The following is a 112,847-nucleotide window of genomic DNA, read 5'->3' as shown; positions in this document are numbered from 1 at the left end:
TGACCACCTCACGCGCAGCGGTCACGACCGGGTCCCAGACCGGTGAAAAGGGGGGCGCGTAGCCGAGGTCGAGATTGATCATCTCTTCCACCGTCAAGCCGGCATGAAGGCAGGTCGCCAGGGTGTCTATCCGCTTGGCCGAACCTTCCATCCCCACAATCTGGCCTCCAAGCAGGCGGCCACTGCCTCTTTCAGCCAGCACCTTCACCGTTATCTCACCTGCGCCGGGGAAGTATCCCGCCTTGGTCCGGCTCTTGATTACGGCGCTCTCCCACTCGATGCCCAACACCCCGAGCTCCTTTTCCTGAAGCCCGGTACGGGCCACTTCCACCTGACAGATTTTTGTGACCGCTGTCCCCACTACCCCGGGAAACGTGGCATACCCCCCTCCCAGATTGATGCCCGCTACCCGCCCCTGGCGGTTGGCGACGGTGCCGAGGGCTATGTAGAAGGGTCTGCGACTGACCAGATGGAACGACTCAGCGCAATCCCCTGCCGCCCAGATGCCGGCCATGCCGGTTTCCATCCGTCCATTCACCCGGATCGAGCCTTTTCCCCCGAGGGGAACGCCCGCCGCCGCGGCAAGCGCGGTATTGGGCCGCACGCCGAGGCCGAGGACCACGATGTCGACCGGAAGGCTCCGCTTGTCGGTCACGACTCCCGTAACTTTCCCCCCTTTTGTCTCGAATCCCGTGAGAGCTTCCTCCAGATAGAGGGTCACCCCAAAATCCCGCAGTGCCTGGGAAACCAGCTGCCCCATGTCGTCATCGAGGGTTCCCATCACCTCGGGAGACCTGTCTATCAGCGATACCTCCAGGCCGCGCCTGACCAGGGCTTCCGCCATCTCCAGGCCTATGTAGCCCCCGCCCACGACAACTCCCCTTTTTGCGCCTCCGTCATCCAGGATTCGGCGCAGCTCGATACCGCTCTGCAGGGTATTCACTCCGCAGACGGCGACGGCGTCAGCGCCGGGAAGGTCCGGGCAGATCGGCACCGCGCCGGTGGCTATCACGAGTTGATCATAGGCTTCCCACGCCACGCGGCCACGTTGCAGGTCACGTACCCGCACCTTTCCCGCCGCCGCATCGATCTCTTCAACTTCGTGGAGGATTCTGACATCAATTCCATCCCGGGCCCGGAACTTTTCCGGAGTGCGGATAACGAGTGCCTCTTCCCTGTCGACAACCCGGCCGACATAGTAGGGAATCCCTCAGGCAGAAAATGAGGTGTGCGGACTCCTCTCAAAAACGACGATCTCCAGATCGGTGTTCCGGCGTTTAGCCTGGGATGCGGCGCTCATTCCCGCCGCATCACCGCCTATAATCACCAAACGCTCTTTTGCCATGGTCACCTCCTAATCGCTTACTACTACAGCTATGGATACAGGTAAGCTTACAATTCTTCCCGGGAAATACAAATCGGCCGAATTGTGCCCATCGGGAGGCACCTACGGACATTTTTCCCCGGCACGAAAAAAGGGCATCCAACGGATGCCCTTATCATTCTCGCGACAACGGAGAACGATCTTGTGATTGCCCATGACGGTGAGCGCATACAAGATTCGCCTATGATTTATTTTTTGACTTTGAACACCGAGTGGAAAGTTGCCACCTTCGTCCCGTCCCCATCGAAGACCTCCGCCTCCCCCCGAATAGTCCGGTCGTCCCGCTCCGCTACGCGCGCCACCGCCTTCACCGTCCCTCCCCGCACCGGTGCATGGAACTTCAGCCCCAGCTCGATGGTTGCAAAGTGGGTATCCTCCGGCAGAACGCTCTTGATCGCCATGGCCACCGCCGTGTCGGCCAGGGACGTCACCGCGCCGCCGTGCATGAGCCCTTTCCCCTGGGCCAGCTTCACCTTGAACGGCATGGTGAGCACCGCCATGCCATCCCGCGCCTCCAGGATATCCATCCCCAGGTATTCCTCGAACGGCGCGCAGGCGATCCATTCCGGCAACCGGAACGGCAGCGGCGTTCCTGCGGTCATCGGCTCTTCGTAGACTTTCTTGTACACAAATCCTCCCATGCTACCCCTATGCATCAATCTTTCCGCTTGACGTCAGGCACCGCCATAGCAAGTTTTTTCAACACCTGCACCATGTCATCCCAGACATTCCAGAACTTACTCGTATCCTTTTTGTTGTGCAGTAAAAACGAAGGGTGAAAGGTCGGCATGAGGGGGATGCCGTGGTAATCGTGGAACTTGCCGCGCAGCTTCGAGATGGGGGCCTTCGTCCCCAGGAGGGCCTGGGTGGCAAAGGTGCCGAGCGTTACTATGGCCTCGGGGGCGATCGCCTTCACCTGCCGAAGCATGAACGGCCCGCACTGTTCCATCTCGGCTGGTTCCGGGTTGCGGTTACCCGGCGGGCGACACTTGAGAACGTTGCAGATGTAAACGTCCTCGCGCTTCAGCCCCATCCGGGTAATAATACGGTTCAAAAGTTGCCCCGCTTCCCCCACGAACGGCTCCCCCTGCAAGTCCTCATCCCGGCCGGGCGCCTCCCCGACGAAGACGATCCGAGCCCGGGGATTTCCCACTCCGAACACGAGGTTGGTCCTGGTCGCGCCAAGGGCGCACCGCTGGCACGCCCCCAGGTCTCCCCTGATACGGTCAAGACTTTCCCCGTCGGCCGCCGCTTCGTTGGCTACGGCTGCAGGAACGTCCCCACCCGCACCAGCCTTGGCCGGAACCGCTGCAATCTCCTGCGCTGGAACCCATGGCAGTCCATCCACTCCACTTTCCCGCAGTTCCTCAAGGTACGCCTTCAACGCGGCGACCAGGTCGGCCGCCGCTCCATCAGCCGTCATCCCAAACTCCTTTACATTTGCGTAAATATTCAATATCATTTGCCCCTATGCTATTCATCGGGGCAGCGCTGCTGCTTATCATATGCACCCCCGCCGACGCCCTGGCCTGGGGGGGTGGTATTCATCTGCAGCTGGGAACCGCGGTACTGAACAACCTGACGGCAGTCCGTCCCGCCGTCGCCGCCGTTATCGGTGCCTACCCCTACGACTTCCTCTACGGCTGCATCGCCGCCGACATCACCATCGGCAAGAAATTCACCCACTTCCTCCTCCACTGCCACCGCTGGCGGGTCGGCATGAAGGTCCTGGAGAACGCCGGCCCCGATCCCCAGAAGGCCTGCGCCTATGGCTACCTCTCCCACCTGGCAGCCGATACCATAGCCCACAACTATTTCGTCCCGTACAAGGTGATGCGGAGTTTCGCCACCCTGACCCTGAAGCATGCCTACTGGGAGATGCGCTTCGAGAACTTCGTAGAGCGGGAGATATGGGACACCGCCCGGAAGGTATCCCAGGAGAACTACCGTGCCAACGATGCCCTGCTGCGCAAAGTCCTGTCGGACACCATCTTCTCTTTCGGCACCAACAAGCGGATCTTCAACTCCATCCTCCTGGTGAGCCGGCTGGAAAAGTGGCAGCAGGTGCTGCAGACCTTGAGCGACACCTCTCGCTACAACCTGGAAGAGAGCGACCGGGAGGAGTACATGGGGCTCGCCCAAGAGGCGGTGTTCGACTTCCTCAACGGGATGGAGGAATCACGTTACTTCCACGCCGACCCCACTGGCGAGCGGGCACTGGTGACCGCCGAAGCGGTGCGCAAGAACCTGAGGCTCCTCTACCGAAGCGGCAAGCTCACCAAGGAACAGGCCCTGGAGCAGCTGGATGAGATGAAGGGTAAGCTGCGCGAGGCGATCTGGGAACCAGAGCAGCTCCTGCAGATACTCTCCACCGAATAACCTTTCACTTTTCGCTTTTCACTTTTTTCGCTTCCATCACCCGGTCGAGAATCACGTCCGCCAGCGCGTCCTTTCCCATGAGGGAAAGCTCTTCCACCCGGCCATCCCGGTAGAGGAGCCTGACGATGTTGGTGTCCACGTTGAAGCCAGCCCCGGCCTGCCCCACATCATTGGCCACAACCATATCCAGGTTCTTCTCGTTCAGCTTCTTCCCGGCATTCTCCAGGAGGCTTTCGGTCTCGGCGGCAAAGCCGACCAGGAGCTGTCCCCCCTTGTTCGTCCCCAGCTCTGCCAGGATATCGGGATTGCGCACCAGTTCGATGGTTTCGGGCTGGTCGGTCTTCTTGACCTTGTCCGTTGCCCGGCGGGCGGGGCGGTAGTCCGCCACGGCCGCCGCCTTGATAACGATGGACGAGGACGAGAACCGCGCCAGTACCGCATCCCGCATCTCCCGGGCACTGGTGACCGGAATGGTCTCCATCCCCCAGGGGGCATCGAGGCAGGTCGGGCCGGCCACCAGGGTGACCTTTGCCCCACGGCGACTGGCCGCCCGGGCAATGGCATACCCCATCTTGCCCGAGGAGTAGTTGCTGATGAAGCGGACCGGGTCCAGTTCCTCCCGGGTCGGTCCGGCCGTCACCAGCACGCGCTCTCCCGCCAGGTCCTTGGGAGTCAGGGCTGCCAGGGCCGCCTCGAAAATGATTGACGGTTCCTGGAGCTTCCCCTCCCCCTCCCAACCGCAGGCGAGCATCCCTCGGGCAGGCTCCACGAAGAGGTAGCCGTGGGCCTCGAGACGCACCTCGTTCTCCTGATAGAGAGGGTTCTGGTACATGTTGACGTTCATGGCCGGGGCGATGAGGACCGGCGCTTTCGTAGCCATTACCGTGGTGGTGAGCATGTCGTCGGCAATGCCGTGAGCCAGCTTGCCGATGACGTTGGCAGTGGCCGGGGCGATGATGAGCAGGTCCGCCCGGTCGGCCAGGGAGATATGGCCGATCTCCTGCTCGGAGATGAGGTTGAACAGCTCCGTATGGACCGGATTCATGGAGAGGGTCTGGAACGTGAGCGGGGTCACGAACTCCGTGGCAGACCGGGTCATGATGACATGGACGGTGGCGCCGGCCTTGGTCAGCAGACGGAGAAGCTCCACCGCTTTGTAGGCGGCGATCCCGCCGGTAACGCCGAGAACTACCACTTTATCCTTCAGCATAGTGCCTCCGTCAGAGGGAAATGTACGGATTGTGCCGCCGTTCGTGACCGATGGTGGTGGCCGGGCCATGTCCCGGATAGGCCCGGGTCTCGTCCGGCAGGGTCATGAGCTGGTCGCGGATGCTGTCGATCAGTGCCTGGTGGGAACTTCCGGGGAAATCGGTCCTCCCCACCCCATCGGCAAACAGGGTGTCTCCCGTAATGACAATCCCCGCTTCTGCCAGATAGAGACAGCATCCCCCCGGCGTATGCCCCGGCGTATGGAGCACCCGGATGGAGTGAGTACCGAACGTGATGGTCATCCCATCTTCCAGCAGCCGGTCGGGACGGGGGGAGTTCTCCGTAACGAGGTTGTACATGGCGGCAACGTCGGCGGCACGAGTAAGAAAGGGTATGTCACTCTCGTGGATAAAGAGCTGGGCACCGGTGGCAGCCAGGACAGACTTGTTCCCCCCCACATGGTCGAAGTGACCGTGGGTATTGATGACGTAGCTGATCTTCAGCCCAAGGCGGCTAACGGTGGCCAGGATCCGCTCACCATCGGCCCCCGGATCGACCACCACCCCCTCGCCGGTCTCCGCGCAGCCGAGGATGAAGCAGTTCACCTCCAGCGGACCGACCACAACGGTTTCAAATATCATCTAATTCCTCGCTTATGTTGATCAAAAAATTGCCCCGTCAGAACAGGTCCAGGTTCTTTTCCTTCAGCTGCTCGAAAGGGTTGTTGTGAAAGCTTTTCCGTTCTTTCTCCTCCCGGACCTGCTCGCGGGGAGGAGGCACCGGTTCATCGGGCACCACCTCCACCGGCAGCGGTTCTTCCCCATCAAGACCGTTCTCCTTGAAGAAATAGCGGTCATAGAGGCGATGGTAGGCGGTCCAGCGGGACGGATTGTCCGGCTCCTTCCGGATATGAGTACGAATGCCGTTGATCTTGGAATCAAGATCGTCCAGATAGTTGAGAATGGTCGCCTCCAGCGTTTTGGGACGCTTGGGGGAACCGAATTCGTACTGGCCATGGTGGGAAAGGAGCATATGCTTGAGGAGCATGGCCAACTCCGGCGGAAACCCGTGAAGAGTAACGAGCTTCTCCTGAATCATCTCCACGCCGATGGTGATGTGACCCAGGAGTTTCCCCTCGTCGGTGTAGTCGAAGGAGCGCTGGTAGGCCATCTCCCGCACCTTCCCCACGTCGTGGAGCAGCGCCCCGGCAATGAGGAGGTCACGGTTGATCCCCGAGTAGAGCGGAACGATACGGTCTACCAGCCGGGCCACCGCAAGAGAGTGCTCCAAAAGCCCCCCCAGGTAGACATGGTGCATCCCCTTGGCCGCCGGAGCCAGCCGGTAGCTGGCCATGAGCAGCGGGTCGTCGAAAAAGGCTGACAGGAGCCGCCGGATGTTGTCGTCCGTAAGGGTCGTGAGAAGTTCCGCCAGTTCGGCCTCCATCTCCTGGATGCTGCGGTCCGTTTCGGGGAGGAAATCCGCCAGTTCCACTTCCTCATCCGGGATCCGCCGCAGTTCGGAAATGATCAGCTGCATCTTCCCCAGGTAGACCGTCGCCTTGCTCCGGATGGAAATGAAGTCGTCCCGCTCGAAGGTGGCCGCGAAGGTATCCACGTTGTCCCACACCTTGGCCTCCACCTCGCCGCTCTTGTCCATGAGGCGAAGCGTCAGGTACGGCTTGCCATTCTTGGCCATGGCCATGATCTTGTCCTTGACGAGGAAGACCGCGTCCACCTGGTCCCGTTCCCTGATATCCGCTACGTATGTCTTGCGCACAGCCGATCCCTTCTTGAAAGCACGGAAGGCTGAAGTACGGAAGCCCGACGGGAACCTGAATGGCTCCCCTGCATGCTTCCGCGCTCCCGCGCTGTTGTTCTCCATCACATCAACTTCGCCGCAATGGCGTCCGCCACCCGGATGCCGTCCAAAGCGGCACTCATGATCCCGCCGGCGTAACCGGCACCCTCGCCGGCAGGATAGAGCCCCTCCAATGACACTGACTGGAAGTCTTCTCCCCGCACGATCCGGAGCGGCGCCGAGGTCCGCGTTTCCACGCCGGTCAGGGTCGCTTCCCCGGTGACAAATCCCCGCATCTTCCGGTCGAAATGGAGCAATCCTTCCCGCAGGGTCGCCACCACATAGTCCGGCAGCACCTGGGCAAGGTCGGTCTCCCGCACCCCCGGCCGGTAAGAGGATGTCAGGGGGTGGGAACCCGGCTGGCCGAGAAACGCCAGCATGTTCTGGGCCGGAGCACGGTAATCTCCCCCCCCCTCACGGAATGCCAGCCGTTCCCAATGACGCTGGAACTCCACCCCCGCCAGAGGACCGCTGCCGGGGAAATCTCCCCGTCCCACCGTCACCACCAGTGCACTGTTGGCAAAGGGGGCATTGCGGAGATGACCGCTCATGCCGTTGGTCACCACCCCCCCCTTCTCCGACGTGCTGGCCACCACCACCCCCCCCGGACACATGCAGAAGGAGTATGCGGAGCGCCCGGTACGGGGATTATTGTAGGTCAGTTGATAATCGGCCGGAGGGAGCCGGGGGTGTGACGCAATACCGTACTGGATCCGATTGATCAGTTCCTGGGGATGCTCCACCCGCACCCCGATGGCGAACGGTTTGGGTTCCAGGAGGACCTGGCACTCCGCCAGCATCCCGTAGGTATCGCGGGCGCTGTGCCCCGGCGCAAGCACCAGTATATCACAAGGATATTCCTCGCGCCCATCAATAATCACGCCGCCCAGCCTGCGGGAACCGGCAACAAGGCCGCTGAGCCGCGACTGAAACCGGACCGTCACCCCCTGGGCCTCCAGGTGCCGGCGCAGGGAGGTCACCACCCCGCGCAGCCGGTCGGTGCCGATATGGGGCTTTGCCAGCCAGAGGATCTCCGGTGGGGCACCGAACTGCACCAGCCGGTCGAGAACATAGCGGGTGTTGGGATCTTTCACCCGGGTCGTCAGCTTGCCGTCGGAAAAGGTCCCCGCTCCCCCCTCGCCGAACTGTACATTGCTTTCCGGATCGAGATTTCCCTCGCTCCAGAAGGTCTGCACGTCCCTGACCCGGTCCGCTACCGGCTTCCCCCGCTCCAGGAGCAGGGGGGAAAGACCGTACTCGGTGAGCCGCAGTGCGGTGAACAGCCCCGCCGGGCCAGCGCCGACGATAACGATCCGCCGGGACGTTGTCAGATGGGGGAGAACCGATTCAGACAGAAGGGAAATCCGCTCCAGGTCAGGATCATCGCCGTAATGGCGCCAGAATCCCTCTTCGTCGTCAAGGGTAAATTCCACGGTGCAGACAAACTTGATACGCGGCTTCTTGCGGGCGTCGATCCCTTTCCGCACAAGGTTGAAAGTTAGGACAGCCGCTGGTTTCAGGCCAAAGCGGCCGCACAGCCTGAACTTGAGCTGTTCTTCAACTTCGTCCAGATTGAGAATGAGATTGCGCAGCAGAAAGGGCATGGGGACCGTCAGCTGGAGGCCGGCCGGCTTAGATGGCGTTCCAGCAGCTGTTCGACAATGATGACAATGTCAAGGGGGTTGGTGGATTTGGGAATATGAACCCTGGCTCCCATCTCCGGCATCTCGTGTTCATGGGGAGCCCCCCTGAACATGGAGGTGAGCAGGATGATGACCGGCTCCCGGTCACCGGCCAGACGCTTGATTTCCATGCAGGTACTGACCCCCCCCATGCGCGGCATGATGAGGTCGGAGATCACCACGTCCGGCGCGTTATCGACGAAGGCCTTGATGCCGGCAATGCCATTATCGGCGGTAACGACCTCGAACCCGTTCTGGGAAAAGACGTCGGACAATACCTTGAGAAAAAAAGGATCGTCGTCGATAAGGAGGACTTTCCTGCAGAGGGGTTCCATCGCAACCTCACGAGGGGCTTCAGATGCCCGCATCATACAAAAAAGAGCATTAAAAGAAAAGGGGAAACAGGTCTAGTGTGAACGAAGGGGGAGCCTGATGCGGAAGGTAGTGCCGGTCTCGTCGGTTTTTTCCACTTCGATTTTCCCCTTGTAGGTCTTGACGATCCGGAGGACCACCGCCAGCCCCATGCCGGTACCGCTGCTCTTGGTGGTGAAAAAGGGATCGAAGATATTGGGAAGGTTTTCCACGGGAATACCCGGGCCGGTGTCGCTTACCCGGATGGTTATTTCCTGGTCATCGTGATCCAGCTCCACACCGAGGATGCCGTTTGTGGGCATCTCGTGCAGTGAATTGAGAAAGAGGTTGGTGAAAATCTGCTCGATTTCGGCAGCATCTGCCGGGATTGCCGGCGGGATGCGGTGATAAAGACGCTCTACTCTGACCTTCTTTACCTCGATCTGGGGCCTGAATGTGTCGAGGATGCCATCGATTACCTGGTCGATTCGTACCTCGCGGATTTCGTACATAGGGCGTTTGGATGCATCCAGGAGCTTGCGGAGGATGTTGTCGATCCGGTCGATCTCCTTGAGGATTTTTTCGATGTATTCCAGTTTTTCCGGTTCGTCCGGACCGCTCTTGATAAGCTGCACGAACAGGGTGATGGAGTTGAGCGGATTCCTGATCTCGTGGGCCATCCCCGCCGACAAATAGCCCAGAGTAGCTAGTTTTTCCGCCTGGACGATCTCAGCTTGAGCCCGTTGCAGTGCCTCGGTCTTTTCCTGGACACGGGCCTCCAGTTCCTGGTTCCATGCCTCGATCTCCGCCAGGAGGTGCTCCCGTTCCCGGAGCAGTTCCCGGTTGTTGATCTCGATCTCCCGAATGTGCAGGACGTTCTCGATCCGTTCGGCCAGGTCTTGGTTGTTGAACGGTTTGAGCAGATAATCGGAGGCACCCGCCTTCATCAGTTCGACCGCAATCTCTTCGTTCCCCTTGCCGGTGAACATGATCACGTAGGTATCGGGAAAACGCCTCCTGATTTCCCTGAGAGCGGTAAGGCCGTCCATGCCGGGCATCATGAAATCGAGAAGGACAAGCTCCGGCTGCTCTGCCTCGACAAGCTCCAGGCCGGCCATGGCGTCCTGGGAGGTAAACACCTGGTAGCCACGGTTTTTCAGGATGATTGAAGTAAGGTCGAGAATGACCTTCTCGTCATCGATGATCAGAATCTTTCTGGGTTTCTGTGTAACCTCTGTCATAGGGGTGCCAGAACGTTCCATCGTACGGTTGTTTTTCAGTCTGGTTGAGTCGACGACAGGGAAAAAGAAAGGGCAGCGGTTGCTGCCCTGGTCGTGTGCCCCGGCAAGGCCGAGCCTTGCATCAGGGGAGACGGACGGTCATGACGGGGCACTTGGCACTTCTGACCACCCGCTCTGCGGTGCTGCCGAAAAGGAAATGGTCAAGCCCTTTGCGCCCCTGGGTCCCCAGAACGATGAGCGAGATGTTCTCCGCCTCGGCCTTTTTCAGAATTTCCTCGTAGGGGATACCGGCAATGATCAACGATTCATAGTTGGAGAAATCTCTCATCTTGGCCTGGCAGAACTTCTGCATCATCTTTTCTGCACCTTCCTCGATCTCTTTTTCCAGCTTTTCAAAAGAGATGTGCGGGACATAGAAGCCCCGCAAGTCGACCGGCTCGTTGATGACATGGACCAGGTAAAGCCTGGCATTGAACTGCCGTGCCAGAGAGAGGGCGTACTCAAAGGCGTGCTCTGAATTTTCGGAAAAATCGGTAGCGAACAGTATCTTTTCCAGTTGCATGGTGACACCCTCCGTGACGGGAATTAGCAGATTCAGTGGTTGGTTTCCTTGAATATCTTCTTGAGAATCGATTTCAGCTCGTCCATCTTTACCGGCTTGTTGATGTATTCGAATGCGCCGAGATTCATCGCCTCGATGTATGATTCGACCCCCCCGTAGGCGGTGACCATGATCACGTTGCTCTTGGGAAAACTCTTGTTCAGCTCCTTGAGGAAGTTGATGCCGTTCATTTCAGGCATATTGATATCCGTCACGATGAGGTTGACGTCCTGCTGCCTCAGGTAATTAAGCGCCTCGTAACCGTTGGATACACTGTCGACAAGAAACCCTTCTTTGGCAAGGAGGCGGGACAAACCGATGCGGGCATTTTCTTCATCGTCTACGACGAGGATTCTCTTCTGGTCTCGCGGCAAAAGCAATCTCCATGCTGATGAAATCATAGTCCTGATTCAGTCTAGCATGGAGTTATACCCTGTCAAGGCAGGTCGCGACCCGTTTTTCCGAGTGCCACCCTCTTCCGCAGCTTGACTGCCGTGAGGATGAGGTTGGCTATGATGGAGACAAAGTATATCTCATCATCGGAAAAGGTCTTCAAGGCCGTCGAGTTGAGGTTGATGACGCCATATACCTCGTTTTTGTCCGCAACGGGAAACGAAAGCATGGCGTTGTATTTCTCCTCCTGCAATTCGGGGAAGAGTTTGTAACGTGGGTCCTGGGAGGCGCTGCTGAGGGCTATGTACTGCTTGTCGCGGGCAACAGTACCCGTGATCCCTTCCCCGACCTTTATGCGGATTTTGCCGACAAACTCCGCATCGAAACCGTGAGTAGCGGCTAGGACCAGTTCATCTCCCTCGGCCAGATAGATATTGCAGACACTCACCCTGAGCTGGCCGGCCATTTTCTGGGCGACCTTCTGAAGCACCTGCGGGAGATCGAAGTCGGACGAGACAAGCATGCTGATCTCTTCCAGAGAGATGATCTCCAGGTGCTCCCGGTTGGCCTTCTGCATGGTCAATACCATCTTCCCCTTTTCGCTTTCGATGAAGGGAGTGAATATTGCCTTCTGGTAAAAGGGATTGACGGTCTTGACCTTCTCCGTCATCGTTCGGAAGTCGGAAAACCCGCAGCTGCAGGTCATTTTGATCCGGTAGCTGTCCACCCGCTCACTCTTCATCACCCTGCCGCATTTTCGGCAACGCGCCGCCAGTTGCATACGCAGCAATCTCCTTGTCGTTGAGTCGTCCTGCCTTACGTACGTTCTTGTCTGTTACATCCGCGTCGGCATAACGGATCTGTCATGCGCCGTCTGCCTTCAGTTCGACATGGGCCGTCTTCCCCTGTTCGCCGAAGGGCTTGAGGGGCTTACCGTTGAACTCGCCTTCGATGCCACCTGCATTCCCCAGGTCAAGGGCGAAAGACCGCTCTCCCTTCCACTCGATCAGATCTCCCGCCTTCAGATCGTACTGCTGGGAAATGGCACCATCAATAGTAATATTCAACCAACTGTCCTGATTTATCTTGAGCCGCAAAACAATCCCTTTTCCCGGCGGTTCGGAAGGGGTGGTAGCAACCTCGGCAGGAGGGAGCTCGGGTAAAGATGCCGGAGGAGTCGCAACGACCGTTACGGAAGTTCGGGCCGGTTGCACCGGAACCTGCACGTTTGCCGCGGGAGATGGAACTGGGATCGGCGGGGCGGGGCGGGGTTTCGGCTCTCTATCGTCGAAGAAATACGCCACCATGAGAACCAGAACGAGAAGCATGGATGGTATGAGCCAGCGACCCTTGCCGCGCGTCGGGGGGATGTCCTGCCGGGCAGACTTCCTCTCGGTCACCGTGCGGATCGGTTGTGGAGAGGTTTCACGCTCGAACATCCCCACGACGTCATCGCCAGAGAGTCCCAGGTAACCGGCATAAATACGCAGAAACCCCTTGACATAGGCGGGATTGGGGAGTTTGTCGAACATCCCTTCTTCGAGGGCGACGAGATAATTTTTCCCGATACGGGTTACCCGGGCTGCATCGTCCAGGTGCAACCCACGCGCCTCGCGAGTTTCCCGCAGGTAAGCACCAATCGGCTTTTCGCCGTTATGGCCGGGACCCGATTCAGGCAAGCAGCCCCTCACTTGAGCACATCAAGATACTCCCTGGCAAGTTGGCCGAGTTCGGAATCGGGTGCAATGCGCAGAACTTCCCGAAAGGCGGTCGCGGCTGCCTTGTTTTCCTTCTGTTTCAGGTTGGCAAGTCCGAGGTTATAGTACGCATTGACGTAATTGCTGTTAAGCTCGATCGCCCGGTTGTACTCTCCAATCGCCAAGTCGATCTTGTCCATGGCGAAATAGACCTTACCCAGGTTGAGTCGGGCCCGGGGTTCCCGGGGATTGTTGCCGACGACCGACCGGAGGACAGACAGCGCGCGGGGATAATCCCCCTTGTTGAAATAGGCTATGCCCAGATTGATACTGGCCGCCTCTTGGTTTTGAAAAAAGATGTCCTCTGACACTATCTTGAACTGGATAATCGCGTCGTCCCAGCGTTTCATCTCCAGATAGTCGACCCCCAGATCGTTACGGACACTGGAATTGTTCGGTTTCAAGGCAAGCGACTTCAGATAGCGCTGTTCCGCCAGGTCGTACTTCTTTTTTTCGAAATAGGTCCTGCCCAGGTAGTAGAGGAGTTCCGGGTCGTCCGGCGTGAGGCTTTCCGCTTCGGTGAACTCGACCAGTGCACTGGTGTAATTCCCTTCCGCGAAATTGGAGAGACCCATCTGGTAATGGTAGGATGCTTTTTTGGTGGCAGCGGAACCCGCTGCGCAGGAGAGGCAGAAGGAGGAAAGAAATAAGATGCCGATAAGCTTGACGAGCTTCACGTTCACTCCTTGTCCCGACGGGTCGGGGCACCTTGCCGGCAGCCGCAAACGTTTATCCGTAAGGAGATAATAGCTTCAGGATGTGAAAGCTACCAGATTTGAACGGTTCTGTCAATCACGGTGCCGGGCGAACGCAGGCGGAGAAACATGTTTTAGAACTTGTCAACTCGCCTGAATCAGGATTACGAGGCCGCAAAGCCTGGTGGCGGCTAGCTTCAGTCAGCCAGACCCTCGAAATGGGTCATAGACTTGAAGGTGCGGTAGCGCTCCTCGATCTCGGGATAGTCCAGGCTTTTCAGGCGATCGAGGCTGAAATCCTCCACGTTGAAGGATGCCATGACGCTACCGAAGACGATCCCCTGGCGTATCCCCTCTTCGGAGAGGTCCCCCGTATTGGCAAGATACCCCATCATCCCGCCTGCAAAAGTATCACCCGCACCGGTCGGATCGAATACCTCTTCCAGCGGATAGGCGGGTGCGGCAAAAATGGATGACGCAGTGAACATCAGCACACCATATTCGCCTCGCTTGACCACCAGCCGTTTGCAGCCGAGGGCCACAATCTGTCGGGCTGCCTTGACCAGATTCGCCTCACCGGTGAACTGGCGCGCCTCTCCTTCGTTGATAACCACCAGATCCACCCGCTGCAGCACTTTTTTCAGTGCTTCCGGCTTGGAGGCTATCCAGAAATTCATGGTATCGCATGCCACCAACCGGGGACGTCGCACCTGGTCGAGCACCTCAAGCTGGAGGTCGGGATCGATGTTGGCAAGAAAGAGATACTCTGCCTCCCGGTATGCTTCGGGGAGGTCGGGACGAAACTGAGTCAACACATTGAGTTGGGTGTCAAGGGTCTGGGCCTCGTTCAGATCGTAGCCATAGCGTCCCGTCCAGTGAAATGTCTTGCCGGGAATGCGCGCCAACCCGCGGACGTCGATCTCACGGGAACGGAGGAACTGGACATGCTCGTCGGGAAAATCCTCGCCTACCACCGCCACCAGTGAGACATCGGTGAAGAAACTTGCCGAGGTGGAGAAGTACGTTGCCGAACCACCCAGCACATTCTCTCTCCGTCCGAAAGGTGTTTCTACCGTATCGAATGCGACCGTGCCTACTACGACGATGCCCATGAGACTGTCTCCCTTCTTAGAGGTATTTTCCGATCAGCAGATCGAGCTTCTGCCGTGTCCCATCCGGAATATGCGACTTCTCGGTGATTATGGAGAACTGCATGGCCGTTGAACAGGGGCAACTGCGCTCACCACCGATCTCGGCAACGGCATGGCGGATGATGTTCTTGGCCATGGTAACATTTTGCTTGATGATGGCCACGATCGCATCGACGGTCACGTCGTCGTGATGTTCGTGCCAGCAGTCATAATCGGTGGAGAGCGCTATGGTGCCGTAGCATATTTCCGCCTCCCGGGCCAGTTTCGCCTCAGTCAGGTTGGTCATGCCGATGACCGCCACACCGAAAGAACGGTAGAGCAGCGACTCGGCGCGGGTGGAGAATGCGGGCCCCTCCATGCAGACGTACGTACCACCCTTGTGGGCGGTGGCCCCCGCCTTGCGTGCCGCCGCATAGAGGATGTCCGAAAGGGAGCCGCAGACCGGGTCGGCAAAGCCCACATGGGCCACGACCCCCTCGCCGAAAAAGGTATCCTTCCTGATTCCCCTGGTTCGATCGATGAACTGGTCGGGAATTACGATATCCCCCGGCGGAATATCCTCTTTCATGCTTCCCACAGCCGAAACGGAGATGATTCGCTCTACTCCCAGCTTCTTCATACCATAGATGTTTGCCCGGTAGTTCACCTCAGAGGGGAGCAGTCGATGCCCCCGGCCATGACGGGGAAGAAACACCATCCGCACCCCTTCCAGGATGCCGGTGACAAATTCGTCGGAGGGAGCACCGAACGGCGTATCGACCGTCACCTTCTCTATGTCCGTCAGCCCCTCCATCTCATAGAGTCCGCTGCCACCGATGACACCGATAATCTGTTCCGCCATTTCCGCCCCCCTCTTGTAACGAGACTGATGTGGATTTGAACGTCGAGCCTAGAACGTTGAACCTTGAACGGATTTATCCAGCCGCCCCTTCAATTGCCCACAGGCAGCCGAGATGTCACCTCCCCGGCTTGCCCGGGTGATGACGGTGAAGTGCTTGTCCAGCAGGTATTTGTGGAAGCGGTCGATCGCCTCTTGGGTGGGCGCCCGGAAAGTGCACCCCTCATGCTCATTGAACGCGATCAGGTTGATCTTGCAGGGAATATCGCTCACAAGCCTGACCAGTCTGCGCGCATCGTCGAGGGTATCGTTCAGATCCCTGATCAGCACGTATTCGAACGTAATGTAGCGGCGGGACGGCAGGGGAAAGCGCTTGCAGGCGGCAAGCAGCTCCTTGAGCGGATACCTGCGGTTGATCGGCATGATCCGGTCGCGCAGTTCATCGGTGGTGGCGTTGAGGGAAACTGCCAGGTTGACCGTCACCGATGCCCCGAGGATGTCGAGTTCAGGGACAAGGCCAGAGGTTGAGACCGTAACCCTGCGGTTGGAAAACTGCAGCCCGTCGTTATCGATGAGAATCTTGATGGCAGGAACGACATTGTCCAGGTTTGCCAGCGGTTCCCCCATCCCCATGAAGACGATATTCCGTATCTCCGCATCCCGTTGCACGGTACAGACCTGGTTGACGATTTCCGCGGTGGTCAGGTTGCGGGTAAACCGGAAGGTACCGGTCAGGCAGAACTCGCACGCCATGGCACAACCTACCTGACTGGAGATGCAGAGAGTGTTGCGCCCTTCATCCGGTATCAGCACCGACTCCACGCTGGCTCCATCCTCGAGACGGAACAGGTACTTGCGCGTTCCGTCCGTCGAAACCTCCACCACCTCCGGTTGCAGGTCGCTGACGCAGGCGGTAGCAGCCAGTTCTGCTCGGAATTCCCGGGACAGGTTGGTCATCGACGCAAAATCGATCACCCCTTGCTGGTAGATCCATTTGAAGATCTGCCGGGCGCGGAAACGCTCCTTACCCTGCCCCGCTATGAAGGCTTCAAGGTCCGCGAGGGTCAAATTTTTCAGGTCAACGTTAGCCATGGGTGTGGATATGAAAAAGCCCTTCGTATGAAGGGCTTATCGTCATCTCAGTTCGGTTTAGCTCAGACCAGTTCAAGCTGGCTGAAGAAATAAGGAATCTCGAAAGCGGCTGTTTCCGGGGCGTCGGAACCATGGGCTGAATTCTCTTCTATGCTGACCCCGAATTCCTTGCGGATGGTCCCAGGCTCGGCGTTGGCCGGATTAGTAGCCCCCATCACCTCGCGCCACTTGGTAATGGCGTTCTCCCGCTCCAGCACCAGCACCACTACAGGGCTGCGCGACATGAATGCGCAAAGATCGTTGAAGAAGGGGCGCTCCTTGTGGACATAGTAGAACCCTTCCGCCTGGGCCTTGCTCAGGTGGATCTTCTTCATCCCCACTATACTGAAACCGGCCTCCTCGATCTTGGCCAACACCTTGCCGGTTATCTTGCGCTCTACGGCATCGGGTTTGATGATTGCAAACGTTCTTTCCATAACTTCCTCCCTCGATAATCGTCTGGTTGCGAGAATATATGAAGACCGAATTTAGTATCACGTGGTCATACGCATGTCAAGTGGTTTCTGAATACAAATAAAATAGCCTACAGAATTAATTCTGTAGGCTATTTTTGTTCAGAACAAACAGGAAACCGAGATTACTTCTTCTCAGCCGGGGCAGCCGGGGCAGCCGGAGCAGCCTCAGGAGCCTTAGCAGAAGACATCGGTTTCTGCTCGGGAGCTTTCTGCTCAGCAGCCGGAGCCGGAGCCGGAGCTTCCTCTTTCTTCTTGCAGCCAGCAGTGAATGCCAGCGCGAAGGTCAAGCACAGAGCCAAAGAGATCAGTTTTTTCATTGACGTAATCACCTCTTTTCTTTTTTGATTACCATTTATGGCGCCAAGCGCATGGTTTTTCGGAGACAACAAATGCGAAATATACTACCTTTGAGACAAATGTCAACATTTTTTTAGCTGTCTATAATTTTTCCATAACCCGAAATTTCAGCCAGTTAGACAACATCGAAACCGCTACGCGTAATAGCCGATTATAGATTGATGCACACCATCTTGATATTCGTCATCTCCTCCATGGCATAGCGAACCCCTTCACGACCCAAACCGCTCTCTTTGTTGCCTCCGTAGGGCATATGATCGACTCTGAATGTGGGTACATCGTTGATGATGACACCGCCGACGTCCAGCCTTTTGACGGCCTTAAACGCCTTATTGATGTCGTTGGTATAGACCCCTGCCTGGAGGCCATACACAGAATCATCCGCCATTTCCAGCGCTTCGTCAAAATTACCGTAGGAGAGAACCGAGACGATCGGAGCAAACACTTCTGAACACATCACCTTCATCTCCCGGGTCACGCCGGTCAGGATCGTCGGTTGCAGGCAGTTGCCGACAGCCTCGCCACCGGCAGCAACGACGGCCCCCATATTTTTGGCCTCTTCGAGCCACTCCAGCGAACGGGCAAGTTCCTTGCGGCTGATCATCGGCCCAATGTCACACCCCTTGTCCAGAGGATCTCCGACCTTGAGCTGGCGTGTTGCGGCAACAAACTTGTCGATGAATTCCGCATAGCGATTACGATGGACAAATATCCGCTGCACCGAGATGCAGACCTGCCCGGAGTTGGCGAAACTTCCGACGACACAGCGGCCAACAGCGGCATCCACATCGCCGTCTTCCTCGATGATGGTAGGGGAATTGGAGCCGAGCTCCAGAGTCACCCGCTTCAGACCGCAGCGCGCCTTGATTTCTCTCCCCACCGGCGGGCTGCCGGTAAAGGTAATCATGGCAAGACGCTCGTCTTCCACGAGTCGGTTACCCACGGTGACGCCACTTCCGATGACCAGGTTGAGGGCGCCTGCAGGCAAACCAGCCTCCACCAGGATTTCAGCAAGCTTGATGGATGCAAGGGGGGTCTTGGTGGCCGGCTTGAGTACCAGCGCATTGCCTGCGGCAAGTGCGGGAGCCACCTTATGAACCACCAGATTCAAGGGAAAATTGAAGGGAGTAATCGCACCAATCACGCCAATGGGGGTACGCAGGTAAAACCCGAAACGGCCGGCAGAAACCGGTGAAGCATCCATGGGGACAATCTCGCCATGGCTCGTCTTTGCCTCAAGAGCGGCAAAGCGTAGCGTTTCAGAGCTCCGCTCTGCCTCGGACAGGGCAAATTTCCACGATTTCCCCGCCTCACGCGCAATGATTTCCGCGATCTCTTCTTTGTCCCGCAATATGAAGTCTGCCGCGCGGTTAAGGATGTCAGACCTCTTATAGGCCGGCAACGCGGCCATAACGGCAGCCCCCTTGAGAGCCGCCTCAATGGCCCGGTCGACTTCTGTGGCAGATGCTTCGGGGACAATGCCGATCACCGAATCGTCGAAGGGATTGATTACCTCAATCCCGGGCCAGCCGTCACCCACCCACTCGCCACCAACAAGCACCCTGTAACGTTTTGTCATGAGCTCCTCCTGAGGAAGTCCATTAATTCTTGCCAAGCGACGGTCAATATATTACGTTAACAAATCATTAGCAACCAATTACCAGGGAGGGCGACAGGGTGCAGAGCTTATTGACCAGTGAAGAAAAGCAACTTCTTCTAGAAATTGGCCGTGAGGCCGTCGTTGCCTCCGTAACGGCTGGGGGGAAAATCCCTCGCACGATAAAGCAGGCAAACCTTCTTGCCAAACGAGGTTGCTTCGTCTGTATTAAAATTAATGGTGCCCTGCGCGGTTGCATCGGCAACTTCACCGCCGACACCCCTCTCTACCAACAGGTCCAGGAGATGGCAGCAGCGGCGGCAACTCGCGATCCCCGTTTCTATCCCATGAAGCCCTCGGACCTGACTGATTTCCAGTTGGAGATATCCGTTCTTTCCCCTCTCCAAAAAATCTCTTCCCCTGAGACGATCAAAGTCGGCCTGCACGGCGTTTACATCGAGAAGAACTTTTCCCGCGGAGTGCTTCTTCCCCAAGTGGCAATGGAACAGGGGTGGGATCGGGAAACATTTCTGCGGCAAACCTGCCTCAAGGCAGGACTTGACGAAAATTCCTGGATGGAAGGGGCCACCATCTCCGTTTTCACTGCAGAAGTTTTCAGTTGATCTGGGGTTACGGCAGTTGCTGGACATGAGTGCCTCGGCCTGCTTGCCGTAGTTGCTGGGGATAAAGAAGAAAAGGGGAGGCGCATAAGCACCTCCCCTTTTCACGTTCAGACAGCTTGCAGGCACATTAGGCCAGCTTGCGGCCACCTTCGGCAGCCCACTTCTCGAGCATTGCAGTGGTGACCGACTTGGGACGCTCAATGGCGTAACCGAGACCACGGTCCCAGGTAATATTGGCCATGCAGCCGAGGGCACGACCGACGCCGAAGAGGACGGTGTAGAAGTCCCACTCGCGGAGGCCATAGTACCACTGGATGACGCCGGACTGTGCGTCGACGTTCGGCCAGGGGTTCTTGGCCTTGCCATGCTCCATGAGGACGCCAGGGGCGGTTTCGAAGATCATGGCGACCAGTTTGAACAACGGATCGTCCTTCAGGCCGGGGGTCTTGAGGCAGAACTCGCGCTGCGACATATAGCGCGGATCGGTCTTGCGGAGAACGGCATGGCCGTAACCCGGAACGACCTGACCTGCGTTAAGGGTATCCCAGAGAGCCTTGGTAACGAGTTCCTTGGTCGGCTCAACCCCTTTGCAGTACTTCTCCTGGAACTTGATCGTCCAGTCGAGAACTTCCTGGTTGGCGAGGCCATGGAGCGGGCCGGCGAGGCCATTGAGGCCGGCAGAGTATGCATAGTACGGGTCGGACAGGGCGGAATGCACCAGGTGAGTGGTGTGGGCGGAGACGTTGCCGGACTCGTGGTCGGAGTGGAGGATGAAGTACATCCTGGCCACGTCCTTGTACTGCTCGCTCTGGCCGATCATGTGGGCGAAGTTGGCACCCATGTCGAGATTCTTGTCGATAGCAACCTGCTTGTCGCCACGATACTTCAGGTTGTAGATGAATGCCGCGATGACGGGAATCCGGGCGACGAGATCATAGGCATCTTCATACACGTATTCCCAGGCGATCATCTTGTTGAACTTGCCCGAGTTGTAGAAACCGGCAAATTTGGAATCCTTCTGCAAGGCAAGGATACCTACGGAGAGCATCACCATGGGGTGGCTGTCACGCGGCAGGGCACGAATGGCATCAAACACATACTGGGGAACTTCCTGACGAACTTTCCACTCTTTGACGACTTCGTCCACCTGGGCCGGGGTCGGGACGTCGCCAGTGAGGAGGAAATACCAGAAGGACTCGACCGTCGGGTAGTCGGAACCGGCAGCCTTGGGGAGCGCCTCGAAGGTCTCGGGGATGGTCTTGCCGCGGAAACGGATACCTTCCTGCGGGTCGAGGTAAGAAATATCGGTTACCAAAGAGCGGATATCACGGGCGCCGCCAATGCACTGGTCGATGGTCACCTGGTCGATGATGACCTTGCCGAATTCCTTGGTAAGTTTGGTGGTGCGGGGACGGTGCTCCTCAATTTTCTGTTTAAGCGTTTCCTTAAGTGCCATGGTGCTTAATCTCCTTTCGTCTGGTGGTGTTAAAAAATAACATTTAAAGTTACCTAATCCCTGAAGACGCTTGAAGCCCCTCCTTTCCAGTCCTGATATACGGCAAGCGCAAAGGTGGAACGTCCACAACCACCCATGGATACTTATTTTGCATGAATTTACAGAGAACGATACCAAGGGAGGGAAAATGAGTTTTTAGTATACTGTATACAAAAAATTTTGCAACTGTATACCATTGCAAAAAATTAAATTCAACAAAAATCTTTCAGTTTTCTTAAAATTATTTAAATAATGACGAGTGACTGTTCCGAATGGGTGAGTTGCTTGAGGCCGCTCGTGGTAAGATAGAAGGTGTCTTCGATCCCGACTGCCCCCTCGCCGGGGAAAACCAACTTTGGTTCAAAAGCGAATGCCATGCCCGGCTCCAGCCGCTGGTCATTGAATCCGCGCGCAAGGAAAGGGTACTCGTCGACCTCGATGCCGATGCCATGGCCGATGAATGAGACCTGTGCTCCCCGGTTCCCCATGAAGCTCTCCGCATATCCCAGCTTCTCGGCCAGAGAGAGACACTCATCATAGATTTCGCCCCAGGTGGGGCGTTCCGGCGCCATCGCCATCATCCGCTCCTGGACTTTTATCATGTCATCGTATCCCTTCCGGAGACGGTCTGAAAGGGTGCCGATAACAAAGACCCTGGTCTGATCCACCAGATATCCGTCGTAACTCCCCGCGAAGTCGACGATGATTGGCTCGTTGCGGCCGATCGGCTTCAGGCTGGCCCCCTGGCCAAAGGAGGGGCTCGGCCCCATCCCCCCCAGAGGGGTGTCGGTATAGGCCGGCACCGCACTGTCGGCCCCCGAAAAGGTGTGGCCGAACATCATTTCGCCGTTGAAGGCCCGCATCCGGATGAGTCCCAGGTGCCCTTCCCTCCGGGCCACGTACTCCAGTTCAGCCGCCAGTTCCAGATCCGTCATCCCCTCGCGGATAACGTCCCTGGCCCGCCGGTAAACCTTGTCCACCTGGTCTGCGGCATCCTGCATGATGTGTATCTCGTAGTGACTCTTGATCATCCGGACCTTGCGGATGATCGGTGTTGCATCGCTGTATTCCGCCCTAGGGTATACTGTGCGATAGCGCTCGAACAGGTTCACCGGCAGGACATCCATCTCCATGCCGATTCGCATCGGCTCCGGATAACCATAATCGGCCAGAACGCGAGGGATATCCTTCATGGAGGCAAAGGGGCAAACCTCTCTGAGCCCCGACTCCATCCTGGCCCGTCCGGCGTCCCGGCGCACCATGTAGATCGGCTGCCCTTCCTTCGGAACATAGAGATTTCCTGACTGAATCGTGCCGGTAAAGTAAAACAGATCGGCATTCTGCAGAATGATCACCGCGTCCAGGCCCGACAACGCCATCTCTTCCTGTAATCTCTTACAGCGGTACTCAAGCTCGGTGGCGGGGGTAAGACGCATAACCACTCCTGTCGTAAATTTGGGGTACAGCGATGCCTCTTCCTGCGGGGCACGGCTCGGAAACAGATGGACGTTATTTCTTCATCGGCTCCTGCACGGAAAGCCGGTCCTGGCGGAGTTGCTTTTCCAGCCGACGACGTCTCCGGCCGCCGAGAAACAGCTCCTCGACCACGATGGCGACAAAACAGGCAAAGAAGAGAAAGAAAATGGTTCCAAGAATAAGGGATCGCACGACACTACCTTTCGAAGAGAGCGTTCACGGCGGAAAGCGGAAATCAGGCGCTCTCTCCCTCCTCCAGCTGAAGTTCCTTAATCGCCATCTCCCGCAGCTTGAACTTCTGGATCTTGCCACTTGCCGTCATGGGGTAGCCATCCACGAACTTGACGTATTTGGGTATCTTGTAATTGGCAATCTTCCCTTTGCAGAAATTCCTGACCTCGTCCTCGGTCATGGTTTCGCCCTTCTTGACAATAACCGCAGCCATGACCTGCTCGCCGTACTTGCGGTCCGGGACGCCGTAGATCTGCACATCGGAGATCTTCGGATGGGTATAGAGGTATTCCTCAATCTCTTTCGGGTAGATATTCTCGCCACCTCGGATGATCATCTGCTTGATCCGGCCGGTGATCTTGCAGTAGCCGTTCTCGTCCATCACCGCCAGGTCACCGGTGTGGAGCCAGCCATCGGTGTCTATCACCTTGGCGGTCTCTTCCGGCATCTTGTAGTACCCCTTCATGACCATGTAACCCCGGGCGCAGAGTTCACCCTGCTTACCCGGCGGCAGGGTAGCACCGGTCTCGATATCGATGATCTTCACCTCGGCACCGGGGAGTGCCCGGCCGACGGTGGAGACCCGCAACTCGATGGAATCCTCGGTGCGGGTCTGGGTAATGCCGGGAGAAGACTCGGTCTGGCCGTAGACACTGGTAATTTCGGTCAGGTTCATATCTCTTACGGCCCGCTTCATCACCTCGATGGGGCAGACCGACCCAGCCATGATGCCGGTTCGGAGAGAGGAGAGATCGTAGTTACCGAACTCCGGATGTTCCAATTCGGCGATGAACATGGTGGGAACGCCATGTACCGCCGTGCAGCGCTCCGCGGCGATGGTCTGCAGCACTTTGAGCGGATCGAAGATCTCCACAGGCACCATCGCGGTGCCGTGGGTGACAGATGCCAAAACCGCCAGGACCGACCCGAAGCAGTGGAAGAACGGCACCGGGATGCAGAGCCGGTCCTTGTCGGTGAACTTCATGCACTCGCCGATGTGGAAGCCGTTGTTGACCAGGTTGTGGCTGGTCAGCATCACCCCCTTGGGGAATCCGGTGGTGCCGGAGGTGTACTGCATCTGAATGGTATCATGCTTGTCGACCGTAGCCTCCACCGCAGCCAGTTCGGCATCGGAGACATCTTTACCCATATCCATGATCTGGTTGAAATTCAGCATGCCGTCGGGGGTCTCTTCGCCGATGAACACGACGGTCTTGAGAAACGGCAGCTTGGGGTTGTTGAGCTCGCCCGGCTTGGTGCCTGGCAGTTCGGGCACGACCTCCGTGAGGGTGGCGACGTAATCGGTGTCCTTCCACGATTTCACCATGAACAGGGTGGTGGAATCGGACTGATTCAGAAGGTACTCCAGCTCTGCCGACTTGTAGGCGGTGTTGACCGTCACCAGAATGGCGCCGATCTTGGCGCTGGCAAACATGAGCACCACCCACTCGGGGACGTTGTAGGCCCAGATGGCGACATTGTCCCCCTTCCTGATACCAAGCTTCAGCAATCCCTTCGCCACCTGGCGGCAGACCTCGTTGAACTCGCGCCAGGAGTAACGCAGGTCCCGCTCAGGGTAGACCAGCGCGTCATTATGGGGGTACTTGTCCGCCATCTGGTCGAGCAGTCCACCGATCGTACATTCCAGTTGCTGAGTCATAAAACATCCTCCCTTTCCAGCAGGAATACAAAATATGTTCATCTAAACGAAACGTGTTGATTTAACTGGGATTTTATGGATTAACACGGAGCGTGCCGCAAGTCAAGAAATTTTAAAACAAGGTATTATCACTTTCCGGTCGGTCACAAATGTGCTACAGGTAGCAAAAAAGGTTGACAGGAACTTTTCGGAGGATTCCAGACAGTTACGCTATAACACCGTATTTACTAGGTTTTTTTGCAATAAAACCTGAAAAATTCTCTGCCCTTTTTTTATGCAATGAGCTAATTTCGGTTAAGAGTTGTACCCCTTGGAGAGTCGCCCCACCTTTTTCCACAAGGCTTTCCACAACTTGTGTGGATTACGTATAACCTGCTGTATTTACGCCATAATTAACACAACTGTAACATGACTGCAACTTTTTGCCGCTACCCTGACGGCAGGAGTGACCCCATGAAAACCATCCTGATCATCGAAGACGAACACGACCTTGCGGAGTTGGTGGCATTCAACCTGGAAAAGGAGGGGTATCGTCCCCTCATCGCCCTCGATGGCACCGCCGGCCTGGAAGCCGCCCGTCGCAACCTGCCGGACCTGATTCTCCTCGACCTCATGCTCCCCGGCATCATGGGGACTGAACTCTGCAAACTCCTCAAGAACCACGAGAAGACGGCAGCCATTCCGGTCATCATGCTCACTGCCAAGGGTGAAGAGATTGACCGGGTGGTCGGCTTTGAAGTGGGGGTCGATGACTATATTGTCAAGCCATTCTCCAGCCGGGAGCTGCTCCTGCGCATAAAAGCGGTCCTGCGCCGGACCATTCCCGACAGGGCAGGCGAAAAGCTCCTTCGCATCGGCCCGCTCACCATCGACACCGACCGACACCTGGTCAATGTCGAAGACGAAGAAATCATCCTCACCACCACCGAGTTCAAGCTCCTCCTCAACCTGGCAGAACGAACGGGCAGAGTCCAGAGCAGGGACCTGCTCCTGAAAAACGTCTGGGGCTACAATTACATCGGCGACACCCGCACCGTCGACACCCACATCACCCGCCTTCGCACCAAGCTGGGGATTGCCGGCGACCTCATCAAAACCATCCGCGGATTTGGCTACAAGCTGGAGGAATCATGAAAATCAGGATGCAATGGAAACTGATGGCATCCTACCTCCTGCTGGTACTGCTCATGGGGGGGGCTCTCTACGCCTACCTCAATCACTCCCTCACCGACTACCTGGTGAACGGCATCCGGGACAACCTCTTCAACGAGGCCCGCCTGGCCAGACTCACCGCCACTCGGCACGGCGGCAACCTGCAGGATGCGCCGGCCCTGGCTGATGCCATCGGCAAAGAAATCAAAGCACGCGTCACGGTAATCGCCACCGACGGCCGGGTAATCGGTGATTCGGAAGTCAAAGCCGCCGACCTGGCCGGGTTGGAAAACCATCTGCAGCGCCCCGAGATACAGCAGGCACTGACGACCGGCAATGGCAGTGCCATCCGCTACTCTTCCACACTTCGAACCTCCATGCTGTACGTCGCCCTCCCCATACAGACGGAGGGGAAGACCACCGCCGTTCTCCGTCTGGCCCTGCCCCTGGCAGCCCTCGACAAGACCAGGGAAAACCTCCATACCATGCTCGGTGCTGCCCTGGCGGTGGCGATCATGCTTTCCCTCTTCTTCAGCTACATTCTTTCCCGGGTTACGTCCCACTCTTTGCGCGCCATGACCGCCAGTGCCGCCCGCATAGGCAAAGGGGAGTTCGGTCGCCGCATTCCGGTCCGGACCAGGGACGAACTGGGAGAGCTGGCACAGGTGATGAACGACATGAGCGAGCGGATCAAAGGGCAGTTGGAACGCCTCGCCGCGGAAAAAACCCGACTCGACACAATCCTGCGGGGAATGGGGGAGGGACTCATGGTGACCGACGCAGAGGGTGTCGTCACCCTTGTTAACCCTGCCTTCCGCACCCTCTTCGCCATCGGTGAAGAGGTGGAAGGGAAACAGCTCATTGCCATCACCCGCCATCCGGGCCTCCATGAGGCGTACCGCAAGGTCCTCGCTACCGGCAACGAACGGATCGAGGAACTGACCATCCAGCTCGGAGGAGAGAAAACCCTCCTCACCCACTGGGTACCGCTTCAGGACGAGGAGATGCTCCTCGGCGTCGTGGCGGTGTTCCACGACATCAGCGACCTGAAGCTGCTGGAGAAGATCCGGCGCGATTTCGTGGCGAATGTCTCCCACGAGCTGCGTACGCCGGTCACCGTTATCAAGGGGTATGCAGAAACCCTCCTGGAAGGAGGGCTGGCCACCGACCAGGAACGGTCTTCCCGTTTTCTCAGGATCATTTACAACCACGCGGAACGCCTTGCCGCGCTCATCGGCGATCTCCTCACCCTGTCGGAACTGGAATCGGGCGATCTCTCACTGGAAGTAAGCCAGGTCAACCTGGAAAGTACGGTGAGCAGTGTCATCGCCCTGCTGGGGCAGTCGGCAGAACAGAAGGGGATAACCATAACCTGCAGCGACCTGAAAGGGATGACCAAAGCTCTCGCCGACCGGGGCCGACTGGAACAGGTGCTCATCAATCTGCTCGACAATGCCATCAAGTACACTCCGGAACGGGGCACCATAACCATCGACGGCACCAGAGAAGGGGATATGGTAAAGATATCCATTGCCGACACCGGTGTCGGCATCCCTTCCCAGGACATCCCCCGCATCTTCGAACGTTTCTACCGGGTGGACAGCGCCCGGAGTCGCGACCAGGGAGGAACCGGTCTCGGCCTCTCCATCGTCAAGCACATCGTCCAGCTTCACGGCGGGACCATCGTGGTTACCAGCACGCCGGGGCGTGGCTCCGTCTTCTCCTTCACCCTGCGGGCCGCCTGAGACTGAACAAGGCCACTCCTTCCCGGCCACCGCGCGTCAATGAAAAAAGGCTTCCGTTCCGGCGGAAGCCTTTTTTCATGACAACTCGTCAGTAATTTGCAGATAAGCCCTTAATTGCTGCTCCGGACGGACGGGCGTGATGCCACGTTCACACCGGCAGGCGAGGCACGGCGAAAAACCGCCTTTGCACTCTGCACTCCGGCTGCCGTCAACATGCATTCCGGCTTCGAACCGCTGCATGCCCCCTCCCACCCCACGAATTCCGCCCCGAAATAGGGAACAGCCGTGAGGGTCACCATGGTCCCGGGGACAAAACTCGCCGAACATCCGGAACCGCAGCTGATGGTCCCCTCCCCGCCAGTCACCACACCGTCACCCGGCGAACTCCTCTCCACGGTAATATCGGCCCGGAAGGGGGGATCGTACTGCCAGAGAGCGGGGCCAAAATTGGGACCGCAGGGACCTGCCCAGGGATCCGCAAGCTTTATTACCCCCTCCACCCGCCTGAAGACGCCAAAATGGAGGTGGGGGAGGAGGGAGGCGCCGGAACTCCCCACCTCCGCAAGTTTTTGCCCTTTTTTGACCCTCTGCCCCACGACGACCGCCAGGGAACCGGTACGCAGATGCGCATACAGGGTGGCCGCCACCTCCGGAAGGCCCCGGTGAGCGACAAGAACGTAATTCCCCGCGTCAAACCCCCAGCTGAAACACCCGTCCTTGGCGGAACAGAACTCGTTATCGGTCACATCGTCACTGACGCGGCCTGTGCTCCCGGCCAACTGGGGAGGCAAAGCAGTGCGGCACTCCGGCTCATCGCCGTTGGGGCAGTGGTCGAAACGGCCGCCAGCCACCCACAGCACCTCGCCATCGGCGGCCGCATAGACGGGGACGCCCGCCTCGACCGACGACACGACAATATCGGTCCCCGTATGCCCCGTATATCCCGGCGCTCCGCAGTTAAACGCTTTCCCGACCCCATCCAGGTCCGGAAAACCGACGTAAAACCTGCTCCCGGTGCAGTCCAGGCCGGGAGTGCAGCCGATGGGCCATGCCAGCGGCCCAGCTGAGGCGATCACCGGTGCGGCGATAACCATTAATATACATACGATCAGCTTCAGTCTGAACATGATACGACCCATCCTTGCAGAATTGACAATCCGGTCTACAATCGGTTGGGGAGGAACGGAACCGATGGAATGGCCAACCACCATGACGGAAGCGAAACGGCTCCAGGAAGAGATGGCCGGCAGGGTGAGGCTGATACCGCTCATCCGCGAACCGGCAACCGTCTGCGGTATTGACGCCGCTTACTGCAACGGGCAGACCATAGCCGCCGCGGTTGTGTACGATTACCCTACCTTGACCCTCCGGGAGGAGGCGGTCGCGGCGCTCCCCACCACGTTTCCCTACGTCCCCGGCTACCTCTCCTTCCGGGAAGGGCCGGCAATTCTCGCCGCCATCAACCAACTCTCCATCCAACCCGACTTGTTCATCGTCGACGGCCAGGGGATCGCCCACCCGCGCGGCATCGGTATCGCCACCTTCCTCGGCGTCCTGCTGGACCGCCCCACCATCGGCAGCGCCAAGTCCCGTCTTGTCGGCACCTACGATCCCCCCCCCGCCGAACGGGGTAGCTGGACGCCCCTTTTCTACCGGGAGCGGATCGTCGGCACCGTTCTCCGGACCAGACAGGGGATCAAACCGCTCTTCATCTCACCCGGCCATCTCGTGACCATTGAAGAAGTAGTGGGAATCATTCTGGGCTGCTGCACCCGATACCGCCTCCCCGAACCCCAGCGGGCGGCGGATCGACTGGTTGGGGTAAAGAAATGGCAATTCTCCCCTCTCTGACAAACCGCTGGCAGCACGTCGGTGCCGCGCGTCACCTCATCCCCAGCCGGCTGAAGAGAATGCCAAGGTGCTTATTTATGGGGTTATCCCGGTCGAGAAAGCCAATGACCGGCGGCTTGCGGGAACCGATGGTATTGAGAAGCTCACCGATGCCGGGGTGAGGAGCTACCGCCATCCCCCCCCGCAGAACCTCAAGCGCTTCCGCCTTGTTGCCGGCGAGGAGGAGAATCCGCCCCAAGTTGAAGTGATGATCAGATACGCCAGGCTCATCCTCCATAGACTGTCGACAGAGCCCGATCCCTTTCTGCACCTGACCCCGCTGACAGGCAAGACAGTAGCCCAGATAGGAGAGATAGTGCGGCCGGCAATCCGCCTGTACCGCCTTCTCGAAATGGACGAGTGCGGCAAGGGTGTTCCCTTCCGAGAGCTCCGCCGTACCCCGCGCAAATTCCCGCTCACCATCAACGTGCGGCATGCTCCTCCCCCTCAGGCCCTATGTCCGGCCCGTCCATCTGTTCATTGCATCCTCTGCGCCATGCAAAAAAAAAGCCACCGGGAGGACGGGCTCCCCGAGGGCTTTTATCGTGTGTCCGTTATTGTCAATCCGCCATATGGCCCACGTTTTCCGGGTTATTGACGCGTAAAGCCGCGGAAACATCCATCCGCGCCTCCTGTGCTAATGCCCTCCCTTCTCCTGTGGAACAAATTTCAGGGCTGCCGAATTCATGCAGTAGCGGAGCCCCGTAGGCTTGGGGCCGTCGTTGAAAACATGCCCCAGGTGTGCGTCGCAGCGGGCACAAACGACCTCGGTCCGGCGTGTGAAAAATGAGCGGTCCTCGACGGTGCGGATATTTTCCAGGGCCACCGGTTGCCAGAAGCTGGGCCAGCCGGTTCCCGACTCGTACTTGGCTTCGGAGCTGAACAGATCGAGATCGCAGCAGATGCAGCGGTAGATCCCCTTCGCATGATTGTTCCAGTACTCATTCTTGTAGGCCGGCTCGGTCCCACCCTTCCGGGAGACCTTGAATTGTTCGGGGGTGAGCTGTTTGCGCCACTCCGCTTCGCTCTTGGCCACCTTGTCCGTCATGACATACCCCCCCTTGGCTACCGAATAGGTCCGGATCTGTTTTGCCGCCTGCTGGGCCATTGCCGTCGTGCCAGTTATTGCCGCACAGAGAACCAATCCCGTTAAAACTCTCCCCATATCCATGGTCGCCTCCCCCTATCGCCCGGTCCCGTAAAGAGAGTTTAGCTCTTCTCGACACGTACGCAAATGCGCCCGCTCACGACACCACGACCCCGCCGGAAACCACGAATTTCACCGCCTCCTCCACGCTCATGCCGCACTCCATGACCTCTTCCTCACGGAAAAAAAGGGCAAAGCCGGATGTGGGGTTCGGCATGGTCGGAACGTAGACCACCACGAGCCGTTCCCCGCCACGTTCCACCTCGGCGGTAACGAAGCCGACCGCCCGGACCCCCTTGCGCGGCCACTCGACGAATACTGCCCGCCGGTAAGAGGTCTTTCCTTCCTTGAAGACCTGGGCAAGTTGCTTGCTGGAGGTATATATGGACTTGACCAAGGGGATATGGGAGAGGAATTCGTCCCACATGAGAATGAGGCGCCGTCCCATGACATTCGTTGCCAGAAGACCGGCCAGATAGATGACGACCGCACCGCAGAGCATCCCGAGCCCCGGGAAATAGAATTCCTGATGACTCAGGGCGGTGAAGAAGGCATCGAGATAGGTGCCGAGAATCCCGTCGGCGAAGTTGAAGAGAAACTTCAGGATGAAGATGGTTATCCCCAGGGGGATGACGACGAACAGTCCGGCGGCGAACCTCCCCTTGAGATGCTTGAATACGTTTTCCATGACGAACCTCGAACGTGCGGATGATGTACGGTTACGAGCATACTTCATCCCCTTCCCGACTTCAATCTTTTCCCAGTTCTTACCGGCGGTTGACATCGCTGTAACAGATGCGGGTCAGAATGTCTCCATCAAACAAAGGAGGCCACTGTGTGGAAAGAAGATGTCATCGATCTGAAACTGGCGCGTTTTTTCGAGATCTCTGCCCGGGTCCTGCTGAGCCTGCTCATTACTGCTATACTTATGGCAATCCTGGCAGGGACACTCTACACCTTTTACGACCTGCGACTGGTCCTCATGAGCGATTTCCATGGTGCCTTCAGGACCATCCTCGTCGACATCCTGACCGTCATGGCGCTGGTGGAGGTCCTCCGGACGGCACTTGCCTATTTCTCTGAAGGACGGGTCAAGGTAACCTACATCATCGATACGGTCATCGTCATGGTCCTCACCGAGGTGATGGCATTCTGGTACCGGGAGATGGGATGGCAGCAACTCGCCATGGTGATCGTGCTGGTCCTCTCCCTGGCCCTGGTCCGGATCATCGCCGTCCGTTTCTCCCCTCGCCGGGCCCGGGAAGAGTTCTAGTGCTCGCCGGAATTTGCCCACTATTCAGCAAGCTGTGACACAGCTGTAACATTGATCGGGGTAGTATACCCCAGACTTACAACGACCAAACAGAAGGAGACATGCATCCATGCTCAAGAAAATCAGCAAAAGCCTGCTGGCCCTGGCAATCGTTGCGGCAGCCGCAGTAGCGGGTCAGGCTCACGCCGAGACCCTCATCAACGGCGCCGGCGCCACCTTCCCCTACCCCATCTACTCCAAATGGTTCAGCGAATACGCCAAGGTCGACCCCAGCGTAAAATTCAACTACCAGTCCATCGGCTCAGGCGGCGGCATCAAGCAGATCACCGCCCAGACCGTCGACTTCGGCGCTTCCGACGCCTTTCTCTCTGACGAGCAGCTGAAAGCCGCTCCCGGCAAGCTCATTCACATTCCTACCGTGATGGGAGCCGTGGTCGTGACCTACAACATTCCCGGCGTACCGAAAGGCCTCAAACTGAAGGTCGAGGACGTGGCCGATATCTTCCTCGGCAAGATCACCAAGTGGAACGACCCGCGCATCGCCGATGACAACCCCGGCGTCAAACTCCCCAACCAGCCGATCGTCGTCGTCCACCGCTCCGACGGGAGCGGCACCACCAACATCTTCACCGACTTCCTCTCCGGCGTAAGCGCCGAATGGACGCAAAAAGTCGGCAAGGGCACCTCCGTCAAGTGGCCGATCGGCCTTGGCGGCAAGGGTAACGAAGGGGTCGCCGGCCAGGTGAAGAACACCAACTACACCATCGGCTACGTGGAACTTGCCTACGCCTTCGAAAACAAGCTTCCCTTCGCCACCCTGAAAAACAAGAGCGGCCACTGGGTCGAACCCTCCATCAAGAGCACCAGTGCCGCCGCGGCAGCAGCCGTGAAACACATGCCGGCCGACTACCGTATCTCCCTGGTGAACCAGCCGGGCAAGGACGCTTACCCCATTGTCGGCTTCACCTGGCTCCTGGTCTACGAACAGCAGAAGGACAAGGTCAAGGGGAAGAAGCTGGTGGAATTCCTCCACTGGGAGCTGGCGAAAGGGCAGAAGATGGCAAGTGCCCTCCTCTATGCGCCGCTGCCGGAAAACGTCGAGAAGATGGTGGAAAAAACCATCAAGACCATCAAATACTAACCCAGTTGCCCTGTGATGCAGCCCGGCCAGCGTGCAGCCCCCTTCGCCCTGGCCGGGCCTTTTTCTGCTCTGACAATAGTTACAGATACGTTAAGAGTTTGCCACAAACAGATCGACGGCCCGGGGAAACCGCCAGTGAATGCGTATTGACAGATTTTCACCGGAGCCGCTCAGGAGAATACCGTGTCCGACGTCACGGCATCGCATCGATGGAAAATTGAAAAAGGGTTGTCCGGCGATTTCATCTTCAAGGCCGTGACCGTCCTGTTCGCCTTCAGCATTCTCGTGATTCTGATGCTGATGCTCTATGAAATGGTTTCCCAGAGCCTCCCTTCTCTCAGGAAATTCGGCGGCCATTTCATGACCGGCATGGATTGGGATGCGGTCCAGGAGCAGTTCGGCGCGCTCCCGTTCATCTACGGATCGGTGATCTCTTCCGTCCTGGCGCTCCTCCTCGCCACCCCCCTTGCCGTCGGCACGGCACTGTTCATCACGGAGATCGCGCCCCGCCGCCTCGGCGGGTTTGCCGCATCCCTCGTGGAACTTTTGGCCGCCATCCCGAGCGTCATCTACGGCCTCTGGGGCATTCTCATCATGACCCCCTGGCTGCAGCAGACCGCCCAACCCCTGCTGCAGAAATATCTCGGGTTCCTCCCCTTCTTCCAGGGTCCCGCCTACGGCGTGAGCATGCTGGCGGGGGTGCTGATCCTGATGATCATGGTCGTGCCGATCATAACTTCCATCACCAAGGAGGTTTTGCTGGCCGTTCCCCGCAGCCAGCGCGAGGCCGCCATCGCCCTGGGGGCGACCCGCTGGGAGATGATCAGGATGGCCGTCCTCCCCTATGGCAAATCCGGTATACTCGGCGCGGTGATCCTCGGCCTGGGGCGGGCCATCGGCGAAACCATGGCGGTGACCATGGTGATCGGCAACAATCCGAAGATATCCCTGTCGCTCTTCAGTCCTGCCTATACCATGCCGAGTGTCATCGCCAACGAGTTCGCCGAGGCCTCCTCTCCCCTCCACAGTGCGGCGCTCATGAATATCGGCCTGCTCCTGCTGGTCATCACCCTGATCATCAATGCCCTGGCACGACTTCTCCTCTGGAGCATGAGCCGCGGAGCGGCACGGGGGGCAAAACTGTGAATACCATGACTTCGGCAAACCAACCTGTCGTGGAGCAACGGACTGCCCTGCGCTCGCTCTTCCTGCGCAACGCCAAGAACACCATCATGACCCTGCTGATGGGAGGGGCGCTGCTAGCGGTTCTCTTCCCCCTCGGACTCATTTTCGTCCATATCATGAAGATGGGTTTGAGTTCCATCAGCCTCGACTTTTTTCTCCACATCCCGCGGCCGACCGGTGAAGCGGGGGGAGGAATGGCCAACGGCATGGTCGGCTCCATGGTCCTCATCGGCATGGCCTCCCTGCTGGGGATTCCGGTCGGTATTTTCGGCGCCATCTATCTCTCCGAATACGGCGGCTCACGCATCTCCACGGTAATCCGGTTCTGCGCCGACGTCCTTTCCGGCATACCTTCCATCATTACCGGCATGGTCGTCTACAGCATGCTGGTGGTGCCGATGAAGGGTTTTTCCGCCCTGGCCGGCGCCTTCGCCCTGGCCCTCATCATGATTCCCATCGTGCTCAGGACCACCGAGGAACAGCTGAAAATGGTCCCCATCTCCCTGCGGGAGGCATCACTTGCCTTGGGGGTTCCCCTCTGGCGCACAACCCTCAAGGTAACCCTCCGAAGCGCCCTGACCGGCGTGACGACCGGCATCCTGCTGGCCATCGCCCGGGTGGCGGGAGAAACGGCGCCACTCATCTTCACGGCGCTGGGAAACCAGTTCTGGAGCAGCAAGCTGACCCAGCCGATCGCGGCGCTGCCGCTCCAGATCTTCAGCTTCGCCATCGCCCCCTACGACGACTGGCACCGGCTGGCATGGGCCGGCGCCCTGGTACTCGTCGTGACCATGTTCGCCCTGAGCCTGACGGCCCGGTATTTCGGCAGAACCGGACACAAAAATTAGCGCGGAATGACCGCGGTTTATTCCGCACGTCCGCACCACATGAGGTTTTCATGAACAGCAAAGTAAAGCTCGACGACCTGAACGTCCACTTCGGCGGCACCCACGCAGTCAAGGGGGTCAACATCGACTTCCCCGCCAACAGCGTCACCGCCATCATCGGCCCCTCCGGCTGCGGCAAATCCACGGTCCTTCGCGCCGTCAACCGGATGCACGACATGACACCCGGCGCCCAGGTAACCGGTCGGATACTCCTGGACGACACCGACATCTACGGGCGGGGAGTGGATCCGGTCGCCATCCGGCGCAAGATCGGCATGGTGTTCCAGAAGCCAAACCCCTTCCCAGCCATGTCGATCTATGATAACGTGATAGCCGGCTACAAGCTGAACGGCCGGATGCGGCGGGACGAGGCCGACGAGATCGTCGAATCGAGCCTGCAGCGGGTCGCCCTCTGGGACGAAGTGAAGGACCGCCTGAAAAGCAACGCCATGGAGCTTTCGGGAGGTCAGCAGCAACGCCTCTGCATCGCCCGCACCATCGCCGTCCGGCCGGAGGTGATCCTGATGGATGAACCCGCCTCGGCCCTCGACCCGATCTCCACCATGAAGATCGAGGAACTGATTGAGGAACTGAAGGAGCGGTACACCATCATCATCGTGACCCACAACATGCAACAAGCCGCCCGGGTTTCCGACGTCACCGCCTTCTTCTACCTGGGTGAACTGATCGAATGCGGTGTCACGAAGAAGATATTCACCACACCAGACAGGAAGCAGACCGAGGACTACATCACGGGAAGATTCGGGTAGAATCTAGAGACTGGGGACTAGGGATTAGGGACGGGCAAAAAAACAGACAAAATCAGAGGGACGAGGTAAGGGTTCTGGTTCAACCAGTCCCCGATCCCCAGTCCCTGATAACGGGGTTACCATGGAACGGGAACATTTCAGCAGACAGTACGACGCGGAACTCAACATCATCCGGGAAAAGCTCCTGGAGATGGGGGGAAAGGTGGAGGTAATGCTCGTCAATGCCATGAAGGCCCTGGTGGAGCGGGACACGCCACTGGCCGAGCAGACCATCGCCTTCGACCACGAAATCAATACGCTGGAGATGGAGATCGACGACAAATGCCTGGAGGTCCTGGCCCGGCGCCAGCCGGCCGGCCGCGACCTCCGCTTCATCACCCTCGCCTTCAAGATCGTCACCGACCTGGAACGGATCGGCGACCAGTGCGCCGCCATCGCCAAAAGGGCGCGGGAGCTGAACACCGAGCCCCCCCTCAAGCCTTACATCGACCTTCCCCGTATGGCCCACTATGCCATAGGGATGGTAAAGGAGGCACTGGACTCCTTCGTCAGGGGGGACGATGAACTTGCCGTGAAGGTCTGCAAGGACGACGAGTTCGTGGACCAGCTGAACGAGCAGATCCAGCGGGAACTCCTCACCTTCATGATCGAGGACCCGTCAACCATCTCCCGGGCCATCAAGGTAAACCACGTCTCCAAGTGCATCGAGAGAATTGCCGACCACGCCACCAACGTGGCGGAGATGGTCATCTTCATGGTCAAAGGCAAAGACATCCGCCACACCATCGCCTGATTCCCCCATTCCGGAGACGTGCCGACCGGTGCGTCTCCGGGCACGACACTCCCCCATTATTTCCCACCAACTCGGCGTACATTTTGCTTTCCCATTGGCAGGTGCGTATGTCGACCGGGCTAGCACGGTCATGCCGACCATGCAATCATGCGGGATTCGCCACATCGACCCGGCCACCCTATCTTCAGTCAATTCTAATATATTCCGTCATTTCGCCGAATCGGTCCCGGCGTAATCCGGACATCCCGCTCCGTCCCCTTCTCGACGTGTGGGAATTAACCTATTTTTATTTTCCATTTTGTTTGGTAGAGTAGAGACTCTTTTTTTTGCACCTCACTTGTTGAGAGAGGGACGACATGGCGCAGGAAACACCTCAAAAATCCCCGACAATAGGCTTTGCAGGGTCGGTCGATGGCCTCCACCTGGCAGATGTCCTGCAGTTGAAGGGACACAACCGGTTTTCCGGTTGCATTACCGTGGAATACGGAACCGAACAGGGGATGATCTTTTTCCGCGATGGAGAGATCATCCATGCGGAACAAGGAAAAGCGACGGGAGTATCGGCCTTCAACGCCATCATCTGCTGGCCCGGGGGGAAGTTTGCCATCCAGCCGAAGGTGACTACCACCAGTCGCACCATCACGGAAAGCCTGAACTATCTCCTGCTGGAAGCCCACCGGCTCATGGACGAAGCCCAGGCCGGAATCCGGCAGCCAGAGCCGGAGCAGGACAGCAAACGGTCGCTTCCCGGCATCGCCGAACGTGCACTGGCCGTGCCTGGTGTTACCTACGCCGTCGTCACCGACAGTAGCGGCGTTCCACAGCAGGATGACAGCTTCGAGGCCGAATCCCTGGCCCGCCAGGGAGTGACCCTGGCCAGGATCGGCAACGGCCTGGGGGGGTTGTTCGGTGTCGGAGCGGTAAAATCCGCCGCTTGGCAAGGGAGAAACTACCAGTTGCTCATGTTCGAAGCACGGAACAATTATCTCTGTGTGGCGGTCCAGGGTTCCAGCCAGCTAGGCCAGGTGGAAACCGACCTCCGGGCGGCGCTTACTGCCAGGAAGCAGGGTTAACCATGAAAGAAATCCTCCATCAGGTCAACGGCGTGCCCGAAGTGGTCGGCAGCCTGGTGTGCGACACCACCGGCCAGGTCCTGGCTCACGACTTCCCGCCGCTGTTCGATTCATCCATCGTCCAGAAGGCGGCATCGCTCCTTACCGACAAATCCCTCTCCCTGCAGAACGATGTCGGCTTGAACGGCACGCTCGACCTCCGGTACAGCGACGGCCGGATCATCGCCCGGGAACTGCGCGGGGGGCTTCTCATGGTGCTCTGCACCAAGGCCGTCAACCTGGCGATACTGAACATCTCCCTCAATGTGGCCAAATCAAAACTGGAGGAGGTTCTCCTCTCCCCCACTACAGATACCGCGCCAGCAACGTCCGCCGCAGCTGCCGACGCAACGGAGGGAGTCCTTGCCGCCGGCCGGTTAGAGAGCAGCGCCGCCAGCCGCGGCTTCAACGAACTCGGCATGGTTGGCATGAACCATCTCACCGCCCGCCAGATCAGCGACCGCTACCAGTGCGGGCCATTCAAGAAGGTGACCATCGCCCACACGCAGAGCGGCGCCACCGGCACCTTCCCGGTCATGCTCATCAATGACGAAACGAACCATTACGACGGCACGCTCATACTCAGTCCCGCCATCGAAAAAAAGCTCTGCGCCGCCGCCGGCGACCCACTGGTCGTGACACCGATCACCTGACAAATACCAATTCCAGATTAAGGCGCTATCTGCGTTGGCTCGTCTTCGGCTCCTCAACGTACTGTCTGTACGCCTGCGTCGCCTCAATCCTCGTCGCCTTGATTTCATCCTTGATCTGAAATTGGTAAAAGTCTTCCTTCACGCCGTACGCCCACCGGTCCTCCAGTGGGCGCCGGCTCCCCATGGCATACCCCACTTCGCTGTTGACATCCGTCATTCCCAAAATTAAAGTGGCAGAATCCCATCGGTACCTGTTGCACCCGGGATAATCAGTATTTGCCAGGAGGCACCCGTTTCATGATGCAAAGAGTGAAAAGATTCTTCCTGCTGGTGGCAGGAGTAACCATCGCCACCCTGGCAGTCATGTCCAGCATGCAGTTCGTGAAACGGACGGTGACCCGGAGCGACCAGTACTATCTCGATCTGTTCCGGCAGGTCATCGGCACGGTGGAAAAGAACTACGTCGAAAAGGTGGAGTCAAAAAAACTCATGCAGAGCGCCATCACCGGCATGCTGGCATCCCTCGACCCTCACAGCGCCTACCTCCCCCCCGAACCATTCAAGGAGATGAATATCCAGATGTCCGGCTCCTTCGGCGGAGTCGGCATCGAGATTACCCTGAAGGAGGGGAAACTGACCGTCGTCTCACCCATCGAGGATACGCCCGCCTTCCGTGCCGGCATCAAGCCCAACGACCATATCGTGAAAATCGACGATAAGCCGACCCGCGGACTGACCATAACCGAAGCGGTCAACCGGATGCGCGGTCAGAAGGGAACGAAAGTCACCTTGACCATACTCCGGGAGGGGAACACGAAACCGCTGGTCTTTCCCCTGGTACGGGCCATCATCCAGACGAAGAGCGTGAAATATCGGCTTCTTGAGCCGGGATATGGCCTCTTGCGCATCAGCCAGTTCCAACTGCACACCGGGGATGAAGTCGTCGCGGCGCTCGACAAGCTCAGGGGACAGAATGGTGGCACCCTCAAAGGGTTAGTGATCGATCTGCGCAACAACCCCGGCGGCCTTCTGGAATCGTGCACCCAGGTGGCAGGGCGTTTCATCGGCGACCGCCTTGACAACGGCCTCATCGTCTCGACCCGCGGGCGCATCCCGACCGCCAACCAGCAACTGACCGCCTCCATCGGCGAAAAGGAACCTCTCTACCCCATCGTGGTGCTGATCAACGGCGGCACAGCCAGCGCCTCCGAAATACTGGCAGGGGCGCTCCAGGACCATAAGCGGGCAATCGTCATGGGGACCCAGAGCTTCGGCAAGGGGTCGGTCCAGTCGATCATCACCCTCCGCGACGGAGCAGGACTGAAACTGACCACGGCCCTCTACTACACCCCCAGCGGGCGGTCCATCCAGGCGAAAGGGATAACCCCGGACATCATAGTCGGCAGTATCGATCTGAAGGGGGTAAAGAAGCAGACCATCCCCGAGTTCCATGAAAAGGACCTGGACGGGCACATTGACATGCCGGAGAAGGGCGAGCCCCAGACGCATTCTCCCGCCACCAAGCCCCCAACGCCGGCGAAGCCCGATGACGAACTGACCGGAGACTACCAGCTCTTCCGCGCCATGGAACTCCTCCGCGGCCTCGACGTCATGGGGGGAATCACACCCACCCCCAAGAAAAAATGACGGTCATTGCCAGCCACATCAACCTGCTCGTCGTACTGGGACCGACCGCCTCGGGCAAGACCCGCCTGGGGGTCGAGCTGGCCCGACGCCTCGACGGGGAGGTCATCTCCGCCGACTCACGCCAGGTCTACCGTGGTATGGACATCGGTAGCGGCAAGGACCTGACGGAGTACGGCAGCATCCCCTACCACCTCATCGACATCGTTGAGCCCGCATACGAGTTCAATGTCTTCGAGTTCCAGCGCCGCTTCCTGGAGGCTTTCGACGATATCCGCCAGCGCAGCCGACTTCCTGTCCTCGTGGGAGGGACCGGCATGTATCTGGAAGCCGTCCTGAAGGGATATCGCCTGATGGAAGTTCAGGAAGACCCCACCCTGCGTCAGGAACTGGCATCCCTCACCATGGAGTCACTCGCAGGAAGGCTGCGGAGCACCAGCCCCCGTCTCCACAACACCACCGACCTTCTCGACCGGGAGCGCCTCGTGCGGGCCATCGAGATCGCCGCTTACGAACGGGACCACACACCGGAGCCGCTGCCAGAAATTCGTCCGCTCGTCCTCGGCATCCGCTGGGAACGAAGCGTGCTGCGCCAACGCATTACCGACCGCCTCCGGGCCAGGCTCGGCCACGGGCTGATCGAGGAGGTTGCACGACTTCACGCCGAAGGGATTCCCTGGGAAAGACTTGAGTTCTACGGACTGGAATACCGCTTCGTGGCAAAACACCTGCAGGGGGAACTCAATCGCAACGACCTGTTCCAGAAGCTGAACAGCGCCATCCACGACTTCGCCAAGCGTCAGGACACCTGGTTTCGCCGTATGGAACGAAACGGGACAACGATCCACTGGCTCGACGGGGCCGGCGACCCGCTGGCAGAAGCGATGGAGATAGTATCACGGAAACGGCATGACACCTGACATCCGTTCCCGCTATCTCTGCACCCGCGCCATCGCCGGTCCGTGGGAACTCGCTGGCTGTGACGAAACCGGCTTCGCTGGAACCGTGGTCATCCCCGCCCTGGCGGAAAGCGCACGCCTAGGCGCTACCCTCTGCTCTCTCGCCGCCAATCCGGCCGAACTCCTGGCCCGTTTCCTCATCGTCGTGGTGGTGAACCAGCGAACCGACGCTCCGGATGGGGACAAGGCCGACAATCTTGCAACACTCGGATTGCTGCCCACATGGAACCGACAGCTCCGGCCACTCAGGCTTGCCTGGGTGGATGCCGCCTCCCCTGGCCGGGAACTGCCGGTCAAGGGGGGTGGGGTAGGCCTGGCCCGCAAGATCGGCCTCGATCTGGCTCTCCCCCGACTCGCAGACAACGGCGTAGACCCGCTCCTCGTCAGCCTCGATGCCGACACACTCGTGGAACCGTCTTACCTGCAGGCCATTATCGATCACTTCACGGAGACGAAACGCGGAGGCGCCACCATCCCGTTCCGGCACCTGCCGGGAGAGACGCCGGCCGAACAGGAGGCTATCGACCGATACGAGCTGTTCCTCCGGAGCTACGTGCTTGGGCTTGAGGTAGCCGGCTCCCCCTACGCCTTTCATACCGTGGGAAGCGCCATGGTCTGCACCGCTTCAGCTTACGCACGAATGGGTGGGATGAACCGCCGGGCCGCCGGTGAAGATTTCTACTTCCTCCAGCAGCTCCACCGGACGGCAGGCATCGATCAGGTACGGGGAACAACGGTCCACCCGGCATCCCGCCCATCCCATCGCGTGCCGTTCGGTACCGGGAGGGCCATTGGACGGACCCTTGCCGGTGACAGCTCGGCCATCGGCTTTTACCGCTCGGAATGCTTTTTTCTGCTGGGGGAATGGTTGCAACTGGTAGGTAACGGTCTGGATCGTGATGGTGACACTCTGCTGGCGGCTGCGGCAGACGCCTCACCCCATCTGGCGGAGTATCTGGAGAATGAATGCTTCAGCGCAACCTGGGCCGGACTGAAACGCCACAACCGGCGCGAAGATGCCCTGATTCAGGCGTTCCACGGCTGGTTCGACGGTCTCAGGACCATGAAACTGATCCATCATCTGGCTGCGGGACCTTTCCCACGCTGCGGCCCGGAAACGGCCCTCCCCCCGTTACTGGAGCGGGCCATACTAAAACCGGTCATGGGGGTGGGCGGCCAACTGGAACTGTTGCGCAATATCCAGGGCCTTGCGTCAAAATAGCGTGTTCGTACGTCAGGCAACTTCCTCGAACAGATCGCCGACCAGATCGCCACGCAAGAACCAGATGGCAGCCAGGAACGGCACGGACCAGAGCGCCAGCATGACCAGCATGCTCATCACACCGATGAAATAGTAGAGAATGGTTGCATCGCTCGACGAACGCTGAACCCAGTTCACCAGGGAAACCAGCTGGTCACCGGCAACATAGGCCAGCCACCCCCAGGCACAGATCTCCAGTCCCCTACGAGCCCAGGGGAGCAGCCTGAGAAAGCAGGCGGCAACACAGATCGTCACGGCGCCGAACAGTATCTGTACAACCGGGAACACCACCCCGCCCCATACGGAGTGGAGTGCGGCATACTCCTCGGCAAGAAACTGGTCTCCCGCAACTTCCCGCAACTTTTCATAATAGGAGCTGATTCCCAGTAGCGAATAGACCATGACGGTGAGTGCTACCACGATAACTACCCACCCCACCAGTTGCACCGGCAGAGGGATAGCCGGCAGCAGTCGGGCAGCGGCTGCCGGTTCGGGAGGCGAAACCGGCATCGCTTCAGAACCGCCGTACGACCTGCCGGCATTCTTCTCTTCGAGCCGTCGCAGGTCTTCTTCCGCCCGCCGCCGTATTTCGGTCGGAGCGAGCGCCTCGTGCTGCCGGGGTGGCTTGCTCGACGCAGACCGCGCCGGAGCGAGCCCGCCTTTTCCCTTCTTCTCGTTGTAATCCTTGATCACCAGGCCGCACGTGGGACAGATATCGAACCGCTCTTCGGAAAAGGTCGAAAACCGGCAGGCCGGACATTCGGTCGCCGTATCCTTCCAGCTGGTAGTCGCCTCTTTCTTCACGAAAAAACTGGTCTTGCAGCGGGGACAATCCATGTTCATCCCCTCGGGAGGGACATTCAGATCACTTATCTGGCCACTGAGCTGGCAATGGGGACACTGTATCTTCATCGTCGGAAACCTTCCTTGCAGATTGAATGAGAAGGGAAAGAGCCGGAATCTATGATTGACGCTTGTGGAGGAAGAGCCCGCCCATCTTCCGTACCGTTTTGCTGACAACAATGTCGTTACGGGGTTAAAAACAAGCAAATAGCGTACCTTGCGGATTTATATGCGATACCGTGCCGTAAACACGAAGGAAAAGGGCTCCGACGAAATGCGGCAGGAGAAAAATTGGCCGTCAGAACGGCGATCTCGCCCCCCGACTGACAAAAAATGTCTCCCCCACACGTCATGAACAGTCAAGCCCAAGGAGCCCGATTCCCCTTGTAAGCGGCCGATAGTTATGGAATAATCTCCATGTAGCAACACTCCCCACGCGACCCCGGCTGAAGAAGGATCAACCCCATGTACTGCACCTATTACGGGTTTCGGGAAAAACCGTTCACCATCACCCCCAACCCCCGTTTCGTATTTCTCAGTAAAAATCACCGGGAGGCATTCGCCCATCTCCTCTACGGCATCGACAACCACGGGGGATTCATCGTCCTGACCGGCGAAGTGGGAACCGGCAAGACAACCGTTCTCCGCACCCTCATGGAAAAGCTGGACGATGGCCGGTACCGAACCGCTCTGATTTTCAACCCCTGTATCTCCGCGCTTGAACTCCTGCGGAGCATCAACCGCGAATACGGCCTCCCGGCGGAGGGGCTCGACAACGCCGACCTACTCGACCATCTCAACCGCTTCTTGTTGGAGGAGAACAGCGCCGGCCATACCGTCGTACTGGTCATCGACGAAGCCCAGAACCTCCCCCCCCAAACCCTGGAACAGATTCGCCTCATCTCCAACCTGGAAACCGATACCGACAAACTGATCCAGATCGTGCTCGCCGGTCAGCCCGAACTGGAGCACCTCATGTCCCGTCCGGAACTGCGCCAGCTCGCCCAGCGTGTGTCAGTGCGCTACCATCTTCTCCCCCTCGACTTCGAGGATGCGCAGGCCTACATTGACCACCGGGTGGCCATAGCAGGAGGTAAGGGGGCCGCCGCCTTTTCTCGGGGAGCCTTGCAGCGGATATTTCGCCGGGCCGGCGGCGTGCCCCGGCTCATTAACGTCGCCTGCGACCGGGCACTGCTGATCGGCTACACCGACGAGAAACGGAACATCTCTGCCTCCATGGCACGAAGGGCCATCAAAGAGGTGGGCGAATTCGGAAAGGCCACGTGGCCGAAGGAGCGACTGCGCAGAGCATGGACCTGTCTCCTGATAGTTGCTGCCGTTGCAACGCTTATTGCGGCATACCACCGTGCGCAGCGAAGACCGGTGCCACCGGCTGTCGTTGTTCCCCCATCCCCCCCATCTGCCACGCTGAAGGGCTCCCCTTCCTCGGCAAAAACCGTTCTCCTTTCAGTAAGCGACGATTTCGCCGCGGCGGTCCGCTGGGAATTGTCCAACACGGGAGAAAGCACGAGCGCGGTTAGGGCTTTCAACGCCATGGCCAAAAGCTGGCATGTCCGCCAGGTTAAGGCCGGCAGGAAACTCTCCCTGCCCGGCGATCTGGAACTGCTGGCCGGGCAGCGCGGGCTTCGCCTGGCGCACATGGACACCGATCTTGACACGCTGCTCCGCCTCGATGTCCCCGCCCTGCTGGAAATTCCCCTCCCCGGCAAAAACAGTAGACGCTACATTGCGCTGACCGGAGTGAATGCCCAGGGGGTTTCGGTGTCTCCACCACTGCTGGGGAAAAGTTCGTTCAGCAAAACCGACTTGAAGCGCTTCTGGACCGGCAGCGCCTACCTTCCCTGGAAAGATTTCAACCAGTTAACACAAACTTCCGCTACCGGCGCAAGCGGGGTTGAAGTCATCCGCCTCCAGATTCTGCTGGCGGGAGCAAAAACGTACGGTCACGAACCGACCGGGGTCTACGATCGAGAGACCACGGATGCCATCAAGGAGTTCCAGAAGGGGCATGGAATCGCGGAGGACGGGCAGCCGGAGGGGATTACCCTTCTTCTCCTCTACCGCGACGCGGGGAAATTCGTCGTACCGCGGCTGACTGGCAAGGGGGGGAGACTACAACGATGAGTTCTATTCTCAAGGCCCTGCAGAAACTGGAACAGGAAAAGTCAAGCCGCCGCCAGGTTGCTCCCGATGTTGCCGTCGATATCGTCAAGCCGCCAGCTCCCAAGCACCGTTCTCCCTGGTTGATACCCGGCGCCATGGCCGGAGTGACCCTTCTGGCGGTGCTCATCACCTACGCTGCCATGGGAGGATTTGCCCGCACCGGGCCAAAGCCGGTCGCTATTCCTCCGATCGGTACCCTACCGGAAAAGGTCGCGGCGTCGGTACCCCCCGTAGTTTCACCGACGCCAGCCGTCAGATTGCCCGCCACATCGCTCCCGGCCAGTCAGAAACGTCAGGCTCCCCCAATGTCACTGCCAGCCACCAGGGCCGTTGCATCAAAATCTGCGCCTCTCCCCCCTCAACAGGTCGTTCCGCAGCCCGAGTCTCCCGTTCAAGCGCCCCCCACAGTTCCTGCAAAGATGGATCCGGTATCTCCACCCGCCGCTCCTCCTCTGCCGACGCTGAAAGTGACCGGCATAGCGTGGGACAAGGACAGCTCGTCACGTCTGGCAATGGTAAATGGCGCGGCAGTGGCACAAGGGGGAATGGTGGAAGGAGCCCGGGTCGAGGAAATTTACCCGGACCGGGTCCGCTTTGCGGCAGGAAAGCGGAGCTTCGAGGTACCGCTGGGGAAATCCTCCGCCGACCGCTGATCTGCGTCGGACAGAATTTGCGTCCTACTTCTCCGTACGTTACTATTAGGAGAGGAGGAACGCGTCATGACCGGACGGGAATTCACCGCCTTTGCCCTGGCGGGGGAGATCGACCTTAACAGGCTTGCCGGCCAGCTCGGAATCGGCCGGCGTTACCGCTGGGAAGAACCTCTCCTCCTCGATCCCGACACCCTCGCGCCGATCACGGCGGGACAGGGTCAGGGGCGCCAGGTCTACCTCTACTATTTCGGCGGCGTGGTTTACCTTGATTGCCCCGAGCAGGTGATGGCAGACTTTGCCCACCGGATGGGAAAGACGGTCGAGGCATTCAATACCTTCTCCATCGCTAAATACCGGGAAACCTACTCACTGCGAGTGGAGGCACGGCGCGAACCTGTCGTTGCCAACAACTACGCCATCGTGCCCGTCTACGCCCCGGTATTCGCAGACCTAATTGCCTTCGTCATCGCCAAGTCCGTCGCCCTCGAACGAATCGAGGAGAAGGTGGACACGGTCCTCGACGAGGTCGAAGGACTCATTGCCCTTCTCGACCAGGGCAAACTCGGCATCACTGACCGGCGCCTTGCCAAACTCGCCTCCACCATCCTCAACTTCAAGTACCGTTCCATCTCCCACATCATGATACTCGACAAGCCGGACATAACCTGGGAGGACCTGGCCGCCGAACGCCTCTACCTGACCATGGCCAACCAGTTCGAGCTCTCCCAGCGCTACCAGGAGATAAAACACAAGTCCGATACGCTCCTCGACATCACTGAGGTATTCTCGAGCCTCTCCCATGCCCGGCGCGCCACCCGCCTGGAGTGGATCATCATTATCCTCATCTTCATCGAGATAGTGATCTATGTTTTCGATATCATCCGCAAGGGGGGATGATCGCCGGCGATATCCGGCGATCGGTCAGGAAAGGGAGGGAACGGCCGGGACCAGCTGGAGTTTCCGCTTGAAGGCAGCTTCCATCAGGTCCCCCTTCAGCTTGCCACCGAACAGCTCCACCGACAGGTCTTCACCCCCGGTCAGACGAACGATGAGAGCGGCAGGTGAGAGGTTACACTCCACACCCTCGACGAAGGAATTGCGGCGGCGGTCGAGCCCATCGGCAAGGCGGAGTATCCCGCCAAGCTGGTTCACCAGTAGCTGATCGGGCGGGGCGAGGCGGGCGAAGCTCTCATGCTTTTTTTTCGGCAGGGACTTGCGATGGTAACGGGCAATGTTGGCAATCAGCTCCATCTCTCGCGGGGTGAATCCGAACAGATCGGCATGACGGATCAGATGGTAGGAATGCTTGTGATGCCGGGAATAGCTGATGAAATAGCCGATGTCATGGAGCAGGGCGGCGCTCTCCAGGAGTTGCCGTTCCCGTTTCCCCAGTTTGAAGGGGCCCGCCAGGGGATCAAATATCTGCAGCGCCAGTCGTGCCACGTGAAGGGAGTGCTCTTCGTCGAAATGGCAGGAACGGGCAAAATCCAGCACCGCCTGCCGCCAGCTCCGCGCCTTTGGTGACGCCGGCAGCAACCGGTGCTTTTTAAGGCTACGAAGGATGAGCCCCTCGCGGATACCTCGCTCGTTGACCTTGAGCATGTTGGCGCCGAAGAAATCCATCAGTTCGTCCACCGCCACCACGCCCGCCACGATGATATCGGCCCGGTCGGGATTCAGGCCGGCCACCCCCCGCCGTCCCTTCATGTCCCTGCGCAGCAGCATGGCAAGGAGATGCACCACTTCGGAACGGAGCACCTCGTAGCCATGGATCGACCCATAGCCTTCCCTGCGCATGGCCATGACCATGGCGGCAATGGCGGTCATTGTCCCTCCCGAGCCGAGAATGGTGTTGAGCGCGACCTCCTCGCCGTCAAAGGCTTCCTTGAGAGTCTTGCGGACATGTTTGCGAAGTCTCGAGTAGTCTCCACGACTGACCGGATCGGACCCAATGAATTTCTCCGTCAGGACCACTGCCCCAAGTTCCAGGGAATAGATCTCCTCAATGTGATTGCCGAGGGCCGTGACGATTTCCAGGCTGCCGCCGCCGATGTCGACCATGGCATAACGCATCCCTTCCATGTCGAAGTTGTTCTGGGCGGAAAGAACGGCCAGCTCTGCCTCTTCCTCCCCGTCGATGACGGTGACGTCGATGCCGATATCGTTCTTGATGGCATCCACGAACGCGGGCCCGTTGGTCGCCTTGCGCACCGCACTGGTGGCTACCGCTTCCACGTTCTTCACGCCGTAACCGTCAAATATTTTCCTCATCCGGGAGAGGCTGTCCATGGCCCGCTGCCAGGCAGCTGGTGAAATTGCTCCGGTCCCGGCAAATCCCTCGCCAAGGCGCACCGTCGCCTTCTCATCGTCAAGAATCCTGAACGTGCCTGTCGTCCCCACCTCCACCACGATGGAGCGAATGGAGTTGGTTCCGATGTCGATGGCTGCCAGCCGGTTGCCTCTCACAGCAGACTCCTTACCCGTTCACCAATACCTTCGAGAGGCGTATCCTTCAGGAGAACCAGAAATTCATCGTACAATTCCTGCCGTTCCCTGGCAATCAATGCCAGCACGCTGCGTTCCGCGGAAGGAGGAAAACCCGCTTTTCGCACCAGGCCGGCGAACACGTCCCGGTCATGCATCCGGCCGAGCAACTCCTGGTAACGCTTCAGATCGGCAACGATTTCCCGGTATCCCCCCGTGGCAAGAAAGGACAGAATCTCCAGACGGTAGCGAAAATGCTTGATTGCGATCCGCAGCTGGTGCTGGGCAGCGATATCCGCCTCATCGGAAGCTTGCGGCACCAGCACCAGCACCAGCGACAGTCGCTCGCCAGCGGTCTGCCGGGCAAAGGAGCCGATGGTGCAAAAGGGATCAGCCGAATCGGGAGAAAGGGCAAAAAGGCACGGATTCTCAAGGGTTTTCTTAAAATAGAAGCTGAGGACCCGGAGTGATAATGATTCCAGCGCTGACTTCAGATGACTTGCCCCGCGCTCACGTTCCTTGCGCAGACCGGCAACAAGGGAGGCAAGAGCGGCGGCCGTCGGGCCATCCTGCCGTTCGGCGAGACAGCTGAAATAAAGGAGCGCCTCGTCCGCATTGCGCACGTCTCCCAGAAGCCGGCTCAGCCCTTTTACCCGGCGAGTGATATGGACGAGGGCTTTGGCGGGATAGCAGGGAGCAAAGAGCGCCAACCCCTCCCGTAGACGCCGGGAGGCAACCCGCAGGTCGTGGATCGGCTCAGCTTCGAACCCCCGCTGGACCTGCTGCCAGCAGCGGAAAAATTCTTTCTGGCGCAGTGACAGGAGAGCCCGCGCGGCAACCCAGAGCGGTGTGCCCGCGCCGATCTTCATAAGGTTACCCGGCATCCTCAAGAGGAGGAGATGCCACCATCGTCTCCCCGGACTTCCGGGGCGCCGACGCCTTGCCTTTTTCCTGGGCGTCGATCAGGACATCCATGAGTTCGCCGATGAGCCGGTCCATATCCTTAACGTCCTTAAGACGCCCCTTGGCAGGCTTAACCTTGAGTTGCCGCACCATGCGCAGCCAGGCAGGCGCCTCCGCCCTGACCCTGCCGGCGGGGAGTGCTGCCAGGTAAGCGATGAGGGTCTCGATCTCACCTTCACGGCGCAGGATGAAGCTCTCGCCAATATCACGCACCAGCCGCCTCAACTGCCGCAGCTCCGCCGTCAACTCGGCCTGGAGTTCCTTGCCGTTGGCCCCCTTGTCCGCTTTTCCCGAATCCTTCCGTCCTTTCCCTTCCCTGCCAAGCACCTTAAACCTCCAGCTTTTGTTCGACGAGAGAGACGATCTCCCTCCCGACGGAACGGATGGAAAGATTGCCACTCACCACATGGAAGGAGTACTCTTCCTGCATCAGGGCGAACTCCTTCTGGATCAGGCGCTGGTAACGGATGAAGCTGTCGAAGATGTCCCGGGAAAGCCCCAGGTCCATCCCCGCCTCCCAGTAGTCGAGGGTCGGATTTTTGCGGAAATTCCGCTCCACCAGTTGGGCAGGACTCACCCGCAGGTATATGACCAGATCGGGGATGAGGGCTATTCCATAGAGTGATTGTACCCAGCCGCGGTCGGCACCCCGCACGATGTCTCGAGCCATGAGGGTATAAATGTACCGGTCGGCGAGAACGATGAAGCCCGCCCTGAGAGCCGGCATGATACGGTTTTCCAGTTGGTCGGCGAAATCGGTGGCATAGAAGAGGCTCCGGGTGATCTCGCTCAGCACGTTCCCCTGCTTGGCCTCCTGCAACTCCTCCGATACGAGGGTGGAGCGCCGGAGTCCCATGTTGACCGTGGCATGCCCCTTCCCCTCCAGGTAATCCCGCAGAAGATCGATCTGAGTGGACCTTCCCGAGCCGTCCGCTCCCTCGATAACCACCAGCTTGCCGACCAGGTCCTCAGCATGCACGCCCGGTATGCCATCGCCATAGAATTTCATAAGACCTCTACCCTCATCGCATCGTCTTCCAGCGGTAGCGGGGAAGATCGATGGCATCACTGACCATGTCACGGACCACCGCCTGCTGCGCTTCGATGGTGGCCGAACCGTCGATGACCCGGAACCCGAACGCGTCCTTCATGGCCAGGTATTCGTTATAAATCCGCTCCTGGAAAAGGCTGAAGCTTTCGTAGGGATCGTTAGCCAGGCCAAGGTCCATCCCCGCCTCGTGAAATTTCAGCTGGGGGCGGCCGGAAAGTATGCGCGAGAGGGCAACCTGCAGGGGGGTATTGAAGAAGAGGGTGATGTCCGGCCGACGGGCGAAACCATAGAGGTTGTGCAGCCAGGGACGGGGACAGCCGCGCACCGCATCGCGGGCAAAGGCGGTGAAAATGTAACGGTCGCACAGCACCAGGTATCCCGCCTTGAGAAGCGGCAGTATCTGCCGCTCGTAGCGGTCGGCAAAATCGGTGCAGTGGATGAGGCTGAAGGTAGTAGGGGTGAGGAGCTGCCGTTTCTTCCCCTTGCTGGTGGCCTTCTTGACGATGACCGACGAGTTCCATTCTGTGAAGAACACCTTGAGCCCGTTCATCTCCAGCCAGCGCTTGAGAAGGTATATCTGGGTGGACTTGCCGGAACCATCGAGCCCTTCCACTGCAATCAATCTGCCGGGAAGTTCGGTAGTGAGACTGGATTTCATCTAGGCGAACACCTTCCGGAGAGATTTGCGGGCCTTTTTCAGCCCCCTCCCCACGTCCTTGAAACTGGCGTCGGCAAGGGTAATGAGACGCTCTTCCGCCCGCACGAGTCCCTTGCCGGTTTTTTTCACCCGATTCCCCAGCTTCCGTTCAACCTTCTCCAGGGACGCCAGGGTCTTGAGGAGTTGCTTCTCCACTTTCCGGCCGGCCGTGCCGGTGAGTTCGGCCTGGAAACGCTCCTTAAGCTGGAGGGGCATATCCTGCAGGCGCTTCTTCAGGAGTGCGGCGCTCTTTTTCAGCTCTTCCACCTTCTGTCTCCGGTCGCCTTTCGCCCCTTCCGCCAGTGATTCCGCCTGGGATATGATGGCCGGGATGAGACGCGGATTGACTCCCCGGATCTGCGCCAACCCCGTAGTGCCGGCCGCAGCCACCTTGGCAAAGGTATCAAGTCCGGCCGCCACGAAGCGGGCCGCCAGTATCTCCCCAACCCCTCTCAGCTTCTGCAGTTCTTTTTCCCGTTTCCGCGGCATGGCAATTCCTTTCTCTCACCCACGAGGTTACCGCAACTCTTTTCTCACCTTGTTGTTGGATATCAGCCAGCGAAACATGGCCGATATCTCCTGGCCTTGTACGTAGAGCCTCAGTGACAGCACCGCCCCCTTTTTCAGAGGCACCGCTCCGCCTGTTCCCAGCAGATGTCCCGCCAGTATCCCCAGATCGGGTTCGTGCCCCACCAGCACCAGTTCCCGGCAATCCACCCGCTGTCCGACAATCCTCCGGAATCCTGCCAGGTCAAAACCGGGGGAGAGTTCCTCCGTCACCTCGACCGGTCCATCGTACGTGAGAACCTGTGCCAGAATCTCGGCAGTCTGCACCGCCCGAACCAGCGGACTAGTAAGAATACGGTCGGGGGCGAGCCCCTGTTTCCCGGCTTTGACAGATATTTTACGGAACGATTCACGGCCGGCGCACGTGAGGTAGCGCCAGGAGTCATTCAGCAGGGGTGTCCGCTCCACAGCCTCCCCATGTCTAACAAGACAGAGTTTCATGGCTTGCCATCCCCGTCCTCTACTCTTGAAACGTGCACCGCATTGAACAGTTAACCAGAAAACCAGAGGAATTCAATATGATTTAACGGAAAGACGGCCAATCCACGCACTTTTTACCTGTTTGTAACATTTCCGGCAGCTACCCTTGCCGATTCCACGGGGTACCCGATGTTGAATCATTGACAGCAGCGGTGGATTGTGTGGTATTCTGGCGAAATGAAACCATCAGAAATCGGCGCTGACGAATGGGAAGCCCTCTGCACCCATTGCGGTCTCTGCTGCTTCGAAAAACTGGAGAACGAACGGGGCACCATCTTCTTCACCCAGACCCCCTGCCGCTACCTGGACGTGGTAACCCGCCAGTGCCGCATCTATTCCCGCCGCTTCGCCATCAATCCGGCCTGCATCCAGTTGACCCCCGAGCTGGTAGAAAAGCTCCACTGGCTTCATGACGAGTGTGGCTACCGACAAGCACTCGGCCTGAGTCGTGCTAACCAGCGGAAACGCCGCAAATCCTGACATTCAAGCCCTTTAGCAGTACAACACAAGGAGTACCCAAGAGCCATGACCCACGACAACGACCGGCACAAACCGGCCCTGACCGTTTTACCGGGAGGCAAAAACGACGTGCACGAGTTCGCCTCTCTCCCCCTGGACCGCAAACTCGCCATGCTGCACAACTTTTCCGCCAGCCGAAGAATGGAGCTGGTCCTCGACGACCCCGCCGCTGCAGCGCTGGTCCACGCCTTCCAGCCCCAGGAACTCTACTGGCTGGTGGAGGAAATCGGCATCACCGACGCCCAGGAACTGATCGCCCTCGCATCACCGGACCAGTGTCGGTTCTTCCTCGACATGGAACTGTGGAAAGGGGATTCCTTCATACCGGAGAAGGCATGGGAGTGGTTCGGCTACCTCATGGAACTCGGGGAGGAACATGTTGCCAAGCTTCTTCCCGAACTCGACCACGAACTTCTTCTCCTCTTCCTTACCCAGGAGATTACCGTCGGCGGCGGCATCGGCGACCTGATCAACGACGAGGAGCGCCTGACGGAGTGGGACCACAGCTTCGACGACCTCTTCTTCATCAGCTATCGGAACTCCCGTCATGCTCAACTCGTCGGCGCTCTCCTCGATATCATCTATCGCCATTACCACGACCTCTATCTGGAGTTGATGGAAGGGGTAAAGCACGAACTGTTCAGCGAGGTGGAGGAGTTGGCAGGCCAGTTCCGGTCCGGCCGACTGGCCGACCTGGGCTTCCCCGATCCCTCAGAAGCCGCAGCCCTCTATGCCTACATCAAGCCAGCCATGTTCACGCCGGCCAGGGACAAGGGTGATGTCTTCCCCACGCTCGGGAGTCAGCGGCTCCCCGTATCCATCGAGAGCAGTTATTCCCTGCTGCAGCGGGTACTGGCGGCTGTCGACAGCGATGGTATCTACCAGGAGATTAACTACCTGGTGAACACCGCACTGGTGGCCGAAGAAGCGTCTTTATCCGACACAACAACCGTACAGTCTGTCATGGAGCGGGTTTACGGCTGTCTGAATATTGCGCTGGAAGAATTGAGCGGTGGCGATGAAGGAAACGGGCGGGACATTGTGACGGGAGAGTACCTGAAACGGCTTTTCCAGTTCGGCTTCAGCTTGCTTCTCGACCTACAGCGACAGGCTGCGGAGGTTAAGAGCGACAACTATGCCGCCAACAAGGCGCTCAAGGGGCTCAAGGCCAAGCGCCCCAGGTTCTATCGGGGACTCGACCCTGACCACGCCGACGGCTACCGGGAGTTCCGGACCTTGGCCGATGTGCAGACGGTAAAGGAATTCCTGCGGATACTGGAATCGGGGGCTGGGGACTAGGGACTAGGTGCTGGAGAGGAAGGGGACGAAAAGGCCGCCCCTTCATGTCTCACTGACGGTCAAGCCTGTTTTTCTTCGCGTCTCTGCGTCTTCTGCGTCAATTGATTCAAACTATTCGCAAATTTCTCCCCGCACGAGCTCCCGTTCCACGGCAACGATCCGCACCGACACTTCCCGGTTGACCAGCTCGTTTCCGCCCGTGATGACCACCGGCAGGTAATTGCGCGACAGGCCATGCACAACGCCGTCGCTGTCGGGACGCTGCACGAGGACCGGCAGCACTTGCCCGATGAAGCGCCGGTAGTAGGCACGCTGTTTCTCATCGGAGACCCGGCGGAGAGCCTGGGCCCGTTCCCTGATCACGGCGGGATTCACCTGCCCCGCCATGGTGGCGGCCGGTGTTCCTTCACGGGGAGAGAAGGGGAAGACGTGGAGGTAGGCAAGGGGAAGGGACTGGACGAACGCCAGGGTGCGGGTGAATTCCTCGGCTGTCTCCCCCGGGAAACCGGCGATGATATCGCAGCCGATGCAGACGTCGGGGATGGCCGCCACCAGGCTCTCCACCACCTCCCGGAACCTGGCCGTCGTGTAATTGCGGTTCATCCGCCGGAGCACCTGATCATCACCGCTCTGGAGCGGGATGTGAAAATGGGGACAGACCGACCGGGACGACGCCAGGAAGGCCACCAGCTCGGGGGTTACCTCCGTCGGCTCCACCGAGCCAACCCGTAGCCGCGGCACCAGCCGACCCGCCTCCACCCCCTTCAACAGGTGGAGGAGTGTGACGGGAGGATTCAAGTCGAGACCGTACCCCCCGAGGTGGATGCCGGTCAATACCACCTCCTGGAACCCCTTGGCGGCAAAGGTCCGTATCCCCGCCAGCGCTTCCGCCAGCGGAACGCTCCGGCTCCCTCCCCGGGCGTAGGGGACGATGCAATAGGAGCAGAAGGCATCGCAGCCGTTCTGCACCTGGAGAAACGCCCGGGTGTGCTCGGCAAAGCTCTCCAGCGCAGTTCCCTCCGTCTCCCGCACCCGGGAGATGTCGGAGACCAGCACCCGCTGTTCATCCCCCAGCTCCCGCAGAAACCCCACAAGCCCCTTTTTCTCCAGGTTGCCGATGATGAGGTTCACCCCCTCCATCTCCTGCAGCTCCTCGAAGGCCACCTGGGCATAGCACCCTGTCACCACGATGCGGGCCGCCGGGTTGCGCCGGCGAGCCCGGCGGATCAGCTTGCGGGACTCGGCATCGGTCTTGGCAGTGACGGTGCAGGTGTTGATCACGTAGATGTCCGCCGCCTCTTCGAAAGGAAGGATCTGGAACCCCTCCTTCCCGAGCGCCTCCCCCATGGCCGCCGACTCGAACTGGTTGATCTTGCACCCCAGAGTTGTAATGGCTACTGTCTGCATGCTGTCCTTATTCAGAATCTGCGGGAGGGAGCACCCCATTGTGCTCAGAGTCCCCTCGCACCGCAGCTGTACGGCTCATTTCGCGCCGGCCTGGCGGCCTGCTTTGCTCCATTTCGCCTACAGCTGCTGGTACTCGGGCACATTCGCCCCATGGGGCACTCCCTCCCACAGATTAAGGTTTCATTCAAAATTCACAATTCAACATTTAACATTGCCTTCTCGATCCATCCCCCACCCAGCACTTCGTCATCCCGATAGAAGACCACCGCCTGTCCCGGCGTGACCGATTTTTCAGGGACCGTGAAGCGGACTTCAGCACGGTTCCCCGGCAGGGGGATAACGGTGCATGACACCGGCCGGTGCCGGTAGCGGATCTTGCAGGTGGCTTCCAGTGGTGCTCCCGGCGGGGGGATGATCCAGTTAAGGTCAGTGGCAACGAGACCGGGGCTGGCGAGCTCTTCCCGGCTCCCCACCACTACTTGACGTTTCTCCGTATCCACCTCGAGCACATAGAGGGGGGAGGGATGGGCCACTCCCAGTCCCTTCCGCTGTCCCACCGTGTAGCGGTAGGTTCCCTGGTGCCGGCCGAGAACGGTCCCCCGGCGGTCGACGATGTCGCCATTCAACGTGCCGGCGCCCCGTGCCTCCTCCAGAAAACGGACGTAGTCGTTGTCCGGCACAAAGCAGATCTCCTGACTCTCCCCTTTCTCAGCCACCCGCAGTCCATAACGAGCAGCCAGCCGCCGCACCTCCGGCTTGGTCATTCCGCCGAGAGGGAAAAGGGTCCGGGACAGTTGCTCCTGAGTAAGGGTGAAGAGAAAGTAGCTTTGATCCTTGCTGCTGTCCTGGCCCATGTGGAGACGGTAACGGCCGGTCCCGTCCCGTTCAACCCGTGCATAATGCCCCGTGGCAAGATAATCGGCGGCCAGGTCCCGTGCCTTTTGCAGCAACAGTTCGAACTTGATCCGCTGGTTACAGCGTACGCAGGGGTTGGGAGTACGGCCGCGGAAGTACTCCCCCACAAAGTCGTCGATCACCAGCCTCTGGAACTCCTCCTCGAAGTTAACCACATAGAAGGGAATACCCAGTTGCTCTGCCACCCGCCGGGCATCGTGGATGTCGTCGAGGGAACAGCAGGTATCGAATTTCTCCCCATCAGGTGCGGTGAATGTGGCATAGTCCCAGACCTGCATGGAAATGCCGATCACCTCGTGCCCCTGCTTCTGGAGAAGGGCGGCGGTGACCGACGAATCCACCCCGCCGCTCATGGCGACGACCACCCGTTGTTTTCTGTAGTTATCTGTCATGATTCAGAGATTCCGCAACCTTTCCACGATGGGTGGCAACAGCGCTAACACCTGCTCCACATCCTCCTCCGTGCTCTCCGCACCGAGGGAAAAACGGACAGAACCCTTTGCATAGGCGGATTCTAGGTTCATGGCGGCAAGGACGTGGGAGGGTTTGAGGGTTCCCGACGCGCAGGCCGATCCGGACGAAACGGCCACTCCTGCCATGTCGAGATTGAGAAGCAACGAATCGGCAGCCACATCCCTGAAGGAGATATTGGTTGTATTGGGAAGGCGCTCCGTTGGATGGCCGTTCACCTGAGTATGGGGAATCCGCTCCCCAATCCCCCGTTCCAGGCGATCGCGCAGGGTGGCCATACGCTTCGCCTCGCCGGCAAGCTCGGCCCCGGCCAGTTCACAGGCCTTGCCAAACGCCACGATGCCCGCCACATTTTCGGTGCCTGCCCGCCGGTTCCGTTCCTGGGACCCACCGTTCAGGAGGGGATGGAGCTTCGTCCCGGTCCGGACCACGAGAGCTCCCACCCCCTTGGGAGCACCGAGCTTGTGGCCTGAGATAGAGGTTAACCCTATCCCTATTCCCCTGACATCGACTGGCACCTTACCGAAGGCCTGAACGGCATCGCAATGGAAGCATACCCGACGCTCCGCAGCCAGTGCGGCTATCTCCCGTACCGGGAAAAGGGTGCCGGTCTCGTTGTTGGCGAACATGAGGGAGATGAGAATGGTGCTATCGGTGATAGCCGCCGTCAGTGCGTCAAGGTCCGGCCGTCCGTGGCGGTCCACCTCCAGCCGGGTGATGTCGTACCCTAGCTGCTCCAAGGCAAGACAGGTGTTGAGGACCGCCGGATGCTCCACGCGGGAGGTGATGATATGGTTTCCCTCGCCGCGCCGGGCTGCCGCCGTCCCCTTGATGGCCATGTTGTCGGCTTCCGTGCCGCAGGAGGTGAATACCACCTCAACCGGCTCGCAGCCGGCCAGGGCAGCCACCCGCTCCCGCGCCTCATCCACCGCTCCTCTGACCTGTCGTCCGGCCCAGTGGATGCTCGACGGGTTGCCGAACTGCTGTCGGTAAAACGGCAACAACGCCTCCAACACCGCCGGTTTGACCGGTGTCGTGGCGTTGTAATCCATGTAAATCAACTCCATGCGGTCGTACTCCCTGCGCTCAGCCCGTCGGCTTGCAGGCCCCTTTCTCAATGTTTCCTTCACCTGCAGGCCTGTTTCGCGCTTCCCGGGTCAGGTCCGCCAGAGTAATGGAATCGAGAAATCCCCGAATCCTCTCACCCAGCCCCTGCCAGACGAAGTGGGTAACGCAATGTGCCTCCCGCCGGCAACTCCGGTCCCCTTCATCGAGGCAGGCCACGGGATTGAGCTGTTCTTCCACGGTTACCACGATCTCTCCGACCTTGATGGCATCTTCCTGACGGGCCAGCACATACCCGCCGCCGGGGCCACGGACGCTTGTCACGATCTGTCCCTTTTTCAGGCGGAAGAACAGTTGCTCCAGGTAGTTGAGCGGTATCTCCTCCCGCCGGGAAATTTCCTTCAGCGACACGGGCCGCCCCTCGGAATAAAGGGAGAGATCCACCATGGCCCGTACCGCATATTGAGCCCGCGTGGAGAGGCGCATGAATCAGGCCCCTTTTTTGGAAATCTGCTGCTTCAGCGTTTCGTGCTCGGCCGCAAGTGCATCATACTTCCGCTCCAGTTCACGGATCTGGTCAAACAGGCACGCAATGGCCTTCGCCTCCGGATCGGGAAGCTTGCCGTGCTCCAGGTCCATTCTGTCGGCCGGCTTCTCCGTGGCCATGACAACACGACCGGGGATTCCCACCACCGTGGAATTGGGAGGAACTTCCTTAACTACCACGGAATTGGAACCGACCTTGCTCCCTCGACCGACGGTGAACGGCCCGAGGATCTTGGCGCCAGAACCGACCACCACGTTGTCCTCAAGGGTGGGATGGCGCTTGACCTTCTCCCAGCTCACCCCGCCGAGCGTTACCCCGTGGTAGAGGGTCACGTTGTCGCCAATCTCGGCGGTCTCCCCAATCACCACTCCCATACCGTGATCGATGAAAAACCCCTTGCCGATGGTGGCGCCGGGGTGGATTTCGATCCCGGTGAAAAAGCGCCCCAGGTGGGAAATTAACCGCCCGATGAAATAGTGTTCATGGGTCCAGAACCAATGGGCAACCCGGTGAAACCAGACGGCATGGAGCCCCGGATAGCAGAACAGTACTTCCGGCACACTCCGGGCAGCCGGGTCGCGGTCGAACACCGCCTTTATATCATTCTGCATACGCGCAAACATCGTCTCCCCCTCCCCTTTGCAGCAACTGGCACCCAAAAGCTTCTTTCCTGAGTAACATACCTTACTATAATTGTCAAGTATGGAATCAAATCCAGAAGAGATGGCTGTTTCCTGGACCAAGTGGCCCGGGCCAGCCGCCGTGATTGAACTGGAGCTGCAGGGTTGTGAGGGACGGGATGCTCTTAAGATCCACTGAGATAAAGGGTAGTTAGAAATAATTTCAGGAGGGAGGACACATTGGAAGGGTAAACGTGAAGGCGCTCCCCTGCTGGGGAGCGCTGTCGACCCACAGGTCCCCCTTGTGGGCCGCAACGATACGTTTGCAGATGGTGAGACCGAGGCCGCTCCCCTTCTTGGGAGCACTCGACGCGCCGACCTGGCAAAACTCGTCAAAAATCCTGTCATGGCACTCTTCAGGAATCCCCACGCCGGTATCGCTGACGGTCACCCGGACATGTTTGCCATGTTGACCCGCCGCGATTCCGATCTTTCCCCCCGGCGGTGTGAATTTGATTGCATTGCCGATCAGATTGGTAAGAACGCACGCTATCTGGGTCGGGTCGAAGCAGGCCGAAAGCCCTTCGTCAATCGGTTCGATGGAGAGGAGCAGCCCGTTTTGCTCCGCATAGGGTGCGAGAACGGAGTAGACATCCCGGATTGGTTCGATGATTCTCTTCTCTCCCAGATTCAGGAGGGGGCCTCCATTCTCGATTCTGGCGAGGTCGAGCATGCTATCTACGAGGTCTACCAGCCGTTCGCCGCTCTCCACGGCCGCTTTCAGGTACTGACGCTGGGTATCGGTCAGGCTCCCGGTGTCACTTTCACCAAGGAGGGCACAGTAGCTGTACATGATGCTGACGGGGATGCGCAACTCGTGGGTGGCCGTCCGGATGAATTCCGACTTGAGCCTGTCCAGATCCTGCAACCGCTCGTTGGCCGCTTTCAACTGCTGCTGGAAGCGGCGCTCCTCGGTTACATCGGTAAAGGAGCAGATGAGATACCTTCCATCAAGCCGGTAATCGCTCACCGACACCGACACGTGCAGCCTCTCTCCCCCTTTGGTGACAAAAACCAGCTCACTCCGGCGCCGGTATTCCCGGCCGACGAAGAAACTCAAATGGTTTTCCATGGCATCCTGTCGGCATTCGTCGGCTAGCATGTCAGCCAAGGCCAGATTAAGGGCCTCTTCCCGAGAATAGCCGAGCATAGCCAGGGCAATTCTGTTGATGTAGACCGGTTCGCCATGGGCATTGAGGGCCATGAGCCCATCGGATGCGTGCTCGAACAGGGTTTCGAACAGTGCTTTTTCCCGCAACTCCTGCTCCAGCCGTTCTTTTATTTCCCGCAACTCCTGGGATTCCTCCCGGGCTTTTTCATAGAGATAGGCATTTTTCAGCGCGGCGGCCGAGACATTTGCCACCAGTTCGCAGAAATTGAGTTCGTGGTGGGTAAAAGAATTCCCCGCGCGGGCGGTCCTCAGCATGAGCGTACCGATTACCTCGCTCCGGTAAATGACGGGCAGTACCAGAATAGAGTCGAACGGAAGCCCGGAGATAAACCCCCTCACCTCCTCCATGAGAGGATTGTTCTTCACGTCATCGACGACAAGTGACTTGCCGGTCCGGATAACTTCGCGGATCTCCGGATAACGTTCCAACTCTATCCGAAAACCGCTGATGTCGGAGTTGTCACTGGAGGCAAGCACGTATCCGTAGCCGTCCTCCCCTTTCAGGTGGACAATGGAACAACGAAGGACGTCAAGAGTGCCGGCTATCTTTTCGACAATGATCTGGAGAATGCGCCGCGTGTCAAGGCTGGAGGTGATTGCCTGGGAGATTTCGAGCAGTATCCCCGTATCCCGCACCTCCTGGCGAAGCATCTCAGCGGTTGTTCGTTTGGAAAGGTTGGAGTTGATCCGCGCCAGCAGCTCATGAGTCACAAACGGCTTGTTGAGATAATCGTCCGCGCCGACAGCAAACGCCTCCACCAGTTTATCCTTATCCTTGTTCGCCGTCAGGACGATTACCGGTATGGACGCAGTTTGCGGATCACCCTTGAGTCGACGACATGCTTCAATGCCATCCAGACCCGGCATCACCATGTCCATCAGTATCAGATCAGGCCGGGATTCAGCCGCCAGCGCACACGCTGCCGCACCATCGGCCGCCTCCTCAACCATCATTCCCGCAGCAAGGAGTTCGTCGTGCAAGAGCTGCCGGGCAAATGCCTGGTCATCAACAATGAGAATTTTTGGTAGTGCCATCCTTCCCAGCCCCCTCGTTTCAGCTGTAAGAGATTTTGCAATTTACATACCATTAATTCGTGTATCCATATAAACCAAAAACGGCTACCGATCTTCAGTAATATGGATGAGACATGACGACATGGTTTCCGACAAAAAACATTCCAGAGAAATTAAACCCTTAGCACCGAGTATTCCCCTATTCATGTAGTACCCGTCACCGGTACCGACCAAGAACAATCCGCTTAATTTGTTAATTTGCCGAACAATCCACATCCTATATCCACACAAACATTACGCCATATAACCACATTACTCAACATTACAACAACCACTTAAAGCGGACATTGCCGTTATTTGACGACTATATTATTTTCATGGCATATTTTTATAAAAATCACACCTACCGCAAATTCCTTGGAAATACAATAGATCAAGTTATTGCAAAAAAGGCTTTACGGTGTTTTCCGTAAAGCCTTTTATACATGGTGCCCGAAGCCGGGGTCGAACCGGCACAGCCTTGCGACCGAGGGATTTTAAGTCCCTTGCGTCTACCAATTCCGCCATTCGGGCAGTATCCGTTCTGATCGGGGTAAATTCCAGTGAAGAAGAAAGGACAAGATAAACAAACGGGAGGAGAATATCACCAGGTGATCCCCCCTCCCGTTGGAGACAAATATTTGCCGCCGATCAGTCGAGGGTATTAACCCGTTCCCGCAGATCCTTGCCGGTTTTGAAGAACGGTGTCCGCTTGGCCGGAATCCGGACGACTTCACCACTCTTCGGGTTGCGCGCTTCGCGCGGTCCCCGCTCGCGGATGGTGAAACTGCCAAAGCCGCGGATTTCAACCTTCTCCCCCTTTTTCAGGGCGGCGCTCATTGCGTCGAACACCAGGTTGACTACCAGTTCGGACTCCTTGCGGGTCAGGACACTGTTGGATTCAACAATTTTTTCTACGAGCTCACTTTTTGTCATACGCACACCTCTTCCCAGCAGTTTGCTTTCGATAGACCCTTACTTGTCGCCATTGCCGTTTTTCTTGATCTCTTTCAGCAGGTCCCCAAGGTTGGACGTCGCTTCCCCCTTGGACCCCATGAACGACTCGAACTCGGCCTTTTCCAGCGCACTCTGCAACGACTTTATGGAAAGCCCGATTTTGCGATCTACGGTATCAACATTGAGAACCACCGCCTCCAGCTCGTCTCCCACGTTGCAGAACCCTTTCGGGGTGGCAAGCTTCTCGTGGGAAAGTTCGGAAACGTGGACAAGCCCCTCTATACCCTCCTCAAGTTCGAGGAAAACGCCAAAGTCGGTAACGGAGGAAACCTTGCCCACGACCCGGGTCCCGGGGCGGTATTTGCCGGGGATTTCGCTCCAGGGATCGGGGGTAAGCTGCTTTACGCCGAGGGAGAGCCGCTCGTTGGCTACATCGATGTTCAGGATAACTGCCTGAACCGTCTCCCCTTTGCTGTATATCTCACCGGGATGCTTGATCCGTTTGGTCCAGGAGATATCCGACACGTGCACCAGACCGTCGATGCCATCCTCGATCCCGATGAACATGCCGAAGTCGGTGATGTTCTTGATCTGTCCCTCGATTTTGGTGCCGACCGGATAGCGCTCACCGACCACAGTCCAGGGATTGACGGATGTCTGCTTGAGGCCGAGAGAAATCCGGCGGTTGCCGGAATCAACACCGAGGACGACCGCCTCCACCTCTTCGCCAACTTTGAGCAACTCGGAGGGATGGCGGACCCGCTTGGTCCAGGACATCTCGGAGATGTGGACCAGCCCTTCGACCCCTTCCTCAAGGGCAATAAACGCCCCATATTCGGTCAGGCTGACCACCTTCCCTTGCACCCGCTCACCCGTCTGGTACTTCGCTTCCACGTTGAGCCACGGATCGGGCATGGCCTGCTTCATGCCGAGGGAGATTTTCCCCTTGGCGCGGTCGAACTTCAGCACCATGACCTTGACGGTGTCGCCAACCTTGATGATTTCACCCGGATGGGTCAGGCGTCCCCAGGACATATCGGTAATATGGAGCAGACCATCCAGTCCCCCCAGATCGACGAAGGCACCGTAATCGGTGATGTTTTTCACAACCCCGTCGACCACCTGGCCTTCGGCCAATGTCGCGAGAGTATCCTCCCGTGCCTTGTCCCGCTCCACTTCCAGCAGGACACGGCGGGAAAGGACGATGTTCCCCCGTTTGCGATTCATCTTGAGTATCTTGAAGGTCGCGGTCTGTCCCACGTACCGATCGAGGTTGCCACCAGGACGGAGATCGACCTGGGAAGCGGGCAGAAAGCCGGTAATACCGCCGATGTCAACATTGAGGCCGCCCTTGACCTTGGCAACGATCTTCCCTTCGACGTCGCCCCCTTCGCCCCCTGCTTCGGCAATCCTGTCCCAGACGAGGTGGGCCTGGGCCTTTTTCTTGGAAAGGACGATGTACCCCAGTTCGTTTTCACGCCGCTCGAACAAGACTTCGACCGGATCTCCCACCTTGACGGTCAACTGGCCGTTTTCGTCCATGAATTCATTGGCCGGTACGCACCCTTCGGATTTGTACCCCACATCAACCAGCACGTAATCGGGCGAAATCTGCACCACGACGCCACGTACAATCTCTCCGACGCGAAGCTGTTTCAGGCTGTCCTGGAACATCTCTTCGAATTCGCCGCCGCTCCCCTGGTCCAGTTCATCGTCCGTATCATGAAAGCGCTTGATCGGCATTTCTTTCTGCCGTTTCATCCGTTTTTCATCCATCATTAACCAAGTACCCCCTCAAATATTTGCCATTCGCTTAAGCACGTTAAATTAGCACATTTGCTAAAAAATTCAATGGTTATTATTGCGATTGATCTGTTCGATACGCTCCACGACCTCGTCAATAAGCCATTTGGGTGTTGAAGCCCCGGCGGTCACACCCACCCGCTCAACCCCGTCAAACCACGCCGGGTTGAGTTCCTGGGCAGTCTCGATCTGAAAAGACCTTGGCTGGAGCTCGGTACAGACTTCCGTAAGCCGCTTGGTGTTGGCACTGTTGTAGCCACCGATTACTACCATGCAATCGACTTGCTTGGCAAGCTCTTTGGCTTCCTCCTGACGGATTGCCGTGGCGTCACAGATGGTGTTGAACACACGTATCTCGCTCCCCCTGGCAAGGCATTTCATCACCACGCTCTGCAGGTTCTCGAATGACTGGGTAGTCTGGGCAACCACGCCGATCTTCCCCATCCGAGGGAGCCGGGACGCCTCCTCGTTGGAACCGACGACAAAGACTTTCCCCGTGGCATAGGAAACGATCCCCTGCACTTCGGGATGGTCGGCGTCACCCACGACAACCACATCATAACCCGACTGGGAGAGACTTTTCACATGCTCCTGAGCCTTCTTGACGAAGGGGCAGGTGGCGTCGATTATTTCGAGTTCCTTGAGGACCGCCTCTTCCAGCTCTTCGGCAGCGACGCCGTGGGAACGGATGATAATGGTGGCATCCGAAAGGCCGGACAGGTCCTTGCGGACCTTAACCCCCATTTCCTCAAGCTTCTGCACTACCTGGGGAGAGTGTATGATCGGCCCGAGGGTGAACGTGTTACCCTTTTCCTTTGCAGCCTCGAAGGCCATCTGGGTGGCCCGCTTGACACCGAAACAGAATCCGGCCCGTTTGGCAACAATGATTTCCATACTAAAAACTCCCTACGGGCTGCCGGACACTGGTTCCTGCCCCCTGCCCCTTAAGTCTTGCCTCGATAACCGCCGTCATCCGCTCCAGAACCTCCTCGATGGAAAGCCCTGAGGAATCGATTTCAATGGCATCCACAGCCCGTCGCAGAGGAGCATGCTCACGCTCTTCATCCTGTCTGTCCCGCTGGACCACGGCGGCAATGGTTTCGTCGAGGGAAATCTTTTCCCCCCTGGCTCTGAGTTCCAGGTACCGGCGTCTGCCACGCTCCTCCGCCGATGCGGAAAGGAAAAACTTCACATCCGCATCGGGAAAGACCACCGTCCCGATGTCGCGCCCCTCCAGAACCACCCCGCCTGCACTCCCCATCTGTCGCTGCAGTTCGAGGAGAAAATCCCTGACCACCTTCCGGGCCGAGATCGTCGACGTGAGCAGACTGATTTCCGGCGTTCTGATGGCGCTGGAAACGTCCTCTCCGTTGAGCAGCACCTGACAGCAGCCGTTGGTGCGGGCAAAGGAGATGGTGCACTCATTACAAAGCCGGGCAAGGGCGGGTTGATCGTCAGGCGAAACTCCGGCCCGCCGTGCCGCAAGCGCCACGGTCCGGAACATGGCGCCGGTATCGATATGGATGTAGCCGAGCCGGTCGGCCAGGAGCTTGGTGATGGTGCTCTTGCCGGCGCCGGAAGGACCGTCGATGGCGATAATCAGACGCTTTCCCCCCCCCCTCGATACGCTCACCGCACGGAAACCTTTTCGAGGAGTTCGACGAAGGTCGGAAACGAGGTGGAGATGCAGGCAATATCGTCGACCGTTACACTATCCGTTGCGGCAAGTCCGGCAATCAGCATGGACATGGCTATGCGGTGGTCGCCAAAGCTGTCCGCCATGCCCCCCTGCAGCTTCTCCGTGCCGGTAATCTCCATGCCGTCGTCCATCTCGACGACCTGGACGCCGGCTCGCCGCAGATTGGTTGCCATGGCGGCAATCCGGTCCGTTTCCTTGACCCGCAACTCCCGGGCATCCCGCAGAACCGTCTTTCCCTCAGCCAGGGCGGCGGCCACACAGATCACCGGAAACTCGTCGATTGCCCGGGGAACCACCTCACCGCCGATCTCGACCCCCTTGAGTGCCGACGCACGGACCAGAAGGTCTGCAACCGGTTCGCCGGACACCTCCCGCCGGTCGAGAAGCTCGATGGAGCCCCCCATGGCACTGAGGATATCGATGACGCCGGTACGGGTCGGATTGACGCCGACGCCGCGGATGAGGAGTTCGGCACCGGGAACGATGAGGGCTGCCACGATGAAAAAGGCTGCCGACGAGATATCTCCCGGCACCACGATGTCGCGGCCGGTCAACTCCCGTCCTCCGCGCACCGTGACAGTGGTACCTGCCGTCTCCACGTCGGCACCGAAATAGCGGAACATCCGCTCCGAATGGTCCCGGGAAAGGTGGGGTTCCGTCACCGTGGTGACCCCGTTGGCATACAGCCCGGCCAACATCAGGGCCGATTTCACCTGGGCGCTCGCCACCTTGGAAGTATGACTTATGCCAGCCAGTTGCCGTCCGACGATTGCCAGGGGGGCCTTGTCGCCACCGGAACGGCCAAAAATGGTGGCGCCCATCCTGCCCAAGGGTTCGATGACCCGTCCCATGGGGCGCTTGCGCAAATACTGGTCACCGGTCAGGACGGAGAAAAACCGCTGCCCCGCCAGAAGCCCGGTGATAAGGCGCATGGAGGTGCCGGAATTGCCACAATCGAGAACATCGGCTGGTTCGGACAGGCCATGCAGCCCCGCTCCCCGTATGCGCAGGGTTTCACCGTCGTCTTCAACGCCCACTCCCATGGCCCGGAATGCATCGAGGGTGGAAATATTGTCTTCGCCCCGCAGGAAGCCGCGTACCGTCGTCACTCCCCGGGCAATGGAACCGAGCATGATGGAACGGTGGGAAATGGACTTGTCGCCGGGAACACTGATCTCACCCCGAAGTGTCGTTGCCGGCTGAACGGTGTAGCTCTTCACGTACATCCCCTCTCTGCCATTGTGGGTACGGGGCGCTTCGCCCCGTCAAACCAGCCTACATAGTTTCCATCTGGAAACTCCAGATGTGAACCTATCAGTTTTCGATTCGGAAAGGAGGAATTTTTCGCTCTGGCAAGGAAATCAAGGGATTGCGCGGAGGCGTACTTCTGTACGCCGCACAAGCAAGTCCGCAGATTGACACCGCCAGAGCGGAAAAGAACCCTTTCCGGACAAAAACTACAGGATCGCGTCCCGCTGTTCCTTGGATCGGGCGAAGAATGCTTCCAGCCCGGCACCATCCCGTTTCTCCACCAGCGACCTCAGCTCCGCTAGGTAGCGGGAGAAAAAGTCCATCATCTCCAGGATCCCCTCCCGGTTCATGAGGGCAATGTCACGCCACATGGCCGGATCGGACGAGGCAATGCGGGTGAAGTCCCGGAACCCGCCGGCCGAATACGGCAGAATCCCCTCCTCGAACCGGTCGTACCCCCCCACCGCGTTGACCAGGGCATAGGCCACCATGTGGGGAAGATGGGAGATGGCGGCGAGGACCCGGTCGTGCTTCTCCACGTCCATCAGCACTACCTCGCTGCCGGTCAACTCCCACATCCTCACCACTTTCTGCTGGGCAAGGGGGTCGGTAGCGACAGTAGGAGTGATAATGCAGCGTCTCCCCTGGTAAAGGGAGGCAAAGGAGGCCTCGACCCCCGAATTTTCCGTACCGGCTATGGGATGCCCGCCGACGAAAAAGGCCCCGGCCGGCATGAGCGCCTCGCAGGCAGACACGATCTCCCCCTTGACACTGCCACCGTCGGTCACGATGCACCCCGGGGCCAGATGGGGGGCGATGCGGGCCAGAACGGACGCAATGGAGCAGACGGGAGTGGCGAGAAAAACCAGGTCGGCCCCCGCAACACCGGCAACGGGGTCGGTCTCGTACCGGTCGATCACCCCGAGTTCAACGGCCCGTTGCAGGTTCGCTTCTCCCCGGCCGACCCCGACGACCTCACCCACTTCCCCCTTCTCCCGCAGGATCCGGGCCAGGGAGCCGCCGATGAGACCGACACCGATTATGCACAACCGCTGAATGAGCGGCATGTGTTGTATCCTTTCAACCCCGTAAGCAGGAGTGTGGATTTTTTGCAAGGTCAAGGCGATCGAGGGATGACGCGGAGACGTAGCACCCAAACATCGGGCATAAACAGCGCTACGTCGCACAAGGAATCGCGAAGATCAACGCAGAGATTGCGGAAAAGCCGCGCTCCTCTACTTTGCCCGGGGGTAGGAGCCGAGAACCTTCACAAACTGACAGCACTGCTTGAGTTCCTCGATCGCCTCGACAATCACCGGGTCGGAAATGTGCCCCGCCAGGTCGAGGAAGAACATATACTCCCAGGCCTTTTTCTTCATGGGGCGCGACTCGATCTTGGAAAGGTTGATCCCCCGTTTGGCAAACGGTTCCAGCATCCGGTAAAGGATACCCACCTCATCCTTCACCGCAAACATGAGGGAGGTCTTGTCATCACGGCTCTTCTCCGTCAGCTTCTTGCCGATAATGAGAAACCGGGTGAAGTTGTTGACCTGGTCCTCGATCCTTGTGCGCACCAGCTTGAGATCGTACATGGTGGCGGCCAGCTCGCTGGCAATGGCTGCCGCGGTATAGTCCTCGGAAACGATCTGGGCGGCCACGGCGGTTGACGCCACATCCACCAGCGGTACGTTGGGGAGGTTCTCCTCCAGCCATTTCCGGCATTGGGCAATGGGCTGGGGATGGGAGTAGACCTTCTTGATATCCTCAAGCCGTCCGGTGCGGGAAAGAAGGTCATGGTGGACCTCCAGCAACACCTCGGCATTGATCTTGAGTTCGCTCTCCATGAACATGTCGAGGGTATAGGAGACCACCCCCTCGGTGGAATTCTCCACCGGCACCACTCCGTAGGTGGCACGCCCCTTCTCGACTTCTTCGAACACGGCAGGAATGGATTTCTGGGGAACCAGTTCGGCGGAATAGCCGAAATGCTGCATGGTGGCAAGGTGGCTGAAGGTCGCCTTGGGACCGAGGAATGCCACTTTCATGGGCGCTTCCAGGGCAAGGGAAGCAGAGATGATCTCCCGGAACACACTTTTCAGCCCCTCGTTGGGGAACGGTCCCCGGTTCCGGGCAGTGAGGCGGTCATAGATTTCCCGTTCCCGGCTCGGGACATGGAAATCACCCCTGGCGGCGGACTTCAGTTTGCCCACCTCCATGGCCAGTGTGGCCCGGTTATTGAGGATGTCCAGAATCTGGTCATCCAGGCTGTCGATGGCCTGCCGCAATGTAGCGAGCGATTTTTTGTCGCGCAAGGTAGAGTCAGCCTTTGGGAAGGAAGTGGGGTGTGTCGTGGAGGGAGCTAATCTATAGCAATGTCGCTAAAAATGCAAACAGTTTTTGGTCAGCTGATAAGGGCGCAGTGGGCGGAAATCACTTGGCGGATTTTTGCCCCGCCTTGTTGACCCGCTTCTTCTCGTGCAGCGGTGGAGTCTTTGCCAACTGTGCCTGACGGATGACCTCCTGCTGAACATCCTGGTCCGACATGACGAAGTAGGCAAAGTTGAGAAGGGTGTGCTCTTGGGGTGCATAGACAGTCCGGTAGGTTTCATTGAGGATACGAACGAGGTTTCCCTTGGCAAACAGAGTGGAGGGAGCACCCTTTCCCATCCCCTTGACGGTCTCCTCGAGGACCGGCAATGTTGCTGCGGTTATGATCGATTTTTCCGGCTCTTCACGGTTGATCCTGATGGCAATAGAATTCTTTCCCACGCTCCGCGCTACGGTATCCGTTCCGGGAAGCCAGACATCACTGAATTGTCCGTAGTCCTTCTCCAGCCGCTCCTCTTTGAAGTTTCTGAAGATCATGCGGGCAGAAGGCTGGACCAAGGTGACAATCCCCCTCTCACAATCGAATCGGGAACCGGGATTTCCCCTCTCCAGGAGCTTGTTGAGCTCCTGGAACTGTGCAGGGGCCGCCGGTACCCCCTTGATGGCACTGGGAGTACAGTTGCGGGCCAGGAGCAGTTCGGTTGCGACCTTGGGAACCACATACCCTTCGGTATAATCCTCGACGGTCAGCCGGTAACCCACGGGACCCTTCTCGCCTGCGACAGCAAAAGAAGGGGCCAACAGGACCAGCATAAGGCCGGCGGCGAATCCATGGCGGAGATTTCTCATTTCAGGCACACCCGTCTGATCTCGGTAAGATCGGTGAGGCCCTGGAATACCTTGAGAAGACCATCCTGCTTCAGGGTCGTCATCCCGTCCGTCACCGCTTGCTCCACGACCTGTTCCGTGCCGACTTTTCTCTTGATGAGCCCCTTCATCCTGTCGGTACATTCCAGCAGTTCGTGGATACCGAGCCGCCCGCGGTAGCCCGTCTGGGCACACTTATCGCACCCGACCGGACGGGTCATGGTCAGTTCTTCACCCTTCAGCCCGAGGCGGGCGAACTGGTCCGGGCCGAATTCTTCAATGACATCAGCCAGCTCCTGCGCTTCGGGCCGATACACGACCTTGCAGTCATCACACAGCTTCCTGGCCAGACGTTGTGCCAGCACGCAGAGGAGCGAATCGGAAAAGCTGAACGGGTCAAGCCCCATATCCAGAAGGCGGGTCACCGTCTCCGGCGCCGTATTGGTATGAAGGGTGGAAAAGACCAGGTGTCCCGTCAGGGATGCCTCGATGGCAATCGAAGCGGTTTCGATGTCACGCATCTCGCCGACCATGATCACGTCGGGATCGAGGCGGAGGAACGACCGGAGCGCTGCGGCAAAGGTGAAGCCGATGCGGTTGTTCACCTGCACTTGTCGCATGCCGCGCTGGGTTATCTCAACCGGGTCCTCGGCACTCCAGATCTTGATCTCCGGGTTATTGATCCTGGCAAGGGTCGAATGGAGGGTCGTTGTCTTCCCCGAACCGGTCGGCCCCACCACAAGCACCAGGCCATAGGGTTTGATGATGGTTTCGTCGAACACGCGCTGGTTCCGCTCGGTCAGTCCCAGTTGGTCGAAGGCAATGGGTTCCCCGGTGGAGAGAATACGGAGCACCACGTCTTCCAACCCTCCCTGGGTGGGCATGGTCGCCACCCGAAGCTCCACGTCGATGGGGCCGAACTTCTTGAAATTGACCTTTCCGTCCTGGGGCCGGCGGCGCTCGGCGATGTCGAGGTCAGACATGATCTTTATCCGGGACGGAATGGCAAACTTGTATTTGTAAGGAATCCGCTGGTAAATCTTGCAGCGCCCGTCGACCCGCATGCGGACGATCACCTCCTGCTTGCCGGGATAGGGTTCGATGTGAATATCGGATGCCCTGGCCATGTATGCGTCATAGATGATCTTGTTGACCAGCTTGACGATGACACTGTCCTTCTCCGTGACTTTCCGGACCTCTTCCTCCACATCCGGCTCGTCCCCCATATGACTCAGGAGTTCCCCGATATCCTCCGGAACGAGATCCAGTTCGACCTCCGCGTGGGATTCCTGCATCGCCGTGGACTTGTAGAGGCGTTGCTGGACCTGGACGATCTCACTCTCCCCGGCTATGACCGGGATGATTTTCAGCCGGATGGTAACCCCGAGCTCCCTCAGGTCATGCATGTTGAGGGGATAGGCCATAGCCAGCGTAAGGGTATTGCCGATCTTGGAAATAGGGACGATCTTCTGTTTCTGTGCATAGGAAGAATTGATGAAGCGGGCAAGGTCCTCTTCGATGGCGAGGTTGCCAAGCTGGACATACGGCAGGTCGTACTGGCCGGCGATGGCCTTGGCAAGGGGTTCCTCACCAATGTAGCGAAGCCTGAGCAGCGCTCTCCCCAAGGGGATATGCTGCTGCTTGCTGAGGGTCCTGGCCTGGGCAAGCTGCTCCTGATCGACGAGTTTCTGTTTCAGCAGGATGTCCGACAGCTTCTGGCGTTTCCCCTGGTGTTCCAGGATGTAAGAGAGATCCGACTCACTGAGATGGCCGAGCCTGCACAAAAGCTGCCCGATAGTCTGGCCGGGAAAAACCTTCTGCAGTTCAAGCGCTTCCTGTAGTTGCTGCTCGTCTATAAGATGGTTTTCCAGCAGTATTTCGCCGATTTTTTTCTGTGCCATATACACCTTTTTCGAAGACCGGCGGCCGGTCTTCACTCCGACTAACCCATGGTAGTGGATCTATTCACGTACGACTTTAAAATCATTATATTCCAGAAGATCTTTGACGAGAGGGTCGATCTCCCGATCCGTCAAAAAGATTCGTCCTTCGCTTTTCCCGTCACGGAGTATGACTCCGGACATCTGTATGCCGTAACTGCTGTCCGTCTGGCTCCAGAGGTTGTGCATGGCAAAATTGCCGGGGAGGCGGAGACGGGCCAGAAATTTTTCCGCGACCTTACGGAAGTCATCCTGTGCCTCCAGGAGGATCACTCGATACCCGCCACCTTCGAGAAGCCGCATGAGGGTATACTGGACCGGATCGCCATCGAAGAAGCTGACCACGTAGCGGCTCCCCTCCTTCTCGAAATAGCGATCCGCACGTACCATCAAGCGGACTCCACCCGCATTGTCCCCCAGCAGGTTGATGCCATGGTCGACCTCATAGGGAACCGCAAGGGATTTCATCAGTGAGTCTGCCATGGTCTGAGGATCACGTGCCGTCACCTGGAAGACGCGGTGCTGCTCGCCATGACGCCCTTCCCGGTAGACGGGATAGGAATCTACCGCATGGAATCCCTTTGACTGCAGAAATCCTGCCAGGACTGGCGGTATGCCGCGGCGGGTGTCGTTGACGTTGAGAAGTACGATGTCGTTCCGCATGAGGCTGTCGGCATTTTTCTCGATCTTGTAATCCGCCAGCACCGTCAACTTCGGGTCAATCCCGAAATCCATCCGGAAATCCTCTTCAACTGAATAAAATTTCGCCGCCGCAAGCAGGGATGAAAAAAAACGGCGGCGGTTGGCGGGATTTTCGGCTACCACCCGGGTTTTCGGGTCCTGGGACATGATCAGGCTCTTGACAAGGGGAGGAATCGTCCCCTCCCTGTCAACGATGATCCGGCCACCGTCGGCGGCGGGGAATACCGGATAGCGCCCGGGGTCAAGGGAAAGGGAATAGCTGTCACTCCGGATATCCACCGGTGCGGATGCAGATGATGACGCAGGAAGCAGGCTGTCCCAGACCTGGCGGACAGTTTCCATCCGCCCTCCCCCACCTTCCCTGGCATCATTGTCGAGGTGAAAACTGGCGGCCGGCTGGTCCTTCCTGACCAGGAGCTTCCCCTTCCCACCCCTTCGTGCCGTGACCTCCGCCCCCCCCCGAAGCTTATTCAAGGACGGCAACTGGATGGTTTTCCCCACCTGGAGACTCTTGCTGCTTCCAAGACGGTTGATATCCCGGAACCGGGGCACCAGCTTCTCGGCCTCGTCATTGTTGAGCCCGTATTCGCGGATCAGTATTTTGAAAAGGTTGTCGCCGGGTTTGATGGTATAGGTGGTCCCCTGAACGGAAGCGTGACGTGGCTTCTCCGAAGGACGGACAGCAGGAGCAGGTGAAGCGGTGGGCAGAACTTTCTTGTCAAGGGCTTTGGGGTCGAGTTCAAACTTGGGATCCATCCCCCACGCCGACGTAGCCGTCAGCAGAGTGCAAACCGCAATAAATGACAGAAATGAACGGTACGACGAAGTATCGCATGGCAACATAGTGTCTCCATTGGGCAGGTGCGCTGTATTTTCCCCCGTGCAAACAACAGCAACCGGTTCCAGCCGGGGCATTACTACGGAAGGGCGATGACGAGCGCCCGGATATCTCCTGACGGGCGTTTGCGGTAGATGACTAGTTCGACGTTCCCTTTGGCAGAACCTTTTTCGATGAGAAAACCATCCTTTTCGATGCGGGAACCGATCTGGTAAGCACTACTGCCACTGACATCCTGGACTCTTTCCGCAACGAAGGCGTCAGACAATGATTCCTGCCTCAATGCGACGATCTGAATCGCCTTGACGTTGCCGCTCTCACGGAAGACGAGGAATTCCATCGCATCATTGGTGAAACGCTCCCACCCCGGATGGGCAGCGGCATAACCGACGTCGGGCCTGTTCCGGGAAATGAAGGCAATAGTCCGCGCAGGATCCGATGACGCTGAAGGTTGTTGTCCGGCAGGGGAAGGGACAGATACAGGTCCGCCGGTCCTGCTCGCCGGGGCATTGCGCGGCTGAGAAAACTGGTATAAATAGACGGTGGCGCAGACGGCCAGAACAGCAAGAAAGACAATGACATAACGCCAGGGCCGGTGCTTGGTTTTATGACCGTAAAATGTGTTCTCGAAGGGGGGTGGAGTTCCACGGAATTCACCCGGTTTCTGGATCCCGCCGGCGGCACTGATAGGCTCCGGCGACCGCATTTCCACATTGTAGACGGGCTCGGCCGGGGGCGCGGGAGGGGAGAGAGGCTGTCCTCGGTGAGACAAAGGCGTTAGCGGTTCCGTTGCCAGAGAGTCTTGAGGTTCCGGCCTTGATTCTAAAGTCGCCGCGGCCAGTGCCGCCGCATACTGGTCGGCCGTGGACATGACCGGTACGTCCGGCCCTCCGACGGGGACGGGTGGCTGCCATCTGAAACCGGAAATCGTCTCCATCTGCGTGCGAAAAGCATTAAGGAGGTCGTCCTCGTCGAGAAACAGGTCAATGCTGCCATCGTAACAGGATTTTGCCCCCACCCTAGCCTGGAGAGTTTCGCGCAGCAGTATCAGCCGCGGTGACTGCTCCCGCAGGAGCCCTTTGATGTGGCGCGCAACGGTTTCACCGGATACACCGTCAATTTCCCCCTGGATAAATACCATTTGGGGGCGTTTGTCGAAAATATCCTTCATCCCCTGATCAAAATCGGAGACCACATCAACCCTGAGCTGGTGCTGGGGCTTAAGCAGTTCCACTATGGCCATCGCCCGCTGATCGGTGGTTATGAGCAAGATGTTAATCATGATACCTCTGTAGTGCTGGAAAGCAGTCTCGTGCCATCATAGAAAACATTGCGGGAACATTCAGCAATCCGGCCACCATTCACGTCTGTCGCCGGTTCGCACGGTATTTACCAGCCATGACGGTCAATTGGATTAGCACTTTACATCATTTATTACCATTAATGCAAGGACAACAGGACAAATCCGTGCCGCCCCCCAAATTATTACCTGACAATATATTATTCAAAACCTGCAAAGGATTTATTATGTGCAATAGCGGCCGGTTATGGCGTTGGCGTGCGACAGGAAGGGAAACGATGTTTTAACGTTTGTCACATTATATCGCCAGGCGATGTGTTGTCAATCCTTATCACACCTCTATAAGAAGGGAAGAGACAGGAACAGCCCGGTTCAACTCACGAAAAATCAGCTGGCCCGCAGCGCCTCCACGATATTCATCCGCGCCGCCCGGAACGCCGGAAGCACTCCCCCCACAAACCCCATGCCGACGGAAAACAGCAGACTTTTCCAGAGTATATCGAGGGTGAGTGTGAAGCTGAATGCAAGCTCGGAAAAGGTCTGCCAGTTCATGGTAGAGATGGTGATGAGCTGCATGAAGGAGGCACCGAACAGCCCCACCACCCCGCCCAGGAGCCCGAGCAGGAGCGATTCCATGACAAAGGCTGCGAGAATGCTCATCTTCTGGAACCCGAGTGCCCGCAGGGTGCCGATCTCCACCACCCGGTTTGCCACGGCCGCATACATGGTGATCATGGCGCCAATCACCGCCCCGAGAGAGAAGATGACTGTCAGGGTTATCCCCATGATGCGGAGGAACTTCGCCATCGCCTCCGACTGGTCCTCGTAATACCTGGTCTCCCGCTTGGCTTCCACGGTCAGACGCGGATCCCCTTCAACCCGCTGTTTGAACTGATCGAACGCAGTAACATCCTGCAGTTTGAAGGAGACCGACGAATAGACCGGACGGCGGAAGGCCTGCATCAGCTGGTCCACGTCCCCCCATATCTCCGAGGAAAAGCCGGTGGTACCGGCGTCGAATATCCCAACCACGGTCCAGTCCCGCATGCCGAAGCGCAGGGTTTCGCCGATCCCTCCCCCCTTGAAGCGGCGGGCGATGCTCTTGCCTGCAATGACCTCCGCTGAACCGGGCCGGGGCATGCGCCCTTCACTCAGCCTCACCTGGGGACGGAGCAGAAGCGAAGCTGGGGCAATCCCCCGGATTACCACGTTGGCAGGCTTGTTGCTCTCCCGTTTGGGAATGTTGATGAGGACCACCAACTCCTTCGCCAACAACAACCGGCCATCGCTCCCCCGCGCCACCTCGGGCTGGCTTTCGATGATAGAGGCCTGCGCCCGGTCCACGCCGCTCTGTACCTCGGAATTGGACGACTTGCGGATAATCACCACGTTGTCATAGGAACCGGTCTCCACCAGGGTCTTGCGCAACCCTTCCGCCAGCATAAGGGTAGCGGCAAAGACAAAAACCACCAGGGCCATGCCGGACGCGGTCAAGACCGTCGTAAGTCTGCGAGTCCAGAGGTTGCGCAGGCTGTAGGAGAACGGAATCGCCATTAGCCGATCCTCCTCAGCCCCTCGGCGATGCCGATGGTCGCTCCCCGCCAGGTGGGGAATATCCCTGCCGCCACCCCGACGACCAGGGCGGCCAGAAGATCAAGGGCAATGGTATGGGGCGCAATGGTAAAGGCCGGGAAGAACTGGGCCAGTTCGACCTGTATCCATTGCGCCGCCGGAAAGGTCAGGGCCACGCCGAGGAGTCCTCCGGAAAGGGCAATAACGAGGGATTCGCCGAAGACGATGCCGGCGATATGCCATCCACCAAACCCGAGGGTCTTCATGGTCGCATACTCGGCGATCCGCTCCCGGGCGGTCATGGCCATGGTATTGGCTGCCACGACCATGATGATGACGATCACCACGTAGGAAACGATCTGGATGGCTACCAGGATCGCCTCGGTCATGGCAACGAAGCCGAGTTGAAAGGCTTTTTCCGTTTCCGTGAGCGTCTCGGCCAACGAATTTTTGAAGATGGCGTCCACTGCCTGCGAAACCTCGGCAGCCAGTTCCGGCCGTTCCACGTCAATCATATAGAAACCAACCTGGTCGGCCCTGCGCGGCGCGGTCTTTTTCAGGGTCTCGTTCAGGTAATCCCAGTGGAAAAAGAGGGCACGTTCCTCTGTCCCTTTCTCCGCTCCCCGGTAGATCCCGCGCAGGACGAACTCCCACTGGCCGGGGAAAATGGTTCCCCGCAAGGTGATAAGATCGCCAATCTTCCAGCCATAGGTGTCCGCGAGCCTCTTGCCGACGATGCACCCTTTCCGGTCGCGGATAAAGGCTTCCCGCTGCTCCGGCGTGAGGATGAATTCGGGATAGAGCTCCAGGAAACTCTTCGGCTCCATCGCTTCGTTGGCAAAAAAATGCTTTTCGTCGATATAGATGCCGCCGAACCAGTTGCCGTACGAGACGGTTTTCACGCCCGGAACCTGACGTATGCGGTCCTTGTAAGAGAGGGGAAGGGGAAAAACGAGGGAAATGGCATTTCTGGTAACAAGCCGTGATGCGGAAGAAGCCTCCACCCCATGGTACCAGAGACCGACGAGCGTGCTCAGGAGGCCGAAGGCGATAATGGCGATGGCAATGCCGACGACGGTGAGAGTCGACCGGAGCTTGTGACGAAAGGCATTGCGGATGATGAGTTTAAGGAAGAACATCGTGCCGGTGCCGGGGGTCAGGAACCGGCAACCGGTGAAGCAGGTTGCCCGTCAATATCGGTGAGTATCCCCTTCTCCAGGTGCCGGATGATGCGGGCCTTCTCCGCAGCACGCGGGTCGTGGGTCACCATGATGATGGTCTTGCCGAACTCGCGCACCAGCCGGTCCATGAGCTGCAGAATCTCCCCGGCCGAAACCCGATCCAGGTCACCGGTCGGTTCGTCCGCCACCAGGATAGCAGGATCGCTCACCACCGCCCGGGCGATGGCCACCCGCTGCTGCTGTCCTCCCGACAGTTGGGCCGGATAATGATCCACCCGGTCAGACAGCCCCACCACCTGCAGCGCCAACGCCACGTGCTCGCGACGCTCGCTGCGGGAGAGGCCGGTCAGGAGAAGCGGCAGTTCCACATTTTCGAACGCTGTCAGTACCGGCATCAGGTTGTAGAACTGGAAGATGAACCCCACATTGGCGGCGCGCCACGCGGCAAGTTCCTTATCGGACAGGGATGTTATATCGACCCCCCCCACCCGTATTGTTCCCTCATCCGCCTTGTCGATGCCGGCGATGAGGTTCAGGAGCGTGCTCTTTCCCGACCCGGACGGCCCCATGAGGGCGAGAAATTCCCCGTCGGCGATGTCGAAGGTGATATCCTCCAGCACCGGGATGGTCTGGCTCCCCCGCCGGTAGGACTTGGAGAGATTCACAATTTCAACAATGGGGGGATTGCCGTTGCCCATGCCCACGATGTCATTTCTCCGCTGTCTTGATTTTTGCCCCGTCCTTCAGCTTTTCCAGCGGCTTCAGGGCCAGCTTGTCGCCGGCCCGGATGCCGCTCAGGACCTCGATCTGGTCCCCGATCCGCTCGCCGAGAGTCACCACCTTCTCCACTACCCGATCACCCTTCACCAGGTAAACCACCTGCTTTCCGTCCCGGCTCCGGACCGCCGCCTGACTCACCGACGTCTTCGGCCGTTGTTCGGTATCGGAGACCGGCCGTTCCAGAAACGCCACCTTGGCGCTCATCTCCGGCAGGATGCGGCGATCGGGGTTGAGGAAGCGCACCTTGACCATGACCGTTGCCTTGCTCCGATCCGCCGTCGGCACAACCGTGTGGAGCACCCCGCGAAACCGGACGTCCGGCAGGGCGTCCAGCTGAATCTCGCACGGTTGTCCCTCCTTCACCTTCCCCAGGTTGGATTCTGACACGTCTGCCTCGACCTGGAGGGACTTCATGTCGGCGATGGTCACCACTGCCGCCTTGGCATTGGCCGCGGCACCGAGGGGGGTAACGATATCCCCCACATCTGCATCCTTGGTCAGCACTACGGCATCGAAAGGTGCCCGGATGAGCGTGTATTCAACTGCCACCTCAGCCCCTTTGAGTGCCGCCTCCGCCGACCGTATGGCTGACCGGGCTCCGGCAACCCCGGCCACGGCCCGCCGGTAGCGTGCCTCGGCCGCATCGAAGTCGGCCTTCGCCACGATCCCCCCAGCGAGAAGATCCTTCAGTCGGTTAAAGGCAAGAGTGGCATCGTCCAGTTCGGCCCTAGCCTGTTCCAGACCGGCCTTTGCCGTCACCAGGTTGGCAGAGGCCTGTTCGCGGGCCGCAGCAACATCGTGATTCTCCAGACGGGCCAGAACCTCGCCAGCCCTGACCCGGCTTCCCTCTTCGACACCAAGCCACTCCAGCCGCCCGGTTGCCTTCGAAGCCACGGCCGCCTTGCGCTGGGCAACCACGTACCCGCTGGCGTTGAGCAGGGTGAACCCCTGGGATGGGTAAATCTGCGACACCGTGGTCGTCTCTATTTCCACCCGCGGCCCCAATCCCCCCCGCAGCAAAACGACTGCCACAACGAGGAGAACGACAAGCGCTATCCAGAACAAGGGCCTCTTGTACGCACGAGGGGACCGCTGCATGGCTTTCTTTTCAATCTTCAGCTTCGTCAGGTCTTCATTGGCCATAGTGGCGGCGACTCCTGGCTGTCATACGGGTTTCGCGCACGGCACGACCCGCTCTTCACCTTCCGGCAGCTAAAAATAGCACCTATTTCCGGTCATGTACAGTGCCGAAATGAAGACCGGAGAGAAGGGGATGGGGCCGTTCCGGCAGATGATGACAAAGAAGTCGGGGGCGAACCGGCAACAAAAAAAGGCGCGGCCGGGATGCCGCGCCCTTCAACGCCCGATGAAGCGACAGAATGTGATAACCGCCGGCACCATCCTACTCGACCACGTCGAGCACCCCCTCCATCCCCTTCTCCCGGTGGCTTTCGAAGAAGAGGAGCTTCTTGGCGCAGTAAAACGGGTAGGTACCGGTCCTGGTCGGCGTGAATTTGACCACTTTCGGCTCCTCGCCCAGTGACACGTTGAAATCGATCCCCGCTTCCGGAGCCTTCATGGTGATATCGTGGGGAACGTAGGTCGCTTCCTTCTTGACCCTGAGTTCCACCGGCACATTCACCCTGACGATAATGTGATTTGGCCTGAAGAAATAGCCCCCACCGACGATATCCACATGCTGTATGCCGTCCTGGCCGACCGTCGCCCGGAACACCTTCTCCTGCTGAGGCTTTTCCTCGGCGACGACAGGAGAATACCCGTACAATAGCACCCCCGCAACCAGTATCATCACCAATTGTTTCATGTGACACACCTCCCTGTCCTGTTGGCCGCGGCAACCTTACGATTCGAGCAGCTTCATCATCTCCCGCTGGAATGCCGGCAGGTCGGCCGGTTCGCGGGAGGTCACCAGGTTGCCGTCCACCACCACCTCCCTGTCCTCGTAAAGAGCACCGGCAGCCCGCAGTTCATCAGCAACGGTTTTATAGCACGTTGCACGCCGCCCGCCGAGCAGGCCGGCACTAACCAACGTCTGGGGACCGTGGCAGATGGCGGCCACCGGCTTGTTCGCGGCAAAGAAATGCCGCACCACCTCCAGAGCCTTCTCTTCGCGGCGGACGACGGCGGGCGCCTTGCCGCCGGGGAGGACGAGCAGATCGTAAACAGCCGGATCAACTTCCGACAGGGCCTTGGTCACTGTCACCGCATATCCATGTTTGCCGGTGATCTCCCCCTTCGCCGGTGCAGCAATATCCACCGCTATTCCAGCTTCCAGCAGCCGGTAATAAGGGGCCAGCAGTTCCGAATCTTCAAAGTTGTCTGCACTGATGATCAGGGCTTTCATTCCTTACCTCCGCACGTCCTCCTATTTCAGCCGGGCTTCCGCAGCTTGCCAATCGATGTTCCTGAAGAACGCCTCGATGTAATCGACCCGCTTCAGGCCGTAATCGAGCATGAAGGCATGTTCGAACACGTCCATGATAAGGATCGGCGTACCACCGGCCGGATGGCCGACGTCGTGCTCGTTGATCCAGAAATTGATGAGCCGGCCGTTGGCCGGGTCCTGGTACAGGACCGCCCAGCCGATGCCGCGCATGGCACCGGTCCCCTTGAAATCCTTCTCCCAGAGGTCAACGCTGCCGAAGCTATCGGCCAGCTTCTTGGCCAGCGTGCCGTTCGTGTCGAGGGGAGCCGTTCCCCCCAGGTTCTCGAAATAGTACTCGTGGAGCCGCATTCCGTTGAACTCCCACCCCAGCCGGCGTTTCAGCTCGGCAAACTCGGGAGTGGCGGTTTTCCCCTCCTTCAGCAACTGGTCAAGGGTATCTAGCACCTTATTGGTATTGGTCACATACCCCTGGTAGAGGGTGAAATGGTTTTTAAGCAGCGTCTCGCTGAAACCGGGCATTCCGACAAGCTTCGCATAATCCTTTGCGGTGTAACTCATGGTCCTTGCCTCCTTTTTGATCTGGGCACATGCCGACAGCGTCAGGCATGTTCAGCATTGTGCCCCTTCCGCGATCATCGACAGGAAACTACTCCAGCCCACACGAAACGTTACCATGGCCGGATGAAATTGCAAATCACCCCAAAGCCCTACAAAACCCCATAGACAGAGGATTTGCAAACTCAGCACTCCTCGATATCGACGGCCACGAGTTCCACGTCGGGCCGTTCCTCAACGAGCCATTCTTCCAACTGTTCCAGGATACGTCGGCCGGCAACACGGCTTTCCGTGACCGTCGCGAAGCCGAGCATGGCCGAACCCGGCACATCCTGCATATCCACCTCGGCGGCTGCAACGTTGAAACGGTTACGTGCCCTTGCCAGCAGGCTCTTGACTATCCCCCGCTTCCCTTTGAGGGAATTGCTGGGGAGATGGAGATGGAACTGCGCGGAGAATACGTGCATGTAACCTCCTGACACGTCGATTTATTGGGTGAGTATAACAGGCCGTTTCCCCTGTGCATCCGACGGAATTGACTTGGCTGGGAAACCCTTTAGACTTGTCGTGTCGACAGGGGTGCCGGGTTGCCTCATCGGCAAAAACAGTATCGGCACCACTCGTTCACCCTGCCCATTCCCCATCCCAGGAGATTCAGGTGATTAACAGTGTGCATCACTTCCTCTGGTCCCTCGCGCTGCTCGTCTGTGCCCTGGCTATTCCCCACCCTGCTTTTTCGCTGGAGCTAACCCCTTTTCAGACCTTCAACCAGAGCCCATTGGTGCAGATATACGGGCTGCCGGCACCCGAATCGGGGACCACCGTACCGGCCCGCCGGCTCGACACACGCCTTTCACTCGACATTGCCAGCAATTTCGCCGTCGACACCAAGGGAGCCGAAGCGATTACCCTCGACGGCGAGACCTACCGCACCACCCTCGCCTTCCGCTACGGGGTAACGAACAACATCGAACTGGGGCTCGATATCCCCTACATCGTTGAGACCGGGGGCATATTCGACAGCCCCATCCAGTGGTGGCACCATGTCTTCAACATGTCCCAGGCAGGTCGTGACGAAGCGCCCAAAAACCGGCTCCTTTTCACCTACAGCCGCAACGGTGCGGAACGGTTCTCCATCAGTCACGGCAACGACGGCGTGGGAGATATTCGCCTTTCAGGAGGGGTCCAGCTCTATCGGGAAGACCGTCCGGAACCGCTGGCGGTGGCTCTGCGGGCCAGCCTCAAACTCCCGACCGGCAACAGCGGGAAGTTCCAGGGGAGCGGAGGCACCGATTTCGCCCTCTGGCTCAGCGCACTGGACCAGTACGAAGGATGGGGTCTCTACGGAGCAGTTGGGGGGATGACCGTCGGTAAGGGTGACGTGCTGACCGACATGCAGCGGGACGTTGCAGCATTCGGCTGTTTCGGCATCGGCCTGACCCCGGTGGAGTGGCTCGCCCTGAAGATGCAACTCTACGGTAACACCCCCTTCTACAAGGGGAGCAGCATCAAGGAGTTGAGCGTAGCATCTCTCCAGTGGGTGTTCGGCCAGACCGTCGCCTTTACCCCCGATACGGAACTGGACATCGCCGTCGCCGAGGATCTGCTGGCCCTCACCACCTCCCCCGATTTCGGAATTCATGTTGCCTTGCGTATAAGGTTTTAACGTCCGCAGGAGACAATCGCCAAAGGATGATTCAGAAGCGTCGCACGACGACGGTCGTGCCGCGAGAGAGACGGGCCTGGAGCCAGAGGCCGAGGAATCGCTTGAGAACGGCACGCGTGGGGGGAACAAGGAAGAAGAGGCCAATGAAGTCGGTGAAGAAGCCGGGGACCAGAAGGAGGATGCCGCCGACGAGAACCAGGACGCCATCCACCAGATCGGCAGCGGGGAGTCGCCCCACGGCCAGTTCATCCTGGATACGACGAAGAATGTGGAACCCCTGGTGCCGGACCAGCCAGGCGCCGGCCATGCTTATGGTGAGGAGCAGCGCAACTGTCGGGAGGGCGCCGACGACCCGACCGACTTTTATGAGCAGATAGACCTCGATGACGGGGATGACCGCAAAGAGGAGAAAAAGCCGGGTGATCATCAGTATCCCCGGTCCACCACATCCAGGTGGCCGTCATCGGGACAGAAGATCAGTCCATGCACCGCCACGTCCTTGGGGATGAGAGGATTGAAGCGGATGATCTTCACTACCCGCTCCACGTTCTCCTCGGGGCAGGCGAAGGCACCGAGCCATTGGGAGAGATCGGGCACCAGTCCCTCGATGGTATGGGGGTCGATCCCCCGCTCGATCATCCGCTGCTTCAGATGGTCCGCATCCACGCTGGACATACCGCAATCCCGATGACCGATGACGAATATCTCTTCCACCCCGAGCATGAAGATGGCCGCAACCATGCTTCGGATCACTCCGCCGAGTGGATCGATGATAGTATTCCCCGCATTCTTGATAACCTTGGCGTCACCCCTGCGGATACCCATGGCCGGTTCGAGGAAATCAACCAGCCGCGTGTCCATGCAGGTAAAAATGGCAAACTGCTTTTTCGGGTTCTTCGGCAAGGGGGGAAAGGCACCGGGATGGATGAATTTTCTGTTGGCGTCGAGAATGGAGTCTAACAGCGTCATCGGCAAACCTCCACGTAGTGATGTTCACTTCTTCAGATCGATGCCGTAACTCTTGATCTTGCGGTGCAGATTGCTCCGCTCCAGCTCGATCGATTCGGCGGTCTTGCTGATATTCCAATCGTGCTCTTCCAGCTTCTGGATAATGAACTCTTTTTCGAACTCTTCCCGCGCCTCCCGCAGTGAATTCCGTTCCAGAACACTGTCGAGTCTCCCCCCTCCAAGTCCTCGCGCCTCCTCGCCACCGGCGATATAGTCGGGAAGCTGGGAAACACTGATCGTCTGCCCCGCAGCCATGATCACCAGCCGCTCGATGATATTCTTCAGCTCTCGCACGTTCCCCGGCCAATCGTACTGCTTCATGTGCGCCACCGCCTCGGGTACCATCATTTTCTGCTGGCGCCCTTCCCGCCGGCTGAACATCTGCAGGAAGTGGGCGATAAGGGCTGGGATGTCGGCGCTCCTCTCCCGCAGGGGAGGGACCTTGAGAGAAACCACGTTGAGCCGGTAGAAGAGGTCTTCGCGGAAATTGCCGGCACGGATCTCCTCATCCAGCACCTTGTTAGTGGCGGCCACTATCCGCACGTCCACTTCGAGTGTCCGGGTCCCTCCTACCCGCTCGAACTTTCTCTCCTGAAGGACACGGAGCACCTTCGCCTGGGTCTTGAGGGACATGTCGCCAATCTCGTCGAGGAACATGGTGCCACCGTCTGCCAATTCGAATTTCCCCTTCTTCTGGGCCACAGCACCGGTAAAGGCGCCCCGTTCGTGGCCGAACAGCTCGCTTTCGATCAGTTCCTCGGGAATTGCTGCACAGTTGATCTCCATGAAGGGGTTGTCCCGACGCGGGCTGTGGTAGTGGATGGCGCGCGCCACCAGTTCCTTGCCGGTCCCGTTTTCTCCGGTGATCAGGACCGACGCGTTGGAAGGAGCAACCAGCGCGATCTCTTCCCGCAACTGCTTGAGAAGGGGCGAAGTACCGACCATCTCGTGATCCTGCAGCACCAGCCCGCGGAGGGAGTCGTTCTCTTCCCTCAGACGCCGCATGCTCAGGACGTTGGCAACCGTTACGATCACCTTTTCCAAGGAGAGGGGCTTCTCAATGAAATCATAGGCCCCCATCTTGGTCGACCGGACTGCCGTCTCGATGGTCCCGTGGCCGGACATCATCACCACGGCCAGGTCGGGATAGAGCTCCTTCAGCTTCTTCAGGGTATCCATCCCGTCCAGTCGAGGCATCCAGATATCCAGCAGCACCAGGTCCGGCAGTTCTTTCTTCGCCAGTTCCAGCGCCTCAACCCCGTCCACGGCGCACTGGGTTGCATACCCCTCGTCCTCCAGAATTCCCGCCAGGGAGGTCCGGATGCTCTCCTCGTCGTCCACCACCAGTATTGTCGCGCCCATAAACATTGTCCGATCTGTACAAAAGGATAGGAAAATACAGAAAACCCGAACCCGAAAACATTATTTTTACAGGGATATACAGGATGAACAGGATTAACAAACAAACCCGAGTTGAATGAATTTCATCCTGAATATCCTGAATATCCCTGTTAATCTGCCTTTGGATTTCTGTTTTTTTGTGACCGAATCCCTACTTGAGCCCCAGTTCCTGCGCCAACGCGCTCCAGGCGGGGAGGCTCCGCTCGATCATCCCCCTCTCCACGCAGTAGGCGATCCGGAAGTAGCCGGGGGCACCGAAACCGGCGCCGGGGACCAGCAGAATGTTGTGTCGCTGCGCTATCCGGACGAATTCCACGTCGTCGGGCAGGGGGGACCGGGGAAAGAGGTAGAAGGCACCGTCCGGCTTCACCAAAGAAAAGCCGAGCGAGGTCAGACAGTCGCAGAGGAGGTCACGCCGCTCCTGGTAAAGGGCTATATTCACCGACTCCCGCTGCAGTTTGGCCACCAGCCGCTGCATGAGGGCGGGCGCATTGACGAAGCCGAGCACCCGGTTGCTGAACACCGCCCCTTCTATGAACTGCTCCACCTCCGCCATGCGCGGATTGGCAGCCAGATAGCCGATCCGCTCGCCGGGGAGCGCCAGGTCCTTGGAGTGGGAGGTGACGATGACCGCGTTGTCCACATGGGGGAATATATTCGGCACATGCTTGCCGTCATAGGCGATCCGGGCGTAGGGCTCGTCGGAGATGACGTAGATCTGCCGCCCCAGCTCCTTCTCTTTCCGCTTCAACATCTCCCCCAGCAACCGCAGGCTCTCTGCCGGATAGATGACGCCGGTCGGGTTGTTGGGGGAACAGATGATGACGGCACGGGTTTTAGGGGTAATGGCCGCTTCTATGGCCGGGATGTCCAGCTGGAAGGTCGCCCGGTCGGTCCAGACCTCCACCGGTACCCCGCCATGATTGTCGATGTAGAACTTGTACTCGACGAAGAAGGGGGTAAGGATGATCACCTCTTCACCGGGATTGAGGATGGTCTTGAGCACCACGTTGAGCGCCCCCCCCGCACCACAGGTCATGATGACGTGCGTCCCCCTGACCGGCAGCCCGGACGCCTCGGCAAGCACCTCCGCCACGGCGGCACGGGTCTCGTCATAGCCGGCGTTGTTCATGTAGCGGTGCATGCCGGGAATGGGATTGAGCGCCAGGCGCCGGAACTCCTCCTCGAACGCAGGCGGAGGCTCCACGTCCGGGTTCCCCAGGGTAAAGTCGTACACTTTGTCCGCTCCGTACTGCTGGCGGAGCCGCTCCCCCTCCTCGAACATCTTCCGGATCCACGAGGCCCGCTCGATGTGCCCGGCTATCTTGGTGGCAATGGCCATGATTCACACGCTCCTTTGCTGTGGCAATAATGCAACACTTTTACCACAGCGCGTCATTTACCGCAAGGGGAAGGTTGCGTAAGTGACCGGTGGAAAAGGTTGGGGCATTCTTTGTTGCCTAATCGCCCTAAAAGATTTATCCTCCTCCCGTTCGGACAACTCCCGGCAGTTCGGGCTCCACCGGCTGCCACAGAAAGAAGGTAATTCATGGGAAAACTCATCACCCTGGCGGTCGTCGCAGCCCTTGCCGGTCCCTTCGCCCTCCACGCCGTTGCAGCGGAGCCCGCAGCCGCCGGCGAACAGAAAACGGCCCCGACAACCACCTCCGTCACCCCTGCCACCGACGCCAAGCCGGCTGCACCGACCGGTGTCAAGGTAACTGCGGCGCCCTCTCTCGCAACGCCGGCCAAAACCATTCGAATAGGCTACGTGGACATGGTCAAGGCCGCCACCGACACCGCCCAGGGGAAGGCGGCCTTCGCCGAGATGAGCGCGAAGACCGACAAGTACAAGCGCCAGATCGAGGCCAAGCAGAAGCAACTGGAGAAGCAGAAAGCCGCCATTGAGGCGAAGATCGAAACCATGACCCCCATGGCACGGGCGGCCAAGGCGAAGGAGTTCCAGAAAAAGGTAGAGGATTACCAGAAGTATGTGCAGAACGCGGAGAAGGATATGCGGGCCAAGGAAGAGAACCTGTCCGGCAAGCTCTACAAGGCCATCGAAAAGGCCGCCGCCGACTACGGCAAGGCCAACGGCTTCGCTGCCGTCGTGGTGAAGAAGGAACTTCTCTTCATGGGGGAGAACGTTGACGCCAAGGACCTGACGGAGGAGATCGTCAAGGCGATCGATGCCGCGGAAGGGAAGAAGTAGAAACCACTCGCCAATAAAGAAAGGCGGGGTCCGGCCCCGCCTTTAATCTTCCACCGGAGACAGAACGCTCAAAGTTCCGACAGGTTGCCGAACTCCCGCCATGCCAGAAAATACTCGGGCTTCAGGACGAAATCGTAGAGATTCTCCATGATGTTGTAGTGCTTTTTCTCCTCGCTGGCAATTTTCAAGAGCAGCATGACAGTATCGGGATTGCTCTCCCTTTTCGCCATATCCTCATAGAGCCGCACGCTGTCCGCCTCGATCTTCATGGCGTGCTGGTAACCGTCCAGGTCCTTCTTCATTCCGCCAAGCAGGTGCGTCTCCCCCGCCAACTCCTGAAAAACGTTCTTTGCCTTCTCCAGGACGGTGGTTGAGGCCATCCCCCCGTCGGCACCCTCCTTCATGGCCAGCACCGTGTCGTAATGCTTCTGCTCGTCGCCGGCCAGCATAGTGAAAATGGTCTTCAAGCCGTTGAAGCTCGTTTCCGCCGCCATCTTCTCGTAATACGCCTTACCGTCCAACTCCATTTTCATCGCGAAATCGAAGACATTCATAGCGCCTCCCCTCTACCGGGCTGTTCCGCACATAAGTTCGTAATCTAGTAGATAGTAACATGGGGCGGGTAAAATTCCAGGCGGGCCGACATGCTTTAATCGTTGAGGGGAGGAGCAGGCGGAATCAGCCGTACAGGATGGGAGAGAAACCGAGCACAAAGAGGACGCTCGCCTCTCACTAAGTCACGTCTCTTACATGCTCATGACTGAAGATGTGCTCCTGGCAATAGCCGCGCTGGCCGGTGCACTGGGGACAGTAGCGAAAATCCATGCGAGGGTGGGTCTTGTCGGTGATGCCGCAGACCGTACAGCGGTGGAGCGATTCGTCCTCGCGCCGGACGGGAGGCTGCCAACTCTTCCTTGCCAGCTGCCGTCCCTCCCGCTTCAGCAGCCAGCGGAGGTCATTGGCGAAGAAGATAAGGAAGTTGCCGACGGATGCCAGAACCAGCAGACGGGTTGCCCCGCCACCGGCGAGGAAGAGGAAACCGTAGTAGAGCCAGGTCAGGAGGGCGAGCCACTTGATCCGGACCGGCAGGACGAAGAAGAGCATCAGGGTAAAGTCGGGATAGAGGAAAGCGAAGGCGAGAAAGACCGAACCGGCGACGTACGTATTGCTCACCGGGTAGTCGGGAATGAGAAAGGAGACAGCGACGGTGAGGAGGTAGCCGATGAGGATATAGGCGTTGTAACGGAAGGAGCCCCATTGCTCTTCCAGGGCCGACCCCATGAGATAGAAAAGGTACCAGGCAAACAGGGCGAAGATGACACTCTGACCCGGCGGATCGAAGGGAAAGGTTGCAAGCCGCCACCACTCCCCCGCCAGCAGGCGACCGGCGGAGAGGATGGACACACTTCGTTCCAGCTTGCCGCTCATGTAGAGGACGTAGAAGAACGTCTGTCCGGCAATAAGGTAGACGGTCAGGTTCGGTACGGCAAAACGGCCAAAGGTTCTCTCCAGTCTGTCGAGCAGTCGCTGCGGCATGGTTCTCCCCTCCGCTTTCTTTTATGGCACCCTTTCGCCGAAGGTACAAGCAGAAGATGCCCCTACAGGCTCAGTTCCCGGTGTCCATGACAGAGTTCGTCCCTGATCCGTGTCACCTCGCCGTCTTCCAGGTACTCATCGAACCGCATCACCCGATCGATGATTCCGCCGGGGGTAATCTCCACGATCCGGTTCGCCACGGTGGAGACGAATTCATGGTCGTGGGACGTGAACAGCACCACTTCGGAGAAGGCGATGAGGCCGTTGTTCAATGCGGTGATCGACTCCAGGTCCAGATGGTTGGTCGGCTCGTCCAGGATGATGGCATTGGCCCCCGTGAGCATCATCCGCGCAAGCATGCAGCGAACCCGCTCGCCACCGGAAAGCACACCGGTCTTCTTGAGCGCCTCGTCGCCGGAAAAGAGCATCCGGCCGAGGAAACCACGGGCGAAGGCTTCCCCTTCGGTCGGAGGGGAATACTGGCCGAGCCACTCGATAAGGTTCATGTCGTTGGCAAAATAAGCACCGTTTTCCTTGGGAAAATAGGCGGAGGTGATGGTCACCCCCCAGCGGAAGCTGCCACTGTCCGGTTCCAGTTCCCCCGCCAGGATCTGGAAGAGGGTGGTCTTGGCCAGGCCGTTCCCTCCGACGAAGGCAATCTTGTCCCCTTTGCGAACGGTAAGAGAAAAGTTGGTCAGCACCGGCTCTCCGTCGATAGACTTGGAGAGGCCATCTATCTCAAGGATGATGTCTCCGCAGGGGCGCTCCGGTTTAAACACCACGTAAGGGTACTTGCGGGAGGAGACCGGCATCTCCTCGATGGTCAGCTTCTCCAGGAGCCGCTTCCGGGAGGTAGCCTGCTTCGCCTTTGAGGCATTGGAGGAGAAGCGCTGGATGAACTCCTTCAGTTCGTTGGCCTTGTCGGTGACCTTTCGGTTCTCGTCCTGTTTCTGCTTCAGGTTGAGTTGGCTCGCCTGGTACCAGAAGTCGTAGTTGCCCGTATAGACCTTTATCACCCCAAAGTCGATATCGGCCACGTGAGTGCAGACCTGGTTCAGAAAGTGGCGATCATGGGAAACGACGATGACCGTGTTCGAAAAGCGGTAGAGAAAATCCTCCAGCCAGGCGATGGATTTGAGATCCAGGTTGTTGGTCGGTTCGTCCAGAAGAAGCACATCCGGGTTGCCGAATAACGCCTGGGCCAGGAGCACCCGTACCTTGTCTCCCCCCTCCAGTTCTTTCATTTTCAGGTTGCGCAGTTCCTCGGGGATACCGAGACCATTGAGAAGTACCGCCGCCTCCGACTCGGCCTCGTAGCCGTTCATCTCGGCAAACTCGGCTTCCAATTCCGCCGAACGGACCCCGTCCGCCTCGGAGAAATCCCCCTTGGAATAAATCGCATCCCGCTCGGCCATCACCCGGTACAAGCGGGTGTGTCCCATCATCACGGTGTTGAAAACCGTTTCTTCATCGAAGGCAAAATGGTCCTGGCGAAGCACCGCGATCCGTTCCCGTGGGCCGAGAGTGACCGTTCCCTTGTCCGCTTCCACCTCACCGGCCAGTATCTTGAGGAACGTGGACTTGCCGGCGCCGTTGGCACCGATCAGACCGTAACAATTCCCCGGCATGAACTTTATGTTGACGTCCTTGAAGATGACCCTCTTCCCGTAGGAGAGGGAAACGTTCGCTGCACTTATCATGACTTGATTACTCCCTTCTGGACAAAAAAAACCACAGGGGTGCACCCTGTGGTTCACATTCTGAGTTGAGCATACCATTATTACCTGCCATGCGGCAATCACTTATTTCATGAGAACGGAAATTACTCCATATTTTGCATCCGTTTGGACGGAATAACTTGACACATTTCCCGAACTCTGCCAATTTTCCAAGAAAATGCCAGAATAAGAGGATGCCATGGGAAGAGAGCTCTACGTAGGAAGTATCTCGTTCGACGCGAGTGAGGATGACCTGAGGGGCCTGTTCGCGGTCTCCGGGAAGGTCAGTTCGATCCATTTGATAACCGATCCCCAGACGGGGAAGTTCAAGGGGTGCGCGTACGTTAAAATGTCCACTGCCGATGAGGCGAAGGATGCCATAGAGAGCCTTGACGGCGCGCTGCTTCTCGGCCGCCTCATAACCGTCACTGAAGCCAAACCACAAAAACCGAAGGCGCAGCCACCCGGCGGGTATCAGCGGAAACCGGGACAGGGGAAAGGCCCCGGCAGAGGGAAAAAATAATCTCCGGGTTACGGGGATTAAAAGCACAAGACGAGAAAAGGCCCCCCGCTAACGCGGGGGGCCTTTTCTCTGGAAACCTACATACCACTACGGAGCCAGGATCAGGTTCGCCGTGCCACTCGGCGGCACGGGGTTATCGGTATTGGCCTGCACAGTTATGGATGGAGAGGAATAGACACGGAACTTGCTCCCCGGATTCACGACATTGATAAAGACTTTGTATGAAGTGGACGACATCATTGCCGAACCGTTCGGCGGTACATAGGCAATGAATGGCGCCTTCCAGACGCTGGGACTGCTGAAGTTGCTGAAGACATCCCCGCTGACCATTGCCGGCGCCGCCGGGTTGCGCGGCACGACCGATATGGTCGCGCTGGACCAGGTCGCAAAGCCCGGCGAGCGGATCATACCCGAGATTGATCCGGTGGTGGTGTTCAGTCCCGTCAATACCTGCTGAATACGAATGCCGGTCGGTTTGAGATTGTTATTACCCGAATTCCCCGCCTTGACGATGGCCGCATCGGGATTGAATTCCAGGAGGATCGTGTTCAGCGTCCCTGCAGTCACGGTAAAGCGGCCGACAATTTTTACTCCTGTCTGTTGGGCACTTGGAGTGGTAAGGGGGGTCTTCGTCGTGGAACCGGCCAGGATAAAGTAGTTATTGAGGTTTGGCTGGTTGGGAGCAAGGATCAGGCGGACCTGGTTGTACGTTCCCGCGGGGATAACCGCCTCCCCAAGGAGCTGTTGCAGAAAGTGGAGCTTGAGAATGTCAACGTCCTGTCCTCCGCTGGCCGTGAAATCGGCTATGACCGGCAGTCCGGGATCGTTGTCATTCGCATTTTCCTTACCGGCCGGCACAACAGCTACCTTAGTAACCCTGATGTGCACACTGGAAAAATCCCGAAATGCTGGACTGTCCGTAATGCCGACCTGAAGTGTGCCGGTTGTTGCCGCACTGCCACCGCCCCCCCCACCGCAACCCGGCAGTTGGCCAATCGCGAGAACCACCAGCAACATCACACCTCCCAAACCCAATCCCTTGATAAATTTACTCGCCATGATGAATACCTCCATAGGATAGAATTGCCCCTTCCACCCCGCCGACTCTTTTGCAAAACAAAAACAGCCGGGGCAGAAATATGGATGATATTTCGGCAACCCGGCTGTCTCGGTGAGACCCGTAGGCTTTCCGCCCCATCCTCGCGGATGGTTGAGTATTATCGTGTTACCATCTCTGAAAGAGACTTGTTGCCCCTAATTAGAACAGAAACGGCGCGCTTGTCAAGCTTCGTGACACGGACCAGTCAGCACCGGCATTGGCATACACGGGCAGATTTCCCAGTCGCCCCCTCTACTCTCCTTTGAAGAATTTCCTGATATCCCGCCCCATCTGCCTGAACGCATCACCGGTTTTACTGCCGGCATCCCGGAACCACTCTCCCATCGTCCGGCCCGCTTTCTTCGCCTCTTTTCCTGTTTCCTTCCCCATCTCCTTGAACCCCTGTCCAACCTCCTTGCCCCCCTCCTTGAAGGCATGACCGACCTCCTTTCCGCCTTTCTTGAAGGCCTGGCCGGTCTCCTTTCCTGCATCCTTGAAGGCTTTACCAACCTCTTTCCCTTTTTCCTTGATCGAGTTATCAGCCCAAACCGGAGTGACGAGGAAAAGTGCCGCAACAACACTCATCAGCATTTTTCGCATGGAAACCTCCTTCTTCAAACCTCGTGACACTTTACCATGACAGAGGGCTGGCGTCAAAGAGCCCGGTTAAGCCCTCAGCGGGTTTTGACGACATTGCCGACGGCGAATATGAAAAAGGCCCACATTCGCGGGCCTTTCCCTTTCTTGTCACCTGACACCATTTATTCGCCAAACGTGCCCGTATCAGAGATGAACACCGGGTCACAGACGTTTGCCGCTGCATCAGCCCGGGCACCGCACTTTCCACACGAGAATGCGGCGTGCGCGGACATCTTCCGACGTTCGGATGCGTCTTCGACGTTACAGACTTTGGCATTCTGCATTCCGCCTTTCATGGCTCAACCCACCTTTCGGGAAAGAATCTCTTTCTGATATAACACTACCCCACATAATATTGATTGTCAATTTCATTTTACCCTCTCGTGATCTTGACAAAAAAGGGCGCCCCGGGAGGGCACCCCATTTTTCTTACCGTTACCAATAGGCATGCAACAGACGACTGCTCGCGGGTCAGGACATCCGCCCCTTGAGGAATTCCAACCCCTTTTCCAACAAGCCACCTTCTGGAACGGTTCCATCCGGGGTCATCTTGTCAACGATCCCAGGAAGAAACTCCGCAAGCTTTCCACTCACTTCCTCCGGTGCAATACCTGCCTTAGCTGCCAGGTTCTGCACCGTATCGCTTCCAAGCACCTGCTGTATCTGTTCTGCGGAAACAGGAAGGTTCTCCCCCGTCCCAATCCACGATGAAATGACGCCACCCAACCCCTTCTCCTCAAACGACTGCACCAGTCCGCCCAGTCCGCCCTTGTCGGTAAGCATTTCCATTACTCCGCCCACAAGCCCGGATTGTTCTCCCTCCCCGCCACCCAGCATACTGGAAGCTTTGCCGACTATCTCGTCAAACAGTCCCATGGTAACCTCCTCTTTGCCCTGCGGTCTGCTACACCAGATACCGGTGCGTCTGTGCCCTACTTGGCTCCCGATTTGGACTCCCGATATCCCGCCTTGATCGCCTCGGACTCGGGCATGTAACTTCCCTGTTTGGTCTTACCGTACCATTTGCTACCTGACTTATGATAGATTTTGGAGTCCGTGTTGACCCAGACCGTATCCTTTCCGACCGGCGGAGCCGTGGCAGGTTTAACGGATTTGGCCGCAGCACCAGCCTGAGGAGTTGCGGCAGCCGGCAGGGAAAGTGCCTTCGGCGCCGCAGGTTTGGCAGGAACAGCCGCAGCTGAACCAACGACCACCAAAGGAGTTATTTTTTCGATGGTCTTTGCAGGAACCCCCGCTCTGGCAAGGTCGCCAACCGCAGCATACGGCCGGCCGGCAATAATTTTCTTTGCCGTCGCGGCACCGATGCCGGGAAGTTTCTCCAGTTCCGCAGAGGATGCGGAATTCACATCCACCTTCGCCGTTGCGCCTGCTTTTTTTGCATCTGCCTTGGGAGCCGCCTTGGTTTCGGCCTGGCAGACGACACTCAGGGACATGATCATAATGATTGATAAAAACACGCGGGACATCTTCATTTGTTCCTCCTTACTTCTCGCGGAAACCTGCAAATCAAGGGTGACATCAGTCAAAATTCAAGATGGAGTTATTTTTTCTTCTTTGCATCTCCCTTGGCTTCGCCTTTTGCTTCAATGGTCGCAGCCTTCATGGTGTACATGACCGTCACCTTGCTTCCCACCTTCAGGTCGCCCGTTACCTTGGTGTCCTTGTCCTTGGCGATCTCCCACTTCTCCTTCCCCTTCTGAACCACCACGACATCTTCCTTCACCTCGAGCACCGGCCCCGTCACCTGGTAGGTTTTGGTCCCACCGGCCATGGCTGTTGAAGCGACCAGCAACGCGATTCCCGTGAGTGCAGCAGCAAATTTCATGGACATACTCCTTTCACGAACAAGATAAGTAACTTATAGATACCAACAGATCAGCAGATGTCAAGATGGGGTGCCAAGCTGCCAGACTATGGGATATTGGGTCATCCTTCGGGAAACTCGGTGAGAATCCGGCAGGTTTCCCGGAACTCGAAGGCGGCAACAGAGAACAGGCGGGCCAGGAGACGCCCTGACAATGCGGGGGGAAAGAGGGGAAAGGTCAGGCGATACATGAGATCGAGCAGATCGTCATGGCGGTTTTCCTCGAGAAATATGGTGCCGTACTGGTGGACGGGGGTGGAATAGAGGAACGCCTCCTCCATCACCGCTTCGTCTTCACTGAAGTAAGGGAGGATCATTTCGACGGACAGACTGAGCCCGTTTCCTTCCAGATCTTCCGCAACATAGACGAGCACTTCGTCTTGGGGGACACTGCCGTACTCAACCGCTTCGGGACAGACAATGCCAATGGGGAGCACCATGAGTCTCCCATGCTCGGGATCAAGCCCATAGGGCCATTCCCTGGCCGAGAAAAATCGCTCCAGCTTTTCATAGGCCTTTGCTTGCCAAGGGCTCAGTTCCTGATAGAAGAGAGTCCTGAAGTCATCACGACGGGTCAGAAGATCTTCAAGGGGAATGAATTCTTCTCCTGTGTCCACCGGATGGCTGACCCGTTTCTCCGCGTTATCCACAACCAGCCGAAGGTGCGGCCGTTTCCGATCATCCTTGTCCTGCGTCATATACTCGTTCCCCTCTGAAGCACCATCGGCGCGATCGGCTCGCTCCCGGTTGCTACATTCTGCAAAGACGTCGCTGAGTACCCATTTACGGGATCAGTCATTGGTTGGATTTTTTCATTACTACACATACACGAAAGCCATGTCAACGGAAGAGAACGGGATAGGACCAATGAAAGGGAGAATTGAGCGATTACATGATGGAAAAGTTGGTATGAATAATCTTCTGCAGCTCTTCAATGCGAAGGATGGCACTTCGTATCTGCTCCCGCTCATCGGCCGGAAGTTCATAAGGGTTGAGATAATAGGAATCCTTCTGTATCCCCTTGATAACTTTGATCTGGAGCAGGATGCGGTGGCGGGTGAGCACGTGGTAGGCTTCCATGAGGTCGCCGGCGGTGGTTGCGGATAAATTTTTCTCTTCCTGGAGGAGTTCGATGCGGCGCAGGGTGCTGGTGACAGGAACACCCTGGTTAATGGCGAGTATCCGCACGTTCATGACCAGAGGCGCCCAGGCAAGGAGCTTCAGATTGAATTCTCCCTTGTGTTCGCCGGACCCTTCAACCCATATTCGCTTCAGGAAACCAATGGCAAGCTTCATCTCGGTAGCTGCCTTAGCCATCCCCCAGAGGACCTGGAAATAATCCTGCTCCAGGCCTCGTATCAACTCGATGAGGGACTGGGCAAGCTCCCGGTCACCCGCAACGTATCGTGCGTCGGAAAGGACAATGAGGTCCATGAGGTTTTTAGCGTAGTCCTCGAACTCGTAACGGACGATGGAGAGAAGCCGCTTCCGCCACTGGGATAGTGACCCCCTCCAGGTGGGGTTGGTCGGCATGATGTCGCCGGTGCATTTTTTGAAGCCGATTTCCGCCAGACGTTCCACAAGCAGACCGGAAAAATCCCGGAACCAGACGTCGGCCTCCTCCCCCCCGTCGTCGGCATAAACGATGAGATAATCCTGGTCAGTGATGAGAGTCTGTTCTTCCCGGCCATCACTCCCCATGCTGACGAGAGAAAAGGGGAGCGGCGGTGCACCTCTCCCTGTTTCCGCCATCTCCCGGGTAACCAGGTCCACTGCCCGGCCTGCCAGCATGTCCCGGTATTCAGTGCAGTTCTTGTGGAGGGAAGTGACCGACTGTATTTTCAGGAAACGTTCCAGCTCCTGGTTATTCAGATAATCATGGATCTGCTTGAGCGGCTCGTAGCTGGAGGCTTCCCGAACCTGCGCCAGCAAAGCCGACTGGCGGTCTGCAAGCCCCTGCAGCGCCCCCACCTCTCTGCCGACGTCTTCATCCAGGGCTGCCAGCAAATACTGGATTTCGTCCCGATCAAGGAGAGAGAGAAAACCCCGGATTCGCTGCATGATGCTGTCGAGCAGGTCGTCCGGAGCAATCTCACCTATGCTGTCAAGGTGTACAGGCATGAAATGTGTCCACGATTACATAAAAAAGGGGGAAGGCGAACCTTCCCCGATAATATCACATAAATAATGGTAAAACGCGCGGTTTTTAGTGGTCGATCGCCTTGGCCATGCCGATGCCGGTGTTCTGGCGAACGTAGATCTCGTCGAACATCTCTTCCGAACGCCGGCTCGGGAAAGCCAGGGTGCCGATGATGGCAGCCAGGAAGCCGAGCGGGATGGAGAAGATGCCCGGGTTCTTCAGTTTGAGAATCGGTGCATCCAGGCCAAGGATGGATTTGCCGTCCTTGTTCGTCTCGTAGTCCTTCCGGGCCTTGTCCAACGCCTTCAGGTCCTTCTCGTCAAGGGTTGCTCCCGGAGGCAGGGCGGCCTGTTTCTTCTCCATCGCCGCGACGATCTTCTTGGCGCCGGCGGCCACGGTCTTGGGATAGGTCATGTTGGGGGAGACCATGACCAGGCCGATGGAAGCGATGGTGCCGACCAGCAGGCCGGAGATGACCCCAGCGGTGTTGAATTTACGCCAGAACAGCGACATGACCACGACCGGCAGGTTGCCGGAAGAGGCGACGGCGAAGGCGAGCGCCACAAGGTGGGCGACGTTCTGCTTCTCGGCGGCGATGCCGATGACGATACCGACGGCACCGACGCACAGCGACGTGACCCGGGCTGCCATGACCTGCTCGTGCTGGTCGGCATGACCGTCCTTGATGACGTTGACGTAGATGTCGTGGGCGATGGCCGCGGAAGCTGCCAGAACCAGGCCGGAAACGACCGCCAGAATCGTCGCGAAGGCAACGGAGCAGAGGAAGGCGAGGAAGATGTCGCCGACGATCGGAGAGATGTCGGAGCCAAGCTGCTGGGCAAGCAACAGGGTGGCCATGTTGCCACCGGCGTCAACCGAGGAGATTACCTGCGGAGTAACGTTGATGGCGGCGCCGAAGCCGAGCAGGGTGGTCAGGACGTAGAAGCCGCCGATGATCCACATGGCGATGATGACGGACTTGCGGGCCGCCTGGGCGGTGGGAACCGTAAAGAAGCGCATGAGGATGTGCGGCATGCCAGCGGTGCCGAGCACCAAGGCCATTCCGAGGGAGATCTGGTCAAGCGGCGCCTTCATGAACAGGGCCGGCTCCAGGAAGCGCTGACCGGCGTCAGTACCGGTCATGGTAATGCCGTCCTTCAGCAGCAGTTTGGAGACGTGGTCCTGAATGTTGGGGCTGTTGACGATGTCGGAGAAGAACCCGATCGGGTTGAACCCGGCCTTGGCCATGACCAGCACCGACAGCAGGAACGCGCCGGACATGAGGAGCCCCGCCTTGATGATCTGAACCCAAGTGGTGGCGGTCATGCCGCCGAAGACGACGTAGCCGATCATCAGGATACCGACGCCGATGATAGCGGTCTTGTAGGGAACGCCCACCAGCAGGGCCATCAGCTTGCCGGCACCGACCATCTGGGCAGTGAGGTAGAAGGTGGAGACGGCGACGGTGGAGATAGCGGCCACGGCGCGCACCGGCTTCGGCTCGGTCCGGAAGGAGAGGATGTCCCCCAGGGTGTACTTGCCGGCGTTGCGGCACGGCTCGGCGACGATCAGGAGCACGGTGATGTAGGCGACCAGCCAGCCGACCGAGTACATGAACCCGTCATACCCGTAGAGGGAGATCATCCCGGAAATACCGAGGAACGAGGCGGCCGACATGTAGTCGCCGGCGATGGCCCAACCGTTCTGGGTACCGGTGATGCCGCCACCCGCCGCGTAGAAGTCCGCCGCGGTCTTGGTCCGCTTGGCGGCCCAGACGACGACCGACATGGTGATGGCAATGATGACCGCGAACATGCCGATGGTAATGACCTTGTTAGCCTTGATCTCCTTCTTGAGCGGAGCAGCCGGGGCAGGCGTCGCTGCCGGAGCGGCCGGCGTGGCACTGGGAGCTGCGACTGCCGGTGCCGTGGGAGAAGCGGCAGGAGCGGTCATTGCTGCAGGAGCGCCAGGGGCAGCCGGAGCCTTGGCAGGCTCAGCCGCGTAAGCAAGGGCGCCCAGGGAAAGGGCCAGGGTAAACGCTGCGATTAATTTTTTCATTCTCTGAGCCTCCTTTACTTGAGTTCGTCCACCAGCTCACGGGTGAGACGGTCGAAATCCTTGTTGGCCACATGGGCGTAATAATGGGCCAGCCCCCAGGAAACGAAGAACTGGGAGAGGGCAAACACGTACCCGAAATTGATGACACCGATTACTTTGACCTTAAACAGGCCTGGGGCGTACGCTGCCCCGATGGGGAGGAGGAAATAATACACGGTGGAAAATATCCACCAGCCGAACAGGAATGCGGATTTCTTGTGGTGCAGCTCGACGAACTTGGGATTTTTGGCTATCGCCGCCCAGTCATACTGCTTTTCTGCCATGGGAGTTACTCCTTTCTTCGTAAATTGAACAGCAAGGAAGCTTATGTCATCACATAACCCCTCGATTACAAACGGTGCCGGCATCTACCTCCTTTCGTCGTTATTGGATTGAACCCGTCATTACATCCTGGCATAGCCAAATTTCATGGAAAGCATTTCCGCCCCCTCCTGTAGGGATGGAATGATCTCATTTTCCAACCGGTCCGACAGCATCCTGAACGAAGGACCAAGCATGGTAAGGGCACCGACGATCTTGCCCGCGTAATCCCTTACGGCAACCGCCACACTCACCACCCCCTCACCCAGCCCACCGTTATCAACCGCAACGCCATTGCAACGTATGGTGTCGAACTCCCGTTCAAGCTGATCCAGATTGGGAAAACGCCCATTGCGACTCTGCTTCTTGCAGAGCCGCTCCAGCATGTCACGGGATTCAAGCGCCTTGATGGCCTTGCCCGACGCGTTGGTAAAAAAGGGAAAACGCTTCCCCACGAGGGGCGCCGTTTTCACCGTCTGGATGGAGTCGACCATGTCGAGAAAAATCACCTCGTCACCGCTTGCCACTGTCATATAGACCGCTTCGTCGTGCTTTCGCGCCAACAATTCCATGATCGGTCGGGCATGCTTGATGAGAAGGACGCTGTCCAGGAACCTCTGGGCCATTTCCAGCGCATTGAGCCCGAGACGATAACTGCCGGTCAACTCCTCGCGCTCCACCATGCCCCGCTTCTCCAGAGTCGCCAACAGGCGGAATGCCTTGTTCCTGCTAATCCCTAGTCGATCCGCAAGGGTCGGCAACGTGGAATCGGGAACCTCTTCGGTCAGAGTCTCCAATATATCCAGTGCCTTTTCAACTGTCTGCACAGCGTAGGAACATTTGTCTCTGACCATAAGGGGGACCCATAAACAGAATAAATAAAATATGTTCTAGTTTAGCCAGCTATTTTTGTATTAATTTTTAGCACGCCGTTTTATTGCTGTCAATAAAAAATTATAACTCGCACCAATAATTAATTTATTTACGATATATATCAACGTGTTATATATTTTTTGCAGCACTACAAATTTTAAATCAATGAAATTTTTATCACATAAAACAAGAGTTTACAATTACTCCTAATCTCCGTTGCCCCCCCACTATCCATTAAACACATGACATCTCCGACGCAATTTCATCTCCGCATACAGGTACCTCAACCGCCACTCCCACCGTAATTGTAGCGCGGAGAACCACAAGTAAAGACACCTCTCAAAACGAGGTTTATTAGATTCCCGACAAACAGCAAAGCAACACCACCTTATCCGCCCGAGTCGCCAACCGCCCGCGTCCGCTTGGCACTGATTACCTACCAGCATTCCATTTTCACCCTTTACAACACTGATTTCGCCATGCTAGTATTTAGCGTTTTAATGGGGCAAACCCTCCATTCAAGAATCTGAAAATTTGAAAAGGAGTCGACAGATGTCAGGACATAATAAATGGAGCACTATCAAACATAAAAAAGGCGCAGCAGATGCCAAGCGCGGCAAGATATTTACCAAGCTGATCAAGGAGATTTCCGTGGCCGCCAAGCTCGGCGGCGGCGACCCCAACGGCAACCCGCGGCTCCGCACCGCTGTCGACAAGGCGAAGGCGGAGAACATGCCCAAGGACAACATCGAGCGGGCCATCAAGAAGGGGACCGGCGGAATGGAAGGGGTCATCTATGAGGAAATCGTCTACGAAGGGTATGGCCCTGGCGGAGTGGCGGTCCTCGTGGAGGTGCTGACCGACAACCGCAACCGCTCTGTTTCGGACATCAGGAGCATCTTCACCAAGTGTAACGGCAATATGGGAGAAGCCGGCTGTGTCTCGTGGCTGTTCGACAAGAAAGGACTCATCGTTTTCCCCAAGCAGACCGACTTCGACAAGCTGTTCGAGGTGGCACTCGAGGCGGGAGCGGATGACGTGGCCGACGAAGAGGAACAGTACGAGGTCCTGACCGATCCGACGACCTTCATTGAGGTACGGGAAGCCCTGGAAAAGGCCGGATTCAAATACGAGTCGGCGGAAACTACCATGATCCCCCAGACCATGGTGAAGCTGGATGGCAAAAACGCCGAAAACATGCTGAAAATGATGGACCGTCTGGAGGACAACGACGATGTCCAGAACGTCTACGCCAACTTCGACATCTCGGCAGAAGAGATGGAAAAAATGATGTAACACGAGCAAGGGGGCATCATGTCCCCTTTTTGCCGGGGTCACCTTTGGTTGCCCCGAAATAAGGGCAACCAGCTGGAGTTACACCCGCGGTTTCCCAACAAGGCCCCATGAAAATTATCGGTATCGACCCCGGTTCGCGCATTACCGGATACGGCATCATCCGCAAAGAGGGAAACCGGCTTATCCATGTGGACAACGGTGCCATCTTTACCGATGCCCACAAGGACTTTCCCCTTCGCCTGCAACGCATCTATCGAGGGCTGACCGAGATCATCGAACGTCATTCCCCTGATGCCATGGCAGTAGAGAACATCTTCTTCGCCACCAATGTGCAGAGCGCATTGAAGCTGGGACAGGCCAGGGGAGCGGCCATCGTGGCGGGGGTTAACGCCGGCCTGCCGGTCTATGAATACTCAGCCCTCCAGGTCAAGCAGGCGGTGGTCGGCCATGGCCGGGCCGCCAAGGAGCAGGTGCAAAAAATGCTCAAGGCGCTCCTCAATCTCCCGGAAGTCGCCCAGGAAGACGCTTCGGACGCCCTAGCGGTCGCCGTCTGCCACGCCCACTCGGTGGGGCTCAACACGTTGCGGGAGAGACTGAAATGATCGCCCTTCTGACCGGCACCATTGCCCACAAGTCGCCGGAATATATCGTGCTGGACGTCCACGGAGTCGGCTACCGGGTACAAATCCCCTTCTCCACTTACTATGACCTCCCTCCCGAGGGGGAAAGCCTCTCCCTCAACATTTACACCCACGTCAAGGAAGACGCCATAAACCTTTACGGGTTTCGCACCCCGGCGGAAAAACAGTTCTTCCAGCTCCTCATATCCGTTTCCGGCATCGGTCCGAAACTGGCAAAGGACATCCTCTCCAATATCCAGGTAGACGAACTGGGTGATGCACTCCTGCGCGCCGACCTGGCAAGGCTCTGCGCCATTCCAGGCATCGGAAGGAAAACCGCAGAGAGGGTGGTGCTGGAACTGCGGGAGAAGGTTAAGAAACTCGACTTCCTCCCGCCGACCAAGACGTCGGAGCGCTCTGCGGTGGCTGCCGACATCATGGAAGATGTCACCTCCGCCCTCATCAACCTGGGATACAAGGAAGCAGTGGTGAACAAGGTGCTCGCGGAACTGTCGATCACCCCAGAGACCGGCATGGAAACCATCCTCAAACAGGCGCTGAAACAGCTGATGCGTTGATGAATCCAGGACTGGACGTGGAATGACCCGGACAATTTCCCCAACACTGACCGATGACGACGCCCTCATCGAGGCAACTCTTCGGCCACGCGCCCTCGCCGACTACATCGGCCAGGAGAAGGCCAAAGGGAACCTGCGGCTCTTTATCGACGCGGCCCGCAAGCGGAGCGAGGCACTCGACCATGTTCTTCTCTACGGTCCGCCGGGGCTGGGGAAGACCACCCTGGCCAACATCATCGCCTGCGAAATGGGGGTCAGCATCAAGTCGACCTCGGGTCCGGTCATCGAACGCCCGGGAGACCTGGCCGCCATTCTCACCAATCTGGAACCCCACGACGTCCTCTTCATCGACGAAATCCACCGCCTTTCCCATGTGGTGGAAGAGATTCTCTATCCGGCCATGGAGGATTTCCAGCTGGATATCATCATCGGCCAGGGGCCGAGCGCCCGCACCGTCAAGCTTGAACTCCCCCGTTTCACCCTGGTTGGGGCCACCACCCGCGCCGGGCTCCTCTCCTCTCCCCTGCGGGACCGCTTCGGAGTGATCTCACGGCTGGAGTTTTACACCGATAGTGAACTGGCCACCATAGTCAGCCGCTCGGCCCGCATCCTCGCCATCCCCATGGAGGATGACGGAGCGCTGGAACTGGCCCGCCGCAGCCGCGGTACCCCCCGTATCGCCAACCGACTTCTCCGACGCGTGCGGGACTTTGCCCAGGTCCGGGCCGACGGCATCATCACCCATGCCGTGGTGCAGGACGCCCTGGCGCTCCTGGAAATCGACGTCATGGGCTTCGACCAGATGGACCGGCTCATTCTTCTCACCATCATCGACAAGTTCGGCGGCGGCCCGGTCGGGCTCGACACCATCGCTGCTGCCATCAGCGAAGAGAGCGACACCATCGAAGACGTTTACGAACCGTTTCTCATCCAGAACGGCTTCCTGAACCGCACCCCACGCGGCCGGGTTGCCACCAGGACCGCATACGAACACTTCGGGCGAATCGCGCCCGAATCGCCCCAGGGAAAGCTTTTTTGACCATGCAGCAGGTATTCGACTTCCCTCTCAAACCCCGGTATCGCTTCGACAACTTCGTGGTCTGCGGCGGGAATGAAACCGCCTACCGGTTCGCCCGACTGCTGGCAGACCTGCAGGGCACGGAAAATCTCCTCTACATCTACGGCCCCCCTGGCTCTGGCAAAACCCACCTTCTCTCTGCCATCGGCGAATGTCTGGCAAATCAACCTGCGCCTTCCTCGTACATATCGGGCAGGGAAGTCGAGGCCCTGTATCGAGGCGATTACACCGCCGAAGCGACTTCGCTCCTGGCTGAGCATTTCCGTGACGCACCGGCGCTGCTCATCGATGATCTCCATCTCCTTCCGGACCAGCCAAAGCTGCGGGTTGAACTCTGGCAGCTCTTCAACGATTTCTATACGGCAGGGAAGAAAATCGCCCTGACCGGTCTCTACCCCCCGAAAGAGTTGCCCCATCTTGACGACCATCTCATCTCCCGACTGCTCTGGGGGCTCGTGGCAAAAGTGGACGTTTCCGACGACGACTCCCGCCGCATGATCATGAAGAAGCTCGCGGAAGACCGGCAAGTACTTCTGCCGGCAGACGTGATAGACTATCTCCTGATACACACCCGCCGGGACACTCCAGCCCTGATCGAGGCACTGGACTTGATCAGCCGTCATGCCCTGGCGACCCAGCGGAAGATCACCGTGCGGCAGACACGGGAAGCGCTGGCCCTGGGAGGATAATGAGATGAAGATTCTGCTCCACATCTGCTGCGCCCCCTGCGCCATTTACCCCCTCAAGGAACTCCGTTCCCAGGGAATGGAAGTGACCGGCTTCTTCTACAATCACAACATCCACCCCTACCAGGAATACCGGCGCCGCCTGGATACGGTACGGGTATATGCCGAGAAAGTTGATCTGGCCATGGTTTACCGGGATGAGTACCGGCTGGAAGAGTTCCTGGCTGCGGTAGCAGACAATCCAGATCAGCGCTGCATCTACTGTTATGCGTCCCGCCTGGAAGCGACCGCAAAGGCCGCAGCCGAAAACGGTTTCCCGGCCTTCACCTCGTCGCTCCTTTACAGCAGGTATCAGAAACACGACACCATCCGCGAACTGGGAGAAAGCATCGGCGCCAGATACGGTATCCGCTTTCACTACGACGATTTCCGGCGGGGCTGGCAGGAGGGTATCCGCATCTCTAGGGAGGTCGGGCTCTACCGCCAGCAGTACTGCGGCTGTATCTACAGCGAAAAGGAACGTTACGCCCCCAAGCCATTGCAGTGAAAGGAGAATCCCATGACCGGTTTCGGCAAGCACCTCATAGTCATCGGGCTCGTCATTGCCGCGGTCGGCATAGCACTCTCCTTCGCCGACCGTATCCCCTGGCTGGGGAGACTCCCCGGTGACATCTCTATCAAAAGGGAAAATTTCTCCTTCTACTTTCCCCTTGCCACGAGCATCCTGCTATCGCTTGTCCTGTCGCTGGTACTCTGGCTGCTGCGGCGGTAACAGACACTCCGGAACCTGCTTGAGGCGCCAGCCAAGACACAGAAGAGAGACAACAAAGGCCTATATGCCGACTGGCAAGGGATTGTAATCGGCATTTTTCCTGCTACCTTTATTGACAGAAAGTCCACTCACGCATACCGGAGGCAGCCATGTTCGAACTGTTGGAGAAAGCTATACTGACCGGGCTGGGAGCCGCAGCACTATCCCAGAAGATGGCCGAGGAATTCGTCAAGGACCTGAAGGATAAGTACAAGGTGAGTGAAGACGAGGGGAGGGCCTTCCTTGACAAGATGCAGAACATGGCCAAGGAGAGCAAGTCCAAAGTGGCGGAAATTGCCGAAGCGGAAGTAAAAAAAGTCATCGACCGGGCTGGGCTGGTCCCCCGTGACGAGTTCGATCGTCTGTCGAAGCGGGTTGAAGAGCTGGAAAATCGGCTGGCGCAAACCGAGCCGGGAGCCCCATGCTGAACCTCCTGCAGTTCAACCGCAATATCCGCAGCATTAGACGCTACCGGAATGTGGTACGGGTCCTGTTCAAGTACGGTTTCGACCACATTCTGGAGTACCTCAACCTTTCCCAACTGGTCGCCCGCAGCCGGCGTCTGCTTCGTCGCGACGAATCTGCCATTGCCCAGCTCTCCCAGGCGGAACGGCTCCGTCTGGCGCTGGAAGAACTGGGACCGACCTTCGTTAAACTCGGTCAACTTCTATCAACCCGCCCCGACCTCCTCCCCCCCACGTATATCACCGAATTCGCAAAGCTGCAGGACGACGTCCCCTCCTTCTCCTCTGCCGAAGCACGGGAGCAGGTGCAGCGCGAACTGGGAAGGGAGATCGGAGAGATCTTTGCCAGCTTCGATTCCGTCCCCATCGCAGCCGCCTCCATAGCCCAAGTCCACCGAGCCCGGCTTCTCACCGGCGAAGAAGTGGTCGTGAAGATACGCCGGCCGGGCGTAGTGGAGTTGGTGGAGACCGATATCGATGCCCTCATGGGACTGGCTTACCTTGCCGAACGCCACCTGCCGGGAAGCGACATCTACGATCCCATGGGGGTCGTCAAAGAGTTTGCCCGCACTATCCGGCGGGAAATGGACTTCTCCCGGGAAGGTCGCACCATCGAAAAATTCACTGCCAACTTTACCGATGATTCCTCTCTGTATTTCCCCCGCGTCTTCTGGCAGGCGACTACCCGCGGCATCCTCACTATGGAATACATCGACGGCATCAAGGTGTCGGATCTGCATGCCCTGGAACGGGCAGGGCTCAACCGCGTCACCATAGCCCAGCGGGGTGCCGATGCGTTTCTGAAAATGGTGCTGAACCACGGCTTTTTCCATGGCGACCCCCATCCGGGGAACGTTCTCATCCTCCCGGACAACGTCATCTGCCTTCTCGATTACGGCATGGTTGGCCGGCTTGATGCCCAGCTTAAAGGATACCTGACCGACATCCTTCTCGCCATCCTGGAACGGAACGTGGACGAGGTTATTTCCATCCTCCTCTATTCTGGAGAAATCACCGATTCGCTCGATACCCGGGCACTCAAGCGTGACCTGTCGGAGTTCATTGACAGTTACTACGAAATTCCACTCCAGGAGATCGAAGTCGGCAGGATGCTCATGGAGTTCATCGAAATCATCACTACCTACCACATCAAAATCCAGCCCGACCTGATGCTCCTCACCAAAGCCCTGGTCACCATAGAGGGGATGGGACGGGAACTGGATCCCCAGTTCGACATGATAAGCCATCTCCGTCCCCCCATGGAAAAGGTGGTAAAGGAAAAACTCTCCCCGCGCCGCATCTTCAAGGACATAAACTCTTACGCCATGTCCTACGTCAACCTGACGAAGAATCTTCCGCGCGACATCAAGGAAATACTCAACCGGCTCAACCGGAACAAGTTCAAGATCGACCTGGAGCACCGCGGCCTCGACCGTTTCATCCGGGAACTGGATAAATCCATCAACCGTCTCTCTTCAAGCCTCATCATCGCCGCTCTTATCGTCGGTTCTTCAATCATCATGCAGACCGACAAGGGGCCTCTTCTCTTCGAATTCCCCGTGTTTGCCTTCTTCGGCTACACCATTGCCGGCGTCATCGGTCTCTGGTGGGTAATCGCCATCATCCGTTCCGGCCGGCTCTGAGGGAGTTGTCACCCTTTTCACACCTTGAACTTGCCACCTTTTTCATATAGATTAGCGGTAACTTTTACCTATTCACAATAGGAGCATCATGCCGAAACAGCCCCCCTCAATCCCCCCCGCAGAACTGAAAAAACGCAAACGGGAAGGGGTCATCGTCGCCCTCTCCCTTCTGCTCATCATCGTCTGCACTGCCGCCGAAATCCACCTGACGCGCCTCAGCTCAGAAGTCCCCATGGGGAACAACATCCTCATCTTCGGCCTGATTAACATCATAACCCTGCTCATTATCCTGCTCATCTACCTGGTATTCAGAAATATCGCAAAGATGCTCATGGAACGCCGACAGAACGTTATCGGCGCCCGACTGCGCACTAAGCTGGTGTTCGCTTTCGTCGGCCTTTCCCTAGTGCCGACCATGCTCCTGTTCTTCGTATCGGCCGGATTCATCAACAACAGCATCCAGAACTGGTTCAACAAACAGGTGGAAACATCCCTTGATGAATCCATGGAGGTCGCCCAGACTTACTACAAGACATCGGCGGCCAACGCCCTTTATTACGGACAGCAGCTGAGCGCCACCATCAAAGAACAGAAACTCATCAACGATGAAAATCTTCCCCGCCTCAAGGCTCTCATCCGTCAGAAGCAGAAGGAATACAATCTGGGAGTAGTGGAGGTTTTCTCGTCCCAGCGAGAGGAACTGATCCGGGCCTCCAACCCAAAGCTGCCGCTCGGGGAGTTCACTAACCCTTCGTCGGAAGACATCAATGTAGCCCTCAGCGGCAAGGAGCTTTCTCGGGTTAACCCGGTTGGAAAAGCTGACCTCATCCGCGGCATCGTGCCGGTATTCTCCAACTGGAATCCCCATGACGTCGTCGGTGTGGTGGTGGTTAATTACTACGTTCCCTACTCGCTCGTCAGCAAGATGAAGGAGATATCCACCTCCTACCAGGAATTCCGGCAACTTAAGATTCTCAAAAACCCCATTACCACCGGTTACATCCTGACTCTGTTTCTCATCACCATGGTCATCGTTTTCCTGGCAGTCTGGTTCGGAGTCTACCTGGCAAAGAGTCTGACTATCCCGATCCAGGAACTGGCAGAGGCTACCCGTCAAGTTGCCGAGGGAAATCTCAATATCCATCTAGGAGAAAAGGGAAACGACGAGATAGGAATGCTGGTCGCCTCTTTCAATAAAATGACTGAGGACCTGCGCAATAATCAGTTGGCCCTGAAACAGACCAACGAAGAGGTAGTCCGGAGCAATCAGGAACTTGAACAACGGCGCCGTTACATGGAAACGGTTTTAAAAAACGTCACTGCCGGGGTGATTTCTGTCGACAAAGAGGGAATCCTCACCACGGTGAACAAATCTGCCGAGCGACTCCTTCACATAACCACAACCGATGTGCTTGGCAGGAATTTCCGCGAGGTGTTGCGCTCGACCCATCTGGACACCGTCAAGGGGATGCTGCGCGACCTGGTACTCGGAAAACAGGACACCATCCGCAAACAGGTCACCATTCCATTCAGGGACGGCAATCTTACCCTGCTGGTCAACTTGACCGTACTCAAGGACGAAAACGACGAATTCATGGGAACTGTTGTTGTTTTCGATGACCTGACACAGCTGATCAAAGCCCAGCGCATGGCAGCATGGCGTGAGGTTGCGCGGCGCATCGCCCACGAAATCAAGAATCCCCTCACCCCTATCCAGCTCTCGGCCCAGCGGCTCAGGAAACGCTACCTGTCCCGTTTCGGCGAAGAAGAAAGGGTCTTCGATGAATGTACGGCCATGATCATCAAGTCGGTGGACGAACTGAAATCTCTCGTTGACGAGTTTTCAAACTTTGCCCGCATGCCGGCAGCCCAGCCAACGCCCAACAACCTCAATGACATCATTCTCGAAGCCCTCACACTCTACCAGGAGGCCCATCGCACCATCACATTCTCATTCCACGGGGACGACAGTATCCCCCTGCTCATGCTCGACCGCGACCAGATCAAACGGGTGCTCATCAACCTGCTGGACAACGCTGTTGCTGCAATTGACGGCGAAGGAGCAATCACGGTGGAGAGCAGTTGCAACCATGAACTGAAGATGGTGACCTGCGTTGTAGCCGACACCGGCCACGGCATCGCCCCCGAAGACCGTCCGCGTCTGTTCGAGCCCTATTTCTCGACAAAAAAGTCAGGAACCGGTCTGGGGCTTGCCATCGTGAACACCATCATCTCTGACCATCACGGCTTCATCAGGGTCAAAAACAACGAACCGACGGGAACCCGATTCATCATCGAACTACCAGTCGGTGAAAGCTAGTCTATCCTCGTTGCAGACGACACCGGACTCCTCCTGTTTCCTCATGCATTACCCACAAAACGCACCTCTGTTTGTTAGTTTTTTTTAATTGCAATGCCTCAGCTTTTCTGATACTACTAGCGCGTCTGCTCACCATAAGATCAGCACACGATGGAGAAAGGAGGAGGTGGAGATGAAAATACCGCAGGTCACGATCTATTCAAAAAATTCTGGGTTGGAAATCAGCCCCTACGAAAGGCGTACAACGGGAAAACCGGCGGAAGGACGGATAGCGCTCCGTTTTTTCAGGCTTGAAGGGAAAAGTCAACCGCTTCGGTTTATCGTCAGCCCGTCGGAAGGGTTTGATCTGTCGCGGATGATCAGCAAAATTTGTGAAACTGGCGGGAAAGAAACTCTCACACACAAGTTTGAGGGCTCAGAGGGGGAAACAACTACCAGACTAGCCGTCGAACGTTACGAAAGAAACAATAGACATGGCTATGCATTAAGCATCCAGCGGGGGGATGAAAGTGTCAACGTAGCAACTACCTCAAATCACCTCCATTACGCCGCAGAATTCCTCAAACATCTCTCCCTGGCTCAGGCATGGGTGGAGGCTCCCGTGCAGGATAATGCTGGCTGAAAATCGAGCAGACGATAAAGATTTTGTACATTTCATAGACACAGATAGCCGACAAGTTTAGGCAAAAAGAAAGCCCCACCATAAAGAATGGTGGGGCTTTTGGATAAAATTCCCGGCGGCGACCTACTCTCCCACACAGCTGCCCGTGCAGTACCATCGGCCCAGAGAGGCTTAACTTCCGTGTTCGGGATGGGAACGGGTGTGACCCTCTCGGCATAGCCACCGAGAAACTCTTTGGAACTGAGGCTGAGAACTTGAGGCCAGTAAAGGTATTGACTTTACTGATCCCGAGTCCCGGATCCCGAGTCCCGAATTTATCTCGGCAATTGCATAGATTTGATTTGTAGGTAGTGGTGATTGATTTATCGAGGGGGTGGGGTTACCACCCCCTCTTCAATAATTTTTATGGTCAAGCCTCACGGCCGATTAGTACCGGTCAGCTAAATGCATTACTGCACTTACACACCCGGCCTATCAACGTTGTGGTCTACAACGGGCCTTCAGGGGGGGCTAACCCCGGGGATACCTAATCTTGAAGGAGGCTTCCCGCTTAGATGCTTTCAGCGGTTATCCTTTCCGTACATAGCTACCCAGCGACTGCTCCTGGCGGAACAACTGGAACACCAGCGGTACGTCCATCCCGGTCCTCTCGTACTAAGGACAGCTCTTCTCAAGTATCCTGCGCCCACGGTAGATAGGGACCAAACTGTCTCACGACGTTTTAAACCCAGCTCGCGTACCGCTTTAATTGGCGAACAGCCAAACCCTTGGGACCTACTTCAGCCCCAGGATGCGATGAGCCGACATCGAGGTGCCAAACCTCCCCGTCGATGTGAACTCTTGGGGGAGATCAGCCTGTTATCCCCGGCGTACCTTTTATCCGTTGAGCGACGGCCCTTCCATACAGAACCGCCGGATCACTAAGACCTACTTTCGTACCTGCTCGACTTGTTGGTCTCGCAGTCAAGCTCCCTTATGCCTTTGCACTCAACGCCCGGTTTCCAATCGGGCTGAGGGAACCTTCGCGCGCCTCCGTTACTCTTTGGGAGGCGACCGCCCCAGTCAAACTACCCACCAGACAGTGTCCCCGACCCGGATGACGGGCCTGGGTTAGACATCCAAAACAACCAGGGTGGTATTTCAAGGTTGACTCCACCGACACTGGCGTGCCAGCTTCAACGTCTCCCACCTATCCTACACAAATTATTCCGAATGTCACTGTCAAGCTGTAGTAAAGGTGCACGGGGTCTTTCCGTCTTACCGCGGGTACTCGGCATCTTCACCGAGAATTCAATTTCGCTGAGCCACTGGTTGAGACAGCGCGGAAATCGTTACGCCATTCGTGCAGGTCGGAACTTACCCGACAAGGAATTTCGCTACCTTAGGACCGTTATAGTTACGGCCGCCGTTTACCGGGGCTTCGGTTCAAAGCTTCGCCTTGCGGCTGACAAATCCCCTTAACCTTCCGGCACCGGGCAGGCGTCAGACCCTATACGTCGACTTTCGTCTTTGCAGAGTCCTGTGTTTTTAGTAAACAGTCGCTACCGCCATTTCTCTGCGACCTCCATCGGCTTCACGTGCGAATCGCTACACCTAGTGGAGGCACACCTTCTCCCGAAGTTACGGTGTCATTTTGCCGAGTTCCTTAACCAGTGTTCTCTCAAGCACCTTAGGATTTTCTCCTCACCCACCTGAGTCGGTTTACGGTACGGTCTCTTGTTACCTGAAGCTTAGAGGCTTTTCTTGGAAGCATGGGATCAACGACTTTGTGAGCATACGCTCTCGTCATCACGCCTCGGCGTTGAATGGGAATGCGGATTTACCTACACTCCCCGCCTACACGCTTAAACCGGGACATCCAGTACCCGGATCGCCTACCCTTCTCCGTCCCCCCATCGCAGTAACAAGAGGTACAGGAATATTAACCTGTTTCCCATCAACTACGCCTTTCGGCCTCGCCTTAGGGACCGACTAACCCTACGCAGATTACCTTTACGTAGGAAACCTTGGGTTTTCGGTGACAAGGTTTCTCACCTTGTTTTTCGCTACTCATGTCAGCATAATCTCTTGTGATACCTCCAGCCGTCCTCACGGTCGACCTTCGCAGGCTTACACAATGCTCCCCTACCACTGGCATCTTAAGATGCCAATCCGCAGCTTCGGTACTATGCTTAGCCCCGTTACAT

Annotated in this window: 114 protein-coding genes, 1 tRNA gene, 2 rRNA genes and 1 riboswitch (2 of these 118 cut by a window edge); of the genes, 35 read left to right on the top strand and 82 right to left on the bottom strand. The window is 58.0% G+C overall.

Features of this window, described 5'->3' with window-relative positions; translation table 11 throughout:
• The 3 genes from LDN04_RS09375 to LDN04_RS09360 form a co-directional block, all read right to left on the bottom strand.
• Window positions 1-1,345, bottom strand: partial view of an FAD-dependent oxidoreductase gene (locus tag LDN04_RS09375; RefSeq protein WP_238482230.1) — the 5' portion only. Its footprint begins 11 nt before the window's first position; only the first 1,345 of its 1,356 coding nucleotides appear in the window; the start codon lies at window positions 1,343-1,345; its stop codon lies beyond the left edge, outside the window.
• A 227-nt stretch (window positions 1,346-1,572) separates the two neighbouring features.
• The gene (locus LDN04_RS09365; protein WP_223909190.1) at window positions 1,573-2,013 is read right to left on the bottom strand and encodes a PaaI family thioesterase; all 441 of its coding nucleotides are present in this window, start codon (window positions 2,011-2,013) and stop codon (window positions 1,573-1,575) included.
• Window positions 2,014-2,039: 26 nt separating this feature from the next.
• Window positions 2,040-2,807 carry a uracil-DNA glycosylase gene (locus LDN04_RS09360; RefSeq protein ID WP_223909189.1) on the bottom strand — a complete coding sequence of 256 codons (768 nt, stop codon included), beginning with the start codon at window positions 2,805-2,807 and terminating at the stop codon, window positions 2,040-2,042.
• Between the two features lie 47 nt (window positions 2,808-2,854).
• Here LDN04_RS09360 and LDN04_RS09355 point away from each other — a divergent pair, with 47 nt between their 5' ends.
• Window positions 2,855-3,763 carry a zinc dependent phospholipase C family protein gene (locus LDN04_RS09355; RefSeq protein ID WP_223909186.1) on the top strand — a complete coding sequence of 303 codons (909 nt, stop codon included), beginning with the start codon at window positions 2,855-2,857 and terminating at the stop codon, window positions 3,761-3,763.
• A 4-nt stretch (window positions 3,764-3,767) separates the two neighbouring features.
• Here the strand turns inward: LDN04_RS09355 and coaBC are convergent, their stop codons facing one another.
• From coaBC to LDN04_RS09270, 17 genes are all read right to left on the bottom strand, one after another.
• Window positions 3,768-4,973, bottom strand: coding sequence for a bifunctional phosphopantothenoylcysteine decarboxylase/phosphopantothenate--cysteine ligase CoaBC (gene coaBC, locus LDN04_RS09350; protein WP_223909184.1), 1,206 nt, complete (start codon window positions 4,971-4,973; stop codon window positions 3,768-3,770).
• A gap of 10 nt (window positions 4,974-4,983) precedes the next feature.
• Complete coding sequence (locus LDN04_RS09345; RefSeq protein WP_223909178.1) at window positions 4,984-5,613, bottom strand: MBL fold metallo-hydrolase; 630 nt, start codon at window positions 5,611-5,613, stop codon at window positions 4,984-4,986.
• A 37-nt stretch (window positions 5,614-5,650) separates the two neighbouring features.
• Entirely contained in the window at window positions 5,651-6,748 is a 1,098-nt protein-coding gene (locus LDN04_RS09340; RefSeq protein WP_223909175.1) for a 3'-5' exoribonuclease YhaM family protein, read from the bottom strand.
• A gap of 104 nt (window positions 6,749-6,852) precedes the next feature.
• On the bottom strand, window positions 6,853-8,433 hold the full coding sequence (locus tag LDN04_RS09335; RefSeq protein WP_223909154.1) for an NAD(P)/FAD-dependent oxidoreductase: 1,581 nt from the start codon (window positions 8,431-8,433) through the stop codon (window positions 6,853-6,855).
• 8 nt (window positions 8,434-8,441) lie between these two features.
• Window positions 8,442-8,846: a response regulator gene (locus LDN04_RS09330; RefSeq protein WP_223909153.1), complete on the bottom strand. Its 405-nt coding sequence runs from the start codon at window positions 8,844-8,846 to the stop codon at window positions 8,442-8,444.
• A 72-nt stretch (window positions 8,847-8,918) separates the two neighbouring features.
• Window positions 8,919-10,103, bottom strand: coding sequence for a response regulator (locus tag LDN04_RS09325; RefSeq protein WP_223909152.1), 1,185 nt, complete (start codon window positions 10,101-10,103; stop codon window positions 8,919-8,921).
• A gap of 121 nt (window positions 10,104-10,224) precedes the next feature.
• A complete protein-coding gene (locus LDN04_RS09320; RefSeq protein ID WP_223909151.1) occupies window positions 10,225-10,665 on the bottom strand; it encodes a universal stress protein in 441 nt (146 codons plus the stop codon).
• A gap of 32 nt (window positions 10,666-10,697) precedes the next feature.
• On the bottom strand, window positions 10,698-11,105 hold the full coding sequence (locus LDN04_RS09315) for a response regulator (RefSeq protein ID WP_374045147.1): 408 nt from the start codon (window positions 11,103-11,105) through the stop codon (window positions 10,698-10,700).
• A 35-nt stretch (window positions 11,106-11,140) separates the two neighbouring features.
• Window positions 11,141-11,878, bottom strand: coding sequence for a GAF domain-containing protein (locus LDN04_RS09310; RefSeq protein WP_223909144.1), 738 nt, complete (start codon window positions 11,876-11,878; stop codon window positions 11,141-11,143).
• Between the two features lie 82 nt (window positions 11,879-11,960).
• Complete coding sequence (locus LDN04_RS09305) at window positions 11,961-12,776, bottom strand: helix-turn-helix domain-containing protein (RefSeq protein ID WP_223909142.1); 816 nt, start codon at window positions 12,774-12,776, stop codon at window positions 11,961-11,963.
• A gap of 8 nt (window positions 12,777-12,784) precedes the next feature.
• On the bottom strand, window positions 12,785-13,531 hold the full coding sequence (locus tag LDN04_RS09300; protein WP_223909139.1) for a lipopolysaccharide assembly protein LapB: 747 nt from the start codon (window positions 13,529-13,531) through the stop codon (window positions 12,785-12,787).
• 215 nt (window positions 13,532-13,746) lie between these two features.
• Entirely contained in the window at window positions 13,747-14,661 is a 915-nt protein-coding gene (locus tag LDN04_RS09295) for a PfkB family carbohydrate kinase (RefSeq protein WP_223909138.1), read from the bottom strand.
• Between the two features lie 16 nt (window positions 14,662-14,677).
• The gene (gene mtnP / locus LDN04_RS09290) at window positions 14,678-15,541 is read right to left on the bottom strand and encodes an S-methyl-5'-thioadenosine phosphorylase (RefSeq protein WP_223909136.1); all 864 of its coding nucleotides are present in this window, start codon (window positions 15,539-15,541) and stop codon (window positions 14,678-14,680) included.
• A 48-nt stretch (window positions 15,542-15,589) separates the two neighbouring features.
• Window positions 15,590-16,630 (bottom strand): 23S rRNA (adenine(2503)-C(2))-methyltransferase RlmN, encoded by a 1,041-nt coding sequence (rlmN, locus tag LDN04_RS09285; protein WP_223909134.1) that lies wholly within the window; start codon window positions 16,628-16,630, stop codon window positions 15,590-15,592.
• Between the two features lie 62 nt (window positions 16,631-16,692).
• Window positions 16,693-17,106, bottom strand: coding sequence for a nucleoside-diphosphate kinase (ndk, locus tag LDN04_RS09280; RefSeq protein ID WP_223909129.1), 414 nt, complete (start codon window positions 17,104-17,106; stop codon window positions 16,693-16,695).
• Window positions 17,107-17,267: 161 nt separating this feature from the next.
• Window positions 17,268-17,462, bottom strand: a complete 195-nt coding sequence (locus tag LDN04_RS09275; protein WP_223909125.1) for a hypothetical protein — start codon at window positions 17,460-17,462, stop codon at window positions 17,268-17,270.
• Window positions 17,463-17,653: 191 nt separating this feature from the next.
• Window positions 17,654-19,081, bottom strand: a complete 1,428-nt coding sequence (locus LDN04_RS09270; protein ID WP_223909124.1) for an aldehyde dehydrogenase family protein — start codon at window positions 19,079-19,081, stop codon at window positions 17,654-17,656.
• A gap of 98 nt (window positions 19,082-19,179) precedes the next feature.
• On the opposite strand from LDN04_RS09270, the gene amrA reads away from it, so the two are divergent.
• Entirely contained in the window at window positions 19,180-19,722 is a 543-nt protein-coding gene (gene amrA / locus LDN04_RS09265; protein WP_223909119.1) for an AmmeMemoRadiSam system protein A, read from the top strand.
• Window positions 19,723-19,849: 127 nt separating this feature from the next.
• Here the strand turns inward: amrA and LDN04_RS09260 are convergent, their stop codons facing one another.
• The 4 genes from LDN04_RS09260 to LDN04_RS09245 all read right to left on the bottom strand — a co-directional run bounded on the left by LDN04_RS09260 (window position 19,850) and on the right by LDN04_RS09245 (window position 24,584).
• Entirely contained in the window at window positions 19,850-21,178 is a 1,329-nt protein-coding gene (locus LDN04_RS09260; RefSeq protein WP_223909116.1) for a citrate (Si)-synthase, read from the bottom strand.
• A gap of 284 nt (window positions 21,179-21,462) precedes the next feature.
• Window positions 21,463-22,653, bottom strand: a complete 1,191-nt coding sequence (locus LDN04_RS09255; protein ID WP_223909113.1) for a Xaa-Pro peptidase family protein — start codon at window positions 22,651-22,653, stop codon at window positions 21,463-21,465.
• Between the two features lie 73 nt (window positions 22,654-22,726).
• Complete coding sequence (locus LDN04_RS09250) at window positions 22,727-22,885, bottom strand: hypothetical protein (protein ID WP_223909111.1); 159 nt, start codon at window positions 22,883-22,885, stop codon at window positions 22,727-22,729.
• 43 nt (window positions 22,886-22,928) lie between these two features.
• Window positions 22,929-24,584, bottom strand: coding sequence for an AMP-binding protein (locus LDN04_RS09245; protein ID WP_223909108.1), 1,656 nt, complete (start codon window positions 24,582-24,584; stop codon window positions 22,929-22,931).
• A gap of 453 nt (window positions 24,585-25,037) precedes the next feature.
• Between LDN04_RS09245 and LDN04_RS09240 the strand changes: the two genes are divergently transcribed.
• Both LDN04_RS09240 and pnpS read left to right on the top strand, forming a co-directional pair.
• Window positions 25,038-25,718, top strand: coding sequence for a response regulator (locus LDN04_RS09240; RefSeq protein ID WP_223909105.1), 681 nt, complete (start codon window positions 25,038-25,040; stop codon window positions 25,716-25,718).
• Window positions 25,715-27,481: a two-component system histidine kinase PnpS gene (gene pnpS, locus LDN04_RS09235; protein ID WP_223909101.1), complete on the top strand. Its 1,767-nt coding sequence runs from the start codon at window positions 25,715-25,717 to the stop codon at window positions 27,479-27,481. The genes LDN04_RS09240 and pnpS overlap by 4 nt, the downstream gene beginning before the upstream one ends.
• A 110-nt stretch (window positions 27,482-27,591) precedes the next feature.
• Here pnpS and LDN04_RS09230 read toward each other — a convergent pair whose 3' ends face one another.
• Window positions 27,592-28,608, bottom strand: coding sequence for a peptidoglycan DD-metalloendopeptidase family protein (locus tag LDN04_RS09230; protein ID WP_223909099.1), 1,017 nt, complete (start codon window positions 28,606-28,608; stop codon window positions 27,592-27,594).
• Window positions 28,609-28,672: 64 nt separating this feature from the next.
• Between LDN04_RS09230 and nfi the strand changes: the two genes are divergently transcribed.
• Window positions 28,673-29,332 (top strand): deoxyribonuclease V, encoded by a 660-nt coding sequence (gene nfi, locus LDN04_RS09225; protein ID WP_223909097.1) that lies wholly within the window; start codon window positions 28,673-28,675, stop codon window positions 29,330-29,332.
• A 31-nt stretch (window positions 29,333-29,363) separates the two neighbouring features.
• Here the strand turns inward: nfi and LDN04_RS09220 are convergent, their stop codons facing one another.
• The 3 genes from LDN04_RS09220 to LDN04_RS09210 form a co-directional block, all read right to left on the bottom strand.
• A complete protein-coding gene (locus LDN04_RS09220; RefSeq protein ID WP_223909095.1) occupies window positions 29,364-29,807 on the bottom strand; it encodes a M48 family metallopeptidase in 444 nt (147 codons plus the stop codon).
• Between the two features lie 201 nt (window positions 29,808-30,008).
• A complete protein-coding gene (msrB, locus tag LDN04_RS09215) occupies window positions 30,009-30,542 on the bottom strand; it encodes a peptide-methionine (R)-S-oxide reductase MsrB (RefSeq protein WP_223909094.1) in 534 nt (177 codons plus the stop codon).
• 73 nt (window positions 30,543-30,615) lie between these two features.
• Window positions 30,616-31,206, bottom strand: coding sequence for a DUF502 domain-containing protein (locus LDN04_RS09210; RefSeq protein ID WP_223913367.1), 591 nt, complete (start codon window positions 31,204-31,206; stop codon window positions 30,616-30,618).
• 147 nt (window positions 31,207-31,353) lie between these two features.
• Here LDN04_RS09210 and LDN04_RS09205 point away from each other — a divergent pair, with 147 nt between their 5' ends.
• The 8 genes from LDN04_RS09205 (at window position 31,354) to LDN04_RS09170 (ending at window position 38,332) form a co-directional block, all read left to right on the top strand.
• On the top strand, window positions 31,354-31,791 hold the full coding sequence (locus LDN04_RS09205; protein ID WP_223909093.1) for a phosphate-starvation-inducible PsiE family protein: 438 nt from the start codon (window positions 31,354-31,356) through the stop codon (window positions 31,789-31,791).
• A 109-nt stretch (window positions 31,792-31,900) separates the two neighbouring features.
• On the top strand, window positions 31,901-32,932 hold the full coding sequence (pstS, locus tag LDN04_RS09200) for a phosphate ABC transporter substrate-binding protein PstS (RefSeq protein ID WP_223909092.1): 1,032 nt from the start codon (window positions 31,901-31,903) through the stop codon (window positions 32,930-32,932).
• A gap of 183 nt (window positions 32,933-33,115) precedes the next feature.
• Complete coding sequence (pstC, locus tag LDN04_RS09195) at window positions 33,116-34,078, top strand: phosphate ABC transporter permease subunit PstC (protein ID WP_223909091.1); 963 nt, start codon at window positions 33,116-33,118, stop codon at window positions 34,076-34,078.
• A gap of 86 nt (window positions 34,079-34,164) precedes the next feature.
• Window positions 34,165-34,965 (top strand): phosphate ABC transporter permease PstA, encoded by an 801-nt coding sequence (gene pstA, locus LDN04_RS09190; protein ID WP_374045167.1) that lies wholly within the window; start codon window positions 34,165-34,167, stop codon window positions 34,963-34,965.
• Window positions 34,966-35,015: 50 nt separating this feature from the next.
• Window positions 35,016-35,774: a phosphate ABC transporter ATP-binding protein PstB gene (gene pstB, locus LDN04_RS09185; protein WP_223909088.1), complete on the top strand. Its 759-nt coding sequence runs from the start codon at window positions 35,016-35,018 to the stop codon at window positions 35,772-35,774.
• A gap of 121 nt (window positions 35,775-35,895) precedes the next feature.
• The gene (phoU, locus tag LDN04_RS09180; RefSeq protein WP_223909086.1) at window positions 35,896-36,567 is read left to right on the top strand and encodes a phosphate signaling complex protein PhoU; all 672 of its coding nucleotides are present in this window, start codon (window positions 35,896-35,898) and stop codon (window positions 36,565-36,567) included.
• 356 nt (window positions 36,568-36,923) lie between these two features.
• Entirely contained in the window at window positions 36,924-37,640 is a 717-nt protein-coding gene (locus tag LDN04_RS09175; RefSeq protein WP_223909085.1) for a DUF4388 domain-containing protein, read from the top strand.
• Window positions 37,641-37,642: 2 nt separating this feature from the next.
• Window positions 37,643-38,332, top strand: coding sequence for a roadblock/LC7 domain-containing protein (locus tag LDN04_RS09170; protein ID WP_223909084.1), 690 nt, complete (start codon window positions 37,643-37,645; stop codon window positions 38,330-38,332).
• 25 nt (window positions 38,333-38,357) lie between these two features.
• On the opposite strand, the gene LDN04_RS09165 is transcribed toward LDN04_RS09170, so the two are convergent.
• Window positions 38,358-38,549: a hypothetical protein gene (locus LDN04_RS09165; RefSeq protein WP_223909082.1), complete on the bottom strand. Its 192-nt coding sequence runs from the start codon at window positions 38,547-38,549 to the stop codon at window positions 38,358-38,360.
• Between the two features lie 80 nt (window positions 38,550-38,629).
• Here LDN04_RS09165 and LDN04_RS09160 point away from each other — a divergent pair, with 80 nt between their 5' ends.
• Genes LDN04_RS09160 through LDN04_RS09150 form a run of 3 tightly spaced genes read left to right on the top strand, consistent with a single transcriptional unit; the run spans window position 38,630 to window position 42,157 of the window.
• Window positions 38,630-39,979, top strand: a complete 1,350-nt coding sequence (locus LDN04_RS09160) for a S41 family peptidase (RefSeq protein ID WP_374045146.1) — start codon at window positions 38,630-38,632, stop codon at window positions 39,977-39,979.
• Window positions 39,976-40,896 (top strand): tRNA (adenosine(37)-N6)-dimethylallyltransferase MiaA, encoded by a 921-nt coding sequence (gene miaA, locus LDN04_RS09155; protein WP_223909078.1) that lies wholly within the window; start codon window positions 39,976-39,978, stop codon window positions 40,894-40,896. Before LDN04_RS09160 ends, miaA begins: the two co-directional genes overlap by 4 nt.
• A complete protein-coding gene (locus LDN04_RS09150; protein ID WP_223909073.1) occupies window positions 40,886-42,157 on the top strand; it encodes a glycosyltransferase family 2 protein in 1,272 nt (423 codons plus the stop codon). Before miaA ends, LDN04_RS09150 begins: the two co-directional genes overlap by 11 nt.
• 12 nt (window positions 42,158-42,169) lie before the next feature.
• Here LDN04_RS09150 and LDN04_RS09145 read toward each other — a convergent pair whose 3' ends face one another.
• On the bottom strand, window positions 42,170-43,108 hold the full coding sequence (locus tag LDN04_RS09145; protein ID WP_223909072.1) for a zinc-ribbon domain-containing protein: 939 nt from the start codon (window positions 43,106-43,108) through the stop codon (window positions 42,170-42,172).
• A gap of 396 nt (window positions 43,109-43,504) precedes the next feature.
• Here LDN04_RS09145 and LDN04_RS09140 point away from each other — a divergent pair, with 396 nt between their 5' ends.
• From LDN04_RS09140 to LDN04_RS09130, 3 genes are all read left to right on the top strand, one after another.
• On the top strand, window positions 43,505-45,184 hold the full coding sequence (locus LDN04_RS09140) for an AAA family ATPase (protein WP_223909071.1): 1,680 nt from the start codon (window positions 43,505-43,507) through the stop codon (window positions 45,182-45,184).
• On the top strand, window positions 45,181-45,876 hold the full coding sequence (locus LDN04_RS09135; protein ID WP_223909070.1) for a general secretion pathway protein GspB: 696 nt from the start codon (window positions 45,181-45,183) through the stop codon (window positions 45,874-45,876). The genes LDN04_RS09140 and LDN04_RS09135 overlap by 4 nt, the downstream gene beginning before the upstream one ends.
• A 66-nt stretch (window positions 45,877-45,942) precedes the next feature.
• Window positions 45,943-46,773, top strand: a complete 831-nt coding sequence (locus tag LDN04_RS09130; protein ID WP_223909069.1) for an RMD1 family protein — start codon at window positions 45,943-45,945, stop codon at window positions 46,771-46,773.
• Between the two features lie 24 nt (window positions 46,774-46,797).
• Here LDN04_RS09130 and LDN04_RS09125 read toward each other — a convergent pair whose 3' ends face one another.
• Genes LDN04_RS09125 through LDN04_RS09095 form a run of 7 tightly spaced genes read right to left on the bottom strand, consistent with a single transcriptional unit; the run spans window position 46,798 to window position 52,079 of the window.
• The gene (locus LDN04_RS09125; RefSeq protein WP_223909066.1) at window positions 46,798-48,342 is read right to left on the bottom strand and encodes a Ppx/GppA phosphatase family protein; all 1,545 of its coding nucleotides are present in this window, start codon (window positions 48,340-48,342) and stop codon (window positions 46,798-46,800) included.
• A complete protein-coding gene (locus LDN04_RS09120; RefSeq protein ID WP_223909062.1) occupies window positions 48,339-49,229 on the bottom strand; it encodes a CHAD domain-containing protein in 891 nt (296 codons plus the stop codon). The genes LDN04_RS09125 and LDN04_RS09120 overlap by 4 nt, the downstream gene beginning before the upstream one ends.
• 4 nt (window positions 49,230-49,233) lie before the next feature.
• The gene (locus LDN04_RS09115; RefSeq protein WP_223909060.1) at window positions 49,234-49,650 is read right to left on the bottom strand and encodes a hypothetical protein; all 417 of its coding nucleotides are present in this window, start codon (window positions 49,648-49,650) and stop codon (window positions 49,234-49,236) included.
• Between the two features lies 1 nt (window position 49,651).
• Window positions 49,652-50,332, bottom strand: coding sequence for a thymidylate kinase (locus tag LDN04_RS09110; protein WP_223909058.1), 681 nt, complete (start codon window positions 50,330-50,332; stop codon window positions 49,652-49,654).
• A gap of 13 nt (window positions 50,333-50,345) precedes the next feature.
• Window positions 50,346-51,032, bottom strand: a complete 687-nt coding sequence (locus tag LDN04_RS09105; RefSeq protein ID WP_223909056.1) for a thymidylate kinase — start codon at window positions 51,030-51,032, stop codon at window positions 50,346-50,348.
• Window positions 51,033-51,560, bottom strand: coding sequence for a helix-hairpin-helix domain-containing protein (locus LDN04_RS09100; protein ID WP_223909053.1), 528 nt, complete (start codon window positions 51,558-51,560; stop codon window positions 51,033-51,035).
• A 27-nt stretch (window positions 51,561-51,587) separates the two neighbouring features.
• Window positions 51,588-52,079, bottom strand: coding sequence for a histidine phosphatase family protein (locus LDN04_RS09095; protein WP_223909050.1), 492 nt, complete (start codon window positions 52,077-52,079; stop codon window positions 51,588-51,590).
• Between the two features lie 216 nt (window positions 52,080-52,295).
• Between LDN04_RS09095 and LDN04_RS09090 the strand changes: the two genes are divergently transcribed.
• A complete protein-coding gene (locus LDN04_RS09090) occupies window positions 52,296-52,598 on the top strand; it encodes a YcgN family cysteine cluster protein (protein ID WP_223909047.1) in 303 nt (100 codons plus the stop codon).
• Between the two features lie 45 nt (window positions 52,599-52,643).
• A complete protein-coding gene (locus LDN04_RS09085; RefSeq protein WP_223909045.1) occupies window positions 52,644-53,936 on the top strand; it encodes a DUF6178 family protein in 1,293 nt (430 codons plus the stop codon).
• 111 nt (window positions 53,937-54,047) lie between these two features.
• Here the strand turns inward: LDN04_RS09085 and mtaB are convergent, their stop codons facing one another.
• The 26 genes from mtaB to LDN04_RS08955 form a co-directional block, all read right to left on the bottom strand.
• Window positions 54,048-55,343, bottom strand: a complete 1,296-nt coding sequence (gene mtaB / locus LDN04_RS09080) for a tRNA (N(6)-L-threonylcarbamoyladenosine(37)-C(2))-methylthiotransferase MtaB (RefSeq protein ID WP_223909043.1) — start codon at window positions 55,341-55,343, stop codon at window positions 54,048-54,050.
• A 191-nt stretch (window positions 55,344-55,534) separates the two neighbouring features.
• The gene (gene mnmA / locus LDN04_RS09075) at window positions 55,535-56,650 is read right to left on the bottom strand and encodes a tRNA 2-thiouridine(34) synthase MnmA (RefSeq protein ID WP_223909040.1); all 1,116 of its coding nucleotides are present in this window, start codon (window positions 56,648-56,650) and stop codon (window positions 55,535-55,537) included.
• A 3-nt stretch (window positions 56,651-56,653) separates the two neighbouring features.
• A complete protein-coding gene (nifS, locus tag LDN04_RS09070) occupies window positions 56,654-57,796 on the bottom strand; it encodes a cysteine desulfurase NifS (RefSeq protein WP_223909037.1) in 1,143 nt (380 codons plus the stop codon).
• Window positions 57,797-57,815: 19 nt separating this feature from the next.
• Complete coding sequence (locus tag LDN04_RS09065) at window positions 57,816-58,280, bottom strand: Rrf2 family transcriptional regulator (protein WP_223909035.1); 465 nt, start codon at window positions 58,278-58,280, stop codon at window positions 57,816-57,818.
• A 3-nt stretch (window positions 58,281-58,283) separates the two neighbouring features.
• Complete coding sequence (cysE, locus tag LDN04_RS09060; RefSeq protein ID WP_223909032.1) at window positions 58,284-58,964, bottom strand: serine O-acetyltransferase; 681 nt, start codon at window positions 58,962-58,964, stop codon at window positions 58,284-58,286.
• A 220-nt stretch (window positions 58,965-59,184) separates the two neighbouring features.
• Complete coding sequence (locus LDN04_RS09055; protein ID WP_223909030.1) at window positions 59,185-61,227, bottom strand: response regulator; 2,043 nt, start codon at window positions 61,225-61,227, stop codon at window positions 59,185-59,187.
• Between the two features lie 465 nt (window positions 61,228-61,692).
• Window positions 61,693-61,779 (bottom strand) — tRNA-Leu (locus LDN04_RS09050).
• A gap of 117 nt (window positions 61,780-61,896) precedes the next feature.
• Window positions 61,897-62,181, bottom strand: coding sequence for an integration host factor subunit beta (locus LDN04_RS09045; protein ID WP_223909029.1), 285 nt, complete (start codon window positions 62,179-62,181; stop codon window positions 61,897-61,899).
• Window positions 62,182-62,220: 39 nt separating this feature from the next.
• On the bottom strand, window positions 62,221-63,981 hold the full coding sequence (locus LDN04_RS09040; protein ID WP_223909028.1) for a 30S ribosomal protein S1: 1,761 nt from the start codon (window positions 63,979-63,981) through the stop codon (window positions 62,221-62,223).
• 69 nt (window positions 63,982-64,050) lie between these two features.
• Window positions 64,051-64,899, bottom strand: a complete 849-nt coding sequence (locus LDN04_RS09035) for a 4-hydroxy-3-methylbut-2-enyl diphosphate reductase (RefSeq protein ID WP_223909027.1) — start codon at window positions 64,897-64,899, stop codon at window positions 64,051-64,053.
• A gap of 1 nt (window position 64,900) precedes the next feature.
• A complete protein-coding gene (gene cmk / locus LDN04_RS09030; RefSeq protein WP_223909025.1) occupies window positions 64,901-65,638 on the bottom strand; it encodes a (d)CMP kinase in 738 nt (245 codons plus the stop codon).
• Complete coding sequence (gene aroA, locus LDN04_RS09025) at window positions 65,635-66,924, bottom strand: 3-phosphoshikimate 1-carboxyvinyltransferase (protein ID WP_223909023.1); 1,290 nt, start codon at window positions 66,922-66,924, stop codon at window positions 65,635-65,637. Before aroA ends, cmk begins: the two co-directional genes overlap by 4 nt.
• Window positions 66,925-67,161: 237 nt before the next feature.
• Window positions 67,162-68,022: a prephenate dehydrogenase/arogenate dehydrogenase family protein gene (locus LDN04_RS09020; RefSeq protein WP_223909022.1), complete on the bottom strand. Its 861-nt coding sequence runs from the start codon at window positions 68,020-68,022 to the stop codon at window positions 67,162-67,164.
• Between the two features lie 168 nt (window positions 68,023-68,190).
• Window positions 68,191-69,267 carry a prephenate dehydratase gene (gene pheA, locus LDN04_RS09015; RefSeq protein WP_223909021.1) on the bottom strand — a complete coding sequence of 359 codons (1,077 nt, stop codon included), beginning with the start codon at window positions 69,265-69,267 and terminating at the stop codon, window positions 68,191-68,193.
• A 118-nt stretch (window positions 69,268-69,385) separates the two neighbouring features.
• Complete coding sequence (locus LDN04_RS09010; RefSeq protein WP_223909019.1) at window positions 69,386-70,132, bottom strand: hypothetical protein; 747 nt, start codon at window positions 70,130-70,132, stop codon at window positions 69,386-69,388.
• Window positions 70,129-72,051 (bottom strand): GspE/PulE family protein, encoded by a 1,923-nt coding sequence (locus tag LDN04_RS09005; protein WP_223909017.1) that lies wholly within the window; start codon window positions 72,049-72,051, stop codon window positions 70,129-70,131. The genes LDN04_RS09010 and LDN04_RS09005 overlap by 4 nt, the downstream gene beginning before the upstream one ends.
• Window positions 72,052-72,111: 60 nt before the next feature.
• Complete coding sequence (locus tag LDN04_RS09000) at window positions 72,112-73,548, bottom strand: LysM peptidoglycan-binding domain-containing protein (RefSeq protein WP_223909016.1); 1,437 nt, start codon at window positions 73,546-73,548, stop codon at window positions 72,112-72,114.
• Between the two features lie 161 nt (window positions 73,549-73,709).
• Window positions 73,710-74,912 carry a hypothetical protein gene (locus LDN04_RS08995; protein ID WP_223909014.1) on the bottom strand — a complete coding sequence of 401 codons (1,203 nt, stop codon included), beginning with the start codon at window positions 74,910-74,912 and terminating at the stop codon, window positions 73,710-73,712.
• 405 nt (window positions 74,913-75,317) lie between these two features.
• Complete coding sequence (locus LDN04_RS08990; protein ID WP_223909012.1) at window positions 75,318-76,484, bottom strand: ABC transporter permease; 1,167 nt, start codon at window positions 76,482-76,484, stop codon at window positions 75,318-75,320.
• Window positions 76,484-77,641, bottom strand: coding sequence for an ABC transporter permease (locus LDN04_RS08985; RefSeq protein WP_223909011.1), 1,158 nt, complete (start codon window positions 77,639-77,641; stop codon window positions 76,484-76,486). The genes LDN04_RS08990 and LDN04_RS08985 overlap by 1 nt, the downstream gene beginning before the upstream one ends.
• A gap of 17 nt (window positions 77,642-77,658) precedes the next feature.
• Window positions 77,659-78,381 (bottom strand): ABC transporter ATP-binding protein, encoded by a 723-nt coding sequence (locus LDN04_RS08980; RefSeq protein WP_223913365.1) that lies wholly within the window; start codon window positions 78,379-78,381, stop codon window positions 77,659-77,661.
• 10 nt (window positions 78,382-78,391) lie between these two features.
• Window positions 78,392-79,606 carry an efflux RND transporter periplasmic adaptor subunit gene (locus LDN04_RS08975; protein ID WP_223909010.1) on the bottom strand — a complete coding sequence of 405 codons (1,215 nt, stop codon included), beginning with the start codon at window positions 79,604-79,606 and terminating at the stop codon, window positions 78,392-78,394.
• Between the two features lie 259 nt (window positions 79,607-79,865).
• A complete protein-coding gene (locus LDN04_RS08970) occupies window positions 79,866-80,288 on the bottom strand; it encodes a quinol oxidase (RefSeq protein WP_223909008.1) in 423 nt (140 codons plus the stop codon).
• 36 nt (window positions 80,289-80,324) lie between these two features.
• Window positions 80,325-80,828, bottom strand: a complete 504-nt coding sequence (locus tag LDN04_RS08965) for a type 1 glutamine amidotransferase domain-containing protein (RefSeq protein ID WP_223909006.1) — start codon at window positions 80,826-80,828, stop codon at window positions 80,325-80,327.
• 21 nt (window positions 80,829-80,849) lie between these two features.
• Entirely contained in the window at window positions 80,850-81,428 is a 579-nt protein-coding gene (locus LDN04_RS08960) for a superoxide dismutase (RefSeq protein ID WP_223909004.1), read from the bottom strand.
• 182 nt (window positions 81,429-81,610) lie between these two features.
• The gene (locus LDN04_RS08955; protein WP_223909002.1) at window positions 81,611-81,892 is read right to left on the bottom strand and encodes a DUF503 domain-containing protein; all 282 of its coding nucleotides are present in this window, start codon (window positions 81,890-81,892) and stop codon (window positions 81,611-81,613) included.
• 191 nt (window positions 81,893-82,083) lie between these two features.
• Between LDN04_RS08955 and LDN04_RS08950 the strand changes: the two genes are divergently transcribed.
• Window positions 82,084-83,091, top strand: a complete 1,008-nt coding sequence (locus LDN04_RS08950) for a DUF3187 family protein (RefSeq protein ID WP_223909000.1) — start codon at window positions 82,084-82,086, stop codon at window positions 83,089-83,091.
• Between the two features lie 31 nt (window positions 83,092-83,122).
• Here LDN04_RS08950 and LDN04_RS08945 read toward each other — a convergent pair whose 3' ends face one another.
• The 4 genes from LDN04_RS08945 to LDN04_RS08930 all read right to left on the bottom strand — a co-directional run bounded on the left by LDN04_RS08945 (window position 83,123) and on the right by LDN04_RS08930 (window position 86,842).
• The gene (locus LDN04_RS08945; protein WP_223908998.1) at window positions 83,123-83,518 is read right to left on the bottom strand and encodes an FxsA family protein; all 396 of its coding nucleotides are present in this window, start codon (window positions 83,516-83,518) and stop codon (window positions 83,123-83,125) included.
• Entirely contained in the window at window positions 83,518-84,060 is a 543-nt protein-coding gene (locus tag LDN04_RS08940; protein ID WP_223908996.1) for a carbonic anhydrase, read from the bottom strand. Before LDN04_RS08940 ends, LDN04_RS08945 begins: the two co-directional genes overlap by 1 nt.
• A 24-nt stretch (window positions 84,061-84,084) precedes the next feature.
• Window positions 84,085-85,461 (bottom strand): sigma-54 dependent transcriptional regulator, encoded by a 1,377-nt coding sequence (locus tag LDN04_RS08935; protein ID WP_223908995.1) that lies wholly within the window; start codon window positions 85,459-85,461, stop codon window positions 84,085-84,087.
• 190 nt (window positions 85,462-85,651) lie between these two features.
• A complete protein-coding gene (locus tag LDN04_RS08930; RefSeq protein ID WP_223908994.1) occupies window positions 85,652-86,842 on the bottom strand; it encodes a pyridoxal phosphate-dependent aminotransferase in 1,191 nt (396 codons plus the stop codon).
• Window positions 86,843-87,049: 207 nt separating this feature from the next.
• On the opposite strand from LDN04_RS08930, the gene LDN04_RS08925 reads away from it, so the two are divergent.
• Window positions 87,050-87,712: an OmpH family outer membrane protein gene (locus tag LDN04_RS08925; protein ID WP_223908993.1), complete on the top strand. Its 663-nt coding sequence runs from the start codon at window positions 87,050-87,052 to the stop codon at window positions 87,710-87,712.
• A 68-nt stretch (window positions 87,713-87,780) separates the two neighbouring features.
• Here LDN04_RS08925 and LDN04_RS08920 read toward each other — a convergent pair whose 3' ends face one another.
• From LDN04_RS08920 to LDN04_RS08910, 3 genes are all read right to left on the bottom strand, one after another.
• Window positions 87,781-88,266, bottom strand: a complete 486-nt coding sequence (locus LDN04_RS08920; protein ID WP_223908991.1) for a ferritin family protein — start codon at window positions 88,264-88,266, stop codon at window positions 87,781-87,783.
• A 178-nt stretch (window positions 88,267-88,444) separates the two neighbouring features.
• Entirely contained in the window at window positions 88,445-89,248 is an 804-nt protein-coding gene (locus tag LDN04_RS08915; RefSeq protein WP_223908989.1) for a rhomboid family intramembrane serine protease, read from the bottom strand.
• Between the two features lie 62 nt (window positions 89,249-89,310).
• Entirely contained in the window at window positions 89,311-90,948 is a 1,638-nt protein-coding gene (locus LDN04_RS08910) for an ABC-F family ATP-binding cassette domain-containing protein (RefSeq protein WP_223908987.1), read from the bottom strand.
• Window positions 90,949-91,165: 217 nt separating this feature from the next.
• On the opposite strand from LDN04_RS08910, the gene LDN04_RS08905 reads away from it, so the two are divergent.
• Window positions 91,166-91,489: an RNA-binding protein gene (locus tag LDN04_RS08905; RefSeq protein ID WP_223908985.1), complete on the top strand. Its 324-nt coding sequence runs from the start codon at window positions 91,166-91,168 to the stop codon at window positions 91,487-91,489.
• A gap of 87 nt (window positions 91,490-91,576) precedes the next feature.
• On the opposite strand, the gene LDN04_RS08900 is transcribed toward LDN04_RS08905, so the two are convergent.
• The 10 genes from LDN04_RS08900 to LDN04_RS08855 all read right to left on the bottom strand — a co-directional run bounded on the left by LDN04_RS08900 (window position 91,577) and on the right by LDN04_RS08855 (window position 100,524).
• Window positions 91,577-92,548: a DUF4382 domain-containing protein gene (locus LDN04_RS08900; RefSeq protein ID WP_223908983.1), complete on the bottom strand. Its 972-nt coding sequence runs from the start codon at window positions 92,546-92,548 to the stop codon at window positions 91,577-91,579.
• Window positions 92,549-92,639: 91 nt separating this feature from the next.
• Window positions 92,640-92,715, bottom strand: a riboswitch (cyclic di-GMP riboswitch).
• Window positions 92,716-92,840: 125 nt separating this feature from the next.
• Window positions 92,841-93,188, bottom strand: coding sequence for a hypothetical protein (locus tag LDN04_RS08895; protein ID WP_223908981.1), 348 nt, complete (start codon window positions 93,186-93,188; stop codon window positions 92,841-92,843).
• 510 nt (window positions 93,189-93,698) lie between these two features.
• Window positions 93,699-94,103, bottom strand: a complete 405-nt coding sequence (locus LDN04_RS08890; protein ID WP_374045145.1) for a YidB family protein — start codon at window positions 94,101-94,103, stop codon at window positions 93,699-93,701.
• Window positions 94,104-94,159: 56 nt separating this feature from the next.
• Window positions 94,160-94,720: a helix-hairpin-helix domain-containing protein gene (locus LDN04_RS08885; RefSeq protein WP_223908979.1), complete on the bottom strand. Its 561-nt coding sequence runs from the start codon at window positions 94,718-94,720 to the stop codon at window positions 94,160-94,162.
• A gap of 68 nt (window positions 94,721-94,788) precedes the next feature.
• Complete coding sequence (locus LDN04_RS08880; RefSeq protein WP_223908978.1) at window positions 94,789-95,073, bottom strand: hypothetical protein; 285 nt, start codon at window positions 95,071-95,073, stop codon at window positions 94,789-94,791.
• Between the two features lie 101 nt (window positions 95,074-95,174).
• Window positions 95,175-95,810, bottom strand: a complete 636-nt coding sequence (locus LDN04_RS08875) for a hypothetical protein (protein WP_223908977.1) — start codon at window positions 95,808-95,810, stop codon at window positions 95,175-95,177.
• A 190-nt stretch (window positions 95,811-96,000) separates the two neighbouring features.
• Window positions 96,001-97,233: a putative nucleotidyltransferase substrate binding domain-containing protein gene (locus LDN04_RS08870; protein WP_223908975.1), complete on the bottom strand. Its 1,233-nt coding sequence runs from the start codon at window positions 97,231-97,233 to the stop codon at window positions 96,001-96,003.
• A gap of 85 nt (window positions 97,234-97,318) precedes the next feature.
• On the bottom strand, window positions 97,319-99,310 hold the full coding sequence (locus tag LDN04_RS08865) for a cation acetate symporter (protein ID WP_223908974.1): 1,992 nt from the start codon (window positions 99,308-99,310) through the stop codon (window positions 97,319-97,321).
• Between the two features lie 14 nt (window positions 99,311-99,324).
• On the bottom strand, window positions 99,325-99,633 hold the full coding sequence (locus LDN04_RS08860) for a DUF485 domain-containing protein (RefSeq protein WP_223908973.1): 309 nt from the start codon (window positions 99,631-99,633) through the stop codon (window positions 99,325-99,327).
• Between the two features lie 120 nt (window positions 99,634-99,753).
• On the bottom strand, window positions 99,754-100,524 hold the full coding sequence (locus LDN04_RS08855; RefSeq protein ID WP_223908972.1) for an IclR family transcriptional regulator: 771 nt from the start codon (window positions 100,522-100,524) through the stop codon (window positions 99,754-99,756).
• Window positions 100,525-101,095: 571 nt separating this feature from the next.
• Here LDN04_RS08855 and LDN04_RS08850 point away from each other — a divergent pair.
• The 11 genes from LDN04_RS08850 (at window position 101,096) to LDN04_RS08800 (ending at window position 110,661) form a co-directional block, all read left to right on the top strand.
• Window positions 101,096-101,839: a YebC/PmpR family DNA-binding transcriptional regulator gene (locus LDN04_RS08850; RefSeq protein ID WP_223908971.1), complete on the top strand. Its 744-nt coding sequence runs from the start codon at window positions 101,096-101,098 to the stop codon at window positions 101,837-101,839.
• 107 nt (window positions 101,840-101,946) lie between these two features.
• Window positions 101,947-102,441, top strand: a complete 495-nt coding sequence (gene ruvC, locus LDN04_RS08845) for a crossover junction endodeoxyribonuclease RuvC (RefSeq protein ID WP_223908970.1) — start codon at window positions 101,947-101,949, stop codon at window positions 102,439-102,441.
• Window positions 102,438-103,037, top strand: a complete 600-nt coding sequence (ruvA, locus tag LDN04_RS08840; protein ID WP_223908967.1) for a Holliday junction branch migration protein RuvA — start codon at window positions 102,438-102,440, stop codon at window positions 103,035-103,037. The genes ruvC and ruvA overlap by 4 nt, the downstream gene beginning before the upstream one ends.
• Before the next feature lie 22 nt (window positions 103,038-103,059).
• Window positions 103,060-104,076 (top strand): Holliday junction branch migration DNA helicase RuvB, encoded by a 1,017-nt coding sequence (ruvB, locus tag LDN04_RS08835; protein WP_223908965.1) that lies wholly within the window; start codon window positions 103,060-103,062, stop codon window positions 104,074-104,076.
• A 2-nt stretch (window positions 104,077-104,078) separates the two neighbouring features.
• Complete coding sequence (locus tag LDN04_RS08830; protein WP_223913363.1) at window positions 104,079-104,804, top strand: DnaA ATPase domain-containing protein; 726 nt, start codon at window positions 104,079-104,081, stop codon at window positions 104,802-104,804.
• Window positions 104,805-104,808: 4 nt separating this feature from the next.
• The gene (locus LDN04_RS08825) at window positions 104,809-105,348 is read left to right on the top strand and encodes an epoxyqueuosine reductase QueH (protein WP_223908964.1); all 540 of its coding nucleotides are present in this window, start codon (window positions 104,809-104,811) and stop codon (window positions 105,346-105,348) included.
• Between the two features lie 12 nt (window positions 105,349-105,360).
• Entirely contained in the window at window positions 105,361-105,573 is a 213-nt protein-coding gene (locus LDN04_RS08820) for a DUF2905 domain-containing protein (RefSeq protein WP_223908963.1), read from the top strand.
• A gap of 149 nt (window positions 105,574-105,722) precedes the next feature.
• A complete protein-coding gene (locus LDN04_RS08815; RefSeq protein ID WP_223908962.1) occupies window positions 105,723-106,040 on the top strand; it encodes a phasin family protein in 318 nt (105 codons plus the stop codon).
• The gene (gene ubiB, locus LDN04_RS08810; protein ID WP_223908960.1) at window positions 106,034-107,719 is read left to right on the top strand and encodes a 2-polyprenylphenol 6-hydroxylase; all 1,686 of its coding nucleotides are present in this window, start codon (window positions 106,034-106,036) and stop codon (window positions 107,717-107,719) included. Before LDN04_RS08815 ends, ubiB begins: the two co-directional genes overlap by 7 nt.
• 88 nt (window positions 107,720-107,807) lie before the next feature.
• Window positions 107,808-110,039: a PAS domain-containing sensor histidine kinase gene (locus tag LDN04_RS08805; protein ID WP_223908957.1), complete on the top strand. Its 2,232-nt coding sequence runs from the start codon at window positions 107,808-107,810 to the stop codon at window positions 110,037-110,039.
• Window positions 110,040-110,211: 172 nt separating this feature from the next.
• On the top strand, window positions 110,212-110,661 hold the full coding sequence (locus LDN04_RS08800) for a hypothetical protein (protein WP_223908955.1): 450 nt from the start codon (window positions 110,212-110,214) through the stop codon (window positions 110,659-110,661).
• 110 nt (window positions 110,662-110,771) lie between these two features.
• On the opposite strand, the gene rrf is transcribed toward LDN04_RS08800, so the two are convergent.
• Both rrf and LDN04_RS08790 read right to left on the bottom strand, forming a co-directional pair.
• Window positions 110,772-110,888, bottom strand: a 5S ribosomal RNA gene (gene rrf, locus LDN04_RS08795).
• Window positions 110,889-111,066: 178 nt separating this feature from the next.
• Window positions 111,067-112,847 (bottom strand): 23S ribosomal RNA (locus tag LDN04_RS08790); it runs 1,179 nt beyond the window's last position.

The sequence above is a fragment of the Geobacter sp. AOG1 genome (genome assembly GCF_019972315.1).
Lineage (GTDB): Bacteria > Desulfobacterota > Desulfuromonadia > Geobacterales > Geobacteraceae > Geomobilimonas.
This window is presented reverse-complemented; position numbering and strand designations above follow the sequence as displayed.

Excerpts from the sequence above, each read along its gene's own strand:
- LDN04_RS09085 (WP_223909045.1), top strand. The coding sequence starts at position 52,644 with ATGACCCACGACAACGACCGGCACAAACCGGCCCTGACCGTTTTACCG.
- LDN04_RS09240 (WP_223909105.1), top strand. The coding sequence starts at position 25,038 with ATGAAAACCATCCTGATCATCGAAGACGAACACGACCTTGCGGAGTTG.
- ruvC (WP_223908970.1), top strand. The coding sequence starts at position 101,947 with ATGAAAATTATCGGTATCGACCCCGGTTCGCGCATTACCGGATACGGC.
- ruvB (WP_223908965.1), top strand. The coding sequence starts at position 103,060 with ATGACCCGGACAATTTCCCCAACACTGACCGATGACGACGCCCTCATC.
- ubiB (WP_223908960.1), top strand. The coding sequence starts at position 106,034 with ATGCTGAACCTCCTGCAGTTCAACCGCAATATCCGCAGCATTAGACGC.
- LDN04_RS08955 (WP_223909002.1), bottom strand. The coding sequence starts at position 81,892 with ATGCACGTATTCTCCGCGCAGTTCCATCTCCATCTCCCCAGCAATTCC.
- nfi (WP_223909097.1), top strand. The coding sequence starts at position 28,673 with ATGGAATGGCCAACCACCATGACGGAAGCGAAACGGCTCCAGGAAGAG.
- LDN04_RS09010 (WP_223909019.1), bottom strand. The coding sequence starts at position 70,132 with ATGAGAAATCTCCGCCATGGATTCGCCGCCGGCCTTATGCTGGTCCTG.
- pstS (WP_223909092.1), top strand. The coding sequence starts at position 31,901 with ATGCTCAAGAAAATCAGCAAAAGCCTGCTGGCCCTGGCAATCGTTGCG.
- coaBC (WP_223909184.1), bottom strand. The coding sequence starts at position 4,973 with ATGCTGAAGGATAAAGTGGTAGTTCTCGGCGTTACCGGCGGGATCGCC.
- LDN04_RS09270 (WP_223909124.1), bottom strand. The coding sequence starts at position 19,081 with ATGACAAAACGTTACAGGGTGCTTGTTGGTGGCGAGTGGGTGGGTGAC.
- LDN04_RS08820 (WP_223908963.1), top strand. The coding sequence starts at position 105,361 with ATGACCGGTTTCGGCAAGCACCTCATAGTCATCGGGCTCGTCATTGCC.
- ruvA (WP_223908967.1), top strand. The coding sequence starts at position 102,438 with ATGATCGCCCTTCTGACCGGCACCATTGCCCACAAGTCGCCGGAATAT.
- LDN04_RS08855 (WP_223908972.1), bottom strand. The coding sequence starts at position 100,524 with ATGGTCAGAGACAAATGTTCCTACGCTGTGCAGACAGTTGAAAAGGCA.
- LDN04_RS08970 (WP_223909008.1), bottom strand. The coding sequence starts at position 80,288 with ATGAAACAATTGGTGATGATACTGGTTGCGGGGGTGCTATTGTACGGG.
- LDN04_RS09105 (WP_223909056.1), bottom strand. The coding sequence starts at position 51,032 with ATGAAATCCAGTCTCACTACCGAACTTCCCGGCAGATTGATTGCAGTG.
- LDN04_RS09335 (WP_223909154.1), bottom strand. The coding sequence starts at position 8,433 with ATGCCCTTTCTGCTGCGCAATCTCATTCTCAATCTGGACGAAGTTGAA.
- pstB (WP_223909088.1), top strand. The coding sequence starts at position 35,016 with ATGAACAGCAAAGTAAAGCTCGACGACCTGAACGTCCACTTCGGCGGC.
- LDN04_RS09100 (WP_223909053.1), bottom strand. The coding sequence starts at position 51,560 with ATGCCGCGGAAACGGGAAAAAGAACTGCAGAAGCTGAGAGGGGTTGGG.
- LDN04_RS09040 (WP_223909028.1), bottom strand. The coding sequence starts at position 63,981 with ATGATGGATGAAAAACGGATGAAACGGCAGAAAGAAATGCCGATCAAG.
- LDN04_RS08930 (WP_223908994.1), bottom strand. The coding sequence starts at position 86,842 with ATGGCCATTGCCACCAAGATAGCCGGGCACATCGAGCGGGCCTCGTGG.
- LDN04_RS09095 (WP_223909050.1), bottom strand. The coding sequence starts at position 52,079 with ATGAAACTCTGTCTTGTTAGACATGGGGAGGCTGTGGAGCGGACACCC.
- LDN04_RS08940 (WP_223908996.1), bottom strand. The coding sequence starts at position 84,060 with ATGACGCTGTTAGACTCCATTCTCGACGCCAACAGAAAATTCATCCAT.
- LDN04_RS09005 (WP_223909017.1), bottom strand. The coding sequence starts at position 72,051 with ATGGCACAGAAAAAAATCGGCGAAATACTGCTGGAAAACCATCTTATA.
- LDN04_RS08945 (WP_223908998.1), bottom strand. The coding sequence starts at position 83,518 with ATGATCACCCGGCTTTTTCTCCTCTTTGCGGTCATCCCCGTCATCGAG.
- LDN04_RS08980 (WP_223913365.1), bottom strand. The coding sequence starts at position 78,381 with ATGGGCAACGGCAATCCCCCCATTGTTGAAATTGTGAATCTCTCCAAG.
- LDN04_RS08985 (WP_223909011.1), bottom strand. The coding sequence starts at position 77,641 with ATGTTCTTCCTTAAACTCATCATCCGCAATGCCTTTCGTCACAAGCTC.
- miaA (WP_223909078.1), top strand. The coding sequence starts at position 39,976 with ATGACGGTCATTGCCAGCCACATCAACCTGCTCGTCGTACTGGGACCG.
- LDN04_RS09320 (WP_223909151.1), bottom strand. The coding sequence starts at position 10,665 with ATGCAACTGGAAAAGATACTGTTCGCTACCGATTTTTCCGAAAATTCA.
- LDN04_RS08960 (WP_223909004.1), bottom strand. The coding sequence starts at position 81,428 with ATGAGTTACACCGCAAAGGATTATGCGAAGCTTGTCGGAATGCCCGGT.
- LDN04_RS09090 (WP_223909047.1), top strand. The coding sequence starts at position 52,296 with ATGAAACCATCAGAAATCGGCGCTGACGAATGGGAAGCCCTCTGCACC.
- LDN04_RS08805 (WP_223908957.1), top strand. The coding sequence starts at position 107,808 with ATGCCGAAACAGCCCCCCTCAATCCCCCCCGCAGAACTGAAAAAACGC.
- LDN04_RS09245 (WP_223909108.1), bottom strand. The coding sequence starts at position 24,584 with ATGACTCAGCAACTGGAATGTACGATCGGTGGACTGCTCGACCAGATG.
- LDN04_RS08965 (WP_223909006.1), bottom strand. The coding sequence starts at position 80,828 with ATGAAAGCCCTGATCATCAGTGCAGACAACTTTGAAGATTCGGAACTG.
- LDN04_RS09140 (WP_223909071.1), top strand. The coding sequence starts at position 43,505 with ATGTACTGCACCTATTACGGGTTTCGGGAAAAACCGTTCACCATCACC.
- LDN04_RS09230 (WP_223909099.1), bottom strand. The coding sequence starts at position 28,608 with ATGTTCAGACTGAAGCTGATCGTATGTATATTAATGGTTATCGCCGCA.
- LDN04_RS08975 (WP_223909010.1), bottom strand. The coding sequence starts at position 79,606 with ATGGCCAATGAAGACCTGACGAAGCTGAAGATTGAAAAGAAAGCCATG.
- LDN04_RS09135 (WP_223909070.1), top strand. The coding sequence starts at position 45,181 with ATGAGTTCTATTCTCAAGGCCCTGCAGAAACTGGAACAGGAAAAGTCA.
- LDN04_RS09000 (WP_223909016.1), bottom strand. The coding sequence starts at position 73,548 with ATGGATCCCAAGTTTGAACTCGACCCCAAAGCCCTTGACAAGAAAGTT.
- LDN04_RS09170 (WP_223909084.1), top strand. The coding sequence starts at position 37,643 with ATGAAAGAAATCCTCCATCAGGTCAACGGCGTGCCCGAAGTGGTCGGC.
- LDN04_RS09160 (WP_374045146.1), top strand. The coding sequence starts at position 38,630 with ATGATGCAAAGAGTGAAAAGATTCTTCCTGCTGGTGGCAGGAGTAACC.
- LDN04_RS09360 (WP_223909189.1), bottom strand. The coding sequence starts at position 2,807 with ATGACGGCTGATGGAGCGGCGGCCGACCTGGTCGCCGCGTTGAAGGCG.
- LDN04_RS09045 (WP_223909029.1), bottom strand. The coding sequence starts at position 62,181 with ATGACAAAAAGTGAGCTCGTAGAAAAAATTGTTGAATCCAACAGTGTC.
- LDN04_RS09145 (WP_223909072.1), bottom strand. The coding sequence starts at position 43,108 with ATGAAGATACAGTGTCCCCATTGCCAGCTCAGTGGCCAGATAAGTGAT.
- LDN04_RS09020 (WP_223909022.1), bottom strand. The coding sequence starts at position 68,022 with ATGCCGCTCATTCAGCGGTTGTGCATAATCGGTGTCGGTCTCATCGGC.
- LDN04_RS09065 (WP_223909035.1), bottom strand. The coding sequence starts at position 58,280 with ATGCGCCTCTCCACGCGGGCTCAATATGCGGTACGGGCCATGGTGGAT.
- LDN04_RS09315 (WP_374045147.1), bottom strand. The coding sequence starts at position 11,105 with ATGATTTCATCAGCATGGAGATTGCTTTTGCCGCGAGACCAGAAGAGA.
- LDN04_RS09110 (WP_223909058.1), bottom strand. The coding sequence starts at position 50,332 with ATGAAATTCTATGGCGATGGCATACCGGGCGTGCATGCTGAGGACCTG.
- LDN04_RS08850 (WP_223908971.1), top strand. The coding sequence starts at position 101,096 with ATGTCAGGACATAATAAATGGAGCACTATCAAACATAAAAAAGGCGCA.
- pnpS (WP_223909101.1), top strand. The coding sequence starts at position 25,715 with ATGAAAATCAGGATGCAATGGAAACTGATGGCATCCTACCTCCTGCTG.
- LDN04_RS09355 (WP_223909186.1), top strand. The coding sequence starts at position 2,855 with ATGCTATTCATCGGGGCAGCGCTGCTGCTTATCATATGCACCCCCGCC.
- mnmA (WP_223909040.1), bottom strand. The coding sequence starts at position 56,650 with ATGACAGATAACTACAGAAAACAACGGGTGGTCGTCGCCATGAGCGGC.
- LDN04_RS09035 (WP_223909027.1), bottom strand. The coding sequence starts at position 64,899 with ATGGAAATCATTGTTGCCAAACGGGCCGGATTCTGTTTCGGTGTCAAG.
- LDN04_RS08890 (WP_374045145.1), bottom strand. The coding sequence starts at position 94,103 with ATGGGACTGTTTGACGAGATAGTCGGCAAAGCTTCCAGTATGCTGGGT.
- pstA (WP_374045167.1), top strand. The coding sequence starts at position 34,165 with ATGACCCTGCTGATGGGAGGGGCGCTGCTAGCGGTTCTCTTCCCCCTC.
- LDN04_RS08935 (WP_223908995.1), bottom strand. The coding sequence starts at position 85,461 with ATGGGCGCGACAATACTGGTGGTGGACGACGAGGAGAGCATCCGGACC.
- nifS (WP_223909037.1), bottom strand. The coding sequence starts at position 57,796 with ATGGAGTTGATTTACATGGATTACAACGCCACGACACCGGTCAAACCG.
- msrB (WP_223909094.1), bottom strand. The coding sequence starts at position 30,542 with ATGGATATGGGGAGAGTTTTAACGGGATTGGTTCTCTGTGCGGCAATA.
- LDN04_RS09325 (WP_223909152.1), bottom strand. The coding sequence starts at position 10,103 with ATGACAGAGGTTACACAGAAACCCAGAAAGATTCTGATCATCGATGAC.
- LDN04_RS08910 (WP_223908987.1), bottom strand. The coding sequence starts at position 90,948 with ATGATAAGTGCAGCGAACGTTTCCCTCTCCTACGGGAAGAGGGTCATC.
- LDN04_RS08880 (WP_223908978.1), bottom strand. The coding sequence starts at position 95,073 with ATGAAATTTGCTGCTGCACTCACGGGAATCGCGTTGCTGGTCGCTTCA.
- phoU (WP_223909086.1), top strand. The coding sequence starts at position 35,896 with ATGGAACGGGAACATTTCAGCAGACAGTACGACGCGGAACTCAACATC.
- LDN04_RS09255 (WP_223909113.1), bottom strand. The coding sequence starts at position 22,653 with ATGCGTCTTACCCCCGCCACCGAGCTTGAGTACCGCTGTAAGAGATTA.
- LDN04_RS09275 (WP_223909125.1), bottom strand. The coding sequence starts at position 17,462 with ATGAAAAAACTGATCTCTTTGGCTCTGTGCTTGACCTTCGCGCTGGCA.
- LDN04_RS08885 (WP_223908979.1), bottom strand. The coding sequence starts at position 94,720 with ATGAAGATGTCCCGCGTGTTTTTATCAATCATTATGATCATGTCCCTG.
- mtaB (WP_223909043.1), bottom strand. The coding sequence starts at position 55,343 with ATGCAGACAGTAGCCATTACAACTCTGGGGTGCAAGATCAACCAGTTC.
- rlmN (WP_223909134.1), bottom strand. The coding sequence starts at position 16,630 with ATGGCTAACGTTGACCTGAAAAATTTGACCCTCGCGGACCTTGAAGCC.
- LDN04_RS08860 (WP_223908973.1), bottom strand. The coding sequence starts at position 99,633 with ATGGCAGAAAAGCAGTATGACTGGGCGGCGATAGCCAAAAATCCCAAG.
- LDN04_RS08815 (WP_223908962.1), top strand. The coding sequence starts at position 105,723 with ATGTTCGAACTGTTGGAGAAAGCTATACTGACCGGGCTGGGAGCCGCA.
- mtnP (WP_223909136.1), bottom strand. The coding sequence starts at position 15,541 with ATGGCGGAACAGATTATCGGTGTCATCGGTGGCAGCGGACTCTATGAG.
- LDN04_RS09310 (WP_223909144.1), bottom strand. The coding sequence starts at position 11,878 with ATGCAACTGGCGGCGCGTTGCCGAAAATGCGGCAGGGTGATGAAGAGT.
- LDN04_RS09330 (WP_223909153.1), bottom strand. The coding sequence starts at position 8,846 with ATGGAACCCCTCTGCAGGAAAGTCCTCCTTATCGACGACGATCCTTTT.
- LDN04_RS08920 (WP_223908991.1), bottom strand. The coding sequence starts at position 88,266 with ATGAATGTCTTCGATTTCGCGATGAAAATGGAGTTGGACGGTAAGGCG.
- ndk (WP_223909129.1), bottom strand. The coding sequence starts at position 17,106 with ATGGAAAGAACGTTTGCAATCATCAAACCCGATGCCGTAGAGCGCAAG.
- LDN04_RS09150 (WP_223909073.1), top strand. The coding sequence starts at position 40,886 with ATGACACCTGACATCCGTTCCCGCTATCTCTGCACCCGCGCCATCGCC.
- LDN04_RS08870 (WP_223908975.1), bottom strand. The coding sequence starts at position 97,233 with ATGCCTGTACACCTTGACAGCATAGGTGAGATTGCTCCGGACGACCTG.
- LDN04_RS09175 (WP_223909085.1), top strand. The coding sequence starts at position 36,924 with ATGGCGCAGGAAACACCTCAAAAATCCCCGACAATAGGCTTTGCAGGG.
- LDN04_RS09295 (WP_223909138.1), bottom strand. The coding sequence starts at position 14,661 with ATGGGCATCGTCGTAGTAGGCACGGTCGCATTCGATACGGTAGAAACA.
- LDN04_RS08925 (WP_223908993.1), top strand. The coding sequence starts at position 87,050 with ATGGGAAAACTCATCACCCTGGCGGTCGTCGCAGCCCTTGCCGGTCCC.
- LDN04_RS08875 (WP_223908977.1), bottom strand. The coding sequence starts at position 95,810 with ATGACGCAGGACAAGGATGATCGGAAACGGCCGCACCTTCGGCTGGTT.
- cysE (WP_223909032.1), bottom strand. The coding sequence starts at position 58,964 with ATGTTTGCGCGTATGCAGAATGATATAAAGGCGGTGTTCGACCGCGAC.
- LDN04_RS08830 (WP_223913363.1), top strand. The coding sequence starts at position 104,079 with ATGCAGCAGGTATTCGACTTCCCTCTCAAACCCCGGTATCGCTTCGAC.
- LDN04_RS09345 (WP_223909178.1), bottom strand. The coding sequence starts at position 5,613 with ATGATATTTGAAACCGTTGTGGTCGGTCCGCTGGAGGTGAACTGCTTC.
- LDN04_RS09130 (WP_223909069.1), top strand. The coding sequence starts at position 45,943 with ATGACCGGACGGGAATTCACCGCCTTTGCCCTGGCGGGGGAGATCGAC.
- LDN04_RS08900 (WP_223908983.1), bottom strand. The coding sequence starts at position 92,548 with ATGGCGAGTAAATTTATCAAGGGATTGGGTTTGGGAGGTGTGATGTTG.
- LDN04_RS08990 (WP_223909012.1), bottom strand. The coding sequence starts at position 76,484 with ATGGCGATTCCGTTCTCCTACAGCCTGCGCAACCTCTGGACTCGCAGA.
- LDN04_RS09055 (WP_223909030.1), bottom strand. The coding sequence starts at position 61,227 with ATGGCACTACCAAAAATTCTCATTGTTGATGACCAGGCATTTGCCCGG.
- LDN04_RS08995 (WP_223909014.1), bottom strand. The coding sequence starts at position 74,912 with ATGATTAACATCTTGCTCATAACCACCGATCAGCGGGCGATGGCCATA.
- LDN04_RS08915 (WP_223908989.1), bottom strand. The coding sequence starts at position 89,248 with ATGCCGCAGCGACTGCTCGACAGACTGGAGAGAACCTTTGGCCGTTTT.
- LDN04_RS09165 (WP_223909082.1), bottom strand. The coding sequence starts at position 38,549 with ATGACGGATGTCAACAGCGAAGTGGGGTATGCCATGGGGAGCCGGCGC.
- LDN04_RS09210 (WP_223913367.1), bottom strand. The coding sequence starts at position 31,206 with ATGGAAAACGTATTCAAGCATCTCAAGGGGAGGTTCGCCGCCGGACTG.
- LDN04_RS09120 (WP_223909062.1), bottom strand. The coding sequence starts at position 49,229 with ATGAAGATCGGCGCGGGCACACCGCTCTGGGTTGCCGCGCGGGCTCTC.
- LDN04_RS08825 (WP_223908964.1), top strand. The coding sequence starts at position 104,809 with ATGAAGATTCTGCTCCACATCTGCTGCGCCCCCTGCGCCATTTACCCC.
- LDN04_RS08865 (WP_223908974.1), bottom strand. The coding sequence starts at position 99,310 with ATGAAAAAATTAATCGCAGCGTTTACCCTGGCCCTTTCCCTGGGCGCC.
- LDN04_RS08800 (WP_223908955.1), top strand. The coding sequence starts at position 110,212 with ATGAAAATACCGCAGGTCACGATCTATTCAAAAAATTCTGGGTTGGAA.
- LDN04_RS09220 (WP_223909095.1), bottom strand. The coding sequence starts at position 29,807 with ATGCCGCACGTTGATGGTGAGCGGGAATTTGCGCGGGGTACGGCGGAG.
- LDN04_RS08895 (WP_223908981.1), bottom strand. The coding sequence starts at position 93,188 with ATGCGAAAAATGCTGATGAGTGTTGTTGCGGCACTTTTCCTCGTCACT.
- LDN04_RS08905 (WP_223908985.1), top strand. The coding sequence starts at position 91,166 with ATGGGAAGAGAGCTCTACGTAGGAAGTATCTCGTTCGACGCGAGTGAG.
- LDN04_RS09260 (WP_223909116.1), bottom strand. The coding sequence starts at position 21,178 with ATGGCACTTAAGGAAACGCTTAAACAGAAAATTGAGGAGCACCGTCCC.